The following is a 104,762-nucleotide window of genomic DNA, read 5'->3' on the forward strand; positions in this document are numbered from 1 at the left end:
GTGCTGCTCTCGTGGCAGGCATCGGTCATCCCCGTCCTGCTGGTCGTCGTCGTGTTGCTGGTCGTCGCGGCCGGCTTCCAGGTGCTCGCCGTCCGCCGAGAGGTCCTCCCGGACATCCCCGGGCTGTACGAGGACGAGGAGAAGCCCGACGCGCAGCGCACGAAGGGGATCGCGGGCACCATCGCCCGCGCGGGGCTCACCGACCGGGCACCGGTGCTGATCGGCGTGATCACGGCCGTCACCTTCGTGCTCGGCACGGGTGCGGTGCTCGGTGCCCGGCTCACGGGCCTGCCGCCCGGCCGGGCGCTGGACGACGCGCCCGCCTTCGTGGACGCCGTCGCCGAGACGGCACAGGCGCTCGGCTCCTGGCTGATGGGTGCCGGCGTCGTCCTCATGCTCGCCATGGGACGCCGCGCCTACAAGGACGCCTCCGCCCGCCGCACCATCGGCATCCTCTGGGACGTCGGCACCTTCTGGCCGCGCGCCGCGCACCCCTTCGCGCCCCCGTGCTACGCCGAGCGGGCCGTGCCGGACCTGACCTGGCGGATGGCCACCTGGACCGAGACCCACGACGGGCGCCTGGTCCTCTCCGGGCACTCCCAGGGCAGCGTCCTCGCGGCCGCCGCCGTCTGGCAGCTGGACCCGGTGACGCGAAGCCGGGTCGCGCTGCTCACGTACGGGTCGCCGCTGGAGCGGCTGTACGGACGCTGGTTCCCGGCGTTCTTCGGGCCCGCCGCGCTCACCGGGCTGCACCGCGAGATGGACGCCTGGCGCAACCTGTGGCGGTTCACCGACCCCATCGGCGGCCCGGTCCGCCTCACCTGTGAGGACGGCGCGGCGATCGACCGGGGGCCGCTGCGCGACCCGCTGGTCTTCGGGCGCACCCTGCAGTACCCGCTGCCCGCCCAGACCCTCGGGCACGGCGACTACCAGGCCGACCCGGAGTTCGGGGCGGCCCGCGCCGAGCTCCTCGCCCATCTGGCGCCCGGGATACCGCAGCAGCCCGGCGAGCCGGACGCCGAGCGGGACCCCGCCCCCGGAGAGCGGCCCGCCGCGTCTCAGGGCAGCGCCGGCAGGTCCTCGGAGTAGAGGTGCGTGAGGTCTTCGGTGCTCGGGTCGGGGAGCTGCGCCACCCGGCCCGCGTGCCGTTCGACCATCGCTTCGAACGTCTGCCGGGCGGTGCGCCCGTTGCCGAACGACGGCCCCTTCGGGAGCGCGGTGAAGTACTTCAGCAGCGCCTCCGAGGTGCCGTCGGCGAGGTGGTACTCCTGCTCCTCGGCCTGCTGCCCGACGATCCGCAGCAGCTCCTCGGGGTCGTAGTCGCCGAACCTGATGGTCCGCGAGAAGCGGGAGGCGACGCCGGGGTTGACCGCGAGGAAGCGCTCCATCTCGGCGGTGTAGCCCGCCACGATGACCACCACCGCCTCCCGGTGGTCCTCCATCAGCTTCACCAGGGTGTCGATCGCCTCGCGCCCGAAGTCGCGCCCGGAGTCCTCCGGGGACAGCGCGTACGCCTCGTCGATGAAGAGCACCCCGCCGCGCGCCCGGTCGAACGCCTCCTGAGTACGGATGGCCGTCGACCCGATGTGCTCGCCGACCAGGTCCACGCGGGAGACCTCCACAAGGTGGCCGCGCTCCAGTACGCCCAGCGACGCCAGGATCTCGCCGTACAGCCGCGCGACGGTGGTCTTGCCCGTGCCGGGGGAGCCGGTGAAGACCAGGTGGCGGCGGACCGAGGCGGCCTTGAGGCCCGCCTGCTGCCGGCGCCGCCCCACCTCGATCATGTTGATCAGGCTGCGCACCTCGCGCTTGACGCTGTCCAGGCCGACGAGCGTGTCCAGTTCGCCGAGGACCTCGTCCGAGGGGCGGGTGTCCGGGACCGGCTCGGCGGGCGCCTGAGGCGCGCTGGGCGGCGCGGGGACCCCGCCCAGCAGGCCGGCCGTGCCCGCGGGCTGCGCGGCCGTCACAGGCGCCGCGGTGGCCGCCTGCGAGGGCGTGCCGGACGGCACCGACGCGGCCGCCGGCTGGGTCATCCGGCTCTCGTCGCTGGTGCAGTCCACCGCCGTCGGGCCGTCCTCGGCGAACTCGTAACCGCCGCGCGCGCACCGCTCCGTACGGCACCGCGTCAGCGTCGTACGGCAGCCGTCGATCACGTGGAAGCCGTAGCCGGAGCTGCCCGTGACCCGGCAGTTGTGGAAGGTGCCGCGGCCCTCCGCGGACACGTAGAAGCCCGCTTCGGCCGGAGTGCTGACCGTGCACCGCTCGACGTTCGGGTCGGCGCCCTTGGTGACGATCACGCCCGTCTGGGTGTCCTCGATCGTGCAGCCCGCGAGCGTGCCGCCGCTGCCGTGGTCGCGGAACCACGCGCCGGTCGCGGCCTCCCGGATGCGGCAGTCGTCGAGCTGTACGGTCGCGCCGTCGCTGACCGAAACGGCGGTGTTCCGTACCTGCGCGAGATCGGAATCGACCACATCGGCCCGCGAACCGCGGTCCAGCACGAAGAGCGCGTCCGGCACGTCGTGCACCCGGGTCGAGTCGAGCACGGCCGTCGCGCCGTCGCTCACCCACACCGCCGGATAGTCGCCCGTACTGTCGTGGATCTCGCACTGGTTGGCATCCACCCGGGTGCCCGGGTCCCATACGGACAGGCCGTTGCGCCCGAAGTGCCGCACCCGGCTCCGGGTCAGCGTCAGCACCGAACGCGACCTCAGATCCAGTGCGTTCTCCGGTATGTCGTGGATGTCGCAGTCGGCGACTGTGAGCACCGCGTCCGTGTCCAGGGTGACGCCGTCCGCCGAAGTGCGGTGCACCGTGCAGTCGGTGAGGTGCCCGGTGGCGCGCGCGGCGACCTGCACGCCCGCGCCCTTGATCTCGTACAGCTCGCAGCCGACCGCCTCGACCGCGCTGCCCTCGCCGTTCACCGACAGGCCCGCGCCGCTCGCGTGGTGCACCCGGCAGCGCTCCAGCCGCGGATGCGCCCCGCCGCGCACCGCCACGCCTGTCTGTCCGGCAGCCAGTACCTCGCACTCCTCGAAGACGCCGCCCGCGCCGTCCAGCACGCTGATGCCCACGCCGCCCGGATTGTCGACCGTGCAGCGCCGCACCGTGGGCCGGGCGCCACCGCGCACCTCGATGCCGGTCGCGGACCGCGTCACCACGCGCAGCCCCGTGAGCTCCGGTGCGCCGTCCTCCACCAGGAGGGCCGGCGCTGCCGAGTCCTGTGCCTCCACGTGCAGGTCCTGCAGGATCGCCGAGGCCCGTACGGTCAGTGCCACGCCGTCGGAGGGCGCGATCCGCACCGAGCCGCGCGCCCCGTCGGGCCCGCGCAGCGTCACCGCCCGGCACAGCACGAGGTTCTCGCGGTACGTGCCCGCCGCGACGGTCAGCACATCGCCGTCCCCGGCTGCTTCGAGGGCGGCGGCCAGGGAGCTGTACTCCCCTGTGCGACGCCGCCAGCGCGACGTCCCGGAGTGCGTGACCTGGACCGAGCCCTGTGCCATGGCGATGTCGTGCCCCCACCTCGTGCGGCTGATTCCGGCCCGCGGTGGTACGCGCGAATATGTCCGCGTACGGGCTGCGCAGGCCCCAGCCGAGCGGCTGGCTGCACCACCGTAGCGCGCTCGGCGTACGGCAGTTGACGTGGTCGGCACCTCGTCCTACGAACGGTGACGCACTGCGCGCCCAGTGGGCGGCGCGTCCTCAGCTGCCCGCGCCGGCCCGTCCCCAGTCCTGGCCCGCGCGCTCCCACTCCTCGTCCCAGCGGCGGTACCTGCGGCGCATCAGCTGCCACAGCACCAGCCTGCGGCCGCCCTCGACCGCGGCCCCGGCCAGCGCCGCCGCGCCCAGGCCGGCGAGCACCGCATGGGAGTTCGCGGTCGACACGTCCATCGGGCGGGGCACGATCCGGCCGCGGCCGTCGGTCCAGATCCGGAAGCGGTCGCCGGGCACCACCGGACGCGGCGCCGCGGCGACCCCGATGTGCCGGCTGCCGTCCACGCCGCGCCAGTTGGCCAGCACCTTGCGGTACGCGTCACGCCGGGTCGCCGTCTCGGGGTCGGGGTCCACGGGGGGATGCTGCAGCAGCCGCTCCACCTGGACCCGCACCAGGTGCCGTTGGGCGTGCTGGGTCCGTACGGTGTCCTGGAGCGTGTCGCCGGCGGTCCGGGCGGTCGCCCAGCCGGCCGCCGAGCCCCCGAACACGATCAGGAGGGCGGCGCCCAGCGCCAGCCACGCTTCGGCGAGATCGGTCCTGCGCCGCAGCGGATTACGCCGCCAACGCCACAGTCCACTCATCGCTCGCACGGTCCGGCACCCCCTTCCGTGTCCGTAACTACCTCATTACGGGTCCTTCATGCACGGTTGTTCATGAAGAGCGGCCAAAATCACGGACCGGTACGGGCCGCCACTCTATCGCCGCCGCGGGCGGCGGCCCGTCTGTGGCGGGCGTCGGCGGAGAGGCTGGGAGAGGGCCGCGGGCGTGCGTGGAGTGGCCTGGGGTGCAAGAGATCGCTCAAGAGCGTCCAGCGGCCGTCCAGGGGCCTTCTCGCGAGTGTTTCAGTGGACCCGTACCGCCAGCGTGACCACCGCGCCGGCAGCCGCGCCCGCGGCGATCGTCAGCCGGTCGGCGACCAGCCGGGCCATCCACAGCCCGCGCCCCGTGGGCGCACCGTCCAGGCCCGGCAGCACCTCGGGGATGACGGCCTCCGTGAAGCCCGGGCCCGAATCGATGACCAGGCACTCCAGTTCATCGCCGACGCGGCGCAGGACCAGCCGGCCACTGCCGCCCGCATGCTCGACGGCGTTGCCGGCCACCTCGTCCACCGCCAGCACGAACTCCCCGCGCCGCGGCTCGGCCAGCCCCTCACGGGCCGCGCACTCCTCGACGAGCAGCCGCACCTGCGGGAGCAGCCGGGCGGTGAAGCGCCGCTGCAGCAGGTATCTGACGCTCGGTTCGTCGCCGGCGTTCTGGGAACGGGAGGACTCGGGGATCAGCACGGTCGCGTCACCTCCGACAGCGTCAGCCGCGAAATCGATGCCGCTCCCAGCCGCTGGAGCGTGCGGAGCTGTACCAGGTCGCCCCGGACGTCGACCCGGGTGAGGCCGTTCGCCTCCTGGACGAGCGAGAGGAGGCCGGTGGCGCAGCCGACCGACAGGAAGTGCAGCCGGCTCAGGTCCAGGGCGAGCCGGCCCGTGGCCGCACCCTGGGCCAGGGCGAGCTCCAGGGTGGTGAGGAAGGGCCGCTTCGTCGCGGTGTCGGCCTCGCCGACGAAGCGCAGCGCGCCGTCCGGGGCCCGCTCCGTGTGCAGCGCGCCGAGCTGTTCGAGGAGGTTACGGGGGTGCGCCTCAGCCATGGCGGTCAGCACCTCCGGTGCGAACCAGCGCCGGTCGTACGCGCAGATCTCGCTGTACGGGCGGCCCTTGAAGAGCTCTTCGGCGTTCGACTCGCGGTGCATCATCGTGTGCACGTCCGCGCCGAGATCCGGCACCCAGTGCATGTCGATGAACGCCCGCAGACCCGTGTACCCCTCCGCTACGGCCTGCGCAGTCTCCTCGCGCAGCCGGCTCCACTGCCGGTCGGCCGTGAAGGCGGGATCCGGACTGATGAGCCGGCGCATGCTGCTGAGCACCAACTGGCCTCTGATGCGGGCCGCCGCCGTCGTGCGGTTCGGGAAGTCCAGCCGCGCCAGCACCTCTTCCTCGGGCAGGCCGGGGCGGGGGAAGACGATGACCCGCTCGCCACGGGCGAGGCCGAGCCGGGTGAAGGCCGTCAGGACGTCCCAGCGGGTCTCGTCGTCGTCGTAACTGACGAAGGCGTGATCGCCGGGGCGCATCCGGTGCACCGGGATGAGGCGATCGCTCGCCGATTCCCCGGCAGAAATGCGCACGTGAATCTCCCTGTCTCCACCGCAATGCGCTCACCTTATGCAGCCTGCGCAGGGCGTTGCAATGCGCTCGTCGGGGGCGGCTTCGCGGGGCCGGCGGGAGCGGGGCGCGGCGGCGCGCGGAAACCGCGGAAACGGGGTGGCGGCTGTGTAAGGACACGTGCTGACGTCAGCTCAGGACCTCGAAGGGGTCGCCGGCACGGAGCGTGCCACGCGACTCGGGTATGAGGTTCTGCCCGAACACCAGGTCGTCGCCGAAGCGGCGGTGGCGGGCGAGGGTGCGCAGCGGCTCCTTGCCGCGCTCGGCGGTGCGCTGGTCGGTGGTGGTCACCACGCAGCGGCCGGAGGGCTTGGCGACCCGGAAGGTGATCTCGCCGATCCGCACCCGCTTCCAGCCGTCCTCGGCCCATGGCGCCGTGCCCTCGATGACGACGTTCGGCCGGAAGCGGTCCATGGGCAGCGGGCCCTCGTCGGCGTGGTCGCCCTGGGCGATGAGCGAGTTGAGCGCGTCCAGCGAGGACGACGTGGTGAGCAGCAGCGGGAAGGCGTCGGCGAAGCTCACCGTGTCACCGGGGCGCGCGTAGTCCTGGCGCACGGAGCGGCGCACGGCCGGGTCGTCCATGTGCACGAGCGTGACCTCGGCGCCCAGGTACGTGCTGAACCACTCCGAGGCGGCCGCCGCCGCGGGCACGGCGTCCACCTTGTCCCGCCAGACCTGCACCGGCACGGTCGCGCCGGGGGCAGGAACCTCCACGGACAGGTCCTGCATCCCCGGCGCGCTGAGCCCGATTCCCCCGTCGGGCCGCGCCTGCGCCACGGCCAGTGCCAGCCGCGGCCGGGACCGCTGCGTGACATGCCGCCGCTCCTCGTCGACCAGCAGCCAGCGCCGGTCCCCGGCCAGGCCCCATGGCTCCACGGCGGCCTGGCCGGGGGAGGTCCCCGCAAGAGACTTCACCGGGTACAGCTGGAGGGCACGGAGGCGCGAGTTCGGCATGTGCCCATCCTGCCAGCCGGGTCGGACATTTGACCGGGCAGCCGGACAGTTGGCCGAGCGGCGGGTCAGTAGCCCCGCGGATGCTGCGGTCGGCCGTACGGATCCTCGTACGGCCCCGGGCGCGGGGCGACCGGGGCCGCCGGGCGCATCGCTTCGTACCCCGTGCTCATCGGGCGCCGCGGCTGCTGCTGGGCCGGGTATCCCTGCGGGCCGGCGGCCTGCTGCGGGATGTACGGCGTGGGCGCGGGCTGCATCGGGGCCTGGCCCGGGTAGCCGTGCTGGGCGGGGGCCGCGGACGGGCCGGACGGCAGTGCGGGCAGTGCCGGCAGGGCCGGCGACGAGTAGGACTGGGACGAGCCGACGTCGTACGGAGGCTGGACCCTGATCGGCGCGATCTGGGGTGTGCCGCGCTCGGCGACGAGGCTGTCGTAGATCGGGGTGTCCGGGAAGGAAGGCGAAGCGTAGTAGCCGCCGCCGTAGGTAGAGCGGGGGGAGGTCATGCCTCTTAAGTTAAGCCCACGATGTGCTGGTTGGGGAGCCTGAAAAGAGGGTTGTTTTACGTGTCGGTAGTGGTTGCGGATCACTAATGTGAGCGAACTTGGGAAAATCGGTCGCCAACGCCCGTTTGAATCGTGTAAAGGGCGGCTCACTGGGAGGTGAAATCTTGCCACCTCCGAGGAGTCCGGGGGCCGTCGGAGAAGCCCTAGGTTGGGAGGGCGGCGCGCCGCGAAGCGGGAGCGCGAATCCGAAGGAGGCGGCCATGTCGATGCCCAAGGGGGGCAACGCCCCGGTGGATGCCGGAGCGGTACGGATCGAGCTGAGCTGGCGTACCGGAAGCGGCGTCCCGGACGTGGACGCGTCGGCGCTGCTGCTGAGCGGCGGGAAGGTGCGCGACGACGGCGACTTCGTGTTCTACAACCAGCCGGCGCACGCTTCGGGAGCCGTGCGGCACGAAGGCAAGAGGACGGAGGCCGGTACGACGACCGACACCCTCGCCGTCGACCTCACCGCCGTCGAACCGGCCGTCGAGCGGGTGGTGCTCGCGGCCTCCGCGGACGGCGGAACGTTCGGTCAGGTGCCGGGGCTGAGTGTGCGTGTCCTGGACGCGACGGGCGCGGGCCCCGGTGGCGCCGAGCTCGTACGGTTCGACAGCCAGGACGCCACCGTGGAGACCGCCTTCGTGCTCGGCGAGCTCTACCGGCGGCAGGGCGGCTGGAAGTTCCGGGCGGTCGGCCAGGGCTACGACAGCGGACTCGCCGGGCTGGCCACGGATTACGGGATCAGCGTGGACGATCCGGGCACGGCGCCCGCGGGGCCGCCCGCGCCCGCTGCGGTGCAAGAGGCGCCGCCGGCGCACGTCGCGCCTCAAGGTCAACCCGCCGCGTCAACTTCCACGCCCCCGGCGCACGGTGCAGGCACGCCCGCCCCCACCCCGGTGCGCCTTTCGAAAGTCACCCTGACGAAGGATGCCCCCGCCGTTTCGCTGACGAAGCAAGGAGGTACGTCGGGCGCGATGCGGGTGAACCTCAACTGGCAGACCCGCCCGGCGCCCGCGGGATCCGGGTGGGGCCGCAAGCTCAGCCGGGCGCTCGCCGGCCCCGCGGCCCTTGACCTCGACCTGTGCGCGCTGTACGAGCTGACCGACGGCAGCAAGGGCGTCGTACAGGCCCTGGGCAACGCCTTCGGGTCCCTGGACGCCCCGCCGTTCATCCACCTCGACGGCGACGACCGCACCGGCGCCGTGGCCGCGGGCGAGAACCTCACGGTCAACCTCGACCACCAGCGCCTGATCAAGCGGATCCTGTTCTTCGTCACCATCTACGAAGGCGCGCGAAGCTTCGCCGACCTGAACGCCACGGTCACCCTCACACCGCAGCGCGGCGCCCCCATCGACTTCTCCCTCGACGAGTGCACCGTCCCGTCCAACGTCTGCGCCCTGGCGCTGCTCATCAACACCGGCAGCGAACTGGTCGTCCAGCGCGAGGCCCGCTACTTCGTCCCCGAGCGGGGCGTCAGCCCGCAGCGCACGGTGGACCAGGCGTACGGGTGGGGGATGCGGTGGGCACCGGGACGGAAGTGAGGCGGCCGCCGCGCGCGGGCCGACGCCTCCGGGCTGCCGCGCGCGCCTACGTGCCCTCCGACGCCTCCCCGGGGGCGGCGGCCGCCGCCCCCGTAGGCGGCGCCCCGTACGTCCGCCCCTTCCAGGCGGCGCCGCGCCCCCTGTAGTGCTGCACGGCTGAGTCGACTGTCATCAGGAGGTACAGCAGCGCGGTGAACGGCAGCAGGGGCGCGGTCCACGGCGGCTGCCCGTAGTAGCGCAGCATCGGCAGGTACGTCCCGGTCATCACGGCCCACGCCGCGCCCCCGAGGAGCGCGGCGGGCACGCTGCCGCCCACCGCTCCCACGACCAGCGCGAGGGGCGGCACCAGATAGATCAGCGCGAGACCCAGCACCGTGCCCGCCAACAGCAACGGGCTGTGCAGGAGTTGCGCGTACGCGCTGCGCGCCACCATCCGCCAGAGGTCGGCCAGGCGCGGGTACGGGCGCACGCTGTCCACGTGGTCCGCGAGCCCCAGCCAGATCCGTCCGGTGCCCGCTCCGTCCTGGCCCCCGGAGCGCTTGACGGCGCGGGCCAGCGTCACGTCGTCGATCACCGCGTGCCGGATGCTCGCCGGAATCCCGGCCCGCTCGGCGGCGTCCCGGCGCAGCAGTACGCAGCCGCCGGCGGCCGCGGCGGTACGCGCGCCCGGCCGGTTCACCCAGCGGAACGGGTAGAGCTGTCCGAAGAAGTACACGAACGCCGGGACGATCAGCCGCTCCCAGAAGTCCGCGACCCGCAGCCGTGCCATCTGGGACACCAGGTCCAGACCGTCCGCGCGGGCGGCGGAGACGAGCGTGCGCAGGCTGTCCGGCCCGTGCGCGATGTCGGCGTCGGTCAGCAGCACGTACTCCGCGTCCGTACGCTCCCGGGCGAGCGCCATGCCGTGCCGGACGGCCCAGAGCTTGCCGGTCCAGCCCGGGGCCGGCTCGCCGGGCGACGTCACGGTCAGCGGCAGCCCGCCGTGCTCGGCGGCCAGAGCCCGGGCCAGCTCCCCGGTGCCGTCCGTACTGCCGTCGTCCACGAGGAAGACCTCGGCCCGTCCCGGGTACGCCTGCGCCAGCACGGACGGCAGGCTCACCGGCAGTACCCCGGCCTCGTCCCGTGCGGGGACGACGACGGCCACGGAGGGCCAGCGCTCAGGATCTTCTTCCCCGGTCCCGTCCGTCCCCGCGGCCTCCGTAGGAGCGGCGCACCCCCTACGGGCCGTGTCCGGTGGCAGGCGCACATCCGTCCGCCAGAAGAAGCCCTGACCCACCAGGAGCCAGACCCACGCCACCAGAGACGCCCCAGCGATCCACGCCATCACAGCCACCCCGGCAGTCTGCCCCATGGTGCCGGCGGGTCCGGGGAACCGGCCCGGTGCGGCCCGCACAGGGGCCCGCTGAGTAAGGTGTCCGGGTGAAGATCGCACTCATGGACTCCGGTACCGGCCTGCTCGCGGCCGCCGCGGCCGTGCGGCGGCTGCGCCCCGACGCCGGCCTCGTCCTCTCCTGCGACCCCGACGGCATGCCCTGGGGCCCGCGTACCCCCGCCGACCTCACCGAGCGCGCGCTCGCCGTCGCCAGGAACGCCGCGGCGCACAAGCCGGACGCCCTGATCGTCGCCTGCAACACCGCCTCCGTCCACGCGCTGCCCACGCTGCGCGCCGAGCTGGAGCCGGACCTGCCGGTCATCGGGACCGTCCCCGCGATCAAGCCGGCGGCGGCCGGCGGCGGCCCGGTGGCGATCTGGGCCACGCCCGCCACGACCGGCAGCCCGTACCAGCGCGGCCTCATCCGGGCCTTCGCGGCGGACATCGACGTCGCCGAGGTGCCCTGTCCGGGCCTCGCGGACGCGGTCGAGGCGGCCGACGACGCGGCCATCGCCGCCGCGGTCGCCGCCGCCGCGGCGCTCACCCCACCGGACGTACGGACCGTCGTCCTCGGCTGCACGCACTACGAGCTGGTCGCCGACCGCATCAGGGACGCGGTGCAGCGCCCGGAGGGGCCCGCGCTCACCCTGCACGGCTCCGCCGAGGCAGTCGCCGCCCAGGCGCTGCGCCGCATCGGTGCGCAGCCCGCGCCCGCGGCCATGCCCAGCGCCGATCTGACGGTGCTCCTCAGTGGGCGCACCGCCGCGCTTCCGGAGGCGGCGCTCGCCTATGAAGAAGGCAGGCTGCTCGCCGGTATCCCCGCGGCCGGCGAACGGGCGGCCGCGGAACCGGCCTGCTGAGAGGCGAACCCAGGCGCGCGCCGCAACGGAGCAGCGCACCGCAACGGAGCGCGCGCCGCGACGAAGCCGGCAGGCGACCCCAGGACCGCCGCGCCGCAACGGAACCGGCCCGTTACGGAACGCGCCATTCCAACGATCGGCTCCGTTCTGAACGGGCAGTCGGCGGCTCCTGTCTCACGCGTCACAGAGAGTCGCGCTGCCCGCTGCCGGGCGGAGCCAGTACGCGTACGCTGCCAACCATGAGGGACCACCCCCAGGAGGGGGCAGCAGCCCCCGACAGCAGCGACGCCCGCCCGGCCCGGCACGCCGAGCACGGTGACGGCGGCACGCCCGCCCCTGACCGGCCGTCCGCAGCGCCTCAAGGCGCGCGGGACGACTCGCCGTGCGCCTCCGTGCCCGACGTCTGGCACGGGCGCGCGACCAATCGCTTCCAGTGGCTCCTGGCCGCTGTCGGTGCGGCCTGTATGGCGCTCGGCATCGAGCTCGCGGTCGACAATGCCTGGACGTCGGGGCTCACTCCGCTGGTGATGGCCGTCGTCGGCTGTGTCGCCGCCGGGCTGCTCGTCCTCTTCGGCACGCTCGCCTTCGTGCACGTGGCCGTGCGGGTCGACAAGGAGTGCCTGGAAGTGCGCTGCGGGCACATGGGCCTGCCGCGCCGCCGCATCCCGCTCTCGCACGTGGTCGACGTCGACTTCGCGCCCCGCGTCACGCCCTGCCACTGGGGCGGCTGGGGCTACCGCTGGCGCCCGGAGCAGGGTACGGGGGTGATCGTGCGCCGCGGTGAGGCGGTGATCCTGCGGCTGGGCGACGGCCGTACCTTCACCGTCACCGTCGACGACGCGGAGGCCGCGGTGCGCTGCATCCGCTCCCGCCTCGGCCTCCAGCCGAAACCGGCCCGCGGAGCGGCGTAGCCCGAGGGCGCAGCGCTGGCTCCTATGGCGCGCAGCCCCTGAGGTGCAGCGCGGCCCCTGGGATGCCGCGCCGTCGCCCCACGGAGAACCGGCCGCAATGCCCCGGAAGCGTTTCGTCCTCTCCCGGGGTGCTCGCTAGGGTGCGGGGCATGGCGACACCCGACTTCATCCGCGAAATCCGCGCGACCGCCGGCCACCAGCTGCTCTGGATGCCCGGCGTCAGCGCCATCGTCTTCGACGACGAGGGCCGGGTGCTGCTGGGACGCCGCGTCGACAACGGCCGCTGGTCGATCATCGGCGGCATCCCCGAGCCGGGCGAGCAGCCCGCGGCCTGCGCCGTACGCGAGGTCCACGAGGAAACCGCCGTCCACTGCGTCCCCGAACGCCTCCTCCTGGTCGAGGCGCTGGAGCCGGTCACGTACCCCAACGGCGACCGCTGCCAGTTCATGGACATCTGCTTCCTCTGCCGCGCGACCGGCGGTGAGGCGCGGGTGAACGACGACGAGTCGCTCGAGGTCGGCTGGTTCGAGCTGGACGCGCTGCCTCCGATGGAGGAGTTCGCCGTCAGCCGGATCAAGCAGGCCACGGAGGAAGCGCCGACGTGGTTCGAGGGCATCGGCGAGGCGTAGGGGCCGCTCAGCCGCCCAGCCGAGCTGGATGAGGGCGGCGTCCATGGAGGAACCGCCTCCGCCGCCGCTGAGCTCGACGCCCACCTGTGAGCTCGACGCCCGCCGCTGAGCTCAACGCGTACCTCTGAGCTCGACGCCCACCTCTGGGAGCAGTGCCCGCGAATGAGAGCAGTGCCCGCGAAGAAAAAGTGGGACCATTTACCTCAGAAGTGTGGCTATCCCTCCCAAAGGAGGAGAAATGTCTGCCATCAAAGAGAGCGTAGACATCTCCCGCCGGCCGGAAGACGTCTACTCCTACGTGACCGACCTTTCCCACCTCGCCGAATGGCAGGAGAGCGTCATATCCGTGGAGCCGGTCGGTGACGCCCCGAGCGGCCCGATGACCGTGGGCTCCCGGATGCGTATCACCCGCCGCATCGGCCGCCGGGAATTCCCGATGACCATGGAAGTGGCCGAGCTCGACCCGCCGCGCAGCTGGCACATGCGCGGCATCGACGGCCCGGTCCGGGGCGACGTTCACGGCAGCATCGAACCGCTCGACGACGGCACCCGCTCCCGTATGACGATCGACCTCGACTTCGAGGGGCACGGAATGGGGCACCTGCTGGCCCCTCTGGTCGTCCGCCCCCACGCCCGCAAGGAAGTCCCCCGGGACGAGCAAACCCTCAAGAACCTTCTGGAGAGCAACCCCGGGTAGGACCGCCCGGCCGCCCCGGCGGTCAGTGCTCCGAGGCGTTGATCGCCGTCGGCCTGTTTTTGCCAGCGGACAAGCCACAGACAGGCGTTCCTCACTAAACTGGATGAGGGGTCTTCTTTGGGAGGCACCATGACATTCATGCAGGTCATCGACTGCAGGACCACCAAGTTCGACGACATGAACCGGCTCATGGATTCCTGGGTCGAAGCGACCCAGGGCAAGCGGACCGCCACGCACGCGGTCGTCGGCCGGGACCGGTCGCAGGGCGATCACTTCGTCGAGATCATCGAATTCCCGTCGTACGAGGAAGCGATGACGAATTCCGCGCTCCCGGAGACCAACAGGATCTTCGAGGAGATGGTCGCGCTCTGCGACGGGATGCCGACCTTCACGGACCTGGACGTGGTCCGCGACGAGCAGCTCAACAAGGCGACCTGCCGCCGCTTCTTCCAGGAACTGGCCCGTGAGGGCGACGCCGCCGGGTTCGCCGAGTGCTTCACGGCCGACTACCACGACCACGATGTGGCCAACAAGGAGCAGGACACCCGTGGCGCCGACGGCATCCACGAGGAGGTGCTCGGCTACCGCAGCGCGTTCCCGGACTTCGAGTTCACCGTCCAGGACCAGATCGCCGAGGGCGACCGGGTCGTGACGCGCTGGACGTGGCAGGGCACCCACCGCGGCGAGATGCGCGGCATCCCGGCCACCGGCAAGAAGGTCACCATGGAAGGCACCACGACCTTCCTGTTCGATGAGCACGGCAAGATCAAGGAAGGCTGGTGGCACTGGGACGTACTCGGCATGCTCAGCCAGCTCGGCGTCGTCGACCTCCCGAAGTCCGCGTAGTCCCGCCAGGCGTCAACGGCCGGGAGTCAACGGCCGGGAGTCAATGGCCGGGGCGTGCTGGGGAGTCGTGGGCCACGTGGCGTGGAGGCTGTCGATGACGTAGGTGTGGCTGTGCCGCCAGCCCTCCGGTGACGGCGCGGCGCCGGCCACGTGCGGGTGCCGGGCGTCCAGGGCGGTGTGCACGTGGGGGAGCCGGTCCGGATCGCGAGCCGGCCACAGCCGCAGCGCCAGGAGCCCGGCCGCCAGAGCCGTCGTGCCCAGCGCGAGGACGGCCGACTGGAGCCCGGCCGCGGCGCCGAGCCATCCGGCGAGCGGATAGGTCAGCAGCCAGCACGCGTGGGACAGCGAGAACTGCGCCGCGAACGCGGACGTACGCCCCGTGGCCGGTGCGGAGCGGCGGATCAGCCGCCCGGCGGGCGTGAGCACCATCGAGCAGGCGGCGCCGAAGGCGGCCCAGGCCGCGAGGAGGGCGGGCCACCGCCAGCCGCCGCCACCGGCCGCGGTGATGCCGCCGAGGCCGGCGAAGACCACGGTGAGAAGCAGGGCGCCGCTCAGCATCACCGCGCGGTCGGACACGCGGTCGAGTACGCGGGGGAGCAGCAGCGCGACGGTCATGGAGCCGGCGCCGTACGCGCCGAGCGCGAGCGGTACGTCGCCGGCGGAACGGCCGAGATGGTCACGGACGTAGACGACGCTGTTGACGGTGACGACCGCGCTCGCGGCGGCGACGGCCAGGTTGAGCGCGAGCAGCGCACGCAGCCGCGGGGTCGCGAAGAAGAGACGTGCGCCCGCCGTTGCCTTGCCACGAGCGCCCGCCATCCCCTTGGCGCGGGCGCCTGCCGTTGCCTCGCCACGGGCGCCCCCGGTGTGCGCGGCCGCCGCCGGTTTGGGCAGTACGGCCGAGACCACCAGGGCGGCAGAGGCGAGGAAGCCGACGGCGGTGCCGGCGAACAGCCAGTTGTAGGTGATCAGAGAGAGCAGCGCGGCCGCGAGCGCGGGGCTGAACAGGCTCTCCAGGTCGTAGGCGAGCCGGGAGAGGGAGAGCGCCCGGGTGTAGTCGCGCTCGGCGGGGAGCACGTCGGGGATGACGGCCTGGAAGGTGGGGGTGAAGGCGGCGGAGGCTGCCTGCAGCACGAAGACCAGGACGTAGACCTGCCAGACCTGGTCGACGAACGGCAGCGTGAGCGCGACGGCGACGCGTATCAGGTCGCTGCCGGCGAGGAGGGCGCGGCGCGGCAACCGGTCGGCGATCGCACCGATGGCCGGGGCGATCGCCACGTACGCGACCATCTTGATCGCCAGGGCGGTGCCGAGCACCGAACCGGCTGCCGCGCCCGCGATGTCGTACGCGAGCAGGCTCAGCGCCACGGTGGCCAGTCCGGTGCCGACCAGGGCGATGACCTGTGCTGCGAAGAGGTGCCGGTAGGCGCGGTCGCGCAGTACGGAGAGCATGCGGCTGTCCCTTGGCCCGGACGGTCGAGGCTGACGCTCTTCACTATACGAATAGGTGCGCATCTGCGCACCTATTGTTCGCGGCGCCACGGTGCCGCAGTGTCTGTCGCGCGCTCTACGCTGTCTGCATGCCCGAACGCGACGCAGTGCCATCTGCACGACATGCGCATCTGCAGGCCCCCGACAGCGCCCGCCTGGCCGAGGCGACAGGGGTGTTCGCACTGCTCGCGGACGCGACGCGGCTGCACCTGCTGTGGCTGCTGGCGCAGGAGGAGTCCGACGTCGGCTCGCTCACCGAGCGCACGGAGGCATCGCGGACCGCGGTCAGCCAGCACCTCGCGAAACTGCGTCTCGCCGGGCTGGTCGAGACGCGGCGCGCGGGCAGGCACATCTACTACCGGCTGAGCGACGGGCACCTGCGCCGTCTCGTCCTGGAGGCCCTGAGCCACGCGGATCACCGCGTCAGCGGTGAGGCGGTGCACGACTGAAAGCTTGTGACCTCACGGCGCTCACAGGTCACGGTCCGGGCCGCCGCGCAGGAACAAAACGCGCCGGGCAGGGGTGGCCCGGGGTGCACCGGGGGTGTGCCGCCAGGCGCGCCACCTCGTATGTCTACGATGTGTCTGTGACGCACTACGGACTGCCTGCCCGGCCGCAGCGGATGCTGCGGTGCTGGGGGCTGCTCGTGGGTGCCCTGTTGTTGGGGCTGCTCGGCATGCACGGCCTCGGGCCGGGGCCGGGGATCGACGTGAAGGCCGGTCACCATCGGATGGCCGCCGACAGTATGAGCGGCAGTCCGGCAGTGTGCGTGTCCGGCCAGTGCGATCACGGTGACCACGGTGACCACGGCGGCGGGCAGGTCCACCACGCGAGCGCGATGTGCGTCTCGGCCTCCATCGCCGGGCCTCCGGAGCTGCCCGCGTTGCAGCCCGCTCTCATGAACGGCGCCGCATCGGCGGAACCCCGCACCTGCGACACCGCCGGCGATCCCAAGAACGGCCGGGCGCCACCCTCACTCTCCGAACTTCAACTCCTGCGGATATAGGCGCGGTTGCCGTGCCGCTCGCTCCGGGTGAGCAGGCGGCGCACATCGGTATGCCGTTCCTCAGCCATGCAACAACCCAGGAGTTCCGTCATGACCGCACACCGCGCGTTCCTCCGCCGTACCGCCCTCGTCGCCGCCACCGGTGCGGCCGCCCTCGTCCTCGCCGCTTGCGGCGGGAACGACAAGGGGCACGACATGGGATCCATGGAGTCCAGCTCCAAGCCGTCCGCCTCCGCGTCCTCGTCGGCCAAGGGCGGCAAGCACAACAGCACGGACGTCTCCTTCGCCAAGGAGATGATCCAGCACCACCGTCAGGCCGTCGAGATGGCCGACCTGGCCGACGGGAAGGGTGCGTCGGGCGAGGTGAAGAACCTCTCCTCGGAGATCAAGGGGGCCCAGGACCCCGAGATCAAGAAGATGTCCGGCTGGCTCACCTCGTGGGGCGAGGAGGTTCCCGAGGACATGAGCGCGATGGACCACGGCGACATGGGGCACGACATGTCGTCCTCGATGCCCGGCATGATGAGCAGCGAGGACATGGCCAAGCTGAAGAAGTCGTCCGGCGCCGACTTCGACAAGATGTTCCTCGAGATGATGGTCGAGCACCACAAGGGTGCCGTGCAGATGGCCGAGGACGAGAAGGCCAAGGGCGCGTACGGTCCCGCCAAGAAGCTCGCCGATGACGTGATCACGACGCAGCAGGCGGAGATCGACAAGATGAACAAGATGCTCGAGCAGAGCTGACGCGTCGCACGGTTCGTGAAGCGGCCGGCGGGCGATGCCCTGCCGGCCGCGGACCTTCTTGCCGCGGGGTACGATCACCTCGTGATTACGGCCGGGTTGCCTTCCAGCGCATGGCGGAGCCGCTCATCAGTGGTTCCGCTGTCCGTGTGGTGGCTCGGTCTGCTTCTCTTCGGCCTGCTGTACACGCACGCCGCGAGCCCCGAGATGACGGTGCGTCACACCCCTGGCGTCAGCAGCGCTGCGGGGATCTCCGCCGTGCAGGAGGACTCGTCCGGGGCCGGAGAAGCGGGTGGCCATCACGGCGGGCACGGCTCGCATCAGTACGTCGATGACTGCGCGCTGGGCCAGCCCGAACAGGGGCCCGATCTGGCGGCCCCCTGCTTGTCACCACTCGATGCGGCATGGGGGCGAGGCGTGCCCGTCATGGAGGGCGCCCACGGCCCGGCGGCACGGGATCTGAACGTCTCCATACCGCCATCGGCGGACCCAACGGTCCTGCGTCTTTAGAGGCCGGCGCTTACCGGCGTCCGGCCTCCCACGCCTGCCGTTTTTCCTGCGGTGCGGTGCGGGAACGGTCGACGGCTCTCCCGTCATCCCGTTGATCCCTGCTCGTCGTGCCTCCGTTTCCGAGGAGGGCGACACCCGCGCGGAGGATGCGTGCAGCTCCACCCCTTTCCTGCGCCGTACGCCCGCTGTGTATGGGCCGTACTGGGCGTACTCCTCTTCACCCTGCTGGGCTGCGGTGGTCTCCCGGCGCATCTGGACGCTCACGCGTCCGTGCCGGCCGCCTCGGCCCCCTCGCCCGCGGTCGCCGTCGAGACCGCCGACGTACCCGATGGGTGCGTGCGCTTCCACGGCGACGCCGCGCTCCGTACGGCTCAGCAGCCGTCCGTGCGCGCGGAGTCGGCCGCGACGCTCGCGTTGCCGGCGGTCACCGCCGGACCGCGGACCGCTGTCCGTTCCGCCGGTGCGAGAAACCGGAGTCCCGGCGAGGGGCGGACCGTGCTGGCCGCCCTCTGCCGGTGGCGCATATAGCCGCCGCCGTCGCGGCCGGTCCGAGACCGGCCTGCCGCGTGTCACGCCTGCCCGGGTGGCGCGCGAGATGAGCGTCCGATCCATCGCCGGCACGAACGAGAGCGAAACGATGCACTCTCCGACCAAGAGGCATTCCCTGATCAAGCGGAACCTGCCCGACCTGCCCGACCTGCCCACCGTGCGGCACTCCGCGACCACGAGTGACGTCAGTGACTTCATGGGGTGCGTTCCCGCCGAATCCTCCCTCCGCGGGCTGGTCGGCAACACGCCCGTCCTCCGGGTGTCCCAGCCCTTCACCTCCGGCGACCGCGGCTTCTGGGCCAAGCTGGAGGGCTTCAACCCCGGCGGCATCAAGGACCGTCCGGGCCTGCACATGGTGGAACGCGCCCGGGCCCGCGGTGACCTGCTCCCCGGCGCCCCGATCGTCGAGTCGACCAGCGGCACTCTCGGCCTCGGCCTCGCCCTGGCCGGGATGGTGCACGGCCACCCCGTCACCCTCGTCACCGACCCGGGCCTCGAACCCTCCATGACGCGGCTGCTGACCGCGTACGGCGCCACCGTCGACATGGTGCCCGCACCGCACCCCACCGGTGGCTGGCAGCAGGCCCGGCGCGACCGGGTCGCCGAACTCCTGCGGCGGCAGCCGGGCGCCTGGTGCCCGGACCAGTACGGCAACCCGGACAACGTCGCCGCCTACACCCCGCTCGCCCTCGAACTCGCCTCGCAGCTCGGCCACATCGACGTACTGGTCTGCAGCGTCGGCACCGGCGGCCACTCCGCCGGCGTCTCCCGCGTCCTGCGACAGCTCTACCCGGAGATGCGCCTGGTCGGCGTGGACACCATCGGCTCGACCATCTTCGGCCAGCCGGCCCGTACCCGGCTGATGCGCGGCCTGGGATCGAGCATCTATCCCCGTAACGTCGCGTACGACCACTTCAGCGAGGTGCACTGGGTGGCCCCGGCCGAGTCGGTCCGGGCGTGCCGGCAGCTGGCGTCCTCGCACTACGCGACGGGCGGCTGGAGCGTCGGCGCGGTCGCGCTGGTGGCGGGCTGGCTGGCCCGCACCCTGCCCCGCGAGACCCGTATCGCGGCGATCTTCCCCGACGGCCCGCAGCGCTATCTGGAGACCGTCTACAACGACGAATACTGCGCCGCACACGGCCTGTTGGACGTACGCCTCGCCCCGGAACCGGACCTGATCGGCCGGCCGGACGAGAAGGAAGTCACCCGCTGGACACGCTGCACGGAGGTCGCCGACCCCCTCGCCCCGGTGACACGCACCGAGGGAGGCGAAGCGTGAGGAAGAGCCTGATCACCCAGGTCCGCTCCTACGACCGCAGCGTCCAGCTGCTGATGGTGAATCAGTTCACCATCAACCTCGGCTTCTACATGCTGATGCCGTACCTGGCCGCCCATCTCTCCGGCACGCTCGGGCTGGCCGGCTGGCTGGTCGGCTTCATCCTGGGGGTACGGAACTTCAGCCAGCAGGGCATGTTCCTCATCGGCGGCACGCTCGCCGACCGCCTCGGGTACAAGCCCCTCATCATCGCCGGGTGCGTGCTGCGGACCGTCGGGTTCGCCGCCATCGGGCTGGTGGACTCGGTGCCCGCACTGTTCATCGCCTCCGCGGCCACCGGGTTCGCGGGCGCGCTGTTCAACCCCGCCGTACGTGCCTATCTGGCCGCGGACGCGGGGGAGCGCCGGGTCGAGGCGTTCGCGCTCTTCAACGTCTTCTACCAGGCCGGCATCCTGCTCGGCCCCATGGTCGGCATGCTGCTCACCGGGCTCGACTTCCGGGTCACCTGCCTGGTCTCGGCGGCCATCTTCGCCGTACTGAGCGCGGTGCAGATCCGCGCGCTCCCGGCGCGCCGGGCGAACGACGCGCCGCGGGGCTCCGGTCAGCGGCGGGAACGCGTGCTGTCGCAGTGGCGCACGGTGGTGGCCAACCGGGCGTTCCTGCTGTTCTCCACCGCCATGATCGGGTCGTACGTCCTCTCCTTCCAGGTCTACCTGGCCCTCCCGCTGGAGGTACGAAGGATGGGCGGCGACGGGGAGTTCGGCACGGCCGCGGTCGCGGTGATGTTCGCCGTATCGGGGCTCTCCACCATCCTGTGCCAGACCCGAGTGACCGCCTGGTGCAAGGCCAGGCTGGCGCCCGGCCGGGCACTGGCCTGGGGCCTGCTGACCATGGGCGCGGCCTTCGTGCCGCTCCTGGCCGCAGCGGCGCTGCCCGTACCGGCCGGTGGCCTCGGACTGTGGCTCCTGGCCGCGGTGCCGCCGACCCTGGCCGCGCTGCTGCTCGCCCTGGGCACGATGATCGCGTACCCCTTCGAGATGGACACCATCGTCCGCCTCTCGGGCGACCGCCTGGTCGCGACCCACTACGGGCTCTACAACACCATCTGCGGCATCGGCATCACCGTGGGGAACCTGCTCACCGGCGCGGCACTCGACGCCGCCCGCGCGGCCGGCGTGTCCGCCCTGCCCTGGCTCGTGTTGTGCGGGCTGGGGCTCGCCTGCTCGGCCGCCCTGTACGGACTCCAGCGGTCGGGCCGCCTGACGCGTCCGGAGGCCGCGGCAGAGCCCGTCGTCGTGTGATCTCCGCCTGATCCCTGACCGTGTACCCCACCGGGGTACACGGTCAGGTACGCCCGGCGGCGAGCGTGCGGCGCACGCCGTAGGCGGCGGCTCCGAGGGCGAGTACCGCGGCACCGGTGAGCACCGAGGGGAGGGGCAGGGCGAAGGCGAGGGCGAGACAGCCGGCCAGCCCCGCTACCGGGATGATGCGCGCCGGGCGGCCTTCGGCGGGGGTCAGGGTGAACGCGGAGGCGTTGGCGATCGCGTAGTAGACCAGCACCCCGAAGGAGGAGAAGCCGATGGCGCCGCGCACGTCCGCCGTTGCCGCCAGTACCGCCACCACGGCGCCGACCGCCAGTTCGGCGCGGTGCGGCACCTGGAAGCGCGGATGCACCGCGGCCAGGGCATGCGGCAGGTGCCGGTCGCGGGCCATGGCCAGCGTCGTCCGCGAGACCCCGAGGACCAGGGCCAGCAGCGAACCGAGCGCGGCGAGTGCGGCACCGGCGCGTACGACCGGCGCCAGCCAGGCAAGGCCCGCGGCCCGTACGGCGTCCGACAGCGGGGCCGTCGCCTCCCCGAGCCGGTGTGGCCCCAGCACCGTCAGCACCGCGACGGCGACGGCGGCGTACACGAACAGGGTGATGCCGAGCGCGAGCGGGACGGCACGGGGAATGGTGCGGGCCGGATCGCGGACCTCCTCGCCGAGCGTGGCGATGCGGGCGTACCCGGCGAAGGCGAAGAACAGCAGGCCCGCCGCCTGCAGCACGCCGCCGAAGGTCACCTCCGTACCGATCTCCAGCCGCGCGGCGTCCGCCGGGCCGGAGGTCAGCGTGGCGACCACGACCGCGGCCAGCACCGCCAGGACGGCCGCGACGATCACCCGCGTCAGCCACGCGGACTTCTGCACCCCGGCGTAGTTCACCGCGGTCAGCGCCACCACGGCGGCCACCGCCACCGCGTGCGCCTGGCCGGGCCACACGTACGAGCCGACGGTCAGGGCCATGGCCGCGCACGAGGCGGTCTTGCCGACCACGAATGCCCAGCCCGCGAGGTAGCCCCAGAAGCCGCCGAGCCGTTCGCGGCCGTAGACATAGGTGCCACCGGAGGCCGGGTAGCGCGCGGCCAGCCGTGCGGAGGAGGTGGCGTTGCAGTACGCCACCACGGCGGCGAGGGCCAGGCCGAGCAGGAGTCCGGAGCCGGCCGCGCGGGCCGCCGGGGCGAGCGCCGCGAAGATCCCGGCACCGATCATCGACCCCAGGCCGATCACCACGGCATCGGGCACGCCGAGCCGCCGCCGCAACTCGTCCGGGACACCGCCGCCGGCGGTCGACGGCTTGCTCATGGGCACACACTCCCCAGGGGGACGGCTGTACGTTCTGCGGTCCCTGGCGTCTCACGGGACCCGGTACCGCCAGACGATATCGTTCCCGGCCGTCCCCACCTGGAGCTGCCCGCCGCCCCGGTCGCTGCGCGGCGCGGCGGGCCCGCATGACTCGCGTCAGGAGCGCGGGGCGAAGCCGCGCGGGCGGAGCGGGGCCTGGCTCAGGCGGCCCGGCCGGTCAGTTCGTAGCCGGCCTCGTCGACGACCTCAGCGATCTTCGCGTCGTCGAGCTCGTCCGCGCTCACGACGCTCGCGGTGCCGGCCTCGACGTCGACCTCGACGCTCAGTACGCCCTCGACCTCGCCGATGGCCTTGGTGAGCGTCGCCTTGCAGTGGCCGCAGGTCATTCCGGCGATCGCGTAGACCGTGGTCCGGCTGTCGGCGACGGCGGTCGTGGTGCTCTGCGCGCCGTTGGTCTGGCAGCTGCCGTCGGGCGTACAGCAGTTGGACATGGTTCCTCCTTGGAACTGGAACGAGAAGAGATACCTGCCGGGGGTATCTACTGCGGCGTTGCTATGTATACCCCCTACGGGTATCTCTGACAAGCTATGGATCGTGAAGACCTGGAGCAGCAGGGCGCCGTGGGTGACGTATGCCTGCACTTCTACGACGCGAGGGCGGTCACGTTCGGACATCGGCCACCCGCCGTGCGGGAGGCTGGCACACTGCTGTCCACCACAGGGAACGGCACATGTACGGGGTGGCACGGCGGCATGACGACGGAGCGGTCGCGGGGTGGGAAGCCGGTCGGAAACCTGCCTGCCGAGACGACCCGGCTGATCGGCCGCGGGACGGAACTGAACGCCCTGCGCGAACTGTGCGAGCGGTCCCGGCTGGTGACTCTCACCGGCGTGGGCGGCGTCGGCAAGACCCGCCTCGCCCGGGCTGCCGCGGCCGAGCTCCGGCCCCGGTTGCGGGACGGCGCCTGGTTGGTGGAGCTCTCGCCGCTGAGCGAGGGCGCGCTGCTGGCGCACACCATCGCCGACGCGCTGCCGCTGGTCGACCGGACCACCCGGCCCGTGATCGACGTACTCGCCGACTATCTCGCCGACCGGGAAACGCTGCTGGTCCTGGACACGTGCGAGCATCTGACCGACGCCTGCGCGATGGCCGTCGAGGTGCTGTTACGGGCCGCACCGGGCCTGCGGATCCTGGCCACCAGCCGCCGCGCCCTGGGCGTGGTCGGCGAGGAAGTGCTCGCGGTCGAGCCGCTGCCGGTGCCGGTGACGTGCGACCCGGCGGCGGGGGAGGCGGACGCGGTGACGCTGCTGGCCGAACGGGCCGCCGAGACCGTACCGGGCTTCGCCGTCACCGACGCCAACCGGGCCGACCTCCTGGCGCTGTGCCGCCGCCTGGAGGGCCTGCCGCTCGCCCTCGAACTGGCCGCGGCCCGACTGGGTGAGCTGCCCGTACGGGAACTGACCGGACGGCTCGACGACCGTTTCGCCGTCCTCGGCGACCCCGGCCGCAATGCGTCCGGCGCCGGACCCCCATGGCATCAGGGCCTGCGCACCGCCATCGGCTGGAGCCACGAACTGTGCACTCCGGCCGAGCGGCTGCTGTGGGCGCGACTGTCCGTCTTCGCCGGGAGCTTCGACGCCGAGACGGCCCGTGACGTCTGCTCCGACGACCGGCTGCCGGACGACGAGATCCCTGCCCTGCTGGGCACGCTGGCGGAGAAGTCGATCCTGATCTGGCAGCCGACCGGCGGCGGCGAGCGCTACCGGATGCTGGACACGCTCCGCGAATACGGCGCCGGCTGGCTGCGCCGCCTGGGCGAAGAGGAGCAACTGCGCTGCCGGCACCTGGAGTTCTACCGGGCACTGGCCCGCCGGGGCGACGCCGGGTGGATCGGTCCCGAGCAGTACGCCTGGCACGACCGGATGAACGCCGAGCACGACAACCTCCGCGCCGCCCTGGAGTTTGCCCTGGCCGAGCCGGCGGGGCGCACCGCGCTGGAACTGGCCGGGGCGCTGTGGTTCTTCTGGTACAGCTGCGGCTTCCCCAAGGAGGGCCGGCACTACCTGGAACGGGCCCTGGCCGCCGACACCCGGCCCAGCCCGGCCCGTATCAAGGCCCTGCACGCGTGCGGCCAGGCGATCAGTGTCCTGGGCGATCCGGTCGCCGTCGAGGCGCTGGCAGCCGAGTGCGCCGCCGCGGCCGGGCACTTCGGCGCCACGGAAGCCGCCCTCGCCACGGCCCTGGACATGTACACGGCGACGCAACGCGGTGACCTGACACGCGCGGCGTCCGTGGCCGAGAGCCTGCTGGCCCCGCTGCGACGCGGCGAACCGCCCACCTTCGACACGCTGGCGGCCCTGGTGATGCGCAGTCAGGCGGCCATCGTCACGGGGCGCATCGAGGACGCCATGGCCACGCTGGACGAGCTGAGCTTCGTCTGCGACCTGTACGGCGAGCGCTGTGCCCGCGCCGGAGGCGACCTCACGCGCGCCCAGGCCGAGCTGGCCCGCGGCCGGACGGCGGACGCGCGGCGGTACGCCCGGTCGGCCCTGGAGGTCAAGCGCCGGCTGCGCGACGGCCTGGGCACCGCCATGTCCTTCGACGTGCTGGCCCAGGTCGCGGTCGCCGACGGCCGGTGCGAGCCCGCGGCCCGGCTGCTCGGCCTGGCCCAGCAGCGCTGGGACACCCTCGGCCGGCACCAGATCGGCATCCCCGCGTGGGTCGCCGCCCGCCGGGCCTGCGAACAGCGGGCCCGCGCCGCCCTCGGCGACGACGCCTACCGGCTCGCCTTCCGCGCCGGCTACGAAAGCGACCCGGACACCGGAATCGACCCGCTCGCGTAACTCGGTGGCCGGGCGCCCTACTTGGTGTGCACGATCTGGATCAGGTTGCCGCAGGTGTCGTCCAGGACCGCGGTGGTGACCGTGCCCATGTCCACCGGCTCCTGGGTGAACCGCACCCCGAGCCCGCGCAGCCGGTCGAACTCCGCCTGTACGTCGTCCACGGCGAAGGAGGTGGCCGGGATGCCGTCCTTGACCAGCGCCGCCTTGTACGGGGACACCGCGGGATGGCCCGAGGGCTCGAGCAGCAGCTCGGTCCCCTCGGGGTCTTCCGGCGAGACCACGGTCAGCCACCGGGCGTCGCCCAGCGGGATGTCGTGCTTCTTCACGAAGCCCAGCGTGTCGGTATAGAAGCGCAGGGCCTTGTCCTGGTCATCGACGAAGACGCTGGTGATGTAGATCTTCACGGGCTGCTCTCCGGTGCGTCGGGCCTGGGGGGCCGGGCCTGGGGGTCGGGCCTGGGGGTCGGTGGTCCAACCTAAGCAAGCGGCCGGGTCAGGTGGGGGAGCCCGGGCCGGGCGGCAGGTGGACGGTCATGATCAGGTGGCAGGTGCCGGTGCCCGCGCCGCGGTAGGTGTGGGCGGTGTCGCCGTCGAAGGTGGCGGTCTGGCCGGCTTCGACGGGGTGCTCGGTGCCGTCGACGAGCAGGATCATCCGGCCGGCGGTGACGCTGACGGTTTCGACCACTCCCGCCTGGTGGGGATGGCTGGGGTACTCCTCGCCCGGCTCCAGCCGCCAGCGCCAGACCTCGACCGGGGCCGGGCCCGAGGTGGTCAGCATGAGCCGGGCCTCGCCGCCCTGCGGCCCGGCCCACAGCGGGGTCAGGGCGTCGGCGGCCACGACGCGGACGCGTCCTTCGGTCCGGCCCTCCAGCAGGGCGGACACGGAGACGCCGAGGGTGTCGGCCAGCCGTACGAGGGTGGCGAAGTTCGGGTTTCCCTGGGCTTTCTCCAGCGCCACCAGGGCGCCCTTGCTGACCTGGGCGCGCCGGCCGAGTTCGTCCAGAGACAGGCCCGCGCGAGTGCGGGCCGCCCGGACGTTGTGCGCGAGCGTCCGCAGGGCTGCCTCGGTCTCTGCCATCCGATCACCATCCTGGCCGGTGGACCTGTGGAATGTACCGCGCGGTCGTTTGGTTGACACGTGGCGGTCGGTCCGTTGTACGGTTCGGTCGTTCCATTGATAGTAAGGGATGGCACTGTGATCGCTCTACTGCTGGCCCTGGGCAGCTCCCTCGCCTACGGATGCGCCGACTTCCTCGGCGGTCTCGGCGCCCGCAAGGCGCATGTGCTGCGTACCGTGCTGGTCGCGGCGCCGGCCTCGCTCGCGGTCGAGCTGCTGCTGTGGCCGGTGCTCGGCGCCTCGTTCAGCGCCGCCACCCTCGGCTGGGGCGCCGCCTCCGGTGTCGCCTCGGCCACCGCGTTCGCGCTGCTCTACAAGACCCTGGCGATCGGCCCGATGAACGTGCTGTCGCCCGTGACCGCGCTGGTGTCCGCCGCGCTGCCGGTCGCCGTCGGACTGCTGCAGGGCGAGCACCTGGCCCTCGCCGGACTGATCGGCCTGCCGCTCGCGCTCGTCGCGGTCGTCCTGGTCAGCGCCGGGCACGGCGCCGGTTCCGCGCGGCCCTCCCGTACGGCGCTGTTGCTCGCCTTCGGCGCGGGCGCCGCCATCGCCCTCCAGCTGGTCTTTCTGCACCAGGCGCCGTCCGACAGCGGGGTGGGTCCGCTGATCGTGGGCCGGGCGGTCTCCTCGGCCGTCACCCTGGCCGCGGCGGGCGTGATGTACCGCAGGCTGGGCTCCGAGCGGCCCGCGTACGCGGTCTCGGCCGCCGCCGGCGTGCTGGACTCGGTGGCGAACCTGCTGTTCCTGCTGGCCGCCCGCAGCGGCGACCTCACCGTCGTCGCCGTGATCACCGCCCTGTACCCGGCCGGTACGGTCCTGCTCGCCCGCGGCGTGCTCGCCGAACGCATCCACCGCGGCCAGCTCGTCGGCCTCGGCACCGCCGCCGTCGCGGTCAGTCTGCTGGCCCTGACCTGAGCAAGCGCGCACCCCACCACGCATGGACCGCGCAACCCACCACACGTAGGGAGACCTCATGTTCATCCAGCCCTGGGACGCCAGTCTGGACGACGCCGAATGGCAGAGCTGGATCGCCGAGGGTCATGACTTCGGCCAGCTCAGCGTCAACGGCCTGCCCGGCCGCGCGCCCGCCGTCGTCCCCACCCACTTCACCACCGACGGCAACGACCTGCTGATCCACCTCGCCCGGCCCAACCCGGTCTGGGAGGCGATCGAGCACGACCCGAACGTCACCTTCACCGTCATCGGCGATTACGCCTTCATCCCCGGCCCCTGGCGCGCCAAGCCCGACATACCGCCCACCGACGGCGTGCCCACCAGCTACTACGCGGCCGTGCAGTTCACCTGCCGCGCCCACCTCGTCGACGACCCCGAGGCGAAGGCGGAGTTGCTGCGCCGCCAGCTCGCCCACTTCCAGCCCGACGGGGAGCACGGCCCGGTCGCCGCCGACCGTCCGCCGTACGGCCGGATGCTGCCCGGCATCCGCGGGCTGCGCCTCGAAGTCACCGAAGTGCTGGCCAAGTTCAAGTACGACGACCACAAGCCCGTCGAGCAGCGCGCCGCCGTCGCCGACCGCCTCACCGAGCGCGGCCAGGGCCTGGACGTGCCGTCCGCGCGCCAGCAACTGCGCCGTCTCGACCGCATCGGCCCCTGGAAGCCCTGACCCCCGCACCCGCACAGGAAACGGAATCCCGCCCATGCCCGCCTTCCGCATCGGCCCCGCTGTCGCCGACGCCTTCCCCGACACCCGCATCGCACTGGTCACCGCCGCCGGCCTGCGCGGCCGCGAAACCTGGCCCGGGACCACCGCCGCCGTGGCGGACCTGGAGCGGCAGCTCGCCGAGGGCAGTTGGCATCCCGCCGACGAGAGCGATCCCCGCATCGAGGCGTGGCACACCGCCTACCGCTCCTTCGGTACCAACCCCCGCCGCATCCGCCCCAGCGTCGACGCGCTAGGCCGCCGCATGGCCAAGAAGGGCGGCCTGCCGTGCATCAACCCGGCCGTCGACTCCTACAACGCCGTCTCCGTCCGCCACGGGCTGCCTGCCGGGGCCTTCGACCTGGACCGGGTCACCGGTGACGTCGAGATCCGGTACGCGGCGGGAAGTGAGGAGTTCACGCCGCTCGGCGAGCCCGACACCGTCGAGAGCCCCAAGCCCGGCGAGATCATCTACGCGGACGCCACCGGCGTCCTGACCCGCTACTGGAACCACCGGGACGCCCACCGCACCCGCGTCACCGAGGACTCCCAGCAGGTCGTCTTTGCACTGGAAACGCTTCATGCCGCCCGCGACGGCCACCTGCTGAAGGCAGCGGCGGACGAACTGCAGAGCCTGCTCGCCCCGCACGCCGAGCGGACCGCGGTGCACTGGCTCAGCTCTGCCGAGCCGCACGTCGGCGTCTGAGCGTCGGCGCCCGAGAGCCGGTACCTCACCAGGTGTCGAACTCCACGGTGGTGAATTCTTGGACCGTGCGGAAACCCAGGCGGTGGTAGACGCGGCGGGCGTGGTGATTGGCGGAGTCGAGGGCCAGGACGCAGCAGGACGGGCCGCGTTGCAGTGCCCGGTGCGCCAGCCATGCGGTCACCGCCGCCGCCAGTCCCCGGCCCCGGTGCGCGGGCGCGGTGGCGATCGACGCGAGGGAGCGCAGATCCGTGCCCGGTTTGCACACCATGGCTCCGACGGCGATCAACGTGCCGTCCGGGTCACGGATGCCCGCCCACAGTTCGGCCTCGGGGGCACCGGGGCGTACGGAATGCTCGGGGCTGGCCGCGGTGAGCAGCGTGGTGATCTCCGTACTCGCCTCCATGCCCACCGGCATCACCCGATCCTCGGCGGGCTGCGGCGGCGGCGCGTGATGCAGGGCCAGCAACTCCCAGTCCTGCGTGGCGCTCACGTCGCCGGGCACCTCGGTTCCGCGCGGCACCGTGACGAGGTACGGGGGCTCGGCGCGGTCCGCGAGCATCCGACGGACGAGTTTCGCGACGGCGTGCGGCTCGCCGACCGCGGTGAGACTGCCGTCCGGCTCGTCCGGGGTGCCGGTGCCGTAACAGACGGCACCGGGCAGCAGCCGGCCCGGCCCGGTCCACGACGGGCCGATGACACTCCTGGTCCACAGGTCGTCGGTGGCGGCGAGGATCTCCGCACCGGTGCACAGACCGGTGTCCACGTACACGTTCATGTTCATGTTCATGTTCACGGTCATCGTGCGGCCGCCAGTCGGCCGAGCCGGCCGTCGATGTCGCGCACCACGTCGGCGGCGTGCGGGACGAGGAAGAAGTGGCCGCCGGGGAACGCGCGGGCCGCGAACCGCTCGGGACTCACCTCGGCCCAGGCAAGTACGGACTCCGCGGGATTGTCGACGTCGTCCTCGCCGTAGTACGCGGTGAGGGACAGCGGGAGCGGGCGCAGCGTCGCCTGCGCGGCGTAGGAGTCCACCAGCCGGTAGTCGGCCCGGATCGAGGGCAGGACCAGATCGAGCAGGTCCGGGATGTCCAGGGCCGCGGCCAGCGGTCCGCCGCGCCGGCGTACATCGGAGAGCAGCACGTCGTCGGGCTGGGAGCCCAGCTCGGAAGCGCGCAGCCGGTGCGGGGCCGCGCGCCCCGAGACCAGCAGCGTGTCCGGGCCCGGCCGGCCGCTGTCCGCCAGCCGCCGCGCGACTTCGTACGCCACCGAGGCCCCCATGCTGTGCCCGAAGAACGCCGTCGGTCCGGTAACGAGCGGCGCGACGGCATCCGTGAGGGGCCCGGCGAGTTCCGTCATATCGCGCGCGCAGGGCTCGCCGATGCGGTCCTCGCGGCCGGGATAACACACGGCGAGAACTTCGATGTCCGCGGCGAGCCACTGCGGCCATGCGCGGAAGAAACTGGCGGCGCCGCCGGCGTGCGGAAAGCACACGAGCCGCACGCGCGGGTTCGGCACCCGGCGCAGGCTGCGCAGCCAGGACGTGCCGGCAACGGCATCGGCGGGGCTCATTGCAGGTACCTCCGGGTCCGGGGACGGCCTTCGCGGAACAGGGCGGGCGTGCGCACATCTCGGCACACCCGGCGCCCGGACATTACAAGGGGCGCTTATCGGTGACTTATTGCCGTCGCCGGCAGCCCGCCGAAAACACCGAAAGGACTTCAATACAGCGCCGAAATGCCCGCTCCATACCGTGCTCGTCCAGGTGTTGGTTCAGGACCAGTGCCAGCGGCGAGCGGACCGCCGGAAGGCGAATCGAGGAGTCGGATCCATGGCAGGTATGGCGGTGCGGAACTTCTCACCTTCGGAAGGTTCGGAGGGCTTGGAGGGAAGGACGGTGCGGGCCGGTCTGCTGGAGCGCCTGGCGGCACACGCCGTCCGCACGCCGGACCGCATCGCGGTCACCGGTTCCGGAGTCCGCTGGACCTACCGGGACTTCGCGGCGGAGACGGACCGGCTGGCCGCCCGGCTGCGGGCACTGGGAGCGGCCGCGGGGAGCACGGTGGCCGTGTACGCGCGGCGCACCCCCGCACTGGCCGTGGCGCTGACCGCGGTGGCGAAGACGGGCGCGGCCTTCACCGTGCTGGACGCGGCGTATCCGGCGGAGCGACTCCGGCAGTACGCGGCGCAGGCCCGGCCGTTGGCCTGGATCTCCTGCGACCCCGGCGGGCTCCCGGCAGGACTGGCCGACGGCCCGGTACTGAACGCGGTCGCACCGGAGGCGGACGGCGCGCGTGACACGGGGGAGAGTGAGCGGGGGCTGACGGCTGGTCAGGACAGCTCGCGCGACGCCTACTTGGTCTTCACCTCGGGCACCACCGGGCGCCCCCGCGCGGTCCGCGGCACCTGGCGGCCGGTCGAGCACTTCCTCGACTGGTACGCCACGGCCTTCGGCCTCGGCCACGACGACCGCTTCGCGGTCCTGTCGGGCCTCGGCCACGACCCCTTGCTGCGCGACCTGTTCACTCCTCTGTGGGTCGGCGGCACGGCCTGCTTCCCCGACGTGGAGGTACGGGAGGCCGCCAAGGTCGCACAGTGGCTCGCCGACGAGTCCGTCACCGTCGCCCACCTCACCCCGGGCCTCGCGGACGCGCTGGCCGACAGCGCCCCCACGGGCGGCTGGCCCGCGCTGCGGCTGACCGGCTTCGGCGGCGAGGCGGCGACCTGGCGGCTCGTCGACTCCTGGGCGGCCGCGGCCCCGCGGAGCCGGGTGCTCAACATGTACGGCACCACTGAGACCCCGCAGGCCGTCTCGGTACTGACCCTCCGGGACTCCGACGGCCACCGGCCGTTCGCGCCGCGGGACTCCGATGGCCACCGGCCGTTCGCCTCGCGGGGCGCCGCCGTGCCGATCGGGCCGGGCATCGACGGCGTCGAACTGCTGGTGCGCGCCGCGGACGGCACCCTCACCCAGCCCGGCGAATCCGCACCGGACGGCGAACTGGTGGTACGGAGCCGTTACCTGGCCCACTACCACGACCAGCAGCAGCCCGGCTTCGACGCCGAAAGCACCGCCCCCGAAGCCCGGGACGCCGTGCGTGACTACCGCACCGGCGACCACGTACGCCCCCGCCCCGACGGCACCCTGGAGTACCTCGGCCGCCTCGACGACCAGCTCGCCGTGCGCGGCTTCCGGGTGGAGCCCGCGGAGGTCGAGGCCGTGTTGCTGGACTTCCCGGGCATCGTCCGGGCCGCGGTCGTCTGCCGCGACGACGTCCTGACCGGCCATGTGGTCGCGGCCGCGGGCAGCGCTCCGCAGGCCGCCGCCGTACGGGAGTTCGTCGCGGCACGGCTTCCCGCGCACGCGGTACCGGCCAGGATCGTGTTCGCCGCGGCGCTCCCGCTGACCCCCAACGGCAAGATCGACCGGGCCGCCCTGGCCGCAGAGGCCGATTCCGCGGCCGGTTCCGAAGCCAGTTCCGCCGACGGCCCGGCCGCCGCGGGACAGGCGCCCAGGACCGCGCGCGAGGAGATCCTGTGCGGGCTGTTCGCCGAGGTGCTCGGGGCCGGCCGGGTCCACGCCGACGACGACTTCTTCGCGCTCGGCGGCCACTCGCTGAAGGCCACCCGCCTGATCAACCGCATCCGCCGGCTGCTGGGCGTGAGCATCCCGGTCAACGCGGTCTTCGACGCGCCGACCCCCGCCGCGCTGGCGGCCCGCCTCGACGACGCCGGTGCCGGCCGCCCCCGGCTCGCCCCCGCCCGGCGCCCCGAGCGGCTGCCGCTGTCCGCCGCCCAGCGCCGGCTGTGGTTCCTCCACGAGCTGGAGGAGACCGGTACCTCGTACAACGTCGCGCTCACCCTCCGCCTCTCCGGCCCCCTCGACGAGGAGGCGCTGAGCGCCGCCCTCGCCGACCTGACCGAGCGGCACGAAGTGCTGCGCACCGTCTACCGCCAGGCCGGTGGCGAGCCGTACCAGCAGGTGCTGCCCGCCCATGAGGCGCGGCCCGAGGTCCCGGTCGTGTCCGTCACGGAGGACGGGCTCGACACCGAGGTGACCAGGGTCGCCCAGTACCGGTTCGACCTGGCCACCGAAGTCCCGCTGCGGGCCGTGCTCTTCAGGCTCGGCGCGGACCGCCACGTACTGCTCCTGCTGCTGCACCACATCGCGACCGACGGCGGCTCGCTCGGCCCGCTCAGCCGTGACCTGTCGGCGGCCTACGCCGCGCGGCTCGGCGGCGCCGCGCCCGACTGGCGGCCGCTGCCCGTCCAGTACGCCGACTACACCCTGTGGCAGCTGGCCACCCCGGACGCGGCCCCGGCGAGTACCGACGGGGGCCAGGAGACGGACAACCAGGAGACACCGGACGAGGGGCTCGGCTACTGGGAGCGGCGGCTGGCCGGCCTCCCCGAGGTGCTCGAACTGCCGACGGACCGGCCCCGGCCCCCCGTCGCCGCCGGCCGCGGCGGGCTGGTCCGCTTCACCGTCGACGACGCGCTGCACCAGCGGGTCACCGCACTGGCGCGGCGCATGGGCACCACCGTCTTCATGGCCGTCCAGGCGGGCATGGCCGCCCTGTTCACGCGTCTCGGCGCGGGCACCGACATCCCCATCGGCACCGCGGTGACCGGCCGCGGGGACGAGGCGCTGGACGACCTCATCGGCTGCTTCGCCAACACCCTGTGCCTGCGCACGGACACCTCGGGCGACCCCACCTTCCGGGAGCTGCTCGGCCGGGTGCGCCGCGACGACCTCGGCGACTTCGCCCACCAGGACGTCCCCCTCGACCGCCTGGTGGAGCACCTCAACCCCGGGCGCTCGCTCGCCTACCACCCGTTGTTCCAGACCATGCTGACCTTCCAGGGCAGCGACCGCACCGACTTCCGGCTGCCGGGCCTGACGGCCGAGGTCAGCACCGTCGACAAGGAATCCGCCAAGGTCGACCTGTCGTTCGTCTTCCAGGAGCGGACCGGCCCCGACGGCACGCCCGCCGGCCTCGACGGCGCCCTGGAGTACGCGACCGATCTCTTCCACCCCGACAGCGCCCGGGCGCTGGCCGACCGCCTCGTACGGCTGCTGGAGTCCGCCACCGCGGACCCCGACCGGCCCATCGGCGCCCTGGACATCCTCGACCCCGCCGAGCGCACCCGGCTGCTGCACGAGTGGAACGACACCGCGCACCCGGTGCCCGAGACCACACTGCCCGCGCTGTTCGAAGCCCAGGCGCAGCGCACGCCGGACGCCATCGCCGTGGAGCACGACGGCACCACCCTGACGTACCAGGAGCTCAACGAGCGCGCCAACCGCATCGCCCGGTCCCTCCTCGGCCACGGAGTCGGCCCCGAGTGGTACGCCGCGGTCGCCCTGCCCCGCTCGGTCGACCTGGTCGCCACGCTGCTCGCGGTCGGCAAGGCGGGCGGCGCGTATCTGCCCCTCGACCTGTCCTATCCCGCCGAACGCATCGCCTTCATGCTCGGCGACATCGCACCGGTCGCCGTCGTCACCACCGCCGCACTCGCCGGTGAACTGCCCGCCTCGGCACCCCGGTTGGTGCTGGACGACCCGGAGACGGCGAAGAGCCTGACGGACCTCGATGCCGGGAACCTCACCGACGCCGACCGGACGGCGCCGCTGACCCCCGCACACGCCGCGTTCGCGATCTTCACCTCGGGCTCCACCGGCCGGCCCAAGGGCGTCATGGTCGAACACCGCTCGCTGGTCCGTTACCTCGCCTGGGCCTGCCAGGCGTACGACAGCGTGACCGGCCGCGCCCTGGTGCACTCCCCGGTCTCCTTCGACCTGACGGTGACCGGACTCTTCGCCCCGCTGATCTCGGGCGGCACCGTCCGGCTGGTGGAGCTGGACGGCACCACCTCGGCCGACGCGATCCCCAACGACGCCCGGCCCGCCTTCGTCAAGGCCACCCCCAGCCACCTGCCGCTGCTCATCGAACTCCACGAGAACTTCTCGCCGTCCGGCCAACTGGTCCTCGGCGGCGAGTCGTTGATGGGCGAGGTGCTCGACGAGTGGCGGGCCCGGCACCCCGGCGCCACCGTGATCAACGAATACGGCCCGACGGAGACCACGGTCGGCTGCACCGAGTACCGGATCGCCCCGGGCGACACCGTACCGGCCGGTGTGATCACCATCGGCCGGCCCGTCTGGAACACCCGGATGTACGTCCTCGACGCCCGGCTGCAGCCGGTGCCCGCCGGGGTCCCCGGCGAGCTCTACATCGCGGGCGACCTGGTCACCCGCGGCTACCACGGCCGCCCGGAGCTGACCGCGGCGCGCTTCGTCGCGGACCCGTTCGGGCCGCCCGGGGCACGGATGTACCGCTCGGGCGACCTGGCCCGCTGGAACCGCTCGGGCCTGCTGGAATTCATCAGCAGGGTGGATCACCAGGTGAAGGTGCGGGGCTTCCGCATCGAACTGGGCGAGATCGAGTCGGTACTCGGGGGCCATCCCGGCATCCAGCAGGCCGCGGTCGTGGTGCGGGAGGACCAGCCGGGCGACAAGCGCATCGTCGCCTACGCCGTCCCCGCGTCCCCCGGCCTCGCCCCCGACGCCGTCCGCTCCTACGCCGCCGAGCGGCTGCCCGACTACATGGTTCCGGCGGCCGTGGTGCTGCTGCCGGAATTCCCGCTGACCGCCAACCGGAAGCTGGACCGCGCGGCACTGCCGGCGCCGGGGGCCGAGCCGGCCATGGCGGGTCCGGCGCCCAGGACCGCGCGCGAGGAGATCCTCTGCGGGCTCTTCGCCGATGTGCTCGGCCTCGACCGGATCGGCACGGACGCCAACTTCTTCGACCTGGGCGGGCATTCACTGCTGGCCACCCGGCTGATCAGCCGGATCCGCGCCGCCTTCGACGTGGAGCTCTCCCTCCGCGCGCTCTTCGAGGCGCCGACGGTGGCGGGCATGGCCGCGCACCTCGACAGCGCGGACCGGGACCGCGCGGCGGACGGCGGGCAGGGGCCCCGGCCTCGACTGGAACCGCTGCCGCGCCCCGCTCTCCTCCCGCTCTCGCACGCCCAGCAGCGCCTGTGGTTCCTGAACCGCCTGGAGGGCCCCGGCGCCACCTACAACATCCCGCTCGCTCTGCGGTTGAGCGGTGCGTTGGATGTGGCCGTGCTGGAGGCGGCGTTGGGTGATGTGGTGGCGCGGCACGAGAGTCTTCGGACGGTGTTCCCGGAGGTGGAGGGGGTGCCGCGGCAGCGGATCACGGACGATGCTCCGAAGCTGGTGGTGGCGGAGGTACCGGAGGGGGAGCTGGAGGCGTCGCTTGCGGAGGCGGCGCGATACGGCTTCGCCCTCGACGCCGAGGTGCCAGTACGGACAACACTGTTCCGCACCGGCCCTGAGCAGCACGTTCTGCTGGTATTGATGCACCACATCGTCGCCGACGGCCAGTCGACGGGCCCGTTGTTGCGGGACCTGTCGCGGGCGTACGCGGCACGGGTGGCGGGCGCGGCTCCGGAGTGGGAGCCGTTGCCGGTGCAGTACGCCGACTACACGCTCTGGCAACGGCAGTCGCTCGGCACCCCCGAAGAACCCGACGGGCTGCTCGCCCGGCAGACCGCGTACTGGACCGGACGCCTCGCCGGACTGGCGGAGGTCACCGAACTGCCGCTCGACCGCCCCCGCCCGGCCGTCGCCTCCCACAAGGGCGAGCGCATCTTCTTCCACCTCGGCCGGGACACCCACCGCGCGATCACCGCACTGACCCGCGAGACCGGCACCACCGTCTTCATGGTGCTGCAGGCCGGGCTGGCGGCGCTGCTCTCCCGCATGGGCGCCGGCACCGACATCCCCATCGGCACGGCGGTGGCCGGACGCCAGGACGAGGCGCTGGACGACCTCGTCGGATTCTTCGTCAACACGCTGGTGCTGCGCACCGACACCTCCGGAAACCCGGGCTTCCGCGAGCTGCTGGAGCGGATCCGCGCCACGGACCTGGAGGCGTACGCCCACCAGGACGTGCCCTTCGAGCGCCTCGTCGAGGTGCTCAACCCGGCACGGACGCTCTCGCACCACCCCCTCTTCCAGGTGATGCTGGTCCTCCAGGACGGCGCGGCCGGGCCCGCCCTGCCGGGGCTGGTCACCGAGGCCGAGGACCTCAGCGCCGGAGCGGCCAAGTTCGACCTCACCGTCAGCGTGACGGAGGGCGAGGACGGCATCGCCGGCAGCCTCGGCTACGCCGTCGACCTCTTCGACCGCGAGACGGCCCAGAGCCTCGCCGACCGGCTGGTCCGGATGATCGAGGCGGCCGTCGCCGCCCCCGACCGGCCCCTCGGCGACCTGCCCGTACTGCCCGAGGACGAGCGCCGCACCCTCCTGAAGGAGTGGAACGACACCGGGGCACCTCTCCCGCGCGGCTCCCTCACCGACCTCTTCCGGGACCGGGTCGCCCGCACCCCGGACGCGCCCGCGCTGCGCAGCGGCGACCGGACACTCAGCTACGCGGAGCTCGACCGGCGGGCCAACCGGCTCGCCCACCGGCTCCTCGCCGAGGGCGTATGCCCCGAGACCCCGGTGGCGCTGCTCATGGAGCGGTCGTTCGACGCCGTGGCCGCCCTCCTCGGCGTGCTCAAGGCAGGCGGGATGTACGTCCCGCTCGACCCCCGCTACCCGGCCTCGCGCATCCGGACGATCCTCGAACAGAGCGGGGTCGCCCACGCCGTCATCGACGGCACCGCCCATGACCAGGCACGACTGTTCCCGGAGGGGACGACCGTACTGAATGTCGCCGAGGGCGACGGCCCGGACCACGACCCGGGCCTGGCCGTCCCTCCCGGGCAGCTGGCCTACGCCATGTTCACCTCCGGCTCCACCGGAGTCCCCAAGGGCGTGGCGGCGACCCACGGCGGCGTCGCGGCCCTCGCGGCCGACCCGGTCTTCGCGGGCGGCGCGCACCGCCGGGTGCTGCTGCACTCCCCGCTGGCCTTCGACGCCTCGACGTACGAGCTGTGGGTGCCGCTGCTGTCGGGTGGCGAGGTCGTCCTCGCACCGCCCGGAGAGCTGGATGTACACGCGCTGCGCGGGCTGCTCGCCGGCGCCGGCCTCACCGCGGCGTTCTTCACCACCGCCCTGTTCAACCTGCTCGCCGAGGAGGACGGCGACCCGCTGGCCACCCTCCGCGAGGTGTGGACCGGCGGCGAGATGGGCTCACCCGCGGCCCTGCGCAGGGTGGCCGAGCGGTGCCCCGGTACCACCGTCATCCACGTGTACGGGCCCACCGAGACCACGACCTTCGCCACCTGCCACCCGGTCCGCACCCCCTACGACTATCCCGGTGTGCCGCCCATCGGCGGCCCGATGGCCAACACCACCGCCTACGTGCTGGACGACCGGTTGTCGCCGGTGCCGGTGGGCGTGGCCGGGGAGTTGTATCTCGCGGGCGCCGGTCTGGCGCGGGGCTACCTGCGGCGTCCGGACCTGACCGCGGGCCGGTTCGTCGCGGACCCGTTCGGGCCTCCTGGGACGCGGATGTACCGCACGGGTGATGTGGTGCGGTGGAACCGCTCCGGTGCGCTGGAGTTCGTGGGCCGGGCCGACGACCAGGTGAAGGTGCGCGGTTTCCGCATCGAACTGGGCGAGATCGAGGCGGTGTTGGCGGCAGGACCGGAGGTCCGGCAGGTCGCGGTGGTGGTGCGCGAGGACCGGCCGGGCGACCGGCGGGTGGTGGCGTACATCGTCGGTGCCGCGGATGTCGTCGCGTTGCGGGCCCGGGCGGCGGAACGGCTGCCGGAGTACATGGTTCCCTCGGCGTTCGTGGTGCTGGAGGAGGAACTGCCGCTGACCCCCAACGGCAAGCTCGACCACAAGGCGCTGCCGGCGCCGGCGTGGACGGGGGAGAGCGCCGGGCGGGCCCCGCGCACCCCGCAGGAGGAAATTCTCTGCGGCCTGTTCGCCGAGGTGCTGGGAGTGGGCACGGTCGGTGCCGATCAGAGCTTCTTCGCACTCGGCGGGCACTCGCTGCTGGCCACCCGGCTGATCAGCCGGATCCGCGCCGCCTTCGGCGCCGAGGTCGCCCTCCGCACGCTGTTCGAAAACCCAACCGTGGAAACCCTGGTGGACCGGCTCGCGGACGCCGCGCCGGCACGGCCAAAGCTGCGGCCGAGGAAGAGGACTGAGGAGACATCGTGATTCCGCTTTCTTACACCCAGCAGCGGCTGTGGTTCCTGTACCGCCTGAACGGCCCCGGCGCCACTTACAACGTGCCGTTGGTGCTGCGGTTGAGCGGTGCGTTGGATGTGGCCGTGCTGGAGGCGGCGTTGGGTGATGTGGTGGTGCGGCACGAGAGTCTTCGGACGGTGTTTCCGGAGGTGGAGGGGGTGCCGCGGCAGCGGATCACGGACGACGCTCCGAAGCTGGTGGTGGCGGAGGTACCGGAGGGGGAGTTGGAGGCGTCGCTTGCGGAGGCGGCGCGGTACGGCTTCGCTCTCGACGCCGAGGTACCGGTGCGGGTGACACTGTTCCGCACCGGGCCTGAGCAGCACGTTCTGCTGATACTGATGCACCACATCGTCGCCGACGGGTGGTCCCTCGGCCCGTTGCTGCGCGATCTGTCGCGAGCGTACGCGGCACGCCTCAAGGGCGCGGCTCCGGCATGGGAGCCACTGCCGGTGCAGTACGCGGACTTCGCGTTGTGGCAGCAGGAGGTGTTGGGTTCCGAGGACGATCCCGAGAGCCTGCTGTCGCGGCAGTCGGCGTACTGGCGGGAGCAGTTGGCAGGACTTCCGGAGCTGACCGAACTGCCCCTGGACCGCCCGCGTCCCGCCGTCGCCACGCACCGGGGACGCTCGGTCGACGTACGGCTCGGCGCCGGGACACACCGCGCCCTCGCCGAACTCGCCCGCCGGACGAACACCACCATGTACATGGTGCTGCAGGCCGGGCTCGCGGCGCTGCTCTCCCGTATGGGCGCGGGAACGGACATCCCGATCGGCACGGCGGTGGCCGGGCGCCAGGACGAGGACCTGGAGGACCTCGTCGGGTTCTTCGTGAACACGCTGGTGCTGCGTACGGACACCTCGGGCGATCCGAGCTTCCGTGAGCTGCTGGAACGGGTGCGGGAGACGGACCTTGCGGCCTTCGCCCACCAGGACGTGCCCTTCGAACGGCTGGTGGAGGTCGTCAACCCGAGCCGCTCGCTGGCCTACAGCCCGCTGTTCCAGGTCATGCTGGTCCTGCAGAACAACGCGGGCGCCGGCCCCGAACTGCCAGGACTGGTGACCGAGGTCGAGGACCTCAGCGCCGGAACGGCCAAGTTCGACCTCACCTTCAGCCTGCACGAGCACCACACGGCCGACGGCACCCCCGATGGCATCACCGGCGGCCTCATTTACGCCACCGACCTCTTCGAGGAGGCGACGGTCAAGGACCTGGCCGCCCGTCTGGTGCGCCTGCTGGAGTGCGCGGCGGCCGACCCCGGCCGCGCCACCGGCGACCTCGATGTCCTCGACCCGGCCGAGCGCACCCGGCTGTTGGACGAGTGGAACGACACGGGGCGATCCGTCGCGGCGGGCACCTTGCCGGAGCTGTTCGAGGCGCAGGTGCGACGCACCCCCGACGCGGTCGCCGTCGAGCACGGCGAAACCACCCTCACCTACCGGGAGTTGAACGAGCGCGCCAACCGGCTCGCCCGCCGGCTCGTCGAGCGGGGTGTGGGTCCGGAGCGGTATGCCGCGGTGGCGCTGCCCCGCTCGGTCGACCTGGTCGTCGCGCTGCTGGCGGTGGTCAAGGCGGGCGGCGCTTATCTGCCGGTGGATCCGGAGTATCCGGCCGAGCGGATCGCGTACATGGTGGAGGACGCCCGTCCGGTCTGTGTGCTGACGGATGTGGCGACGGCCGGTGCGCTGCCTGCCACGGCAGAGCTGTTGCTGCTGGACGATCCGATGGACGTTCCGGGCGCTGCTGCCGATGCCCATGACCTCACCGACGCGGAGCGGGGTGCACCGCTGCGGCCTGGCTCGCCGGCGTATGTGATCTATACGTCCGGTTCCACCGGCCGGCCCAAGGGCGTGATCGTCACGCACGCGGGCATCGCGAGCCTGTCCCTCACCCAGATCGAGTCCTTCGACGTCACCTCCGACAGCCGGGTCCTGCAGTTCGCCTCTCCGAGTTTCGACGCCGCCTCTTGGGAGTTGTGCATGGCGTTGTTGTCGGGGGCGCGGTTGGTGTTGGCGTCTTCGGAGGAGTTGCTGCCGGGTGAGGGCCTGGTGGGGGTGTTGGCACGGCACAGGGTTACTCATGTGACGTTGCCGCCTGCGGCGTTGGGAGTGCTGCCGGACGGCGGGCTGCCGGACGGGATGACGCTGGTGGTGGCCGGTGAGGCGTGTCCGCCCGGGCAGGTGGGGCGGTGGTCGGCGGGGCGCCGGATGGTCAATGCGTACGGGCCGACGGAGACGACGGTGTGCGCGACGATGAGCGAGCCGTTGGTGGGTGAAGTGGTGCCGCCGATCGGGCGGCCGATCGTCAATGCGCGGGTGTATGTGCTGGACGAGCGGCTGTCGCCGGTGCCGGTGGGTGTGGCCGGGGAGTTGTACGTGGCGGGCGCTGGCCTGGCGCGGGGCTATCTGCGGCGCCCAGGGCTGACGGCAGGCCGTTTCGTGGCGGACCCGTTCGGGCCGGCGGGGACGCGGATGTACCGCACGGGTGATGTGGTGCGGTGGAACCGGTCGGGTGAGCTGGAGTTCGTGGGCCGCGCGGACCATCAGGTGAAGGTGCGGGGCTTCCGCATCGAACTGGGCGAGATCGAGGCGGTACTCGGGGCTCACCCCGGCATCCAGCAGGCCGCGGTCGTGGTGCGGGAGGACCGTCCCGGCGACCGGCGCGTCGTGGCGTATGTCGTCGGTGACGCGGACACCGCAGCGCTGCGGGCCCGGGCGGCGGAACGGCTGCCGGAGTACATGGTGCCGTCCGCGTTCGTGGTCCTGGACGAGCTGCCGCTGACCCCGAACGGCAAGCTCGACCAGCGTGCCCTGCCCGCACCGGACGCCACCGCGCGCCCGGCCGGGCGCGCGCCGCGCACGCCGCAGGAGGAGATCCTGTGCGGCCTGTTCGCCGAGGTGCTCGGAGTGCGCGCGGTCGGTGCGGAGCAGAGCTTCTTCGCGCTCGGCGGACATTCGCTGCTGGCCACCCGGCTGATCAGCCGAATCCGCTCCGCCTTCGGGGTGGAGCTGCCGCTCCGCGCGCTCTTCGAGGCCCCGTCTCCCGCGGCCCTGGCCGGGCGCGTCGAGGGCGCCGACCGCGCGCGCACCGCTCCTACCCCGAGAGAACGGCCCGACGTGGTGCCGCTGTCCTTCACCCAGCGGCCGCTGTGGGTGCTCGACCAGGTGGAGGGCCCCGGCGCCACGTACAACGTGCCGTTGGCGCTGCGGTTGAGCGGTGCGTTGGATGTTGCCGCGCTGGAGGCGGCGTTGGGTGATGTGGTGGCGCGGCACGAGAGCCTTCGGACGGTGTTCCCGGAGGTGGAGGGGGTGCCGCGGCAGCGGATCACGGACGATGCTCCGAAACTGCTGGTGGTGGAGGTGTCGGAGGGGGAGCTGGAGGCGTCGCTCGCGGCGGCGTCACAGTACGGCTTCGCTCTCGACGCCGAGGTGCCAGTACGGACAACACTGTTCCGCACCGGCCCTGAGCAGCACGTTCTGCTGATGCTGATGCATCACATCGTGGCCGACGGCGGGTCGACGGGCCCGCTGTTGCGTGACCTGTCGCGGGCGTACGCGGCACGCCTTCAGGGCGTGGCTCCGGCATGGGAGCCGTTGCCGGTGCAGTACGCGGACTTCGCACTGTGGCAGCAGGAGGTGTTGGGTTCCGAGGACGACCCGGAGAGCTTGCTGTCGCGGCAGTCGGCTTACTGGCGGGAGCAGTTGGCAGGGCTGCCGGAGCTGACCGAACTGCCCCTGGACCGCCCGCGTCCCCCCGTCGCCACCCACCGCGGTGACGACGTCGACGTACGGATCTCCGCCGACCTCCACCGCCGGCTCACCGCGCTGGCGCGGCAGACCGGGACCACGGCCTTCATGGTGCTGCAAGCCGGGCTCGCGGCGCTGCTGTCCCGCATGGGCGCTGGAACGGACATCCCGATCGGCACGGCGGTGGCGGGGCGCTCCGACGAGGCGCTGGACGACCTCGTCGGGTATTTCGTGAACACGTTGGTGTTGCGTACGGACACCTCGGGCGATCCGAGCTTCCGCGGACTGCTGGAGCGGGTGCGGGAGACGGACCTCGGGGCCTTCGCCCACCAGGACGTGCCCTTCGAGCGCCTCGTCGAGCTGGCCCGACCTGCTCGTTCACTCGCCCACCACCCGCTGTTCCAGGTCATGCTGACCGTACAGGGTCACGAGGCGGGCACGGTCGACCTCCCGGGCCTGCGGGCCGAGCAGGTGGTGCCGGACACCGCGGCCGCCAAGTTCGATCTGGCCTTCAGCCTGCGCGAACACCACGACGAGACGGGCGCCCCGGACGGCATCGCCGGTGGCGTCGTGTACGCCACCGACCTCTTCGACCGCGAGACGGTCGAGGCGCTGGTCGCGCGTCTGGTGCGGTTGCTGGAGTCGGCGGCGGCCGACCCCGAGTGCCCGGTGGGACGGCTGGCGGTGCTGTCCGAGGGCGAGCGGAGCCGGCTGCTGGACGAGTGGAACGACACGGGGCGATCCGTCACGGCGGGCACCTTGCCGGAGCTGTTCGAGGCGCAGGTGAGCCGTACGCCCGAGGCGGTGGCCGTGGAGTGCGGTGCGACGGTGCTGTCGTACGCGGAGGTGAACGCGTGGGCGAACCGGCTGGCGCGGCATCTGGTGGCGGCGGGCGTCGGGCCGGAGCGACTGGTGGCGGTGGCGCTGCCGCGGTCGGTGGAGTGGCTGGTGACGCTGCTGGCGGTGGTCAAGGCGGGCGGCGCCTATCTGCCGGTGGATCCGGAGTATCCGGCCGAGCGGATCGCGTACATGCTGGCGGACGCCCGTCCCGTCTGTGTGCTGACGGATGTGGCGACGGCCGGTGCGCTGCCTCCTGCCACGGCCGACGTATTGCTGCTGGATGATCCGGAGACGGCAGCTCGGATCGACTCCGCCGATGCGCACGATCTGACAGACGCGGAGCGGATGAAACCCCTGCGGCTCGGCTCGCCGGCGTATGTGATCTATACGTCCGGTTCCACCGGCCGGCCCAAGGGTGTGGTCGTCACGCACGCGGGCATCGCGAGCCTCGCCGCCGGTCAGATCGAGCGGTTCGACGTGCGCCCCGACAGCCGGGTGCTGCAGTTCGTCTCGCTGAGCTTCGACGCGGTGATCTCCGAGCTGTGCATGGCGTTGTTGTCGGGGGCGCGGTTGGTGTTGGCGTCGTCGGAGGAGTTGCTGCCGGGCGAGGGCCTGGTGGGGGTGTTGGCACGGCACGGGGTTACTCATGTGACGTTGCCGCCTGCGGCGTTGGGCGTCTTGCCGGACGGCGGGCTGCCGGACGGGATGACGCTGGTGGTGGCCGGCGAGGCGTGTCCGCCCGGGCAGGTGGGGCGGTGGTCGGCGGGGCGCCGGATGGTGAATGCCTACGGGCCCACGGAGACGACGGTGTGCGCGACGATGAGCGAGCCGTTGGCGGGGGAGATGGTGCCGCCGATCGGGCGGCCCATCGTCAACGCGCAGGTGTATGTACTGGACGAGCGGCTGTCTCCGGTGCCGGTGGGCGTGGCAGGGGAGTTGTACGTAGCGGGGTCCGGCCTGGCGCGTGGCTATCTGCGGCGCCCGGGACTGACCGCGGGCCGGTTCGTGGCGGACCCGTTCGGGCCTGCGGGGACACGGATGTACCGCACGGGTGACCTGGCCCGCTGGACCCGTCACGGTGAGCTGGAGTTCGTGGGCCGGGCCGATGACCAGGTGAAGGTGCGGGGCTTCCGCATCGAACTGGGCGAGATCGAGGCCGTGTTGGCGTCCGGGCCCGGGGTCCGGCAGGTGGCCGTGGTGGTACGCGAAGACCGCCCCGGTGATCGGCGCGTCGTGGCCTACGTGGTCGGTGACGCGGACACCGCAGCGCTGCGGGCACACGCGGCCGAACGCCTGCCCGCGTACATGGTGCCCTCGGCCGTTGTCCCTCTGACCGTGCTCCCGGTGACGCCGAACGGCAAGCTCGACCAGCGTGCCCTGCCCGCGCCGGACGCCACCGGCCGCCCGGCCGGACGGGCACCGCGCACGCCGCAGGAGAAGATTCTGTGCGACCTGTTCGCCGAGGTGCTCGGCCTGGAGCAGGTCGGGGTGGACGAGCCCTTCTTCGAGCTCGGCGGCGACAGCATCCTGGCCATCCAGCTGGTGAGCCGGGCGCGCTCGGCGGGCCTGCTCCTCACCGCCCGCGAGGTGTTCACGCACCAGTCCGTCGCCGCGCTGGCCACGGTCGCCGTACCGGCTGCCCCGACGGCCGGGACGGAGCGGCAGGACGGCACCGGGAGCGTCCCGGCGACGCCGATCATGCACTGGCTGCGGGAACTCGACGGCCCCTGGGAGGGGTTCAACCAGTCGATGGTCGTGCAGGTGCCGCGCGGCGCCGATCCGGCCCGGCTGGCGGCCGCCGTCCAGGCCGTACTGGACCACCACGACGTGCTCCGGATGCGTGCCGTGCCGACTCCCGACGGCTGGGAGCTGACGGTGCCCGCGCGCGGTGCTGTCTCTGCCGCGGACGTCCTGCGCAGGGTGGACGCGGCGGGCCTCGACGTGCGGGAAGAGGAGGTATTGGCCGAGCGCGAGGGCGAGGCGGCCCGGCGCAGGCTGGCCCCCACCGAGGGCGTCATGGTGCAGTGCGTCTGGTTCGACCGCGGGCCGGAGCGCCCCGGGCGGCTGCTGATCGTCGCGCACCACCTCGTCGTGGACGGTGTCTCCTGGCGGATCCTGCTGCCGGACCTCGCCGCGGCCTGGCACGGTACGGAGGCAGGTGGTCGGCCGGAGCCGGCACCGGTGCCGACCTCCTTCCGCCGCTGGAGCCGCTTGCTCACCGAGCACGCCGAAGGGCCGGACCGTACGGCCGAACGTCCCTTGTGGGAGGGGATGTCAGGCACGGCCGACCCGCTGTCCGCGAACGGGGCCTGGGACCCGGCCCGGGACGTGGCCGGTACCTGCCGGTCGCTCACCCGGCGTCTGCCGTCCGACGTCACCCAGGCGTTGCTGACCACCGCACCGGCGGCCTTCCACGCCGGGGTGAACGACGTACTGCTGACCGGGCTGGCGCTGGCCGTGCTGGAGCGGCGGCGCGCCCGGGATGCGGGGGCTGGGGAAGGAGACGGCGGTGCCGCCCTGCTCGTCGACCTGGAGGGGCACGGCCGCGAGGAGATCGTGCCGGGTGCCGATCTCTCCCGTACCGTCGGCTGGTTCACCACGCTGTACCCCGTCAGCATCGACCCCGGACCACTGACCGACGACGAACTGCGCACGCCGGGACCCGCGTTGGGCCGGGCGCTGAAGCGGATCAAGGAACAGTTGCGCGCGGTGCCCGACAACGGGATCGGGTACGGAATGCTGCGCCACCTCCGGGCCGACGGCGAGTCCGCGCTCGCCGGCCGTCCGACGCCGCAGATCGGCTTCAACTACCTCGGCCGGTTCCCCGCGACGGGGGCCGCGGAGGTTTCCGACTGGGCGGTCGTCCCCGGCGTACGGGGGCCGCTGCCCCGCGATCCGGGGATGCCCGTCGGGCACCCGCTGGAGATCAACGCGATGACCCAGGACCGCCCGGACGGGCCCGAGCTCACCGTGACCTGGACCTGGCCGGCCGCCCTGTTCGACGAGGACGAGATCGCCGCGCTGGCCGCCGCGTGGTTCCGGCTGCTGGGCGCGCTCGCCGAGCACGCCGCGGCCCCGGACGCCGGTGGCCACACGCCGTCCGACCTGACGCTTGCCGCACTGAGCCAGGACGAAATCGACGACCTGGAAGCAGAATTGAGGGACATCGTATGAAGGCTTCGAGGCTCGAAGACGTCCTGCCGCTGTCGCCGCTGCAGGAGGGGCTGCTCTTCCACGCGCTCTCCGACGCGCACGGCACCGACGTCTACCACACCCAGCTGGTCATGGAGCTCGAAGGGCAGCTCGACGTCGAACGGCTGCGCGCGGCCGCCCGTGCCCTGCTCCAGCGGCACGCCACTCTGCGCGCCGCGTTCCGGCAGCGCAAGAACGGGCAGCCCCTCCAGGTGATCGTCGGGCAGGTACCGCTCCCGTGGACCGAGACCGACCTGACGCCGCTGGACCCCGCGGAGCGGCAGCAGGCACTGGAGAGGCTCCTCGCGGAGGAGCGGGAGCGCCGGTTCGACCCGACGGCCGCGCCCCTGCTGCGGTTCACCCTGGTACGGCTGGGGGAACGGCGGCACAGCCTCGTCCTGACCAACCACCACATCGTCGTCGACGGCTGGTCGGCGCCGATCCTGCAGCGCGAACTGCTCACGCTGTACGCGGACCACGGCGACCCTTCGGGACTGCCCGCCGTGACGCCGTACCGCACCTACCTGGAGTGGCTCGGCCGGCAGGACGCGGACGCCGGACGCGAGGCATGGCGGCAGGCGCTGGCGGGGCTGGCCGGGCCCACGCTGGTGGCGGCGCCGGACCCGGAACGCGCGCCCGTCCTGCCCGAGTACCACACCACCGACCTCTCCGAGGAGCTCACCGCCGCCCTCACCGGATGGGCGCGGGCCCACGGGCTGACCGTCAACACCCTGCTGCAGGGCGTGTGGGCGCTGGTCCTCGCCGAGCTGACCGGGCGGGACGACGTCGTCTTCGGCTCGGTGGTGTCCGGCCGCCCGCCGGAGATACCCGGGATCGAGTCCATGGTGGGCCTGTTCATCAACACCGTCCCGGTCCGGGTGCGGCTGGACCCGCGGGACTCCCTCGCCGGCAACCTCACGCGGCTGCAGGCCGAGCAGGCCCGGCTCCTCGACCACCAGCACCTCCGGCTCGGTGAGCTGCAGCGGCTCGTCGGCGCCGGTGACCTCTTCGACACGGCGCTGACCGTCGAGAACTACCCCGGCGGCGGCGCCCCGCAGACCGGCTTCGGCGGGCTGCGCGTCACGCGGGTGTCCGGCAAGGACGCGGCCCACTACCCGCTGCGCCTGATCGCGGGCATGCTCGGCAGCCGGCTCCAGATACGGCTGGAACACCGCCCCGACCTGTACAGCGGGCAGGCCGCACAGGCCCTTGTCACCTGGATCGAAGCGCTGCTGCGGGCGGTGGCGGACGACGCCGGACGGGCGCTCGCCGACCTGCCCCGGCTGACCGACGAGCAGCGGGCCGTGCTTCCGGAGACAGTGCGCGAACAGGGGGCGGCGCAGCACGAAGAGACCCCGGCCGCCCGCGCCGGGGGAGCGCTCCTCCCGCCCGAGGAGATCCTCTGCGGTCTCTTCGCTGCCGTACTGGGACACGACAGGGTCGGCGTGGACGACGACTTCTTCGCGCTGGGCGGCCACTCGCTGTCCGCGATCAAGCTGCTCAGCCGGGTACGCGCCGCCTTCGGCGTCGAATTGCCGATCCGTGCGCTGTTCGAAGCACCCACGGTTGCCGCGCTGGCCCGGCGCCTCGACCGGGGCGGCCAGGCCCGGCCCGCGCTGACCCCCGCCGAGCGCCCCGCGCGCATCCCACTCTCCTTCGCCCAGCAACGGCTGTGGTTCATGCACCGCCTCGAAGGCCCCAGCGCCACCTACAACATCCCCATGCCGCTGCGGCTCACCGGGCCGCTCGACCGGGCCGCGCTGGCCGCCGCGCTGGGCGACCTGACCACCCGCCACGAAAGCCTGCGCACCGTCTTCCCCGAGGCCGACGGGGTGCCCTACCAGCACATCCTCGACCCCGAACGGGCCCGCCCCGAACTGGCGGAGACCGAGGCGAGCGACGGGACGAGCGCGCAGCAGCTGCTGCGCGACGCCTCGCGGTACGCCTTCGACCTGACGCGGGAGATCCCGCTGCGCGCCACGCTGCTGAGGATCTCCGCGCACGAACACATCCTGCTGCTCCTGGTGCACCACATCGCCGGGGACGGCGGCTCGGTCGCGCCGCTGCTCCGGGACCTGGCCGAGGCATACACCGCGCGACGGACCGGCGACGCACCCGAGTGGACGCCGCTGCCGGTCCAGTACGCCGACTACACGCTCTGGCAGCGCACACTCCTGGGCGAGGCGGAGGACCCGGAGAGCCTGCTCGCCAAGCAGCTCGACTTCTGGCGTACGACGCTGGCCGGGGCTCCCGAGCAGCTGGACCTGCCCGCCGACCGGCCGCGCCCCGCGGTCCCCGACCACCGCGGCGGCACCGTCGGGTTCACCCTCGACGCGGCCACCCACCAGCGCCTCGCCGGCCTGGCGAAGGCCGCCGACTGCACCCTGTTCATGGTCCTGCAGGCGGGGCTCGCCGCGCTGCTCACCAGGCTCGGGGCCGGCCAGGACATCCCGCTCGGCACCGCCGTCGCGGGCCGCACCGACCAGGCGCTGGACGACCTGGCCGGCTTCTTCGTCAACACGCTCGTGCTGCGCACCGACACCTCGGGCGACCCCGCTTTCCAGGACCTGCTGCGCCGGGTCAGGGAAGCGGACCTGGCGGCCTACGCGCACCAGGACGTGCCGTTCGAGCGGCTGGTGGAGGCCCTGAATCCGGTGCGCTCCGCCGCCTCGCACCCGCTGTTCCAGGTCATGCTGACCTTCCAGAACAACGCGCGGCCGACGCTGGAACTGCCGGAGCTGACTGTCGGGTTCGAGGGATTCGGCGTCGGCGTCGCCAAGTTCGACCTGAGCTTCACCCTCACCGAGACGCAGGACGCCGACGGGCGGCCCGCGGGGCTGCGCGGAGTGGTCGAATACGCCGAGGCGCTCTTCGACCGGTCCACCGTGCGGTCGTTCGCCGAGCGCTTCGCGCGGCTGCTCGGCTCGGCGGCGGAGGCCCCCGCCCGGCCCCTGAGCAGGCTCGATGTGCTCTCCGACGCCGAGCGCCAGGCGATGCTCGGCGCCTGGCAGGGGCCCGCTGCGCTCGAGGCGCCCGCCACGCTCCCCGAACTGTTCCGGCGGCAGGTGGCCCGCACCCCGCACGCACCGGCGGTGGAGACGGCGGAGGAGACCCTGACCTACGCCGAACTCGACGCCCGCGCCAATCAGTTGGCGCGCCACCTCATGGCCCTGGGCACGGGCCCCGAGAGTCTCGTGGCCCTCGCGCTGCCCCGGTCGGCCGCGCTGGTCACCGCCGTACTCGCGGTGACCAAGGCGGGAGCCGCGTATCTGCCGCTCGACCCCGAGTACCCCCGGCGCCGGCTCGACCTGATGCTCGCCGACGCCGCGCCCGGCCACATCCTGACCACGGCCGAGTACGCCGGCCGGCTCTCCGCGGGAGACGCCACCGTCCTCCTGCTCGACGACCCCGCCACCGCCGTGGCAGTACAGGATCGCGACAGCACCCCGCCGGCCCCGGCCCTGCTGCCCGGGCACCCCGCGTACGTGATCTACACCTCGGGCTCCACCGGCACCCCCAAGGGCGTCGTCGTCTCCCACCGCGGCCTGGCCGGGCTCGCCGCCAACCACCGCACCGTGCACGGCGCGGGGGAGGGGAGCCGGGTACTGCAGTTCGTCTCGCCCGGCTTCGACGTCTCGGTCTCCGAGCTGTGCATGGCGCTGCTCACCGGCGGCTGCCTGGTCATCGCCGACGAGGCACCGGTCGGCGGCGAACTCGCCGCCTTCCTGGCCGAGCGGCGGATCACCCACGCGCACGTCCCGCCGGCCGTCCTGGAGAGCGTCCCCGCCGCCGACCTGCCCGACCTGGCCACCCTCCTCACCGGCGGCGAGGCATGCACCCCTCAGCTCATCGACCGCTGGGCCACCGGCCGCCGCATGGTCAACGGCTATGGCCCCACCGAGATGACGGTCGAGGTGTCCTGCGGCGTCAACGACCCGCAGGAGCGCGGCCCGCAGTCCATCGGCCGCCCGCTCAACGGCGCGCGCGTGTACGTGCTGGACGAGCGGCTGCGGCCGGTGCCGCCGGGCGTCCCCGGCGAGCTGTACCTCGCCGGGCCCGGCATCGCCCGCGGCTACCTCAACCGGCCGGGCGCCACCGCCGCGCGCTTCGTCGCCGACCCGTTCGGCGCGCCGGGCAGCCGGATGTACCGCTCCGGCGACCTGGGACGGTGGCGCGCGGACGGCCGCCTGGACTTCCTCGGGCGCGCCGACGACCAGGTCAAACTGCGCGGCTTCCGCATCGAGCCCGGTGAGATCGAGGCCGTGCTCGGCCGGCGGGCCGAGGTGGCCAGGGCAGCGGTGACGGTCCGCGAGGACCGGCCCGGCGACCGCAGGCTGGTGGCCTATGTGGTGCCCGCCGACGGCGACGGGGAGCTGGACGCCGGCCGGCTGCGGGCGGAACTCGCCGAGGAACTCCCGGCCCACATGGTGCCCTCGGCCGTCGTCCCGCTCGACCGGCTGCCGCTGACCCCCAACGGCAAGCTGGACCACCGGGCGCTGCCCGCACCCGAGGCAGCCACCGGCGGCGGGCGGCTCCCCCGCTCGGCTCACGAAGAGGTACTGTGCCGGCTCTTCGCCGAGGTCCTCGGCGCCGACCAGGTCGGCATCGACGACAACTTCTTCGAGAGCGGCGGGCACTCCCTGCTCGCCTCCCGGCTCGCCGGGCGCATCGGCCGCGCACTGGGCGTCGAGGTGCCGCTGCGGGCGGTCTTCGAGGCCCCCACGCCCGCACTGCTGCTGCGCCGGCTCTACGGCGAAGGCGACCGCACCGACGGCTTCGGCGAGCTGCTGCCGCTGCGTACCACCGGCGGCCGGCGCCCGCTGTTCTGCGTGCACCCGGTGGGCGGACTCAGCTGGTGCTACTCCACGCTGCTGCCCACCCTCGACCCCGACCAGCCGCTGTACGGCCTCCAGAACCGGGGCCTGGACGGCACCGCACCGCTCTCCGCGTCTCTGGCGGAGCTGCTCACCGGCTACGCGGAGCAGATCCGGTCCGTCCAGCCGGCCGGGCCCTACCGGCTGCTCGGCTACTCCATGGGCGGCGTGCTGGCCCATGCCCTCGCCGTCGAACTCCAGCAGCAGGGCGAATCGGTGGAGCTGCTGGTGCTGCTCGACTCCTATCCCGTCGAGGTCGGCATCAAGGGGGAGCTGAGCAAGGAGCAGGTGCTCAGGGACATGTTCCAGGCGTACGCGCGGATGCACGGCGACCCGGACGACGTGCCCGCCGACCCGGCCGAGACACGGGCGCGGGTCGTCGACTACATGGGGCGTGGCAACAGCGAGTCCCGGCTGCTCGACGATGAGCGGCGCGGCACGGTCCTGGACGTCCTCATCAACAACGTGACGCTGGTGCACCCCGTGGAGCTCGGCGTGTTCAAGGAGGACGTCCTGCTGGTGGCGGCGACCGAGAACGTGCGGTCCTGGGCGGACCCGCGGGCCTGGGAGCCGTTCACGGCGGGCGGCTTCGAGCGCTGCGAGGTCGCCGCGACCCACGAAGGACTGCTGGCCCCGGAGCCGGCCGCGGAGATCGGCCGCATTCTCTCGAAGCGGCTTCTGAAGTAATGCAGAAGTAGTGCGATATTCCCGCGATAAGCGAGCTGATTAACGTCGCCCCCGAATGCGAGAAGTGGGCGCCGACGGCTCATGGAACCAGTGGCTCACGGAACTGACGGCTCACAGAACTGACGGGCATCCCGGGTGGAGGCGAAACTCGTGCGGGACGGTGCGGACGAAAACGGCGCGACGGCCGGCCGAAAGTACTGGCGCGAGGTACTCGACGCCGGTGGCATCACCCCCCTGCCGGCCTGGACCGCCTCGGCGCGGCCGGAGCGGGGAGTGGCGGAGCACCGGACGGCACTGCCGGCCGGGGCCGAGGTCAGCGGTTCCGTACTGCTCGCCGTCCACGCGAAGGTCGTCGCGGCGCTGACCGGCGACCGCGAGGCGCTCACCGGCTTCCTGCCCGCGGGCCCGGCCGCGCAGGCCGGCCCGCTGCCCGCGCGGGTGAGCGTCGGGGAAGGGAGCTGGCAGGAGCTGATCGAGACGGCGGACCGCCACCGCCGCGAGATCCTGCGGCACGCCGCCCATGCGCCGCGGCCCCAACAGGGCGCGGAAGGCAAGCTGTTCGACACCATGGTGGCCGAGCGGGCCGCGGAGCTGCCCGCCGGTGTCGTGCTGGCGGTCTTCCCCGAGGGCGGCGAGCTCGTGGTGCGGCACCGCACCGAGGTCCTCGACCACCGGGCCGCGGTGCGTATCGCCGGTTACTGCACGACGGCGTTGCGCCGCATCGCCGCTGACCCACTGGAGGCGCACGACCGGCAGAGCCTGCTCTCCGAGGAGGAACGGCGCTTCCAGACCGAGGCGTTCGCAGGCGTCACCAAGCCCCTGCCCGACCGCAGGTTCCACGAGCTGTTCGAGGAGCGGGTACGCCAGCAGCCGCATGCCGTGGCCGCCGTACAGGGCGGCCGCAGCCTCACCTATGACGAGGTGAACCGGGAGGCGAACCGCGTCGCGTGGGCGCTGCGCCGCTCGGGGCTGGGGGACGAGGACGTCGTCGCCGTGGTGACCGGGCGCGGCCTCCCGTGGCTCGGCGCGGTGCTCGGAGTCCTCAAGGCCGGCGGGGTCTACCTCCCGGTCGAGCCGGACTTCCCCGCCGAGCGGATCGCCGCCATGCTCGGCCGCAGCGACTGCCGGTACCTCCTCACCGAGCGCGGCGCGGAGCACGGCCTGGACCGCGCGCTCGCGGCCCTGGACACCGGCCACGGCATCGAGGTGATCCGGCTCGACGACCTCGCCGGCCAGGACCTCCCCGACCACGACCCGCACCTCCCGGTGGCGCCGGATCAGCTCGCGTACATCTATTTCACCTCGGGCTCCACGGGCGAGCCCAAGGGCGCGATGTGCGAGCACGCCGGATTCCTCAACCATCTCCTCGCCAAGACCGAAGACCTCGGCATCGTGGCGGGCACCACCGTCGCCCAGGTGGCGCCGCAGTGCTTCGACATCTCGCTGTGGCAGCTGGTGTCCGCGCTCATGACCGGCGGCACCACGCACATCGTGGAGCAGGAAGCGGTCCTCGACGTCGGCAGGTTCGTGGACATCCTGCGCACCGGCCGGATCGAGGTGGTCCAGCTCGTGCCTTCGTACCTCGAAGTGCTGCTCGCCCACCTGGAGGGCAGGCAGGGGCAGCTGCCGGACCTGCGCTGTGTGTCGGTGACCGGCGAGGCGCTGAAGAAGGAGCTCGCCGAGCGCTGGTTCGCCGCCTTCCCCGACGTGGCCCTGGTCAACGCCTACGGCCTCACCGAGACCTCGGACGACACCAACCACGAGGTGATGCGCCGGGCGCCGGACGGGCCCACGGTGCCCCTCGGGCGGCTGGTGCGCAACGTCCGTGCGTACGTGGTCGACGAGCACCTCGACCTGGTGCCGCTCGGCGCGCCCGGCGAGATCGTCTTCTCCGGCGTGTGCGTGGGCCGCGGCTACATCAACGACGAGGCCCGCACCAAGGAGGCGTATCTGCCGGACCCGCACCGGACCGGCGAACGCCTGTACCGGTCGGGCGACTTCGGTCGCTGGACGCCCGACGGGCGGCTGGAGTTCCACGGCCGCCGGGACGCCCAGCTCAAGATCCGCGGATTCCGCATCGAGATCGGCGAGGTCGAGAACCGGCTGCTCCAGGTGCCGGGAGTGCGGGATGCGGCGGTCGTCGCCGCGGGCTCCGGAGAGGGGCGATACCTCGTCGGGTACTACGCGGCGCCGGACGGCCCGGAACCACGAGAGGTGCGCGCCCGGCTCGACGGCCTGATGCCCGACTACATGGTCCCCACGCGGCTGGAGCGCCGCGAAGCGCTGCCGCTCACCCCCAACGGCAAGATCGACAAGAAGACGCTGGCCGCGCAGGCCGGCGCCGCCGACGAACTGCCGGGCACCCCCGGAAAACCCGTGACCGACAGCGAACGCCGGATCGCCGCCGCCTGGTCGCAGGTCCTCAAGGTGCCGGTCGAGCGCATCGACCGCACCGCGCACTTCTTCGAGACCGGCGGCACCTCGCTGACTGCCGTACGCCTGGCGATCGCCCTGGACCGGCTCGTCTCCGTGAAGGAACTCGCCGCGCACCCCGTCCTCGCGGACCTGGCGGAACTGCTGGACCGCCGGCTCGCCGGGCAGACCCCGCCGCAGCCGTCCGCAGCCGCCCCGCAGGCGCCACTCGTACCGAGGGAGACACCGAGAAGATGACGTCCGCATCGGCCGAAGGCTCCATGGCTTCCCCCATCGCGTCCCCGCCGCCGGGCGCACTGCCCGTCCTGCACGTGCCGGAGACCGGCGGCGACGCCCCGGGCCGGGCCCTGGCCCACCGCACGGAGGTGCTCCGGACCGTCACCGAGCACGGCGCCGTCCTGCTGCGCGGCCTGGGGATCGACTCACCGGCCGCGATGGCCCGCACGGCCGTCGCGCTCGGCATCGAACCGATGGCCGAGCGGGAGCGCTTCGCTCCCCGCCGCGAGTACCAGCCGGCCGTGTACTCGGCCTCCGAGTGGCCGGCCGACGAGCCGATCTGCATGCACCACGAGCTGAGCTACGCCGCACAGGTGCCCTCGTACCTGCTGTTCGGCGCGCTGACCGTGCCCCGCGCGGGCGGCGCCACGGCCGTCGCCGACTCCCAGGAAGTGCTGCGCGCCCTCCCCGAGGACCTGGTGGCGCGGTTCGCCCGCGACGGCTGGCAGCTCACCCGCACCTACCGCGAGGTGGGCGTGGCCTGGAGCGAGGCGTTCGGCACCGACGACCCCCAGGCCGTCGAGGAGTACTGCCGGGACGCGGCCGTCGACTGCACGTGGCTGCCGGACGGCGCGCTGCGGACCCGCCAGCGCCGGGCCGCGGTGCTCGACCACCCCGGCAACGGCCGCCCCGTCTGGTTCAACCAGGCGGCGTTCCTCAACGAGCTGACCCTCGACCCGATGATCCGCGCCTACCTCGCGGACGTGTACGGGCCCGACTCCCTGCCGTTCAACACCGCCTACGGCGACGGGACGCCGATCCCCGCCGAGGACGTCGACGCGATCAACGCGGCCTACCGGGCGGCCACCCGGAGCGAGCCCTGGCACCCCGGCGACCTGCTGCTGCTCGACAACCTGCGGATGGCGCACAGCCGCGAGGCGTACGAGGGCGACCGCGAGATCGCCGTGATCCTCGGCAACCCGACGCGGCTCCCCGGACACGTCCTGTCCTGAGCCCGTCCCCCGACTGTCCCGATCCCGTCATCCGTCCCGCCACCCCATGCCCGCTACGGAGACCGCACATGTCACCTTCCCCTGAATCCGCCGCGCCGGCGCCCTCCTTCGCCGTGATCCCCGGCACTCACGTCCAGCGCGTCCTGGACGGAGCGCACCGGCGCACGACCGAGATGATCGAGGCCGCCTACCGCATCCACGGCCGGGGCGAGACCGTCAACCCGCCCTCGTACTTCCTGCGGTTCCCCGACCGCCCGAACTCACGGATCATCGCGCTGCCCGCCTCGGTCGGCGGCGACGTCCAGGTCGACGGGATCAAGTGGATATCGAGCTTCCCGGACAACGTGAGCGCGGGACTGCCCCGGGCCTCCGCCGTCCTCGTCCTCAACGACCACGACACCGGCTATCCGCTGGCGTGCCTGGAGAGCTCCATCATCAGCGCCGCGCGCACCGCCGCCTCGGCCGCGCTCGCAGCCGACCGGCTCACCGCGGGCCGCCCGCGCCCCCGGACGGTCGGATTCTTCGGCGCGGGGCTGATCGCCAGGTACATCCACAGCTACCTGACCGGCACCGGCTGGACCTTCGAGGACAGCGGTGTGTACGACCTGTCGCCGGAACACGCCGAGGGCTTCGCCGGTTACCTGAAGCGGTCCGGCGCCGAGGGCGGCGTCACCGTGCACGGCAGCGCCGAGGAGCTGATCCGCTCCAGCGACGTGGTCGTCTTCGCGACCGTCGCCGGCGAGCCGCACGTCACGGACCCCGGCTGGTTCTCCCACAACCCCCTGGTCCTGCACGTCTCGCTGCGCGATCTGTCGCCCGAGGTGGTGCTCGCCGCCACGAACGTCGTGGACGACGTGGACCACTGCCTGAAGGCCAACACGTCCCTGCACCTGACGGAACAGCGGACCGGCAACCGGGACTTCGTGGCCGGGACCCTCTACGACGTGCTCAGCGGCGAGCTGGAGATCCCCGCCGACCGGCCGGTGATCTTCTCGCCCTTCGGGCTCGGCGTCCTGGACCTGGCGCTCGGCAGGCACGTCTACGACACCCTGCGCGCCACCGGAGACCTGACGGTCATCGACGGTTTCTTCCACGAGATGCGCCGCTATGGCTGACCGGCCAGCGCCGTCGGCCGTTCCGCAGTACGGGGGGTAATGTGCCGGTCATTTCGGCTCCGCACGAATTCAATGAAGAAGACCTGTTCGTCGATCTGAAGCCGATGCTCGACACCGCGCTCTTCCTCAAGTGCGAAGGCTTCAATTTCGCCGGCTCGATCAAACAGAAGGCCGCGCTCGCCATGGTCGAAGCGGCGGAACGGGCCGGCGTGCTCACGCCCGGATCGACCCTGGTGGAATCCTCGTCGGGAAATCTGGGCGTCGCACTGAGCACCATTGCCGCGAGCAAGGGATACCGCTTTGTCTGCGTGACCGACTCCCGCTGCAATCTCGGCTCCCGGCGGCTCATGGAGGCGCTCGGCGCCGAGGTGCACATCATCACCGAACCGGACCCCGACAAGGGCTTCCTCGGCGCCCGGCTCGACCACGTCCAACGGCTCTGCGCGGAGGACTCCCGCTATGTGTGGCTCAACCAGTACCTGAACGCCAACAACTGGCGCGCGCATCACCGGCTGACCGCACCCGCCATCGCCCGCCGCTTCCCCGGCCTGGACGTGCTCTTCGTCGGCGCCGGCACCACCGGCACCCTCATGGGCTGCGCCCGGTGGTTCAAGGAATTCCGGCCCGGCGTCCGGATCGTCGCGGTGGACAGCGTCGGCTCGGTCGCCTTCGGCGGCCCGCCCGGCACCCGGATGATCCCCGGCCTCGGCGCCGGGGTGCGCCCGCCGCTGCTCGACGAGTCCTACATCGACGACGTGGTGCTGATACCCGAGGCCGTGACCGTGCAGATGTGCCACCGACTGGCCGCCCGCGGCTTCCTGTTCGGCGGCTCCACGGGAACGATCGTCGCCGGCGCGGCCTCCTGGCTCAGCACTCATGAGGCGGGGTCCACCGCACTCACCTCGGTGGCCATCTCCCCGGACCTGGGGGAGCGCTACCTCGACACCGTCTACCAGACGAACTGGGTCCAGGACCTGTACGGACACCAGGACGCCGACAGCGTTCCGGCCCGTTCCTTCACGAAGAAAGCGAGTCAGCGATGACCAACCCGTTCGAGGACCCCGAGGGCCGGTACCTCGTGCTCGTCAACGACGAGGGGCAGTACTCCCTGTGGCCGGCCTTCGCCGAGGTACCGGGCGGCTGGCAGGTGGCCCAGGAGGAGAGCGGACACGAGGAGAGCCTCGGCTACATCGAGGCCCACTGGACCGATATGCGCCCCCGGTCCGTCGCCGAGGCCATGGAAGCGATGAACGGATGACAGTGACCTCCGACCCCACCACCACCCCGGTGATATCCGTGGACCCGGCGTCCGCGGCCCGGACGGCGGAGACGGCCCGGCGGCTCGCCTCCGTCGCCGACGGGCGCGTCGACGACCCGAGATGGGTCGCCGCGGCCCGCCACGCCTGGTCCGACCTGCCGGGCACCCTGCGCCGCCCGCTGCTCGACTTCCGCCGGGCCTCGGGCCCGACCGGTTCGGTACTGGTACGCGGGCTGCCGGTGGACGAGCCGGCGCTGCCCCCGACCCCGAGCGTCAAGGGCTCCGTGCAGCGCGGCGCCACCGTGCCCGCCGCGGTACTGCTGATGATCGCCGCCGGCCTCGGCGACCCGGCCGCCTTCCGCCCGGAGAAGAGCGGTGCCCTGGTCCAGGACGTCGTGCCGGTACCCGGGCAGGAGGACTTCCAGGGCAACGCCGGGTCCGTCCTGCTCACCTTCCACAACGAGAACGCCTTCCACCCGCACCGGCCGGACTTCGTGATGCTGCTGTGCCTGCGCGCGGACCACGACCGGGTGGCCGGACTGCGCACCGCCTGCATCCGCCAGGCGCTGCCGCTGCTGTCCGAAGAGGGCCGGGAGACGCTGTGCCGGCCGGAGTTCGTCACCTCGGCGCCGCCGTCCTTCGGTTCCGGAAGCGGCGGAACGACGCCGCAGCCGGTGCTGTCCGGCGCGCCGGAGGACCCGGACGTACGGGTGGACTTCGCGGCCACCGAGCCGCTCACCCCGCGCGCGGAGCGGGCGATGGCGGAGCTCCAGACGGCGTTCGGCGAGACCGCGCAGACGGCCCTGCTGGAGCCGGGTGACCTGGCCATCGTCGACAACCGGGTCACCGTGCACGGCCGGACCGCCTTCACCCCCCGCTACGACGGCCGCGACCGGTGGCTGCAGCGCAGCTTCATCCTCACGGACCTGCGCCGCTCCCGCGGCTGCCGGGACGCGGACGGATACGTGCTCGACTGAGCGCGTACGCGGGCGAGTTCACGAAAAACTGCCTCGACGGTTCACGGAACCGTCGAGGCAGTATTCATTGAGGGCTCTCAGCCGGAGCCGATGAGGCGGCGGGCGACCTGGACCTGCCACCGGGTCAGCCGGATGACCAGCCACGGCGCCCCGAAGAACGCCACCACGCCGGCGGCGAAGTGCAGCGAGACCGCGCCGAGCGGAGTGGGACCGCCCCACGCGGGGTCGGGGTAGGGCACCCATCCCCAGATCGGGTAGCTGAGGTTCCGCAGAGAGACGATCACCCAGCCGATGACCACGGCGAACGAGACGCTCCCCAGCAGCAGATTGGCGAAGAAGAAGGCCGTACCGCGCTTGATCCGGCCCTCGCGCGGCCCCCGTCCGATCTCCTCGCCGAGCAGCAGACGCGCCCGGACCCGCTCGAAGGGCGGCCCGCACAGGGCGACCACGACGATGGCCGCCACCAGCACCAACGGGCCGGCGCCACCCCCGTCACCGGCCCGGTCCCACTTCATGACGCGCATGGACCCGGCGATGAGGGCGAGTCCTAAGGGCAGGAAGAGTGCGTATGCGATGTGCTGCCAAGTCCGGCGCTGCAGCGGCAGTTTCGACACGCTGCGCAGACCGCGCAGTACCTCGCGCAGGCCCGGCGTACCGGTGGTGCGGGCCTGCGTCTCGGGCGGGGAGTGGCGGGAGTCATCCATGGCGTCATCATGCCGGAACGGCGGGTGCCTGCTCGCGTGGTCGGGACGCGGCATCATCGGGTGTCGGAGCCCGCACACCGAGGAACGAGAGCAGCGGCCCGGTCATGGCCGTGGTGATCAGCGCCATCAGGACGAGTACGGTCAGGCCGGTCGTGCTGATCAGATGGAGCTGCCAGCCGATGCCCGCCACCACCAGCTCCGTGACGCCGCGGCAGTTCATCAGTACCCCGAAGCGCAGCGCCTCGTTCCGTGGCATGCCGATCAGCCTGGCGGCGCCGCCGGCGCCGACGACCTTGCTCAGGGTCGCCGCGAGCACGATGCCCGCGAACGCCAGCCAGACCCAGGGGTCCAGGCCGAGGGCGCCGACCGAGACGTGGAGGCCCACACCGGCGAAGAAGAGCGGCAGCAGTACGGCCAGGGTGAACCCCTGGAGCTGCTCGTTCATCCAGGTGGTCACCGGCGAGTCGCGCGGCACGGCCGTGCCGAACAGGAAGGCGCCGATCACCGGGTGCAGCCCCAGTAGGTGGGTGACCGTGGCGTACGCGATCGCGCCGACGAGCAGCAGGGGGAGCAGCCGTTGGCCGCCGGGCCGCCGCTCGGCCCGGCGTACCACCGCGGCGAGCAGCGGGCGCACCACCAGCGCGGTGAGTGCGACCAGCGCCAGCGTCAGGCCGATGGTGGCCGCGATGTGCAAGGACCCGCCGGAGCCGGTCAGGGTCAGGATGACGGTGAGGGCGAGCCAGGCGACGCCGTCGCCCACCGCCGCGCCGGCCAGCGCGAGCGAGCCCAGGGGAGAGCGGTCCATCCGCAGATCGACCAGAATTCTGGCGAGTACCGGCAGGGCGGTCACCGACATCGTGAGTCCGATGAAGGCCAGATAGGCGCCCTGGGAGGGGGTGGAGCCGCGCAGCAGGGCGGGCGCGGCGGCCGCGACGCCGAGGCCGGTCAGGAAGGGCAGGCCCATCCCGCCGAGCACGGCCACCCCGACCGCCTTGTTCCCCTTGCTCCCCGGACCGTCCGTACGCTCCATGCGCAGCTCGCAGCCGAGCAGGAACATGAAGGTGACCAGGCCGAGTTGGGCCGCCATGTCGAGCGTGGAGACGACCTCGGGGGGCAGCAGCCACGCCTGTGCCGAGGGCGAGATCCACCCCAGGGCCGAGGGGCCGAGCAGTAGCCCGCCGAGGATCTCGCCGACCACCAGCGGCTGGCCGAAACGGCCCAGCAGGGTGGCCAGCAGATGACTGAGCAGCACGATCACCGCGACGGCGAGCAGGAAGCGGGCCATGGGATCGAACCCGGCACCGCCGCTCCCGGCGGCCAGTTCCACGGTGTTCAGCACGGCGAGCCCCGGAAGGACGAGGGCAGCGGCGTCGCCTCGGCTGCGGGGGCCGGCTGCGGCAGCGGGCCCCCGGGCCAGGCCGCGAAGCGCCGGCCGCCGTACAGCAGCGGGGTCGCGGGCGTCTGCACCACCTCGGTCACCAGGCCCAGCACCATGGTGTGATCGCCGACCTCGAGCAGCCGGGACACCTGGCACTCGGCCGTCGCGAAGGCGTCGTCCGTCAGCCGCGGCAGCCCCGCCTCCGGCGAGGGCTGCCAGCAGACCTCGGCGAACCGGTCCGCCACCGGAGCCGCGAAGATCTCCGCGGCGCGCTGCCCCCGCTCGTGCAGCAGATTCACCGCGAACGCCCCGCACTCCCGCAGCGCCCGCAGCGTCTCGCCCCGCGTGGTCAGGCAGACCGAGAGGATCGGCGGGCTCGCCGTGACGCTGGCGAGGGAGGTGCAGGTCAGGCCGTACGGGCGGCCGTCGGGGCCGAGCGTGGTGACCACCGCGACCCCGGTGGCGAAGGCGCTCATCAGCGAGCGGAAACCGGCGAGCGGCACCGGCGTCACGGGCGGTGCCGTGGCCGGAGCGCGACCGAGCTCGGGGTGGGAGGCGGAACGGAATGCGGGCACACGGGTGGCCATGCGCGGTCGCCCTTCAGGAGGGAATGGGGAGGTGTGCGGGACGGGAGGCGCCGATGCCCGTACCTGGCGCGGCGACCGGTACGGGCATCAGAGCGGGGGCGATCGGGCCGGGCTCAGCCGGCCGCGTTGATCGAGGCCAGGTACTCGTAGCAGCTGGGCAGGGCCTTCACGAGCCGCTCCGCGTCGGCCTTGAGCCGCGCCGACTCGGCACGCGCTCCGGCCGGGTCGGTGTGCGCGAGGGTCGGGCGCGGCCGGGCGGGCTCATGGCCCATCCCCAGCATCATCGTGATCCACGAGTACTGCTCGAAGCCGTGGTAGTAGGGGTAGATGGTGTGCTCGTCCAGGAGCTGCGAGGCACCGATCTCCAGGCGGGCGGCGAGCGCGTCCGGGATGGCGCGGGTCTTGGTCTCCTTCCAGTACGGCGTGTCGTCGCGCTGCGCCGTGCGGTAGTGCAGGACCAGGAACTCCTTCACCCCGTCCAGGACGTGTGCGACCCGGTCGTTGTAGGTGTCGACCAGTGTCGGGTCCCAGTGCTCGTCGGGGAAGTGCTTCACCAGCTGCTCGATGCCGTGCTGGATGAAGAAGATGCCGGTGGACTCCAGCGGCTCGACGAAGGCGCTGGACAGGCCGATGGCCACGCAGTTGTTGACCCATGAGCGGCGGTTGCGGCCGATCCGCATGCGGATGTGGTTGGCCTCCAGGTCGTCCTGCCCGGGAGCGGCGAACTCGCGCAGCGTGCGCTCCGCCTCCTCCGGGGTGCAGAACTCGTCGGAGTACACATAGCCGTTGCCGTGCCGCCCGAACAGCGGGATCGTCCAGATCCAGCCCGCGTCCATCGCGGTCGCGGTGGTGTACGGGTTCATTCCCGTGGTGGCCTGGTCGGGCTTCGGGACGCGCAGGGCGACGGCGCGGTTGTTCGGCAGGACGTCCTGGAAGGACTCGAAGGGCTCCTCCAGCGTCTGGTTGATCAGCAGCCCGCGGAACCCGGTGCAGTCGATGAACAGGTCACCGGCCAGCTCGCCGTGCTCGCGCGTGGTCACGTGCGAGAGCCAGCCCCGCTCGTCGCGGGCCACGTCGACCACGTCGTCGACGACGTGCCGCACCCCGCGGTCGGTCCCGTACTTCGTCAGGTACTGCGCCAGCAGCCCCGCGTCGAAGTGGTAGGCGTACGGGAACTGGGCGCGCTGCTCCTCCAGCGTCGAGCGCCCCAGCGAGCCGTCGAGGTCACCGGCGAACAGCGAGCCGTCGAGCATCCGCGGGGAGCGCTGCGCCTCGCACAGGGCCGGCGTGAGGAAGCAGGAGCGGTCGAACGGTCTGCTGCGGTCGCCCTCCAGCAGCCACCAGTCGGCGAGGGTGAAGCCGTCGGAGGTCCGCAGCCGCTCGAACGGGTGGTAGAAGTGGTGCCCGCGCTCCCGCCAGTTCTCGAACCGGATGCCCAGCTTGTACGACCCCGCACACTTCGGCATCCAGTCGCGCTCGTCCAGGCCGAGATAGTCGAAGAAATGCCGGACGGTGCTGAACGTGGCCTCTCCGACACCGATGCTGGAGACCCGGTCGGACTCCACCAGGGTCACGTTGATGCGGTCTCCGAATGCGGCCTTCAAATACGAGGCGCTCATCCACCCCGCGGTGCCGCCGCCGACGATGACAACCGAGTTGATCACTCTGGAACTCCCGTGTCGAAGGATCTGGGACAACCCGCAGCGAAGCTATCCGGGAATCCTTTCCTTTCGTTATCGCCAAGTGCTCGGCAATTCCTCAAAAGCGGGACGATAACGAGACGATGCCGGCGTCGCGTAGCGTGTCCGGTCGGCTAACCCGCAAGGTCCTGGAGGGGCAATGGATGTCGTCTCGGTCGATTCACTGAGCAAGCTCTATCAGAAATACGAGAGCGACCTCAGGGAGGTGCGCGACAGTCAGCGGGCCTTTCTGGAGCGGCGCGGAAAGACCATGAAGGCGCAACTGGACGACCTCGAGGCGGAGATAACCTATCTGCTGCTGCGGGACCACCGGCCGGAGCGCGTGGTGGAGATCGGGACCTTCTACGGCTGGTCCACCATGTGGATCCTGAGCGCGCTGCGTGACAACGGCATCGGGCACCTGTACTCGTTCGACATCGTCGACAAGGTCGTCAGCAACGTGCCGGCCGAACTCTCCGCCGACCGCTGGACGTTCACCATGGGCGACGTCCGCCAGCACCTCGACAAGATTCCGGGCAACACCGACTACCTCTTCATCGACGCCGACCACGGCGCGCGGTTCGCCCGCTGGTACACCGAGAACCTCTTCCCGGCCGTCCCGCGGGGCATCCCCACGAGCGTCCACGACGTGTACCACGGCCGCCGGCCGAAGCCGATGAGCGAGGGCTCGGTCGTCATCAAGTGGCTGGACGAGCACGACGTCGAGTACTTCACGCCCTCGCTCGCCAAGGCCCCCGAGGTCATGGAGCAGCTCACCGAGGTCAAGCGCGACCTGGGGCTCACGGAGCCGGTGAAGAAGAGCACCGACAACCCCATGATTTTCTTCAACCTCCCCGGCTGAGCGGCTCCCCGCCCCCCGAAGGCGGGCAGTGCGACCGGTTCCGCTCCCCCGAGTCCGGTCGCACTGCCCGCCTTGCTGTTCCCGTCCGTTCGGGTCAGGCCCGGCGGGCCACCACGGGCAGGTTCTTCGCGCCGTACATCCCGCGCGCGTGGTAGTCGATGACCGCGTCACGGTCGACCCGCAGCTCGGCGAAGGCGTCCAGCAGCGCATTGAGCGCGATCCGGGCCTCCAGCCTGGCCAGCGGCGCGCCGACGCAGAAGTGCCCGCCGCGGCCGAACGCGACATGCCGGTTGGGGGTACGCCGGATCAGGAAGCGCCCCGCGTCCGGGAAGTGTGCCTCGTCATGGTTGGCGGAGATCACCCACGGCGTGACCATGCGGTTCGCCGGGATCACCTGCCCGCCGACCTCGACGTCGGTCACCGTCACCCGGCTCACGGTCGTGAACGGCGAGCGGAAGCGCAGTACTTCCTCGACCGCGGACGGAATGAGCGAGCGGTCGGCGCGGAGCTCGGCGAGGGACTCCGGAGCGCTGTCGAGGCACTGCACGGCATTGCCGATCAGCAGTGTGGTGGTGAGGTGCCCGGTCAGGAAGAGGATGCCGGCGAACTTGACCACCTCGTGGTCGCTGAGCCGCTCGCCGTCCACCTCCGCCGTGGCCAGCTTGCTGATCAGGTCGTTCCGCGGCGCCGAGCGGCGCTCCCGGCAGTGCTCCAGCAGGTATTCATCCATTTCCCGGGTGGCGGCTTGGAAATTCGCCACCACGTCTTTCTGGTCCTTGGGTCTGCTGAGATTCATGAACCGGTCGGCCCATTTGCGGAAGAGTTCCCGATCCGATGCCGGGATTCCCAGCAGTTCGCTGATCACGATCACCGGCAGCGGATAGGTGAGCACATCGACCAGATCGAATTGCTCGCTGCCGACCTCGGCCAGCAGTTCGTTCGTCACGGCCGTGATGCGGGGCTCCAGCTTGTCCACGGTATGCGGGGTGAATGCCTGATTGACCAGCCGGCGGAGCTTTCCGTGCTCCGGCGGGTCCATCGCGTTGATATGTCCCTCGGTCAGCGGCTTCACATGTGGCAGGACCCGGCTGGTGTCATTGGAGAACACCTCGGGGTCGGCGATCACCCGCTGCACATCTGCATAGCGGAATATGTGGTACGGGCCGTCGCCCTCCTGCCACACCGGATGGTCGGCCCGCATGCCGGCCAGCCAGTCGAACAGCTTGTTGCTGCCGTCCGCGTGCGGGACGGAAAGCTCCTGTTCCTCGGTCATCGACTCTCCGTTCTCATGGTCATCGTCTGTGCGCCGTCACAAGCCGCGGCGCCGCAGCACTCTCTTCTCCACCGGCCGGAACACCCCCGCCTCGACCAGCACGCCGATGGCCAGGATCAGCGCCACCGACGCCAGTACGAGGGCGAAACTGCCCTGCTGCTTCCCGGCGTCGAGGATCCGGCCGACCCCGGGCAGCGGCGTCGCGGTGATCAGCTCGGCGGTCATCAGCGCCCGCCACCCGAAGGTCCAGCCCTGGCGCAGCGCCACGATCAGCCCGGGCAGCGCGGCCGGTACCAGTACATGGCGGACCGCCAGCAGACCGGTGGCGCCCATGGTCCGCCCGGCCCGCCGCAGCAGCACGGGGACCTGGTCGAACGCGCTGACCACTCCCATGGCGAGGGACGGCACGGCACCCAGCAGCACGACCGCGTACACCGCGCGTTCCGACTCCCCGAACGCCACCACCGCCAGCGGCACCAGGGCGGCCGCGGGCAGCGACTGGAACGCCGAGAGGACCGGCGCGAGTACCGTCCGCGCCGCGCCGATCCGGTACACCAGCAGCCCGAGCGGGGCACCCACCAGCACGGAAGCGGCGAAGCCGGACGCGGCCCGGCCCAGGCTCCGCCCCAGCGCGGGCAGCAGCGTGCCGCCCCGCGCCTGACCGGCCAGCTCTGCCAGGACCGCGGCGGGGGAGGGCAGCCGCGGTATCAGGCCCGAGACGGCGGCCAGTTGCCACGCCACCAGGACGAAGACGAGGGCGAGCACCGGGGCCGTCGCCTTCGTCACGGCCCGGCGGAGCAGGGAGGGCACGGCCGGGGCGGCCGGTGCGTCCAGGACGTCCAGGCCCGACGAGAGAGCCCCCGACGAGACATTCCCCGACGGAAGGTCTTTCGGTACGGCACCGTCGCGGACGGGACCGGGGCCGGTCAGGTCAGTCACGGGCATGCCGGCAGATCTCCTCGCGCAGCTGACCGGTGATCTCCCCGGCCAGGTCCAGGACGGCGGGGTCCTCGGACCGCCGCGGGTGCGGGAGGCCGATCCGCCATTCGCGGGCGATCCGGCCCGGCCGGGAGGACAGCAGCACGACCCGGCTGCCCAGCCGCACCGCCTCCCGGATGTCGTGCGTGACGAAGACGATGCCCGGCCGCCGGCGCTGCCAGATCCCGATGAGCACCTCGTGCAGCACGTCCTTGGTCATGGCGTCGAGCGCCGCGAACGGCTCGTCCATCAGGAGCAGTTCGCTGCCCTGGGCAAGGGCGCGGGCCAGGGCCACGCGCTGCCGCATACCGCCCGACAGCGTGTGCACGCGTTTTCCGTAGGCGTCCGCGAGCTGCACGAGACCGAGGAGCCGCACCGCTTCGGCGCGGCGCCCGGCCCGGTCGGCGGTCCCGGCCAGCCGCAACGCGAGTTCGATGTTGCGGCCGGCCGTCAGCCACGGGAAGAGCGCATGGTCCTGGAACATCAGGGCCGGGCGCCCGCCGCCCGTCGACACCTGGCCGGACGACGGCCGGTCCAGGCCGGCCAGCAGGCTCAGCAGGGTGGACTTCCCGCAGCCGGACGGGCCCAGCAGGCAGACGAATTCCCCCGGAGCCACCTCCAGGTCGACGTCGTCCAGGACGACCGCCCCGCCGAAGGTCTTCGTGGCTCCGGCCAGCCGTACGGCCGCAGTGGTGGCAGCGGACATGCGCTCAGTGGGCCAGGCCGGCGGTGAGCGTGGCGCCGTCGGCCGGGGAGATCAGCAGGAAGGCACCGGTACGACGGGAGTGCGCGTACGCGTCGAGTGCCAGCGGCTCGGCGGTACGCACCCGGACCGTGCCGATGTCGTTGGCGGTCAGCTCGCCGGGCGCCGGGTGCGGGGAGAGGTCGTCGAGGGCCAGCCGGGACGGGATGTCCTTGACGACCGCCGTGACCGTGCGCGTGGTGTGCTTGAGCAGCACCCGGTCACCGGGCCTCAGCGGGCGGTCGTGCAGGTGGCAGACGGTCGCTTCGACGTCCTGGGTGAGGGCCGGCGCGAGCCCGGCCGGGGCGATGAGGTCGCCGCGGGAGACGTCGAGGTCGTCGGCGAGGCGGACCGTGACGGACTGCGGCGCCCGGGCGGCCCGCGCGGGTCTGCCGAGGACGTCGATGGCCTCGATGACGCTGGTGCGGCCGGAGGGCAGCACGACGACCTCGTCACCGACGCGCAGCACACCGGCGGCCAGCTGCCCCGCGTACCCGCGGTAGTCGCGGTGCTCGGGGGTCCGCGGGCGGATGACGTACTGGACCGGGAAGCGGGCCGGGGCCTCGGCGGGGTCGGCGAGGACCGGCGCGGTCTCCAGGTGCTCCAGCACGGTGGGGCCGCCGTACCAGTCCATGGTGGCCGAGGGGGTCACCACGTTGTCTCCGGCCAGCGCCGAGACCGGGATCGCGGTGCACCAGTTCTCGGGGATGCCGCCCCCGGAGCCCGGGGTCAGGACGCCCAGGCGTGCCGCGTAGGCCGTGAACTCCTCGGCGATCGCCGCGAAGACGGACTCCCGGTAGTCCACCAGGTCCATCTTGTTGACGGCCAGGACGACGCGGGGGACGCGGAGCAGGGCGGCGATGGCGGCGTGCCGGCGGGTCTGCTCGACGACGCCGTGGCGCGCGTCGACGAGCACCACGGCCAGGTCGGCGGTGGAGGAGCCGGTGACCATGTTGCGGGTGTACTGCACATGGCCCGGGGTGTCGGCGAGGATGAAGCGGCGCCGCGGCACGGCGAAGTAGCGGTACGCGACATCGATGGTGATGCCCTGCTCGCGCTCGGCCCGCAGCCCGTCGGTCAGCAGCGCCAGGTCGGGGGTGTCCTGACCGCGGCCGAGGGAGGCCCGCTCGACGGCCTCCAGCTGGTCGGCCAGTACCGACTTGGAGTCGTGCAGCAGCCGCCCCACCAGCGTGGACTTGCCGTCGTCGACGGAGCCCGCGGTGGCGAAGCGCAGCAGCGAGGGCGCGCCCGTTTCGAGATCGGCGGTCGGCATGGCTAGAAGTACCCCTCGCGTTTGCGGTCTTCCATGGCTGTCTCGGACAGCTTGTCGTCGGCGCGGGTGGCACCGCGCTCGGTGCGCCGGCTGGCGGTGATCTCGCTGATGACGGCCTCGACGGTGGCCGCCTCGGAGTCGACGGCGCCGGTGCAGGACATGTCGCCGACGGTGCGGTAGCGCACCAGCCGCTTCTCGACCGGCTCGTCCTTCCTGGGCCCGCCCCACTCGCCCGGCGCCAGCCACATGCCGTCGCGGGCGAAGACCTCGCGCTCGTGCGCGTAGTAGATGTCGGGCAGCTCGATGCGCTCCCGGGCGATGTACTGCCAGACGTCCAGCTCGGTCCAGTTGGAGAGCGGGAAGACGCGGACGTGCTCGCCGGGGGAGTGCCGCCCGTTGTACAGGTTCCAGAGCTCGGGGCGCTGCCGGCGCGGGTCCCAGCCGCCGAACTCGTCCCGCAGGCTGAAGATCCGCTCCTTGGCGCGGGCCTTCTCCTCGTCCCGCCGTCCGCCGCCGAACACCGCGTCGAAGCGGTGCTGCTCGATGGCGGCGTTGAGCGGGACGGTCTGCAGCGGATTGCGGGTGCCGTCCGGGCGCTCGCGCAGCTCACCGCGGTCGATGTACTCCTGTACGGAGGCGATGTGCAGCCGCAGGCCGTACGCGGCCACCAGCCGGTCCCGGTGGCTCAGCACCTCGGGGAAGTTGTGCCCGGTGTCGACGTGCAGCAGCTCGAAGGGGGGCTGCGCCGGGGCGAAGGCCCGGAGCGCCAGGTGCAGCATGACGATGGAGTCCTTGCCGCCGGAGAAGAGGATCACCGGCCGCTCGAACTCGCCCGCCACCTCCCGGAAGATGTGCACTGCCTCGGACTCCAGCGCGTCCAGATGGCTGAGCGCGAAGGCCCGTGCCGCGGTGGTCATGCCAGCCCCCTCGCCGTCAGCACCGCGTGCACGGCACGCGCCGACTCGGCCGGGGACTGCAGATGCGTATCGAGGATCACGTCCGGTTCCTTCGGCGGCTCATAGGGGTCGTCGACCCCGGTCAGCCCGGTCAGCCGGCCGGCTGCCTGCTGCGCGTAGAGGCCCTTCACATCGCGCTCGATGCACACCTCCACCGGAGTGGCCACATGGACTTCCAGGTACGGAGTGCCCGTGGCCTCGTGCCGTGCGCGGACAGCGGCGCGGCTGTCGGCGTACGGGGCGATGACCGGTACCAGCACGAGGACGCCGTTGCGGGCGAGCAGCTCGGCCACCAGGCCGGTCCGCTGGACATTGGTGTCGCGGTCCGCGCGGGAGAAGCCCAGGCCCGCCGAGAGAAACGTACGGATCTCGTCCCCGTCGAGGACCTCCACCCGGTGGCCGGCAGCGCGCAGCCGCTCACCCAGTCTTCCCGCGATGGTGGTCTTCCCCGCGCTCGGCAGCCCGGTCAGCCAGACCGTCGCGCCGCGGTGTTGGCACGTCATATCGCTTCCTTCGGGTGCGGCGCTCAGCCCGCGGCGCCGGGCACGGTGAGTCCGAGCCGCTCCGCGAAGGCGCCCTCGAAGGTGCGGCGGAACGTGCCGGAGTCGTTGACGTGGGGGAATTCCTCCTCGGGCACCGGCACGTCCAGGAACTCGCACAGCGGCCCCCAGCCCTCGGTGACCCGGTAGACCAGCAGGCGGTCGGCCGGGACGACGCGCTGGACCTCCTCGTTGTGCCGGACGAACGTCTCGATGGCCCGCTGCTCGTCGGCCTGGTCCAGCCGGCCGCCCCGGCCGTCGTCCATGATCCGCGGCAGCAGCTCGCCGCCCATGAAGGAGGTGAACTCCAGGGCCTCGGCGCTGAGGCCGCCCGGCGGCAGCGCGGGGCCCTCGCTGTCCTCCCCGGAGGCGAAGATGGTCTTCTTGACGCTCGCGTACCAGCGCTCCGGGTCCCGCACCGTCAGCACGACCTTCGCCTCGGGAAAGGTCTCGACGAGCTCCCGCCAGAACGCACAGCCGGGCCAGTCGACGGAGGACCGATAACCGGCGAACACGCGGTCCCATTCGACCTTGTCGGCGCTCAGCGCATGGCGCCACCGAGGCAGATGATCGGCATGCCGGATGACTTCGAGCATGTGGTAGCAGGGCCCGAACCCGAGCCGTTCCAGAGCCAATTGAAGGGAATTCGTTCCGGTGCGGCCGAACCCCACGCCGATGACGTTGAGCATTTCGTTTCCTTTCACGTGTGCGACGTGAGCGCGTCCAGGGCGCCCCAGAGTTCCGGCGCCGCGGACGGCCGGCTGATCACCAGATCGGGCAGCGAGGGATCGGGCTGGTTGTACCGCGGTGCCGACCCGTCCAGCCGCCGGACCCGCAGGCCGTGGGCCAGCGCCACGGCGACGGGAGCAGCCGAGTCCCACTCGTACTGGCCGCCCGCGTGCACATAGGCGGACCCGGCGCCGCGCAGTACCGCCATGGCCTTGGCGCCCGCCGACCCCATGGGTTGCAGCCGGGCGGTCAGCCGCTCGGCGAGATCACCGACCAGCGCGGGCGGCCGGCTCCGGCTCACCAGCAACGTCAACTGTTCCGGGTCTTCGCCCAGTTGATGCGCCTGCCAGGTGGAGAAGACCTGGCCGGCCGCGGGCAGGGCCACCGCGCCGGCGGCCAGCGCCCCGTCGATCCAGAGCGCGACGTGCACCGCCCAGTCGGTACGCCCCTCCTCGCCGAACTCGCGGCTACCGTCCAGCGGATCGATGATCCACACGCGGCGTGCGGAGAGCCGGGACGGGTCGTCGGCGGACTCCTCGGAGAGGACCGCGTCGCCCGGCCGCTTCGCCGCGAGCGCGGCGAGCAGGAACTCGTTGGAGCGGCGGTCGCCCTCCGCGCTCAGTTCCGCCCGGCCGGGCTTCGCCCGCAGCGCGAGCAGCAGCGCACCCGCCGCCTCGGCGAGCCGGTGCGCCAGCTCATGGTCGGCGCGGTCCCGCGTCGGAATGTACGAAGTGGACAATCGGATCTCCCGGGCGCCAGTGACGTCTCCGTCATGGATCGGTCGTTTCGACCACGATCTCGCTGACCAGGAAAGTAGCCATCCGGTCTATTGTTTCGTTATCGAATGGCTTCGGGAAATCCGCACTCGGGCTTAAAGAAAGGCATTAAGGAATTCCGCCGGCGGGCGCCACGCGCGCTCGCCGGCGGACCGGTCGGCCACGGCCGGCCTCATCCCTCGTGCACACCCGCGGGCGCCCGCTGTTCGGGAACCGAAATGCAGGGCTCGAATCCGCTCCCGGTGAAGGGGCCGGAGTCCAGCGCGTCCAGCCGGAGCAGCGCCCGCTCCTGCCAGGGCGGCGATCCCACGCTGGTGAAGATCTGCTGGGCGGTGAGCAGATGCGTACGCGCGGCCGCGTACCGGTCCTGCCTGCGGCAGGACTCCCCGAGCGCCAGATTGATCTGGCCCTCCACCAGCGGACTGTCGATGCGCCGGCTGATCTCCAGCGCCTCGTTCAGTACGGCGTCGGCCTGCTCCGGGCAGGCGTCGGCCGCCAGCTTGGTCTCGCCGAGACCGAGCAGCGCGTACGCGAGGCCCACCAGGTCGGACTTCTCCTTGACGATCCGCACGACCTCCAGGAACGTCGCCTCCGCCAACTCCAGCTGCCCCTGCGCGAGATACGCACGGGCCAGCCGGTGGGACCCCTGCGCGAGGCCCCGTTCGCCGCCCGCGCCGATCGACTGGGAGAGGCGGACGGACTCCTGGGCGAGCTGTACCGCGGAGTCCAGGCGGCCGCGGTCGAGCGCGATCTGCGCCATGTTGTTCAGCGCGTGGGCCTCCGAGGAGCGGTCGCCCACGGTGCGGAACGTGGCCCGCGCGTCCTCCAGCCGTTGCATCGCGCTCTCCAGATCGCCCCGGATCCGGTCGGTGATCGCGATGTTCCGCAGGGTCAGCGCCTGGCCGTGGACGTCCTCGGACGCTTCGTAGAGGCGCAGCGCCTCGTGGAAACTGGCGGCCGCCCGCTCGATCCTGCGCAGCCGCAGTTCGACCGCGCCCAGGTCGTGCAGCATGGCGGCCTGGCCGCGCACGTTGCCGGCCTTCCGGGCGGCGGCCAGTGCGTGTTCGCAGCAGACCCGCCAGTTCTCCACGTAGTTGCGGGTCTCGAAGAGCGTCACCATGGACGCGGTCAGGTCCCAGGCGACCTCGTCCATGCCCATGCGGGCCGCCTGTTCGATCACCGCGACCAGGCCGAGCCGCTCCGCCTCGAACCAGTCCAGCGGCACGGTGAGCAGATCGTCCAGGAACGCGGGGTCGATCTCCCGGCGCGGCACGTCACTGTGGATGACGGTGAAGTCCCCGCCGTAGTCCCGCCGGTGCGCCTCCTCGGCAATGGTCAGGAAGGTGCGGAAGACGCGGTCGACGGCTTCCCGGCGTTCGCCGGACGGCGTTTCGTCGTGGGCGCGCTCCCGTGCGTAGAGCCGCAGCAGGTTCTGGAACCGGTAGCGCAGGTGCCCGGTGGTGTCGATGCCCAGCGCTTCGAGGAGCTGGGCGTCGACGAGGTGCTCGATGAGCCGTTCCGCGTCGAGGAGGTCGGTGTCCAGCAGGGCCGCGCCGGTCCAGGCCGTGAAGTCGGGTACGTCCAGGAGGCCGAGGAGGCGGTACAGCCGGGCCGCGTCCGCGGGCAGATGCCGGTAGCTGAGCCCGAAGCTGACCCGGACCTGCGTCTCGCCCTGGCTGAGCTCGTCCAGCCGCCGCCGCTCGTCGCCCAGCCGGTCGGCCAGGTGGCGTACGGTCCAGTGCGGTTTGGAGGCGAGCCGGGCCGCGGCGATCCGGAGTGCCAGCGGCAGCCGGTCGCAGAGCTCGACCAGGCGTGCGGACTCGGCCGGCGCCGCGGCGATCCGGGCCGTGCCGACGATCTTCCCGAGCAGCTCCGTGGCGTCGGGGTCGGGGAGCGGGCCCAGGTGCACCCGCGCCTCCGGCGGCCAGGCCACCAGCCCCTCCAGCTGTTCACGGCTGTTGACCAGGACGCAGCTCTGGCCGGAGCTCGGCAGGAGCGGCTGTATCTGCGCGTAGGTCCGTGCGTTGTCCAGGACCAGCAGGACGCGCCGGTCGGCGAGGATGCCGCGGTAAAGGGAACATCGCTCTTCCAGATCGGGGGGAATCTGCTGGCTCGGCACGCCGAGCGAGCGCAGAAACCGGTTGAGGACATCGCTGACGGGCAGCGTGTCGTCGCTCTCGTATCCCTGCAGATCCGCGAAGAGCCGGCCGTCCGGGAAGTGTTCGCGGACGCGGTGGGCCCAGTGCAGCGCGAGCCCCGTCTTGCCGGCGCCGGCCGCCCCGGTGATCAGGCTGACGCCGACGCCCCGCCGGGTGTCGTCGTTGGCCACGAGGGAGTCCAGCGCGGCCAGTTCCTTCACCCGCCCGACGAAACCCGGGATGTCGGGCGGCAGGCTGGAGTGGACGGTCGGCATCAGGGTCTGCTGCTTCGTCGCCGTGGCAAAGGAATTATGTGTGGCGGGGGCCAGTGCGGGGTCGTCCCGCAGGATGGCGTCGTGCAATTCCTGGAGGTCGGGCCCCGGCTCCAGACCGAGTTCCTCGACGAGCTGGCGGCGCGCGTCACGGAAGGTCGCCATGGCCTCGGCCCGGCGGCCCGAACGGTATTCGGCGAGCATGAGGTGGTAACGCGTGCGCTCGCGCAGGGGATGCTCACGTACCACCGCGGCCAGCTCCGGGATCGCCGCCTGGTGGTTGCCGAGCTCTAACTGCACGGCCGTACAGTCGTCAAAGGCATTGAGCCGGAGCTCCTCCAGCCGGCGCGCTTCCTCCTCGACCAGCTGGCCGGTCACTCCGTCAAGGGCGGGCCCTCGCCACAGGTCCAGCGCCGCCTTATAGGACTGCGCGGCCTCGTCGAGCCGCTGACTCTTGACGGCCTGTTCCGCCGCGGCGACGAGCCGGGTGAATTCCACCGAATCCACGTCGTGGCCTTCGGTGTTGAGCAGATAACCGGGATGCGCGGTGATAACGATGTCATCGTCCACGCCTTCGGCTTTGAACTTTTTCCGCAGGGCGGCTATGCAAATTGCCACTTGCGTGCGCGCGGTGGTCGGGGGTCTGCCGTTCCAGACCACCTCGACCAGAGTGTCCATCGGCACAATGCGGCCGGGGTTGAGAATCAAAAGCGAAAGAATCGTACGCTGGCGCGCGCCGCCGACGGTCGTACTTCTCCCTCGCACGGTCATGGACAGGGGGCCGAGGATCTTGAAACTCAGCCGTTCTCCCATCGTTCCTCCCCATTACTGAGTCCCCCGAGGGGCGGTAGTGGATCAACAGTAGCCAGGGGCGGAGGGCCAAGTGTAGGGAGCAACCGAAAACTTGACAGCCGCATGACTGATCACTTCCTGTAAGGCGCGCGTCACGGAGCGCAGTGGGGGCTCGCGGGTGATCGTGGTAGCGTCACGCGGGTGGGGGAGCGAACGAGGATGCGGAAGTGGGTATCGCCGCGACCGGGCGAAGAATTCCGCCCGATGACTCATGCCCTGGATATGTTCCGGGCGATCTCCCGGGAACTCTGCGACTTTTCGAGAGGCCCCCGGAGGGATCCGCGCCGCCCTCGAAAAAGACTGTGGGGTCGGCTTTTCCTCGGCGTCGCCGCGCTTGTCGCCGCGGCGCTCGCGGTGTCCAGTGGCCTTCTCCTGGCGGACCGCCTGCGGCTGCCCCTCGCGTGGTGCGCCGTCCTCGCCTGCGCGCAGACCCTCCCTCTGCCGCTTTCCTTCGTCCGCCCCGTTGTCGCCTGGTGGCTCTCCCTGGCGGCCACGGTCGCCTACGGCCTGACCGCCGCGGCGCTCGCCGGGCAGGACACGGCCGGACTGCCCTGGCCCTGGACGGGATCCGCGCTGCTCGTGCACCTCGCCGTCACCTTCGTCGCCGCCTGGCAGCTCGCACTGCGCGTGGCGGTCACGCAGTGGGTGCTCAGCGTGGTCACCGGGCTCGCCCTGCAGCGCTGGGCCACGCCGCCCGACGCCGGCCACAACCTCCCGCTGTACGCCGCGGCCTCGGCGATCGGGCTGGTGCTGGTGACCGCCGTCCGCTCGAACGTACGGGCCCGCCGGCAGCTCCGCCGACAGGAAACCCTGACCGCGTACGAGCGTGCGCGCCGCGCGGTCCTGGAGGAACGGGCCCGTATCGCCCGCGAGTTGCACGACGTCGTGGCCCATCACATGTCCGTGGTGGCCGTCCAGGCGGAGGCGGCGCCGTACCGGGTGCCGGACCCGCCCAAGGAGCTCAGCGAGAGCTTCGCCGGAATCCGGGAGAACGCGCTGGCCGCCCTGACCGAGATGCGCCATCTGCTCGGCACGCTCCGGTCGGACGAGCAGGACACGGACAGCCGCTATGTGCCGCAGCCCGGCCTGGACAGCATCGGGGAACTCCTGGAGAACGTCCGCTCGGCGGGTCTGCGCGTCGACTCCGAAGTGCGCGGCGCTCCCCGTGAACTCCCCAAGCGCGTCGAGCTGTCCGCCTTCCGGATCATTCAGGAGGCGCTGAGCAATGTACTGCGGCATTCCCCCGGTTCCGAGGTCGAAGTGGTCCTGGCATACGGGCCGTCCGAGATCGAGGTACTGGTGTCGAACGGTCCGCCGGCCGGTCCGGTGACACCGCGGCCGGGGTCGGGCCACGGCCAATTGGGAATGCGGGAGCGGGTTTCCATGCTCGGGGGGACTTTCCGGGCAGCACATCGAGAGGACGGGGGATACGAAGTGCGTGCGACGCTTCCCTTGCGTTCCGGTGAGAGCGAGGGCGAATGACGATCCGTGTGGTGATCGCGGACGACCAGACGATGATCCGCGAGAGCTTCGCCATTCTTCTCAACGCGCAGCCCGACATCGAAGTCGTCGGCGAGGCGGACAATGGCGAGGACGGCGTCCGGCTGGTTCAGGAAATCGAGCCGGATATCGTCCTCATGGACATCCGGATGCCACGGCTCAATGGCCTGGAAGCCACCCAGCGGATCACGGCGGGCGGCAGCGCGGCCAAGATCCTCGTACTGACCACATTCGATCTGGACGAATACGTCTACGAGGCGCTGCGGGCCGGCGCGAGCGGCTTCCTGCTCAAGACCTCCTCCGCGCATCAGCTCGCCAACGCCATCCGCACGGTGCACGAGGGCGGCGGGCTGATCGAACCGACCATCACCAAACGGCTGATGGCGGAGTTCGCCCGGTCACGCACCCCGCGCAGACCGCGGCGGGAACGCGTCGGCGACCTGACCCAACGCGAAACCGAGGTGCTGTGCCTCATCGCGCGCGGCCTGTCCAACGCCGAGCTGGCGAATGAGCTGGTCATCGCGGAACAGACCGCGAAGACCCATGTGGGCCGCATCCTGGTGAAGCTGGGCCTGCGGGACCGCACACAGGCCGCGATATTCGCGTACGAAGCCGGCCTGGTCGTCGCGGGGGAGTGAGCCCGGGGCGGGGCCGCCGGAGCGCCCGCCGGCTCCCCCTCGGGTAGCAGCGCGGACCCCGCCTGTCATACCTGAGAGCCAGGCCCCGAGTGAGCTCTCTGGAGTGATCCTTTCCGCCGCCGTGAAATCTAGCCTTCCTCTCAGTTCCCGGAATGCGGAGGAAGGAAAGAAGCCGTGCGAGCTGCCCGTCTCAGACGCGGAATGCTGGTCTCCGCCGTCGCCGGCTGCCTGGTGTTCTCGGTCACCGCGGCAGCGCACTCCACAGACCACCGAACCCCCGCGGCGCCCCGGTTACCCGCGCTGTCGGCGGACACACTCCAGGACCGGTACGCGGCGAACCGCCGGTACATGGCCGAGTCCGCGGACGCGGCGCGGGAGATGGACGACAGCGCCCGCGCCGACCGGCTGGGCGAACTGGCCTCGGCGAAGCGGAACTTCCTCTCCTTCGCGCCCGCCGGCGACGGCCAGGCCGTGGAGGTGCTGGGCGACCTGGCCCACGCGGACCGGATAGCCGTGGTGGTGCCGGGTTCGGACACCACCCTCGACACGTTCGACATGCTCGGTTCGCGGTACGGCTCGCTGGGCGGCGGCGCCCGCGGCCTGTACGCCGAGACCAAGAAGCTGGACCCGAAGTCACGGGTGGCCGTGGTGGCCTGGTACGGCTACCGGGCGCCCCGGACCCAGAGCGTCGAAGTACTCACCGGCAGCCGCGCGGCGGAGGGCGGGCAGCGGCTGGACGGGCTGATCGGGCAGCTGCGGCGGGTGAACGCCACGGCCCCGGTCACGCTGCTCTGCCACTCCTACGGTTCCGTCGTGTGCGGGAACGCCATGGGCACGATGGATTCCAGGACGGCATCGGCGCTGTCGGACATCGTGGTCTTCGGCAGCCCCGGCATGGGAGTGCGCTCCCGGGCCGAACTCGGGACGGACGTACCGCTCTGGGCGGGCCGCGGCACCCGCGACTGGATCGCGGACGTGCCGCACGCCAGCGTGCGTCTCTTCGGTGCGTCGGTGGGCTTCGGCGGCGACCCGACGTCCAGTGACTTCGGTGCCAAGGTCCTGCCCACGGGCACCGCGCGGCACAGCGACTATCTGCGGCCAGGCGGCCTCGCCGTACGGAACATCGCACTGATCGCGCTGGGTCGCGGTGCGGAGGTCTCCCGTGGCTGACCTGCGCGTTCCTCCTGTCGAGTCTTCTGTTGAGCAGCCCGTCCGAGCCGGTGTGCCCGGCTCCCCGGCACTGCCGGGCCGGCCGCTCGCCGGCCGCCGGCCCCGCGCCGCCGCGCTGCACGCCGCGGTACTGCGGATCGACGCGATGACCCCCGTAGGCCGCGACCGCGCCGTCGACGTGCTGCGTTCGCTGGCCACCCTGGGCGTCGTCCTCGGCCACTGGATGGTGAGCGCCGTGGTGCTCCAGGCCGGCGGCCATCTGGTCGGCGACAGCCCCTTGGGGCACATGCCCGGCTTCACCCCGGTGTCCTGGATACTGCAGCCGCTGGCGGTCTTCTTCTTCGTGGGCGGCCGCGTCGGCTCCCACAGCTACGGCTCGGCCAGGGCGAGCGGCACGCCGTACGGCACCTGGCTCGCGCAGCGCCTCCGCAGACTGCTCCGCCCGACGATCGCGCTCGCCCTCACCTGGGGGCTGGTGCTGGCCGGTCTGGCTACCGCGGGCATGGCCCCCGAGACGGTCCACACCCTGATGTGGCTCTCCTTCTCGCCGCTGTGGTTCCTCGCGGTGTACGCGGCGCTGATCGCCCTGACCCCGCTCGTCCAGCGCTGGGGGATACGGATCGCCGTGCTGGCGGGCCTGGTCGTGGCCGCGACGGACGGAGCCCGTTTCGCCTTCGGCGACGCCGGCTGGGCCGAGTCGGCCCGGGACCTCAACATCCTCGCCGGGTGGCTGGTGCCGTACTGCCTGGGCACGGCCTGGGTGTCGGGCGCCTTCACCCGCCGCCGGTCCGCCATCGCGATGTGCGTCGGCGGTGCCGCGGCCACGGCCGCCCTGATCCTGTGGGGTGGCTATCCGGCGAGCATGGTGGGCGTCCCCGGGGCCGAGCTGTCCAACCTCAGTCCGCCCACCCTCGCGGCGGTGACGTTCGGTCTGGCCCAGTGCGGCGGAGCCCTGCTGCTGTGCCGGCCGCTGCGCCGGCTGGTCGGTCAGCCGGCCGCCGACAAGCCCCCTTCCGTGCACCGGACGGCACCCCGGGCGACGCCCCGGCAATTCCTCTGGGCGGCGGTGGCGCTGCTGAATCTCTCGACGATAACGGTCTTCCTGTGGCACCAGACGGCGATGCTGGCCACCACCGTCGTTTCTCTCGCACTCGGGCAGCGGTACTTCGGACTGCACACCAGCCCGGACAGCCCGCTATGGGTCGTTGCCCGACTGGCCTGGACGCCCGTATTCGCAGCCGTGCTGTTCCTTTTGTGGTGGTCCTTCCGCGAATGGGACATGAACACCCGGAGAAAGGTGCGGAGATGACGTTAAGTGTGACATCCACCGCCTTCGTCCGAAGTCCAAACGATAAGGGGGTGATGACATACTCTCGTAACCTTCCTGTTACACCCTGAGTCATACCGTTCAGTCACTTCACGGGGAGAAGCATTGACCATGCGATCCAGATTTGACGGCACCGCGGCCCGACCGGTTCGTACGGAGAGCAGGGTGACCGCCGCGCCCTCCGGAAACGAAGACTGGGCCTGACCCCTCGGGGTATCGGGGAAATCGTCCCGGCGGCCGCGCACGGCGAATTCACCTGATTTCGTGCGGGAATTCTCCGCGGGTATTCCGTGGTGCGGGCGGGAGCGGCTGATGGTGCCGGGGCTCTGGTGGGCCGTCATGCGCACCGGGATGCTGGACGGTTGAGCGCGTGCAGAGCGCACGCGCTGTCCGCCCCCTGGAGTTGCCGTGCTCCCTGTTGTGTCCGCCAGACCCGCGGCGGTGCTCGCAGCGGTCTCCGCACTGCTGCTGGGCGCCGCCGTCCCGGCCGCGGCCGCCGCGCCGCCCGAACCCCTGCCCCGTACCTCCGCCGAGATGCTCCGGCCCGTCGCGCCGCCGGCCGCGACCGGAGCCCCCGCGCCCTCGTCCGTCGCCGACGGCGACGGGCTGGAGACCGCCCGCACCTCCCGGCCCATCGCCCCCGGCGTCCGGCTCTCGTCGTACGACCGGCTGGAGTCCGACAAATGGCTCCGCGTCGACTCGCTCTCCGTCGACCTGACCGCGGGCGCCACGGCCGACTACCTCTCGCCCGGCAAGGTCGCCGCGCGAGCGCCGGTGTCTCAACTCGCCGCCGCGCACGACGCCGGGCCCGGACGCCGCACCGTCGCCGCGATCAACGGCGACTTCTTCGACATCAACCAGACCGGCGCCCCGCTCGGCCCCGGCATCGCCGAGGGCCGCCCGACGCATTCGCCCGCCACAGGCAGCCACCGCGCCATCGGCATCGGCCCGGCGGACGCCGGCCGGGTCCTCCAGCTCTACTTCGACGGCACCCTGACGCTCCCGGACGGCACCCACCCGCTCGGCGCCCTCAACGCCGCCGACGTACCGGCCGACGGCATCGGCGCCTACACCGACCGGTGGGGCGAGACGGACCGCGCGCTCACCGTGGACGGCGCGCGGCGCACCGCCGAGGTGACCGTGGCGGACGGGAAGGTCACCGCCGTGCGCGCCGAGCCCGGCAAGGGTCCGATTCCGGCCGGCAGTACCGTACTGATCGGCCGTGACCGGGGCGCGGACCGGCTCGCAGCGCTCGCGGCCGGCGACCCGGTCACCATGGAGTACCGGCCGCGCACGGACAGCGGACCCGTGCCGCGCACCGCCGTCGGCGGCCGCGAACTCCTCGTCGTCGACGGGCAGCCGGTCGGTCACGAGGGGGAGGGCAACAACACCGCGGCGCCGCGCACCGCCGTCGGCTTCTCCAAGGACGGCCGCACCATGCAGGTCATGACCGTCGACGGCAGGCAGGCCGACAGCGGCGGCGTCACCCTCACCGAACTCGGCCTCATGATGCAACGGGCCGGTTCCTACAGCGCGCTGAACCTCGACGGCGGCGGCTCCTCCTCGCTGGTCGCCCGCGAGCCCGGCAGCGACGCGGTACAGGTGGAGAACAGCCCGTCCGACGGCAGCGAGCGCACGGTGCCCAACGGCCTGGCCTTCACCGCGCCCGACGGCAGCGGCGAGCTGACCGGCTTCTGGGTGGAGACCGCCATGGACGCCGGCGGCGCGCCGGGCGTGGACCCCGTACGGGGCGGGCACCCCGAGCGGGTCTTCCCCGGGCTGACGCGCCGTCTGACGGCCGCCGGGTACGACGAGACGTACGGCCCGGCGAAGGGCACCCCGCGCTGGCGGTCGTCCGGCTCCCACGTCGGCAAGGTGAGCGCGGACGGCGTCTTCACCGCCGGGCGGAGCGGCAGTACCGAGGTCACCGCCCAGCGCGGGGACGCGCGCGGCAGCATCCGGCTGACCGTCCTGGACGGCCTCGACCGGGTCGTGCCGACCACCCGGACGGTCGGCCTCGCCGACGAGCGCGCCACCGGGCACTTCGGCCTGGTGGGGCTGGACGCGCACGGCAGCAGCGCACCCGTCGAGCCCGCCGACGTCACGCTCGACTACGACCGCTCCCGCTTCGACATCACGCCGGATCCCAAGACCGGGACGTTCACCGTGCAGGCACGTGGCGCGCGGGCCGCCGGGCAGGTCAAGGCCACCGTGGCGGGCCGCAGTACGGTACTCGCGGTCACCGTCGGCCTGACCGAGCAGCCGCTGGCGTCCTTCGACGACGCCGCCGACTGGACGTTCAGCCAGGCCCGCGCCGCCGGCTCGCTCGCCGCCACCCCGGACGGGCACACCGGCACCGGCCTGGAGATGACGTACGACTTCACCAAGTCGACCGCCACCCGCGCCGCGTACGCCACTCCGCCGCAGCGGATCCCGGTCGACGGGCAGGCCCAGTCCTTCGGGCTGTGGATCAAGGGCGACGGGCACGGTGCCTGGCCGACCCTCCATCTCAAGGACGCGGCCGGCTCGGACGTCCTGCTGCGCGGCCCGTACCTCACCTGGACCGGCTGGCGACATGTCGACTTCGCGGTCCCGGCGGGCGTCGCCCACCCGTTGCAGGTGCACCGCTTCTACCTCGCGGAGACCGGCGCCGACCGCCAGTACACCGGCAGGATCGTCCTCGACGGCCTGACGGCGCAGGTCCCGCCGTCCGTGGAGCTGCCGCCGGAGCCCGCCCGGCCGGACCCGCTGATCGACCCGGCCGCGGAGACCGAGGGCCGGGACTGGCGGTTCGCGGTGATGTCCGACGCGCAATTCGTGGCCCGCGCCCCGGACAGCCCGATCGTCGCCCAGGCCCGGCGCACCCTGCGGGAGATCAGGGCCGCCCGCCCCGACTTCCTGGTCATCAACGGCGACTTGGTGGACGAGGGATCGCCGGAGGACCTGCGGTTCGCCCGCAAGGTCCTCGAAGAGGAGCTGGGCGACGCGCTGCCCTGGTACTACGTACCGGGAAACCATGAGGTGATGGGCGGCAGGATCGACCACTTCACCGCCGAATTCGGTGCGGCACAGCGGACCTTCGACCACCGCGGGACCCGCTTCGTCACCCTGGACACCTCCAGTCTGCGGCTGCGCGGCGGCGGGTTCGCGCAGATCAAGGAGTTGCGCGAACAGCTCGACCGGGCGGCGCGCGATCCCCGTATCGGCTCGGTCGTGGTCATCGAGCACGTCCCGCCGCGCGACCCGACCCCGCAGCAGGGCAGCCGGCTCGGCGACCGCAAGGAGGCGGCGCTGCTGGAGAACTGGCTCGCCGGGTTCCGGGCCACGACCGGCAAGGGCGCGGCGTTCATCGGCTCCCACGTCGGGGTCTTCGACGCCTCACACGTGGACGGCGTGCCGTATCTGATCAACGGCAACTCGGGCAAGGCGCCCGCGGCGCCGCCCGGCCAGGGCGGGTTCACCGGCTGGTCGATGGTCGGCGTGGACCGGGTGACCGAGGAGGAGCGGGAACGGAGCCGGGCGCGGCCGTGGGAGGGCGGCCCGGACTGGGTGTCCGTCCAGACGCGCGCCCACGTGGACGGCCTCACGGTCACCGCACCGGCCGCACTGCCCGCGGGGAGTTCCGGCGCGGTGCGGGCGACCGTGCTGCAGGGCGAGGGACCGGGCGCGCGCCGCGTGCCGGTCGGCTTCCCGCTCAGCGCGGACTGGACGGGCTCACCGAACCTGTACATCGGTGATCCGTCCGACGCGAAGCGGCGTCATGTGGCGGCCTACGACCCGGCGACGGGGCGGCTCACCGCCCTCCGCGCGGGCACGGCCACGCTGGCCGTCACGGTGAACGGGGCCACGGCGAAGGCCGCGTTCACGGTTGCGGCCGCGGCGGCGTCCGTCGCCAGGGCGGGCTGAGCAGCGCCTTCCCGCCCGCCCCAGACCGTTTTCCGGTGAAATACCCGGGACGGAGACCGCGGCGCGGAATCCGTTTCGGTTCGGGGCGGGCGGTAACCCACGACGTATGGCACGGACAACGCGACCGGGGGGCCGGGAGGGCCCCGCTCACCGCGCCGGAGAGGGCCCCGGGGAACCGGCGGCCCGGATTCCCGCTGCGCGGCAGGAAGCAGGTGCGGAACCGGCCTCGCGCCGGGAACCGTCCCCGCGCAAGGAGCCCGACGAGCCGACCGAACTGCCCAAGAAGTCCTGGTGGGCCGTGCTGCGCGGCACGGTCAAGGAATTCAAGGACGACGAGCTGGCCGACCGGGCGGCGGCACTGACGTACTACGGCGTGCTCTCGCTGTTCCCCGCGATGCTGGTACTGGTCTCCCTGCTGGGCGTCGCCGGGGAATCGACGGCGCGGCAGGTGCTGGACACGCTGCAGCGGCTGGCGCCCGGCTCCGTACGGCAGGTGCTCACCAATGCCATTTCGCAGCTGCAGGGCAACGCCGGCGTCGGCTCGCTCGTGGCGGTCGTCGGCCTGCTCGTCGCCCTGTGGTCGGCCTCGGGGTACGTGGCGGCGTTCATCCGCAGCTCCAACGTCGTCTACGACGTCGCCGAGGGCCGCCCGCTGACGAAGCTGCTGCCGCTGCGGCTCGCCCTGACGGTGGTGCTCATGTTGCTGGCCATCGTCAGCGCCGTCATCGTGGTGTTCACGGGCGGGCTCGCGCAGCAGGTGGGCTCGGCGCTGGGCATCGGTGACACCGCGCTGACGGTCTGGTCGATCGCCAAGTGGCCGGTCCTCGTGTTCCTGGTCACGACCATGATCGCGATCCTCTACTGGGGCTCGCCCAACGCGCGGGGCCGCGGCATCCGGTGGGTGACCCCCGGCAGCTTCCTGGCCCTCGTCATCTGGCTGCTCGCCTCCGCTGGCTTCGCGGTGTACGTGGGGAACTTCGCCTCCTACAACAAGACGTACGGGACCCTCGCCGGCGTGATCATCTTCCTCGTCTGGCTGTGGATCACCAATCTGGCCATCCTGCTCGGCCTGGAATTCGACGCCGAACTGGCGCGTGAACGGGCGGTCGCCGGTGGCCACCCCGGCGACGAGGAGCCGTACGTGGAGCCACGCGACACCACGAAGTGGAGCGAGGAGGAACGCCGGCGGGCCGAAGCCCCGGGCGAAGCGTGATCCGCACAGGACGCGGCCACGGAAAGGCAGATGATCGGTGATGAGTACTGCGGAGAAAACGGCGACGAACACGTCCAGGACAACGCGGCCTGCCGAGGAACGCACGGCGGTACGCGGCGGCCCGCCGCCCACGTATCCGGCCACGGCCCCGCGGCCACAGCACACCGAGGATTCGGTGGGCGAGCTGGTCTCCCGCGCCTCGCAGCAGGTCTCGCAGCTGGTACGCGAGGAACTGCAGCTGGCGCAGGCGGAGATGGCGCGGAAGGGCAAGCGGTTCGGCCTCGGCGGCGGGCTCTTCGGCGGCGCCGGAGTGATCGGCTTCCTCGCGCTGGAAGCCCTCGTGGTCGCCGCGATCGCCGCCCTCGCGCTGGTACTGCCGGTCTGGGCGTCGGCCCTGATCATCACCGGCGTACTCCTCGCGCTCGCCGGAATCCTGGCGCTGACGGGCAAGAAGCAGATCGCCCGGGCGACCCCGCCGATGCCCCAGGAGGCGATCGCCGGCGTCAAGGCCGATGTCGCCGAGATGAGGGAGAAGGCCCACCGATGACCATGACCGGTAAATCCCAGAACAAGCACGCGTCCGATTCCCCCACGCCGGAGGAGCTGCGGGAGCGGGTGGAGCACACCCGCGAGGAGCTGGGCCGGACCGTCGAGGAGCTGGCCGCCAAGGCGGATGTGAAGGCGCGCGCGAAGGAGAAGGCCGGCGACGCCAAGGCCAAGGCACAGGAGGCGGCCGAGGACGCCAGGGCCAAGGTCCAGGACGCCGTCGGCCACTCACGGGCCCGGATCCAGGACAGTACGGCTCACGCGGCGCAGCGGGGCCCCGTTCCCGTACTGGTCGTCGGCGCCGCCGCGGTCCTCGTCTGGCTGCAGGTACGCCGGCATCAGCGGGGCGGCCCGGCCGCGCGGAGCGTTCGCCGGCTCAAGGGGGCCGGCCGACGCAGCACCCGTGCCAGGAGGAGCCGATGAACGCGGCGAAGATCGTGTACACGCCCGTCGGAGTGGCGCTGGGCGCCCTGAGCGGCATGATCGCCGGGGCGCTGTTCAAGCAGACGTGGAAGCGCATCGGGCACGAGGAGGACACCCCGAGCGCCAGAGACGAGGACCGCACCTGGAAGGAAGTGCTGCTGGCGGCGGCGCTGCAGGGCGCCATCTTCGCGGTCGTCAAGGCCGCCATGGACCGCAGCGGCGCCACCGCCACGCGCCGCATGACGGGGACCTGGCCGGGCTGACGCCGCCGGAAGGGCGGCCGGCGCCTTTGAGAAGGCGGTCGGCGCCTCCGGATGCGGACGGCGCGGAGAGCTGGTTCGCTGGGAGGGCCCGCCCGATTTCTCGGACGGGTGTCTCGGACGTGGTGTCTCGGACGTGCAAGGAGTGATCATGGGCATGGACGGTGAGGTCGGCGGCCGGATCCGGCAGATGCGGGACAAGGCGAAGGAGCTGTCCCAGGCCGCGGAACGGACCAGCGACCCGCAGGACCGCAAGCGGCTCCAGGAGAAGGCCCGCAAGCTGGAGAGCCAGGCGGAGCAGGAGTCGAGCATGGGCAGCGGGGACATCTTCCCGATGCAGTAGGGCGTGGTCCCATCCTCTACAGTCACGTCCGTCCGCCACACCCGTGGCGGGCGGACGTTTCCGTGAGCGCGCCGCGCGCCGAGTCCGTGAGTGACGCAGGCCCGCCCCACAGCGTCGCCCATCGCCTTCCCGCAAGGACGGAACTTGAGCGCCATCACCATCGGACAGGCCGTCGTTCTCGGCATCGTGGAGGGAGTGACCGAGTTCCTGCCCGTCTCCTCCACCGGGCACCTGAAGATCACCGAAGGGCTGATGAACATCCCGGTGGGCGACAAGGCCGTCGTCGCCTTCACCGCCGTGATCCAGGTCGGCGCGATCGCCGCCGTCTTCGTGTACTTCTTCCGCGACATCGTGCGGTTCCTCACCGCGTGGGGCCGCGGCCTCGCCCACCGCGAGCAGCGGGACAACCACGACTACCGGTTCACCTGGTGGGTGATCTGGGCGACGATCCCGATCGTCCTGGTCGGACTGGCCGCGAAGCCGCTCATCGAAGGGCCGCTCGCCTCGCTGTGGGTGGTCGCGGGATCGCTGATCGTCGGCAGCGGTGTGATGTGGGCGGCGGACCAGCTGGGCCGGCACAAGCGCGGCGAGGAGGACACCACCTTCAAGGACGCGATGCTCGTCGGCTGCTCGCAGATCCTCGCGCTGCTCTTCCCCGGCTTCTCCCGCTCGGGCGCCACCATGTCCACGGGCCTGATCCTGGACCTGAACCGGGTCGCCGCGACCCGGCTGTCGTTCTTCCTCGGCCTGCCCGCGCTGACCGGCGCCGGCATCTACGAGCTGAAGGACGCCGTCGGCGCCGGGGCAGACATCGCGCCGCTCGTCGTCGGTACGGTGGTCTCGTTCGCCGTCGCGTACGCCTCGATCGCGTGGCTGCTGAAGTTCGTCGCCAAGCACTCCTTCAACGCCTTCGTCATCTACCGGCTGGTCATCGGCGTACTGCTGTTCGGCCTGCTCGGCGCGGGGGTACTGAACGCCTGACAAGGTCGGCGGTTACCCTGTCCCCGCCATGCTGAACGAACCGGTCGACTCCGATGTCGATCTTCACGTCCCGCCGCTGCCGGCCGCTGCACGGCGGGAACCGCAGGGCCCCGTCGTGGCCGTCATCGCGCTCGGCGGCGGCCTCGGCGCGGCCGCGCGCTACGGCGCCGCGCTCCTGTGGCCCACGCCCGCCGCCGCGTTCCCCTGGACGACGCTGGCCGTCAATGTGCTCGGCTGCGCGGTCATCGGCGTCTTCATGGTCGTGATCTGCGAGGCCCGGTCCCCGCACCGCCTGCTCCGCCCCTTCTTCGGCACCGGCGTGCTCGGCGGCTTCACGACCTTCTCCACGTACGCCGTGGACATCCAGCGCCTGGTCGCGGACGGCGCGGCCGCCACCGGCCTGGCGTACCTGGCACTGACCCTCTTCGCGGCCCTGGCGGCGGTCCGGGCCGCCGCCGTCGGCACCCGCCGCCTCCTCTCCCGGAGGCGCGAAGCCGGGCAGCAGGGCGAAGGGAGCCGGCGGTGAACTGGCTGCTCGTGATCGCCGGGGCGATGGCCGGGGCCCCGCTGCGCTACCTCACCGACCGGGCCGTCCAGTCCCGCCACGACACGGTCTTCCCCTGGGGCACCTTCACCGTCAACGTCGTCGGCTGCCTGGTGCTGGGGCTGCTGACCGGCGCGGTCGTCGCGGGCGCCGCCTCCTCCCCGGTACAGCTGCTCCTCGGCACCGGCCTGTGCGGCGCGCTGACCACGTACTCGACGTTCTCGTACGAGACGATGCGGCTGGCCGAGAGGGGCGCGCGCTTCTTCGCCGTGGCCAACGCCGGCATCAGCGTGCTGGCGGGCCTCGGCGCCGCCTTCGTGGGCGCGGCGGTGGCGCAGTCCCTCTGGGGATAGCGCCACCGCCGCGGCCGTTCGTACGAGTGCGTCGTCAGGCCGTGCGGATCGCCGGGTCGCTCACGCCCGCCTCGCCGGTCTCGACATGGCCGGCGAAGCGGCGCAGGAACGCCGCGTCGGCCTCGGAGGTCACCGTCAGGTCGTACCAGCGCTTGCTGGGGCGCAGGTCGACGGTGTGGGTGACGGTGGCGCCGGCCCGGACCCTGAACGTCTCGTCGGGACCGCCGTAGGCGTTGGCCAGTGTGAGGTCCACGTCGGAGCGGCCCGCGTTGGTGAACGTCAGCCGCACGTTGCCGGTGGTGCCGTCGTGACGGGCCGTCACCTCCGGGCCCGCGGTCTTGCCGGGCCCCTTGAAGACGCGCAGGAAGCCGTTCGGGCCGAAGACCGAGAGGTCGTACACGCCCTTGGAGTAGGCGGTGTTCCAGGTGTCGCTGACCGGCTTGCCCGCCGCCGCGGTGTACGTCCAGGGACCGTCGCTCCGGTTCCCCGCGGTCACGTAGAAGGCCGCGCCCGCCTTGTCGCCGCCGCCGAGGGTGAGCGTGTACTTTCCGGCCGCGGCGTCGGCCCTGCCGTCGGCGTGCGGGGCGTAGGGCAGGGCGCGGGCCGGGCGGGAGCCCTTCTCCTGGTGGGGGAGGGAGGGGCTGGCCGGGGGCTTGGGGACGTAGTCGTCGTGCCGGTCGCCGTCCGGCGGGCGGTAGCCCTCGGTGTCCGGGAGGGCGACCGGCTGGGTGTCGGGGTGCGCGAAGTCGAAGGCCGAGGTCAGGTCGCCGCAGATGGCGCGGCGCCAGGGCGAGATGTTGGGCTCGTGGACGCCGAAGCGGCGCTCCATGAAGCGGATGACGGAGGTGTGGTCGAAGGTCTCGGAGCAGACGTAACCGCCCTTGCTCCAGGGCGAGAGGACCAGCATCGGCACCCGCTGGCCCAGGCCGTACGGTCCCGCCGCGTACCCCTTGCCGCCCTTGTAGAGGTCCGGGCCGACGTCCACGGTGGAGCGGCCCTGGGAGTCGGAGGACGGCGGGTACGGCGGCACGACGTGGTCGAAGAAGCCGTCGTTCTCGTCGTAGGTGAGGAAGAGGGCCGTCTTGCTCCACACCTCGGGGTCGGAGGTGAGCGCGTCCAGGACCTGCGAGACGTACCAGGCGCCGTAGTTCGCGGGCCAGTTGGGGTGCTCGGTGAACGCCTCCGGGGCCACGATCCAGGAGATCTTCGGCAGCTTGCCGCCCTTGACGTCGGCCTTCAGCCGGTCGAAGAGGCCGTCGCCCTGCTTGACGTTCGTGCCGGTGCGGGCCTTGTCGTACAGCGGATCGCCGGGCTTGGCGTTGCGGTACTGGTCGAAGTACAGCAGCGAGTTGTCGCCGTACGTGCCCCGGTACGCGTCGTCGATCCAGCCCCACTTGCCGTCCGCGTCGAGCCCGTCGCCGATGTCCTGGTAGATCTTCCAGGAGACGCCGGCCTTCTCCAGCCGCTCGGGGTAGGTGGTCCAGCTGTACCCGGCCTCCTCGTTGCCGAGCACGGGGCCGCCGCCGGTGCCGTCGTTGCCCGTGTACCCGGTCCACATGTAGTAGCGGTTGGGGTCCGTGGAGCCGATCAGCGAACAGTGGTACGCGTCGCAGATGGTGAAGGTGTCGGCGAGCGCGTAGTGGAACGGGATGTCCTCGCGCGTCAGGTACGCCATGGTCGTCGCCGACTTCGCGGGTATCCACTGGTCGTACTTGCCGTTGTTCCACGCCTTGTGGCTGCCCGCCCAGTCGTGGTTGAGGTCCTGGATGAACTGCAGCCCCAGGTTGTCGGCCTCGGGGCGGAACGGCAGCACTTCCTTCGTGCCGTCCGACTGGTGCCACACGGTCTTGCCGCTGGGCAGCGAAGCGGGGCGCGGGTCGCCGAAGCCGCGCACGCCGCGGAGCGAGCCGAAGTAGTGGTCGAAGGAACGGTTCTCCTGCATCAGTACGACGATGTGCTCGACGTCGTCGATGGTGCCGGAGCGGTGCTGTGCCGGGATCGACGCGGCGCGGGCGATGCTGCCCGACAGCGCGGTGAAGGCCGCGGTGCCTCCGGCGAGTTGCAGGAAGCGGCGGCGGTCCAGATGCGGCATGGGCGGATGACCTCTTCGTCAGGTGGGGGGGTAAGAGTGGCGCATGGTACGCCAGGCAATTCTTGCGGCGTGTGCGCAGGCAGCGAAACCCCGCCTCACGATCATTGCGTGACCAAGAGGTGCCGATGACCTGACCGTGAGCCGAACCGTGGGTGCTCCTAACGGGTGGCGGCCGGCCGCAGGGCGCTGCGGACCGCGGCAAACGCCCCCGGTGATGTCAGGCTGGCGGGTGTCGGACCGGTCGGACGGAGGCTATCGGTGGTCCACGTTGAGCGGCAGGCGCGCGCGGCAGCCGCCGCGCAGCGCAGGATCGAGACCGGCAGCCGGATCCGCGGCTGGCTGACCACCACCGACCACAAGGTGATCGGCAATCTCTACCTCGTCACCGCCTTCGCGTTCTTCCTGTTCGCGGGGTTGCTGGCGATGCTGATGCGGACCGAACTGGCCCGCCCCGGGCTGCAGCTGGTCACGGCGGAGCAGTACAACCAGCTGTTCACCGTGCACGGCACGATCATGATGCTGCTCTTCGCGACGCCGATGTTCGCCGGCTTCGCCAACGCCGTCATGCCGCTCCAGATCGGCGCGCCGGACGTCGCCTTCCCCCGGCTGAACGCGCTGACCTACTGGCTGTTCCTCTTCGGCGGCCTGATGGTCGTCTCCGGCTTCCTCACCCCGCAGGGCGCGGCGTCCTTCGGGTGGTTCGCGTACGCGCCGCTCAACGGCGCCGTCCGCACGCCGGGGGAGGGCGGCGACCTGTGGGCGATGGGCCTGATCCTGTCCGGGCTCAGCACGACGCTGGGCTCGGTGAACTTCATCGCGACCATCATGACCCTGCGCGCGCCCGGCATGACGATGTTCCGGATGCCGATCTTCACCTGGAACGTGCTCTTCACCTCGATCCTCGCCCTGCTGGCCTTCCCGGTCCTCACCGCCGCGCTCTTCGCGCTGCTCGCGGACCGGAAGTTCGGGGCGCACGTCTTCGACGCGGCGTACGGCGGGTCGATCCTCTGGCAGCACCTGTTCTGGTTCTTCGGCCATCCCGAGGTCTACATCGTGGCGCTGCCGTTCTTCGGCGTGATCACCGAGATCGTGCCGGTCTTCAGCCGCAAACCGGTCTTCGGCTACGTCGGCATGGTCGGCGCGACCATCGCCATCACGATGCTCTCGGCGACCGTCTGGGCGCACCACATGTTCGCCACCGGCATGGTGCTGCTGCCGTTCTTCTCGCTGATGTCCTTCCTGATCGCCGCGCCCACCGGAGTGAAGTTCTTCAACTGGATCGGCACGATGTGGCGTGGCTCGCTGTCGTTCGAGACGCCGATGCTGTGGGCCGGCGGCTTCCTGGTGACCTTCCTGCTCGGCGGGCTGAGCGGGGTCCTGATCGCCTCCCCGCCGCTGGACTTCCACGTCACCGACACCTACTTCATCGTCGCCCACCTGCACTACGTCCTGTTCGGGACGGTGGTCTTCGCGATGTTCGGCGGCTTCTACTTCTGGTGGCCCAAGCTGACCGGCCGGATGCTCGACGAACGGCTGGGGAAGATCCACTTCTGGACGCTGTTCGTGGGCTTCCAGCTCACCTTCCTCGTCCAGCACTGGCTGGGGTCCAACGGCATGCCCCGGCGGTACGCCGACTACTTCGCGGCCGACGGCTTCACCGCCCTCAACACGGTCTCCTCCCTCGGCTCCTTCCTCCTCGGGCTGTCCACGCTGCCGTTCCTCTACAACGTCTGGAAGACCACCAAGTACGCGGCGAAGGTCGGCGTGGACGACCCCTGGGGCTGGGGCCGGTCACTGGAATGGGCCACCTCCTGCCCGCCGCCCCGGCACAACTTCCACGCACTGCCCCGCATCCGCTCCGATTCGCCCGCCTTCGACCTGCACCACCCCGAGGCGTACCGGCTGCCGGCCGGGGAGCACGGGACCGTGGAGCCGACCCCCGACACGCACGGAGAGCAGGGCCGATGAAGGCCGAGGCATACCTTTTCGGCGGCGTCGCGGGGTTCTTCTTCGTCGTGGACGTCATCTACGCGCTGGCCTCCCTGGAGCCGGCGGGCGTGGCGGCGCTGACCGTCTCCTGCCTGATGGCCGCGGTGGTGTCCTTCTTCTGCGCGATGAACCACCGGCGCAAAGGGGCCCGGCCGGAGGACGACCGGCAGGGGGAGGTCATGCAGCGGGCCGGCCGGCTGGACTTCTTCCCGCCGAAGAGCGGATACCCGCCGCTGACCGCGCTGGGCGCCGCGGTCGCGGGCCTGGGCATCGTCTTCGGGCTGTGGCTGTTCCTCATCGGCTTCGGCGTGCTGGTGGCGGGCGCCTACGGGATGGTCTTCGAGTTCAACGACCGCTAGCGCGGTCCGGGCCGGCGGTGCGTTCGCTGATCTCCAGCCGCTGCTCCGGTTCGGCCGGCAGCGGGACGTGATCGCGGTAGTACCAGCCGCTCAGCGCGATCCGCAGCCGTTGGCCGCGCGAGGTGCGCCCGGCCGCCGGGCGGGGCAGCGGCTCGGGTACGTCGCGGACGAGGATGACGTACTTCCGCTCCGCGGAGATGCCGGTGTGCCCCTCGCCCAGCGCGCCGTAGACGCTCTGGGTCACCTCGCCGGTCTCCTCGCCCTCGGTCAGCAGCTCGCGGTCCGCCGCCTGCAGGGCGAGGCAGAGCCGCTTGGTGAGCCAGAAGGCGATCACCGGCCCGAGGACGAGGGCGGTCCGCAGCACCCACGTGAGCGCGTTGACCGAGATCCGGAAGGAGTAGGCGGTGACGTCGTTGCCGCCCGCCAGCAGCAGTACGGCGTAGAAGACGAGCGCGGCCACGCCGAGCGCCGTACGGGTGGGGCGGTTCCGCGGCCGGTCGCAAAGATGGTGCTCCCCGCGGTCCCCGGTCACCCACCGCTCGAAGAAGGGATAGAGGTACAGCGACATGAAGAGCAGGCCCGGGAGCACCAGTGTGGGAATGAAGACGTTCCACATGACCGTATGGCCCCACAGATTCGTCTCGAAAGGCGGCATGAGCCGCAGACCGCCCTCCAGGAATCCCACGTACCAGTCGGGCTGGACGCCGGTGGACACCTGATCCGGGACGTACGGGCCGTAATCCCAGACCGGATTGATCTGGGCCAGCGCGCCGAGGCAGGAAAGTACGCCGAAAATCATCAGCAGGAAGCCGGTGGTCTTCACCGTGAAGTGCGGGACCATCGGCTGTCCGACGACGTTCCTGTTGGTGTGGCCGGGCTTGTTCCAGTGCGTGTGCTTCAGGGTCACCACGAGCAGCAGGTGCAGGCTGATCAGCGCGATGATGATTCCCGGGATGAGCAGGATGTGCAGCACGTAGAGGCGCGGAATGATGGCCGTTCCGGGATAAGCGCCCTGCCAGAGGAAGAAATTGAGATAGCTGCCGACCAGGGGAATGGAGGTCACGATGGCATTCGCGGTGCGCAGCCCCGTGCCGGAGAGCGAATCGTCCGGGAGGGAGTAACCGGCAAAGCCCTCCAGCATGGACAGCATGAAAAGCGTGACGCCGACCATCCAGTTCAGCTCGCGCGGCCGCCGGAAGGCCCCGGTGAAAAAGACCCGGAACAGATGGGTGCCGATCGCGGCCAGGAAGACCAGGGACGACCAGTGATGCATCTGCCGGATGAGCAGCCCGCCGCGCACTTCGAAACTGATGTCGAGGGTGGAGGCGTACGCGTGCGACATCCGCGTGCCGTCCAGCGGAATGTGCCGGCCGTGGTAAACGGTCTCCGCCATGCTCGGGTCGAAGAACAGCGTCAGATAGGTGCCGGTGATCACCAGCACCACGAAACTGTAGAGCGCGATTTCCCCGAGCAGGAAGGACCAGTGGTCGGGGAATGCCTTGCGGAGCAGTGCCTTGGCCCCCTCGGCGAGGGGAAGCCGCCGGTCAAGGGCGGTGAACGCGGTGCCGGCCGCCCCCTCGGCCCGCTCCTTCAGCCGGGCCCCGCGCCGTCGGAACACCTGTACCGGACTCCCTCCCGGGCCCTCGGCCCGGCCGCCGCTCATGACTTCCTTGCATGGCTAACCGGCAGGGCTCGGAGACAATCCGGAAAGGGCCCGCGCGGCCACCTCACGGCCGGTTGTTCAGCCGTTCGGCGGAGCGGGGCGGCGTGGCGGGGAGGCCGGCCGGAAAGCCGAGCGGGAGGCCGGCCGGAAAAGAGCACGGTCCGGCAGAAAAGGGCATGACGAAGCGCGGCCGGTCGCGTTCTCCGCGCTCGGTCGCTTCACGGGCGGGCGGCGGTCAGGCGCCGCGCGCCCGGCACGTCAGCCGTTACCGAAGGAGCCGCTGTGGCCCTCCTGCCATTTCGGCGGCTTTTTGCCTTCCTCGTCCGGGCGGGTGCCGCGGGTGCCGTCGAACTCGTACGGCGTCCGGCGGTGGCCGTCCTGGGTGACCTCATCGCCCGTGCGCATTCCCGTTTCGTATCCGCGCGGGTCCTTGGGCATCTTCGGCTGTTCTTCGGCGGAGGCCGGCCGCGACCGCTTGCGGCGCAGGCCGAGGGCCACGGCGCCGATGAGCAGGAGCACGACGGCGAGGCCCACGACGAACGGACCGATGCCGACGAGCAGGTCGCGGTTGGGAGCCGCCAGGGACTCATAGCTGGTCATGTCGGCCGGGTACCCGCGAATACCGGAAACGACACGTGTCACGCATTCGGCCGAGCGGGGATTTCCGGACCGTATCGGCGGCCGCGCACGGTGTTGCCAGGACACTTCCGCCGCACCGCCCCCGTGAACGGCCGCCGAAAGCCGCGCCCACGGTGCGCGGGGCGGTGAAGTGAGAAAATGTGGACAGTGCGCAGAGGATTCGCCGCCGGGCGGTGTCCGGATGTCCGGGTACCCGGCCAGCGGTTTGGGAAACGAGTGTTTCAGCCGGAAAGTAAAACTGCCGGCAGCCGGTAACGCGGCGAAAAGCCGCTGTTCCCGGCGCTGCTGCCGGTGCCGGAATCCCGACGGAAGGGAAGGGCCATGGCCGCCACCACCGCGCTCCGCCGCCATCAGGATGCTCCGGACACCGACGCCGCCTTCGCCCAGCTCGCCGAGCTGGCGGACGGACCGGTCAGGAAGAAGGTCCGCGAGGAGATCGTCTGCGGCTGGCTCCCGATGGCCAACCGCCTCGCCCGCCGCTACAGCGGACGCGGCGAGACCGAGGAGGACCTGCGGCAGGTCGCCGCGGTCGGGCTGCTCAAGGCCGTCGACCGGTTCGACCCGGCCTCGGGCACGCCCTTCCCCGCGTACGCCATCCCGACGATCCTCGGTGAGCTGCGGCGGCACTTCCGGGACGACCTGTGGGCCGTCCACGTGCCGCGCCGCACGCAGGAGCTGCGCGCCACCGTCCACCAGGCACGCGAAGCGCTGGAATTCCGCAACGGCTCCGGCTCCCTCACCATCGGCGACCTGGCCGAGCACACCGGCCTGTCCGAGGAGGACGTGGTGCTGGGCCTGGAGGCGCAGGGCGCGTACACGGCGCTGTCGCTGGAGTGCCCCATGAGCACGGACGCCGGCCACTCCTTCCACCTCGCCGACTTCCTGGGGGACGAGGACCCGGAGCTGGAGCTGGTCGAGGAGCGGCTGTGTGCGGCACCGGTGCTGCGGGCCCTGCCGCCGCGCGACCGCGCCATCCTCTACCTGCGGTTCTTCCGCGACATGACGCAGAGCCAGATCGCCGAGGAGATCGGGATCTCGCAGATGCACGTCTCCCGCATCCTGCAGCGGTGCTGCCGCCTGGTGCGCGTCGAGGTGACACCGCAGGCGTGACGGGCACCCGTGGCCCGTGAGTGTCACCGACGACGTCCAGGGGTGGAGAACAGCGATGAGCGACGAGCCGACCGGTCCCGGGCTGCCGCGGGACCGGGGCCCCGTCTCGGCGGCCGTGATCAGCGCGCTGCGCGACGGCGGCCCGCCGGCCGCCGGCGACGCGGCCGCCACCGCCGATCCGTACGGCGACGACCTGCAGCTGGCGCTGTACGTGGCGTACGAACTGCACTACCGCGGCTTCGCCGGAGTCGATCCCGCGCGGGAGTGGGACCCCGACCTGCTGCGCCTGCGCGCCGTACTGGAGCGGCGCTTCCTCGACGCGCTGCGGGCCGACGCCACCCGGCACGAGAACGCGGCGGAAGCGCTGGACGAGCTGCTGGTCGAGCCGGTCGGCGGGGACGGCGTCCCCCATGTGCTGGAGCGCTCCGGCACCCGGGACCAGCTGCGCGAGTACGCCGCCCAGCGCAGCCTGTACCACCTCAAGGAGGCCGATCCGCACGCCTGGGTGCTGCCGCGGCTGTGGGGGCGGGCCAAGGCGGGGATGGCGGCGGTGGAGTTCGACGAGTTCGGCGGCGGGCGCCCCGAGCGCGTGCACGCGCAGCTCTTCGCCGACCTGATGACGGACCTCGGCCTGGACACCACGTACGGGCGCTACCTCGACGCGGGCAGCGCGGAGATGCTGGCCCTGGTCAACCTGATGTCCCTCCTCGGGCTGCACCGGGCGCTGCGCGGAGCGCTCGTCGGGCACTTCGCCGCGGTCGAGGTGACCTCCTCGCCCGCGTCCCGCCGGCTGGCCGCGGCGATGCGGCGCGCGGGCGCGGGACCGGCCGCCGAGTACTTCTACACCGAGCACGTCGAGGCCGACGCGGTGCACGAACAGGTCGTACGGCACGAGGTCGTCGACGGGCTGCTGGCGGCCGAGCCGCACCTGGAGCGGGACGTCGCCTTCGGCGTCGACGCCACCGGCTTCCTGGAGGACCGCTTCGGCGCACGGCTGCTGGCGGCCTGGCGGGCGGGGGAGTCGGCACTGCGGGTGCCGCTGGGGCCGGACCTCGCGCACGTGCCGTGATCCTCTCCCGTACACCGGTCGTTGAAAGAGATTTATCCGGGTACTTCTGCTTTGTGCCTCTGATAACACTTCCCGGGGTCTATGCCCCACAGGACGACACCGCGCTGCTGGCCGAGGCGCTGCGGCACGAGCCGCTGGTGCAGGACGCGCAGGTGCTGGACATCGGTACCGGCACCGGCGCGCTGGCGCTCGCGGCGGCCCGGCGCGGCGGCGAGGTCACCGCCGTCGACATCTCCTGGCGCGCGGTCCTCGCGGCCCGGCTCAACGCCCGGCTGGCCAGGCTGCCGGTACGAGTGCTGCGCGGCAGCCTCTTCGGGCCGGTGGCCGGCCGGCGCTTCGATCTGATCCTGACGAACCCGCCCTACGTCCCCGCGCCCGAGGCGGTGCTGCCCCGGCGGGGCAGCGCGCGGGCCTGGGACGCCGGGCACGACGGGCGGCTGGTACTGGACCGCATCTGCCGGGAGGCGCCGCGGCTGCTGGCGCCCGGCGGCGTCCTGCTGCTCGTGCACTCGGCGCTCAGCGGTACCGGGCCCACGCTGCGGCTGCTGCGGGAGGCGGGGCTGGACGCCGTCGTGGTCGAGCACCGCTGGGTGCCCTTCGGGCCGGTCCTGCGGTCGCGGCATAGCTGGCTGCGCGGCCAGGGCCTGGTGGCGCCCGACGAGGAGAAGGAAGAGCTGGTGGTGATCCGTGCCGAGCGAAGCCTCTGAACCGGCCGACCCCCGCGCCGTACGCCGCCTCACCCTCGAGAAGGACGGGCCGCTCCTGGTGGAGGGCCCGGTCGAGGTGCGGCTGGAGGACGGCACCGTCGTCTCCTCCGACCGCTTCTGCGTGGCCCTGTGCCGGTGCCGGCGCAGCAAGCGCTACCCCTGGTGCGACACCAGCCACCGGCGCCGCACGCAGCGCTGAGGCGCGTGCGGCGCCGGTGGCCTTGCGGGCCGGCGGCCCTGCGTCAGCGACGCAGCGGCGGCCGGTTCCGGTGCCGGTGCGCGGCGACCGCCTCGATGAACGCCTGCGCGAACTGCTCGCTCGCCGGGCCCACCGGGTGGTGCGTGACCACGCCCTCGTCGGAGACCGTGTGCTCGTGCTCGTCGGCGGTCCGCAGCCGGGCCGGCTCCAGCAATTTCAGCACGTCGATGCCGGTGCCCAGCGCGGCGATCGCCTTGCCGTGCCGGTAGGCGTCCCGGACGAACTTCAGCACCGCCGGGTCCTGGGCCGTGCGGGGCACGGAGGACGGGTCACCGGGCAGCACGACCGCGTCGTAGAGGACCGAGGCGACGGTGGGCAGCGCCCGGTCCACGGGGTGGGTGACGCCGTCGGAGCCGGTGAACTCGCCGTCGTGCGGCGCGAGCACCTCGACGTTCGCGCCCTGCGCCGAGAGCGCGGAGCGGATCGTGTCGACCTGGTCGGCGTCCACGCCGTCCGAGACCAGCACGGCGATCTGCCGGGTGGCGATCGAGCCGTCGCCACGGTTGTTCTCGAAGCTCAGCGCGGGGGAGGGCGTCACATCGGGCGTCTCCTGGCGCTCCGGCGGGGCCACGCCGATGCCCTCGGCGACCGCGACGGCCAGGGTGTGGTCGACCCGGGCCAGCTGCTCGACGACCCGCGCGCGGACCTCCTTCGCGTTCACCTTGCCCAGTTCGAAGCGGTACGCCTCGACGATGTGCTGCTGCTCCCACTCGGTCATGCTGTGCCAGAACATCGCGGCCTGGCTGTAGTGGTTCTGGAAGCTGTCGCTGCGCTTGCGGATCTTCTGCCCGTCGACCCGCTCGGTCAGGTGCCGGAAGGCGGACTCGTCGGCGCCGGCCACCGCGGGGCAGCCGCCGGCCAGGGAGTTCTTGGTGTAGCTGGTGTTGCCGCGGTGGATCCTGCTCTGGTGGAAGCCGTCGCGCTGGTTGGTGCGCACCGGCGCCACCGGCGCGTTGACCGGGATCTGCGCGAAGTTCGGGCCGCCCAGCCGGAGCAGCTGGGTGTCCAGGTAGGAGAAGTTACGGGCCTGGAGCAGCGGGTCGTTGGTGAAGTCGATACCGGGGACCACATTGGCCGTGTGGAAGGCGACCTGCTCGGTCTCGGCGAAGAAATTGTCGGGGTTGCGGTTGAGCACCATCCGCCCGATGGGCTGGACCGGCACCTGCTCCTCGGGAATGATCTTCGTGGCGTCGAGCAGGTCGAAGTCGAAGCTGTGCTCGTCCTCCTCCGGCACCAGCTGCACGCCCAGCTCGTACTCCGGGTAGTCACCGGCCTCGATGCAGTCCCACAGGTCGCGGCGGTTGAAGTCCGGGTCGCGGCCCTGGGCCTCCTGCGCCTCGTCCCACACCAGCGAGTGCACGCCGAGCTTCGGCTTCCAGTGGAACTTCACGAACGTGCCCTTGCCCTGGGCGTTCACGAAGCGGAAGGTGTGCACGCCGAAGCCCTGCATCATGCGGTAGCTGCGCGGGATCGCGCGGTCCGACATCAGCCACATGATCGTGTGCAGCGTCTCGGGCTGCAGCGAGACGAAGTCCCACAGCGTGTCGTGGGCCGAGGCCCCGGTGGGCATCTCGTTGTGCGGCTCCATCTTCACCGCGTGCACGAAGTCGGGGAACTTGATCCCGTCCTGGATGAAGAAGACCGGGAAGTTGTTGCCGACCAGGTCGTAGTTGCCCTCGGAGGTGTAGAACTTGGTCGCGAATCCGCGCACGTCCCGGACCGTGTCGGCCGAGCCGCGCGGCCCCTGGACGGTGGAGAAGCGGACGAACACCGGCGTTTTGACGTCCGGGTCCTGGAGGAACGCGGCCCGGGTGAACTCCGCGCAGGACCGGTAGGGCTGGAAGTAGCCGTACGCGCCGGAGCCGCGCGCGTGCACCACGCGCTCCGGAATCCGCTCGTGGTCGAAACGCGTGATCTTCTCGCGGAAGTGGAAGTCCTCCATCAGCGTGGGCCCGCGCTCGCCGGCCTGCAGGGAGTCATCGGTGTGGTCGACCGGCACACCCTGGTCGGTGGTCAGTGGCCCGTCACTCGGGTCGTCCGCGTAGTACCGCTCCCGTTGCTCCTGCTTCTTGTCCGCCATCTCCGACATCTCCGGAGGCTCCTTCCCGCTCCGCGCCGTGCTGGAGTCGCCGACGAGGGCGCCTGGGGGCATGTGTCTCGGCTCGCCAGGTAACCGTTATCCGAGGCCGAGAAACCTCGGCTGGCCCAGAAGGGCGAGCCGCGAAAACCCCGTGATTCCGGGGCTGTGGCGGCCTTGGAGAGGCCCGTCGGGCCGGTACCGGCGCAGCCGAGATGAACTGCATGAACAGTGGCAAAGAGGGCACCCCGAAGAGTGATGGCACCACCGCATCGGCCACCGCTTCAGCCACCGCGGCGACGACGCCCCTGAAGAGCGGAATCACGGCCTGCGAAGCCCTCCTTCGAGGCCCTGTATCTGGTGATCGCCCCATTCCGAGGAGGAAGCGCCATGCGACTCTCGCTCCTGCAACCGCTCATCGAACGACCGGGACCCTGGGCTTCCGTGTACGCCGATGTCTCGCACGGCACGGAGGACGCGGCCAAGCAGCAGGAGCTGTCGGCACAGCACGCGGCCGATCAGCTGTCCGGCCAGGGCGCCGACGCCGCCACCTGCCGCGCCGTGTACGACGCCCTGCTCACGCTGCGCAGGCCGGGCGAATCGCTGGCCCACGCGGGCCGCGCCGTCTTCGCCACCGGCGGCGAGGTCGTCCTGGACACCCCGCTCGCCGGGCCGCCCACGATGCGCGGCGCCACCTGGTCGCCCGTGCCCCGGCTGGCCCCCCTGCTGGACGCGCTGGGCGAGAACCCGGTCTGCCTCGTGGTGTACGTGGACCGGACCGGCGCCGACTTCGAGCTGCGCAGCGACACCGCGCGCGAGAGCGCGGGCCAGGTCAGCGGCGAGGACTACCCGGTGCACCGGACGACCTCCAGCGACTGGTCCGAGCGGCACTTCCAGCTCAAGGTCGAGAACACCTGGGAGCAGAACGCCGGGGAGATCGCCGAGGCCACCCAGGAAGCCTTCGCGCACGCGGGCGCGGACCTCATCCTGCTGGTCGGTGACGCCCGCGAACGCCGCGCGGTGCGCGACCGGCTCCCCGAGCGGCTGCGCGGCGTCGCCTACGAGAGCGAACACGGCGGCCGGGCCTCCGGAGCCGACAGCACCCGGCTGGACCGGGACATCGCCCAGGTGCGCGCCGGGCTCGAACAGGACCACGTCATGGACGCCGTGCAGCGCTTCCAGACCGGCGCGGGCCGCAGCGACGGCCAGTCCTCGGTGACCTCCGGCGTGCCCTCCCTGGTCGAGGCGGCCCGCGAACACCGCATCGACACGCTGCTGATCAGCCCCGACGGCGGCGACGCGGGCCGCGAGGTCTGGGTCGGTCCCGACCCCGACCAGCTGGCCGTGCGCGGCACGGAGATGCAGTACCTGGGCGAGATGCACCCCGCGCCGGCCCGCGCCGACGACGCCCTGCTGCGGTCCGCGGTGGCCAACGGCGCGGAGGCCGTACTGCTGCACCACAGCGACCCGGTGCCGCCCGGCGGCCTCGGCGCGGTGCTGCGCTGGTCCACGCCCGTGACCCACTGAGCGGCCGGATCCGGGCCCGGACGGATCGCCGCCCCGGCGTTACGCACGGGCCCCGGCGGGCACCCGGGGAATGCCGGCGGGTCGGCGGGCAGGCGCACTGCCCCCGCCCCCGCCCAGGCGCCGGCCGCCCGCACCACGCACCCTCCCTGGAGGACCCGTGACCACGCCGCAGCCGCCGGGACGCCCCGGCACCCCGCCCCCCGACCCGGTGCCGCCGACGCCCGGGCCGGGCCCGGGATCGCCCGGTCCCGAACCGGGGCCGGGTCCCGGCCCGGTGCCCGCGCCCGGACCCGACCCGGTGCCCCCGGCGCCGAACCCACGGCCAGAGCCGGATCCGGTACCGCCCAATCCGGCACCCCCGACGCCGGGCCCGGCGCCCGGCCCCGCACCCGACCCCGTAACGCCGCCGCACACCCCCGAGGAGTCCGGCCCGGCCGGCTGACCGGCCGGGCGGGTTTCCCCCTCGGGGGACCCGTCCGAGGAGACCGCCGATGAGCCAGACCGTCGTCGTCACCGGAGCGAGCGCGGGCGTCGGCCGCGCCGTCGTCAGGGAATTCGCCCGCCGGGGCGCCAGTATCGGGCTGCTGGCCCGCGGCCAGGCCGGCCTCGACGCGGCCGCCGGCGAGGTGGCGGCGGCCGGCGGCCGGGCCCTGGCGCTGCCCACCGACGTCGCCGACCCGGCCCAGGTCGAGGCCGCGGCCGACGCGGTCGAGGCGCAGTTCGGGCCCATCGACGTCTGGGTCAACTGCGCCTTCGCCGGGGTCTTCGCGCCGTTCACCGAGGTGCGCCCCGCGGAGTTCAAACGGGTGACGGAGGTGACGTACCTCGGCTTCGTGCACGGTACGCAGACGGCGCTGGCCCGGATGGTGCCGCGCGACGCGGGCACGATCGTGCAGGTCGGCTCCGCGCTCGGCGAGCGGTCCATCCCGCTGCAGTCCGCGTACTGCGGTGCCAAGCACGCGATCCTGGGCTTCACCTCGTCGGTGCGCACGGAACTGATGCACGACAAGAGCAACGTACGGATCACCGTCGTCCAGCTGCCGGCCGTCAACACCCCGCAGTTCTCCTGGGTGCTCTCCCGGCTGCCGCGGCGGCCGCAGCCGGTGCCGCCCATCTACCAGCCGGAGGTCGCCGCGCGCGGCATCGTGTACGCCGCCGACCACCCCCGGCGCAAGCAGTACTGCGTGGGCGGCTCCACCACGGCGACGGTGCTCGCCAACCGGCTCGTCCCCGGCCTGCTGGACCGCTATCTGGCGCGTACGGGCTTCGACTCGCAGCAGACGGACGAGGAGGCCGAGCCGCCGGCGCCGGACAACCTCTGGAAGCCGGTCGACGGCATGGACGGCCGGGACCACGGGGCCCACGGCTCCTTCGGTGACGCGTCGCACTGGCGCTCCTGCCAGCTGTGGGCCACCGAGCACGCCCGCGCCCTGGCCGTCGCCGCGGCCGCCGGGGCGCTGGCCGTCGCCGGCCTCGCGCGGCGGACCAGGACCTGATGAGGAGCTTTGATGACGGAGTACGGCTATTTCCTCTCCTGCGAGGAGCACGACCCGCGCGCACTGGTGGAACAGGCACGCATGGCGGAACAGGCCGGATTCACTTCCCTGTGGATCTCCGACCATTTCCATCCGTGGAATGACGAACAGGGCCAGTCGCCCTTCGTCTGGTCGGTGATCGGGGCGCTCGCCGAGGCCACGTCACTGCCCGTCGAGACCGCCGTGACCTGCCCGACCAAGCGGCTGCACCCGGTGATCACGGCACAGGCGGCGGCCACCAGCGCGGTACTCCTCAATGGCCGTTTCCGGCTCGGCGTGGGCAGCGGCGAAGCGCTCAACGAGCAAGTCGTGGGCGGCGAATGGCCGCAGACCTCGGTCCGGCTGGAAATGCTGGAAGAAGCGATACAGGTGATGCGGTCGCTCTTCGAGGGAAAGGAAGTCAGTCACCACGGAAAGCACTACACCGTGCAGAACGCGCGACTGTACACCGTTCCCGAGGAGCCGGTGCGGATCGATGTCTCCGGCTTCGGGCCGACCGCCACGGAACTGGCCGCGCGGATCGGCGACGGATTCATCACCGTCGCGCCGGACGCGGACGCGATCGAGCGGTTCCGGCGGGGCGGCGGCGGGGGCAAGCCGGTGCACGGCGGCCTGAAGGTCTGTTACGGGACCGACCGCGAGGAAGCCGTGCGCACCGCGCACCGGCTGTGGGCCAACGAACAACTGCCGGGCGAACTGGGACAGGTACTGCCGACCCCGCGCCATTTCGAGCAGGCTTCGACCCTTGTCACCCGCGATCAGGTGGCATCCGCCGTGACCTGCGGCGACGACGTGGAGGCACATGTCGCGGCGGTGCAGGAGTACGCGACCGCCGGATTCGACACCGTCTATGTGAACCAGATCGGACAGGACCAGCGCGGTTTCTTCGACTTCTATCGCACAAAGGTATTGCCTCAGCTGAAGGACTGAACACACCGGCCGCCGGGAAGAAAACCCGCGGGGCGAATACGCAGCGAATGCCGTGTGGCGGCGGGCCCTGCGGTGGCGGGGCCTCGGCCCGCCGCCCTACCGTGGAATTTCCCCGAGCCCGAGTGACCGGATATCCGAACGGCACGTCAATGCTGCGGACCACGTGACGGGCACATGAATTCCCCCGCCGGTGCGGCGCGCCGGCCCGGCCGTTCAGGAGATGCGATGTCCAGTCCTCCCCGGAGCCCCTCATGCACTCAGTCGGCCGGCGGAGCCGTGGTGCTCCGCCCGCCGGAGTTCGACTGCGCCCGCGTCACCCAGGCCCGCGAGGAGATGCTCATCCTCCTCAACCGGGGCGCCGCGAGCCTCCTCGTGGACCTCGGGGCCTGCTCCACGGTCTGCGCGTGCTGCGGCGTGCCCGCGCTGGTCCGGGTCTTCCGGCGGGCCCGGGCGCTGGGCACGGCCTTCCACGTCATCGCGCCGCGCAGCGCGCAGGCCCGCCGGCCGCTGGAGGACGCGCAGCGGGTGAGCCGGGAGCCGTTCCCGCTGATACG

General features: G+C 72.1%; 78 protein-coding genes and 2 pseudogenes (1 of these 80 only partly in view). 49 read left to right on the top strand and 31 right to left on the bottom strand.

Annotated elements, in window-relative coordinates; all coding sequences use genetic code 11:
- Positions 1-1,089: the 3' portion of a hypothetical protein gene (locus ACIGXO_RS21540; protein ID WP_399789687.1), read on the top strand. 1,227 nt of this gene lie to the left of the window's left edge; only the last 1,089 of its 2,316 coding nucleotides appear in the window; the start codon falls outside the window, past its left edge; it ends in the stop codon at positions 1,087-1,089.
- On the opposite strand, the gene ACIGXO_RS21545 is transcribed toward ACIGXO_RS21540, so the two are convergent.
- The 6 genes from ACIGXO_RS21545 to ACIGXO_RS21570 form a co-directional block, all read right to left on the bottom strand.
- On the bottom strand, positions 1,059-3,500 hold the full coding sequence (locus ACIGXO_RS21545; RefSeq protein ID WP_399789066.1) for a right-handed parallel beta-helix repeat-containing protein: 2,442 nt from the start codon (positions 3,498-3,500) through the stop codon (positions 1,059-1,061). The two genes, ACIGXO_RS21540 and ACIGXO_RS21545, sit on opposite strands and share 31 nt — an antisense overlap.
- A gap of 199 nt (positions 3,501-3,699) precedes the next feature.
- A complete protein-coding gene (locus tag ACIGXO_RS21550; RefSeq protein ID WP_399789069.1) occupies positions 3,700-4,293 on the bottom strand; it encodes a hypothetical protein in 594 nt (197 codons plus the stop codon).
- A gap of 261 nt (positions 4,294-4,554) precedes the next feature.
- On the bottom strand, positions 4,555-4,995 hold the full coding sequence (locus tag ACIGXO_RS21555; protein ID WP_399789072.1) for an ATP-binding protein: 441 nt from the start codon (positions 4,993-4,995) through the stop codon (positions 4,555-4,557).
- The gene (locus ACIGXO_RS21560; RefSeq protein WP_399789074.1) at positions 4,989-5,885 is read right to left on the bottom strand and encodes an MEDS domain-containing protein; all 897 of its coding nucleotides are present in this window, start codon (positions 5,883-5,885) and stop codon (positions 4,989-4,991) included. The genes ACIGXO_RS21555 and ACIGXO_RS21560 overlap by 7 nt, the downstream gene beginning before the upstream one ends.
- A 166-nt stretch (positions 5,886-6,051) precedes the next feature.
- Positions 6,052-6,876 (bottom strand): MOSC domain-containing protein, encoded by an 825-nt coding sequence (locus tag ACIGXO_RS21565; protein WP_399789077.1) that lies wholly within the window; start codon positions 6,874-6,876, stop codon positions 6,052-6,054.
- Positions 6,877-6,941: 65 nt separating this feature from the next.
- A complete protein-coding gene (locus tag ACIGXO_RS21570) occupies positions 6,942-7,376 on the bottom strand; it encodes a DUF6643 family protein (RefSeq protein ID WP_399789080.1) in 435 nt (144 codons plus the stop codon).
- 260 nt (positions 7,377-7,636) lie between these two features.
- Here ACIGXO_RS21570 and ACIGXO_RS21575 point away from each other — a divergent pair, with 260 nt between their 5' ends.
- Positions 7,637-8,956 (top strand): TerD family protein, encoded by a 1,320-nt coding sequence (locus ACIGXO_RS21575; protein WP_399789083.1) that lies wholly within the window; start codon positions 7,637-7,639, stop codon positions 8,954-8,956.
- Between the two features lie 46 nt (positions 8,957-9,002).
- Here ACIGXO_RS21575 and ACIGXO_RS21580 read toward each other — a convergent pair whose 3' ends face one another.
- Positions 9,003-10,280 carry a glycosyltransferase gene (locus tag ACIGXO_RS21580; protein WP_399789086.1) on the bottom strand — a complete coding sequence of 426 codons (1,278 nt, stop codon included), beginning with the start codon at positions 10,278-10,280 and terminating at the stop codon, positions 9,003-9,005.
- A gap of 95 nt (positions 10,281-10,375) precedes the next feature.
- Between ACIGXO_RS21580 and ACIGXO_RS21585 the strand changes: the two genes are divergently transcribed.
- The 5 genes from ACIGXO_RS21585 (at position 10,376) to ACIGXO_RS21605 (ending at position 14,271) form a co-directional block, all read left to right on the top strand.
- Positions 10,376-11,188 (top strand): glutamate racemase, encoded by an 813-nt coding sequence (locus tag ACIGXO_RS21585; protein WP_399789088.1) that lies wholly within the window; start codon positions 10,376-10,378, stop codon positions 11,186-11,188.
- Positions 11,189-11,427: 239 nt separating this feature from the next.
- Positions 11,428-12,099 (top strand): hypothetical protein, encoded by a 672-nt coding sequence (locus tag ACIGXO_RS21590; RefSeq protein WP_399789091.1) that lies wholly within the window; start codon positions 11,428-11,430, stop codon positions 12,097-12,099.
- 149 nt (positions 12,100-12,248) lie between these two features.
- Complete coding sequence (locus ACIGXO_RS21595) at positions 12,249-12,728, top strand: NUDIX hydrolase (protein WP_399789094.1); 480 nt, start codon at positions 12,249-12,251, stop codon at positions 12,726-12,728.
- A gap of 238 nt (positions 12,729-12,966) precedes the next feature.
- A complete protein-coding gene (locus ACIGXO_RS21600; RefSeq protein WP_399789097.1) occupies positions 12,967-13,425 on the top strand; it encodes an SRPBCC family protein in 459 nt (152 codons plus the stop codon).
- 129 nt (positions 13,426-13,554) lie between these two features.
- Positions 13,555-14,271 carry an ester cyclase gene (locus ACIGXO_RS21605; protein ID WP_399789101.1) on the top strand — a complete coding sequence of 239 codons (717 nt, stop codon included), beginning with the start codon at positions 13,555-13,557 and terminating at the stop codon, positions 14,269-14,271.
- 12 nt (positions 14,272-14,283) lie between these two features.
- On the opposite strand, the gene ACIGXO_RS21610 is transcribed toward ACIGXO_RS21605, so the two are convergent.
- On the bottom strand, positions 14,284-15,723 hold the full coding sequence (locus ACIGXO_RS21610; RefSeq protein WP_399789104.1) for an MFS transporter: 1,440 nt from the start codon (positions 15,721-15,723) through the stop codon (positions 14,284-14,286).
- Between the two features lie 128 nt (positions 15,724-15,851).
- On the opposite strand from ACIGXO_RS21610, the gene ACIGXO_RS21615 reads away from it, so the two are divergent.
- The 6 genes from ACIGXO_RS21615 to ACIGXO_RS21640 all read left to right on the top strand — a co-directional run bounded on the left by ACIGXO_RS21615 (position 15,852) and on the right by ACIGXO_RS21640 (position 21,145).
- A complete protein-coding gene (locus tag ACIGXO_RS21615) occupies positions 15,852-16,211 on the top strand; it encodes an ArsR/SmtB family transcription factor (RefSeq protein ID WP_399789107.1) in 360 nt (119 codons plus the stop codon).
- Positions 16,212-16,348: 137 nt separating this feature from the next.
- Positions 16,349-16,768, top strand: a complete 420-nt coding sequence (locus tag ACIGXO_RS21620) for a DUF6153 family protein (protein ID WP_399789111.1) — start codon at positions 16,349-16,351, stop codon at positions 16,766-16,768.
- 90 nt (positions 16,769-16,858) lie between these two features.
- Positions 16,859-17,512, top strand: coding sequence for a DUF305 domain-containing protein (locus ACIGXO_RS21625; RefSeq protein WP_399789113.1), 654 nt, complete (start codon positions 16,859-16,861; stop codon positions 17,510-17,512).
- Positions 17,513-18,169: 657 nt separating this feature from the next.
- Positions 18,170-18,547 carry a hypothetical protein gene (locus ACIGXO_RS21630; protein WP_399789115.1) on the top strand — a complete coding sequence of 126 codons (378 nt, stop codon included), beginning with the start codon at positions 18,170-18,172 and terminating at the stop codon, positions 18,545-18,547.
- A gap of 217 nt (positions 18,548-18,764) precedes the next feature.
- On the top strand, positions 18,765-19,847 hold the full coding sequence (locus ACIGXO_RS21635) for a PLP-dependent cysteine synthase family protein (protein WP_399789689.1): 1,083 nt from the start codon (positions 18,765-18,767) through the stop codon (positions 19,845-19,847).
- A gap of 53 nt (positions 19,848-19,900) precedes the next feature.
- Complete coding sequence (locus ACIGXO_RS21640; RefSeq protein ID WP_399789691.1) at positions 19,901-21,145, top strand: MFS transporter; 1,245 nt, start codon at positions 19,901-19,903, stop codon at positions 21,143-21,145.
- Positions 21,146-21,188: 43 nt separating this feature from the next.
- On the opposite strand, the gene ACIGXO_RS21645 is transcribed toward ACIGXO_RS21640, so the two are convergent.
- On the bottom strand, positions 21,189-22,466 hold the full coding sequence (locus tag ACIGXO_RS21645) for an APC family permease (RefSeq protein WP_399789118.1): 1,278 nt from the start codon (positions 22,464-22,466) through the stop codon (positions 21,189-21,191).
- 200 nt (positions 22,467-22,666) lie between these two features.
- Positions 22,667-22,957 carry a heavy-metal-associated domain-containing protein gene (locus ACIGXO_RS21650; protein ID WP_399789121.1) on the bottom strand — a complete coding sequence of 97 codons (291 nt, stop codon included), beginning with the start codon at positions 22,955-22,957 and terminating at the stop codon, positions 22,667-22,669.
- A 261-nt stretch (positions 22,958-23,218) separates the two neighbouring features.
- Here ACIGXO_RS21650 and ACIGXO_RS21655 point away from each other — a divergent pair, with 261 nt between their 5' ends.
- Positions 23,219-25,309, top strand: a complete 2,091-nt coding sequence (locus ACIGXO_RS21655; protein ID WP_399789124.1) for an ATP-binding protein — start codon at positions 23,219-23,221, stop codon at positions 25,307-25,309.
- A 17-nt stretch (positions 25,310-25,326) separates the two neighbouring features.
- Here the strand turns inward: ACIGXO_RS21655 and ACIGXO_RS21660 are convergent, their stop codons facing one another.
- Both ACIGXO_RS21660 and ACIGXO_RS21665 read right to left on the bottom strand, forming a co-directional pair.
- Positions 25,327-25,713, bottom strand: a complete 387-nt coding sequence (locus tag ACIGXO_RS21660) for a VOC family protein (protein ID WP_399789126.1) — start codon at positions 25,711-25,713, stop codon at positions 25,327-25,329.
- A gap of 88 nt (positions 25,714-25,801) precedes the next feature.
- Complete coding sequence (locus ACIGXO_RS21665) at positions 25,802-26,386, bottom strand: helix-turn-helix domain-containing protein (RefSeq protein ID WP_399789128.1); 585 nt, start codon at positions 26,384-26,386, stop codon at positions 25,802-25,804.
- Between the two features lie 117 nt (positions 26,387-26,503).
- Here ACIGXO_RS21665 and ACIGXO_RS21670 point away from each other — a divergent pair, with 117 nt between their 5' ends.
- From ACIGXO_RS21670 to ACIGXO_RS21680, 3 genes are read left to right on the top strand one after another with little or no spacing between them, the layout of a single operon-like run.
- A complete protein-coding gene (locus tag ACIGXO_RS21670; RefSeq protein ID WP_399789131.1) occupies positions 26,504-27,340 on the top strand; it encodes an EamA family transporter in 837 nt (278 codons plus the stop codon).
- 58 nt (positions 27,341-27,398) lie between these two features.
- Positions 27,399-28,046 carry an FMN-binding negative transcriptional regulator gene (locus tag ACIGXO_RS21675; RefSeq protein ID WP_399789134.1) on the top strand — a complete coding sequence of 216 codons (648 nt, stop codon included), beginning with the start codon at positions 27,399-27,401 and terminating at the stop codon, positions 28,044-28,046.
- A gap of 34 nt (positions 28,047-28,080) precedes the next feature.
- Entirely contained in the window at positions 28,081-28,788 is a 708-nt protein-coding gene (locus ACIGXO_RS21680) for a B3/4 domain-containing protein (protein ID WP_399789137.1), read from the top strand.
- Positions 28,789-28,813: 25 nt separating this feature from the next.
- Here the strand turns inward: ACIGXO_RS21680 and ACIGXO_RS21685 are convergent, their stop codons facing one another.
- Positions 28,814-29,575: a GNAT family N-acetyltransferase gene (locus ACIGXO_RS21685; protein WP_399789140.1), complete on the bottom strand. Its 762-nt coding sequence runs from the start codon at positions 29,573-29,575 to the stop codon at positions 28,814-28,816.
- Between the two features lie 8 nt (positions 29,576-29,583).
- On the bottom strand, positions 29,584-30,357 hold the full coding sequence (locus tag ACIGXO_RS21690) for a thioesterase II family protein (RefSeq protein ID WP_399789142.1): 774 nt from the start codon (positions 30,355-30,357) through the stop codon (positions 29,584-29,586).
- A gap of 268 nt (positions 30,358-30,625) precedes the next feature.
- On the opposite strand from ACIGXO_RS21690, the pseudogene ACIGXO_RS21695 reads away from it, so the two are divergent.
- The 9 genes and pseudogenes from ACIGXO_RS21695 to ACIGXO_RS21735 form a co-directional block, all read left to right on the top strand.
- Positions 30,626-32,497: pseudogene (locus tag ACIGXO_RS21695) on the top strand (AMP-binding protein); the annotation flags it as partial.
- A 95-nt stretch (positions 32,498-32,592) separates the two neighbouring features.
- Positions 32,593-46,716, top strand: a pseudogene (locus tag ACIGXO_RS21700) (amino acid adenylation domain-containing protein); the annotation flags it as partial.
- Positions 46,716-52,298, top strand: a complete 5,583-nt coding sequence (locus ACIGXO_RS21705) for an amino acid adenylation domain-containing protein (RefSeq protein ID WP_399789145.1) — start codon at positions 46,716-46,718, stop codon at positions 52,296-52,298. The pseudogene ACIGXO_RS21700 and the gene ACIGXO_RS21705, both read left to right, overlap by 1 nt.
- Before the next feature lie 150 nt (positions 52,299-52,448).
- Positions 52,449-54,968 carry an amino acid adenylation domain-containing protein gene (locus tag ACIGXO_RS21710; protein WP_399789148.1) on the top strand — a complete coding sequence of 840 codons (2,520 nt, stop codon included), beginning with the start codon at positions 52,449-52,451 and terminating at the stop codon, positions 54,966-54,968.
- Positions 54,965-55,960, top strand: a complete 996-nt coding sequence (locus ACIGXO_RS21715) for a TauD/TfdA family dioxygenase (RefSeq protein ID WP_399789150.1) — start codon at positions 54,965-54,967, stop codon at positions 55,958-55,960. The genes ACIGXO_RS21710 and ACIGXO_RS21715 overlap by 4 nt, the downstream gene beginning before the upstream one ends.
- A 68-nt stretch (positions 55,961-56,028) precedes the next feature.
- Positions 56,029-57,075, top strand: a complete 1,047-nt coding sequence (gene sbnB, locus ACIGXO_RS21720; protein WP_399789153.1) for a 2,3-diaminopropionate biosynthesis protein SbnB — start codon at positions 56,029-56,031, stop codon at positions 57,073-57,075.
- A 41-nt stretch (positions 57,076-57,116) separates the two neighbouring features.
- Positions 57,117-58,118, top strand: coding sequence for a 2,3-diaminopropionate biosynthesis protein SbnA (gene sbnA, locus ACIGXO_RS21725; RefSeq protein WP_399789156.1), 1,002 nt, complete (start codon positions 57,117-57,119; stop codon positions 58,116-58,118).
- On the top strand, positions 58,115-58,333 hold the full coding sequence (locus ACIGXO_RS21730; protein WP_399789159.1) for an MbtH family protein: 219 nt from the start codon (positions 58,115-58,117) through the stop codon (positions 58,331-58,333). The genes sbnA and ACIGXO_RS21730 overlap by 4 nt, the downstream gene beginning before the upstream one ends.
- The gene (locus tag ACIGXO_RS21735; protein ID WP_399789161.1) at positions 58,330-59,310 is read left to right on the top strand and encodes a TauD/TfdA family dioxygenase; all 981 of its coding nucleotides are present in this window, start codon (positions 58,330-58,332) and stop codon (positions 59,308-59,310) included. The genes ACIGXO_RS21730 and ACIGXO_RS21735 overlap by 4 nt, the downstream gene beginning before the upstream one ends.
- Positions 59,311-59,387: 77 nt before the next feature.
- Here ACIGXO_RS21735 and ACIGXO_RS21740 read toward each other — a convergent pair whose 3' ends face one another.
- The 4 genes from ACIGXO_RS21740 to ACIGXO_RS21755 form a co-directional block, all read right to left on the bottom strand.
- Positions 59,388-60,014 (bottom strand): sensor domain-containing protein, encoded by a 627-nt coding sequence (locus tag ACIGXO_RS21740; protein WP_399789164.1) that lies wholly within the window; start codon positions 60,012-60,014, stop codon positions 59,388-59,390.
- Between the two features lie 7 nt (positions 60,015-60,021).
- A complete protein-coding gene (locus ACIGXO_RS21745) occupies positions 60,022-61,353 on the bottom strand; it encodes a cation:proton antiporter (RefSeq protein WP_399789166.1) in 1,332 nt (443 codons plus the stop codon).
- Positions 61,347-61,979, bottom strand: coding sequence for a flavin reductase family protein (locus ACIGXO_RS21750; protein ID WP_399789169.1), 633 nt, complete (start codon positions 61,977-61,979; stop codon positions 61,347-61,349). Before ACIGXO_RS21750 ends, ACIGXO_RS21745 begins: the two co-directional genes overlap by 7 nt.
- A 113-nt stretch (positions 61,980-62,092) precedes the next feature.
- On the bottom strand, positions 62,093-63,643 hold the full coding sequence (locus ACIGXO_RS21755) for a tryptophan halogenase family protein (protein ID WP_399789172.1): 1,551 nt from the start codon (positions 63,641-63,643) through the stop codon (positions 62,093-62,095).
- Between the two features lie 175 nt (positions 63,644-63,818).
- Between ACIGXO_RS21755 and ACIGXO_RS21760 the strand changes: the two genes are divergently transcribed.
- Positions 63,819-64,520, top strand: coding sequence for a class I SAM-dependent methyltransferase (locus tag ACIGXO_RS21760; protein WP_399789175.1), 702 nt, complete (start codon positions 63,819-63,821; stop codon positions 64,518-64,520).
- 94 nt (positions 64,521-64,614) lie between these two features.
- Here the strand turns inward: ACIGXO_RS21760 and ACIGXO_RS21765 are convergent, their stop codons facing one another.
- The 9 genes from ACIGXO_RS21765 to ACIGXO_RS21805 all read right to left on the bottom strand — a co-directional run bounded on the left by ACIGXO_RS21765 (position 64,615) and on the right by ACIGXO_RS21805 (position 75,009).
- The gene (locus ACIGXO_RS21765) at positions 64,615-65,793 is read right to left on the bottom strand and encodes a cytochrome P450 (protein ID WP_399789177.1); all 1,179 of its coding nucleotides are present in this window, start codon (positions 65,791-65,793) and stop codon (positions 64,615-64,617) included.
- A gap of 36 nt (positions 65,794-65,829) precedes the next feature.
- The gene (locus tag ACIGXO_RS21770; protein ID WP_399789180.1) at positions 65,830-66,738 is read right to left on the bottom strand and encodes an ABC transporter permease; all 909 of its coding nucleotides are present in this window, start codon (positions 66,736-66,738) and stop codon (positions 65,830-65,832) included.
- Complete coding sequence (locus ACIGXO_RS21775; protein ID WP_399789181.1) at positions 66,725-67,477, bottom strand: ABC transporter ATP-binding protein; 753 nt, start codon at positions 67,475-67,477, stop codon at positions 66,725-66,727. The genes ACIGXO_RS21770 and ACIGXO_RS21775 overlap by 14 nt, the downstream gene beginning before the upstream one ends.
- A gap of 4 nt (positions 67,478-67,481) precedes the next feature.
- Positions 67,482-68,786, bottom strand: coding sequence for a sulfate adenylyltransferase subunit 1 (locus tag ACIGXO_RS21780; protein WP_399789184.1), 1,305 nt, complete (start codon positions 68,784-68,786; stop codon positions 67,482-67,484).
- Between the two features lie 2 nt (positions 68,787-68,788).
- Positions 68,789-69,703, bottom strand: coding sequence for a sulfate adenylyltransferase subunit CysD (gene cysD / locus ACIGXO_RS21785; protein ID WP_399789187.1), 915 nt, complete (start codon positions 69,701-69,703; stop codon positions 68,789-68,791).
- A complete protein-coding gene (gene cysC, locus ACIGXO_RS21790; protein WP_399789189.1) occupies positions 69,700-70,245 on the bottom strand; it encodes an adenylyl-sulfate kinase in 546 nt (181 codons plus the stop codon). The genes cysD and cysC overlap by 4 nt, the downstream gene beginning before the upstream one ends.
- 23 nt (positions 70,246-70,268) lie before the next feature.
- Positions 70,269-70,970: a sulfotransferase family protein gene (locus ACIGXO_RS21795; protein WP_399789192.1), complete on the bottom strand. Its 702-nt coding sequence runs from the start codon at positions 70,968-70,970 to the stop codon at positions 70,269-70,271.
- Between the two features lie 11 nt (positions 70,971-70,981).
- Positions 70,982-71,749 carry a 3'(2'),5'-bisphosphate nucleotidase CysQ gene (locus ACIGXO_RS21800; RefSeq protein WP_399789195.1) on the bottom strand — a complete coding sequence of 256 codons (768 nt, stop codon included), beginning with the start codon at positions 71,747-71,749 and terminating at the stop codon, positions 70,982-70,984.
- 209 nt (positions 71,750-71,958) lie between these two features.
- Complete coding sequence (locus ACIGXO_RS21805; protein WP_399789197.1) at positions 71,959-75,009, bottom strand: AfsR/SARP family transcriptional regulator; 3,051 nt, start codon at positions 75,007-75,009, stop codon at positions 71,959-71,961.
- A gap of 393 nt (positions 75,010-75,402) precedes the next feature.
- Here ACIGXO_RS21805 and ACIGXO_RS21810 point away from each other — a divergent pair, with 393 nt between their 5' ends.
- The 13 genes from ACIGXO_RS21810 (at position 75,403) to crcB (ending at position 88,252) form a co-directional block, all read left to right on the top strand.
- Positions 75,403-76,530, top strand: a complete 1,128-nt coding sequence (locus ACIGXO_RS21810; RefSeq protein ID WP_399789200.1) for a sensor histidine kinase — start codon at positions 75,403-75,405, stop codon at positions 76,528-76,530.
- Positions 76,527-77,186 carry a response regulator gene (locus ACIGXO_RS21815; protein WP_399789202.1) on the top strand — a complete coding sequence of 220 codons (660 nt, stop codon included), beginning with the start codon at positions 76,527-76,529 and terminating at the stop codon, positions 77,184-77,186. The genes ACIGXO_RS21810 and ACIGXO_RS21815 overlap by 4 nt, the downstream gene beginning before the upstream one ends.
- Positions 77,187-77,360: 174 nt before the next feature.
- Complete coding sequence (locus tag ACIGXO_RS21820; RefSeq protein ID WP_399789205.1) at positions 77,361-78,356, top strand: alpha/beta hydrolase; 996 nt, start codon at positions 77,361-77,363, stop codon at positions 78,354-78,356.
- Complete coding sequence (locus ACIGXO_RS21825) at positions 78,349-79,665, top strand: acyltransferase (protein WP_399789208.1); 1,317 nt, start codon at positions 78,349-78,351, stop codon at positions 79,663-79,665. The genes ACIGXO_RS21820 and ACIGXO_RS21825 overlap by 8 nt, the downstream gene beginning before the upstream one ends.
- Before the next feature lie 438 nt (positions 79,666-80,103).
- A complete protein-coding gene (locus ACIGXO_RS21830) occupies positions 80,104-83,589 on the top strand; it encodes a phosphodiester glycosidase family protein (RefSeq protein WP_399789211.1) in 3,486 nt (1,161 codons plus the stop codon).
- Between the two features lie 106 nt (positions 83,590-83,695).
- Positions 83,696-84,802 (top strand): YihY/virulence factor BrkB family protein, encoded by a 1,107-nt coding sequence (locus ACIGXO_RS21835; RefSeq protein WP_399789214.1) that lies wholly within the window; start codon positions 83,696-83,698, stop codon positions 84,800-84,802.
- 40 nt (positions 84,803-84,842) lie between these two features.
- Positions 84,843-85,349: a phage holin family protein gene (locus ACIGXO_RS21840; RefSeq protein ID WP_399789217.1), complete on the top strand. Its 507-nt coding sequence runs from the start codon at positions 84,843-84,845 to the stop codon at positions 85,347-85,349.
- Positions 85,346-85,771, top strand: coding sequence for a DUF3618 domain-containing protein (locus tag ACIGXO_RS21845; protein WP_399789218.1), 426 nt, complete (start codon positions 85,346-85,348; stop codon positions 85,769-85,771). Before ACIGXO_RS21840 ends, ACIGXO_RS21845 begins: the two co-directional genes overlap by 4 nt.
- On the top strand, positions 85,768-86,034 hold the full coding sequence (locus ACIGXO_RS21850; RefSeq protein WP_399789221.1) for a DUF4235 domain-containing protein: 267 nt from the start codon (positions 85,768-85,770) through the stop codon (positions 86,032-86,034). Before ACIGXO_RS21845 ends, ACIGXO_RS21850 begins: the two co-directional genes overlap by 4 nt.
- A gap of 148 nt (positions 86,035-86,182) precedes the next feature.
- On the top strand, positions 86,183-86,374 hold the full coding sequence (locus tag ACIGXO_RS21855; protein ID WP_031061614.1) for a DUF6381 family protein: 192 nt from the start codon (positions 86,183-86,185) through the stop codon (positions 86,372-86,374).
- Between the two features lie 144 nt (positions 86,375-86,518).
- On the top strand, positions 86,519-87,355 hold the full coding sequence (locus tag ACIGXO_RS21860) for an undecaprenyl-diphosphate phosphatase (protein ID WP_399789224.1): 837 nt from the start codon (positions 86,519-86,521) through the stop codon (positions 87,353-87,355).
- Between the two features lie 28 nt (positions 87,356-87,383).
- Positions 87,384-87,881 carry a CrcB family protein gene (locus ACIGXO_RS21865; RefSeq protein WP_399789227.1) on the top strand — a complete coding sequence of 166 codons (498 nt, stop codon included), beginning with the start codon at positions 87,384-87,386 and terminating at the stop codon, positions 87,879-87,881.
- Positions 87,878-88,252, top strand: coding sequence for a fluoride efflux transporter CrcB (gene crcB / locus ACIGXO_RS21870; protein WP_399789230.1), 375 nt, complete (start codon positions 87,878-87,880; stop codon positions 88,250-88,252). Before ACIGXO_RS21865 ends, crcB begins: the two co-directional genes overlap by 4 nt.
- Positions 88,253-88,286: 34 nt before the next feature.
- Here crcB and ACIGXO_RS21875 read toward each other — a convergent pair whose 3' ends face one another.
- A complete protein-coding gene (locus ACIGXO_RS21875) occupies positions 88,287-90,344 on the bottom strand; it encodes a phosphocholine-specific phospholipase C (protein ID WP_399789232.1) in 2,058 nt (685 codons plus the stop codon).
- A gap of 258 nt (positions 90,345-90,602) precedes the next feature.
- On the opposite strand from ACIGXO_RS21875, the gene ctaD reads away from it, so the two are divergent.
- Positions 90,603-92,312 (top strand): cytochrome c oxidase subunit I, encoded by a 1,710-nt coding sequence (gene ctaD / locus ACIGXO_RS21880; protein WP_399789235.1) that lies wholly within the window; start codon positions 90,603-90,605, stop codon positions 92,310-92,312.
- Positions 92,309-92,692, top strand: a complete 384-nt coding sequence (locus ACIGXO_RS21885) for a cytochrome c oxidase subunit 4 (RefSeq protein ID WP_399789238.1) — start codon at positions 92,309-92,311, stop codon at positions 92,690-92,692. The genes ctaD and ACIGXO_RS21885 overlap by 4 nt, the downstream gene beginning before the upstream one ends.
- Here ACIGXO_RS21885 and ACIGXO_RS21890 read toward each other — a convergent pair.
- Both ACIGXO_RS21890 and ACIGXO_RS21895 read right to left on the bottom strand, forming a co-directional pair.
- Positions 92,679-94,355, bottom strand: coding sequence for a cytochrome bc complex cytochrome b subunit (locus tag ACIGXO_RS21890; RefSeq protein ID WP_399789241.1), 1,677 nt, complete (start codon positions 94,353-94,355; stop codon positions 92,679-92,681). The genes ACIGXO_RS21885 and ACIGXO_RS21890 overlap by 14 nt on opposite strands.
- 258 nt (positions 94,356-94,613) lie before the next feature.
- Complete coding sequence (locus ACIGXO_RS21895) at positions 94,614-94,955, bottom strand: DUF6479 family protein (RefSeq protein WP_399789244.1); 342 nt, start codon at positions 94,953-94,955, stop codon at positions 94,614-94,616.
- 360 nt (positions 94,956-95,315) lie between these two features.
- Between ACIGXO_RS21895 and ACIGXO_RS21900 the strand changes: the two genes are divergently transcribed.
- From ACIGXO_RS21900 to ACIGXO_RS21915, 4 genes are read left to right on the top strand one after another with little or no spacing between them, the layout of a single operon-like run.
- A complete protein-coding gene (locus ACIGXO_RS21900) occupies positions 95,316-96,104 on the top strand; it encodes a SigB/SigF/SigG family RNA polymerase sigma factor (protein ID WP_399789247.1) in 789 nt (262 codons plus the stop codon).
- Between the two features lie 55 nt (positions 96,105-96,159).
- Positions 96,160-97,173, top strand: a complete 1,014-nt coding sequence (locus ACIGXO_RS21905; protein WP_399789250.1) for an iron-containing redox enzyme family protein — start codon at positions 96,160-96,162, stop codon at positions 97,171-97,173.
- 53 nt (positions 97,174-97,226) lie between these two features.
- Entirely contained in the window at positions 97,227-97,880 is a 654-nt protein-coding gene (locus ACIGXO_RS21910; protein ID WP_399789253.1) for a HemK2/MTQ2 family protein methyltransferase, read from the top strand.
- Positions 97,861-98,079 carry a CDGSH iron-sulfur domain-containing protein gene (locus ACIGXO_RS21915; RefSeq protein ID WP_399789256.1) on the top strand — a complete coding sequence of 73 codons (219 nt, stop codon included), beginning with the start codon at positions 97,861-97,863 and terminating at the stop codon, positions 98,077-98,079. The genes ACIGXO_RS21910 and ACIGXO_RS21915 overlap by 20 nt, the downstream gene beginning before the upstream one ends.
- A gap of 43 nt (positions 98,080-98,122) precedes the next feature.
- Here the strand turns inward: ACIGXO_RS21915 and ACIGXO_RS21920 are convergent, their stop codons facing one another.
- Positions 98,123-100,219: a catalase gene (locus tag ACIGXO_RS21920; protein WP_399789694.1), complete on the bottom strand. Its 2,097-nt coding sequence runs from the start codon at positions 100,217-100,219 to the stop codon at positions 98,123-98,125.
- A gap of 387 nt (positions 100,220-100,606) precedes the next feature.
- On the opposite strand from ACIGXO_RS21920, the gene ACIGXO_RS21925 reads away from it, so the two are divergent.
- The 3 genes from ACIGXO_RS21925 to ACIGXO_RS21935 all read left to right on the top strand — a co-directional run bounded on the left by ACIGXO_RS21925 (position 100,607) and on the right by ACIGXO_RS21935 (position 104,208).
- Positions 100,607-101,743, top strand: a complete 1,137-nt coding sequence (locus ACIGXO_RS21925) for a Vms1/Ankzf1 family peptidyl-tRNA hydrolase (RefSeq protein ID WP_399789259.1) — start codon at positions 100,607-100,609, stop codon at positions 101,741-101,743.
- A 491-nt stretch (positions 101,744-102,234) separates the two neighbouring features.
- The gene (locus tag ACIGXO_RS21930) at positions 102,235-103,239 is read left to right on the top strand and encodes an SDR family oxidoreductase (protein WP_399789262.1); all 1,005 of its coding nucleotides are present in this window, start codon (positions 102,235-102,237) and stop codon (positions 103,237-103,239) included.
- A 12-nt stretch (positions 103,240-103,251) separates the two neighbouring features.
- Entirely contained in the window at positions 103,252-104,208 is a 957-nt protein-coding gene (locus tag ACIGXO_RS21935; protein ID WP_399789265.1) for a TIGR03557 family F420-dependent LLM class oxidoreductase, read from the top strand.
- Positions 104,209-104,762: the final 554 nt, after the last annotated feature.

It is taken from the genome of Streptomyces sp. NPDC053542, assembly GCF_044544685.1.
GTDB lineage: Bacteria > Actinomycetota > Actinomycetes > Streptomycetales > Streptomycetaceae > Streptomyces.

Bases quoted from the DNA above. Each gene is read 5' to 3' on its own strand.
- ACIGXO_RS21680 (WP_399789137.1), top strand. From the start codon at position 28,081: ATGCCCGCCTTCCGCATCGGCCCCGCTGTCGCCGACGCCTTCCCCGAC.
- ACIGXO_RS21605 (WP_399789101.1), top strand. From the start codon at position 13,555: ATGACATTCATGCAGGTCATCGACTGCAGGACCACCAAGTTCGACGAC.
- ACIGXO_RS21890 (WP_399789241.1), bottom strand. From the start codon at position 94,355: ATGAGCGGCGGCCGGGCCGAGGGCCCGGGAGGGAGTCCGGTACAGGTG.
- ACIGXO_RS21895 (WP_399789244.1), bottom strand. From the start codon at position 94,955: ATGACCAGCTATGAGTCCCTGGCGGCTCCCAACCGCGACCTGCTCGTC.
- ACIGXO_RS21760 (WP_399789175.1), top strand. From the start codon at position 63,819: ATGGATGTCGTCTCGGTCGATTCACTGAGCAAGCTCTATCAGAAATAC.
- ACIGXO_RS21775 (WP_399789181.1), bottom strand. From the start codon at position 67,477: ATGTCCGCTGCCACCACTGCGGCCGTACGGCTGGCCGGAGCCACGAAG.
- ACIGXO_RS21595 (WP_399789094.1), top strand. From the start codon at position 12,249: ATGGCGACACCCGACTTCATCCGCGAAATCCGCGCGACCGCCGGCCAC.
- cysD (WP_399789187.1), bottom strand. From the start codon at position 69,703: ATGACCACCGCGGCACGGGCCTTCGCGCTCAGCCATCTGGACGCGCTG.
- ACIGXO_RS21730 (WP_399789159.1), top strand. From the start codon at position 58,115: ATGACCAACCCGTTCGAGGACCCCGAGGGCCGGTACCTCGTGCTCGTC.
- ACIGXO_RS21770 (WP_399789180.1), bottom strand. From the start codon at position 66,738: ATGCCCGTGACTGACCTGACCGGCCCCGGTCCCGTCCGCGACGGTGCC.
- ACIGXO_RS21580 (WP_399789086.1), bottom strand. From the start codon at position 10,280: ATGGCGTGGATCGCTGGGGCGTCTCTGGTGGCGTGGGTCTGGCTCCTG.
- ACIGXO_RS21655 (WP_399789124.1), top strand. From the start codon at position 23,219: ATGACGACGGAGCGGTCGCGGGGTGGGAAGCCGGTCGGAAACCTGCCT.
- ACIGXO_RS21565 (WP_399789077.1), bottom strand. From the start codon at position 6,876: ATGCCGAACTCGCGCCTCCGTGCCCTCCAGCTGTACCCGGTGAAGTCT.
- ACIGXO_RS21625 (WP_399789113.1), top strand. From the start codon at position 16,859: ATGACCGCACACCGCGCGTTCCTCCGCCGTACCGCCCTCGTCGCCGCC.
- ACIGXO_RS21740 (WP_399789164.1), bottom strand. From the start codon at position 60,014: ATGGATGACTCCCGCCACTCCCCGCCCGAGACGCAGGCCCGCACCACC.
- ACIGXO_RS21665 (WP_399789128.1), bottom strand. From the start codon at position 26,386: ATGGCAGAGACCGAGGCAGCCCTGCGGACGCTCGCGCACAACGTCCGG.
- ACIGXO_RS21925 (WP_399789259.1), top strand. From the start codon at position 100,607: ATGCGACTCTCGCTCCTGCAACCGCTCATCGAACGACCGGGACCCTGG.
- ACIGXO_RS21805 (WP_399789197.1), bottom strand. From the start codon at position 75,009: ATGGGAGAACGGCTGAGTTTCAAGATCCTCGGCCCCCTGTCCATGACC.
- ACIGXO_RS21850 (WP_399789221.1), top strand. From the start codon at position 85,768: ATGAACGCGGCGAAGATCGTGTACACGCCCGTCGGAGTGGCGCTGGGC.
- ACIGXO_RS21845 (WP_399789218.1), top strand. From the start codon at position 85,346: ATGACCATGACCGGTAAATCCCAGAACAAGCACGCGTCCGATTCCCCC.
- ACIGXO_RS21765 (WP_399789177.1), bottom strand. From the start codon at position 65,793: ATGACCGAGGAACAGGAGCTTTCCGTCCCGCACGCGGACGGCAGCAAC.
- ACIGXO_RS21930 (WP_399789262.1), top strand. From the start codon at position 102,235: ATGAGCCAGACCGTCGTCGTCACCGGAGCGAGCGCGGGCGTCGGCCGC.
- ACIGXO_RS21635 (WP_399789689.1), top strand. From the start codon at position 18,765: ATGGGGTGCGTTCCCGCCGAATCCTCCCTCCGCGGGCTGGTCGGCAAC.
- ACIGXO_RS21705 (WP_399789145.1), top strand. From the start codon at position 46,716: ATGAAGGCTTCGAGGCTCGAAGACGTCCTGCCGCTGTCGCCGCTGCAG.
- ACIGXO_RS21640 (WP_399789691.1), top strand. From the start codon at position 19,901: ATGGTGAATCAGTTCACCATCAACCTCGGCTTCTACATGCTGATGCCG.
- ACIGXO_RS21645 (WP_399789118.1), bottom strand. From the start codon at position 22,466: ATGAGCAAGCCGTCGACCGCCGGCGGCGGTGTCCCGGACGAGTTGCGG.
- ACIGXO_RS21600 (WP_399789097.1), top strand. From the start codon at position 12,967: ATGTCTGCCATCAAAGAGAGCGTAGACATCTCCCGCCGGCCGGAAGAC.
- ACIGXO_RS21835 (WP_399789214.1), top strand. From the start codon at position 83,696: ATGGCACGGACAACGCGACCGGGGGGCCGGGAGGGCCCCGCTCACCGC.
- ACIGXO_RS21610 (WP_399789104.1), bottom strand. From the start codon at position 15,723: ATGCTCTCCGTACTGCGCGACCGCGCCTACCGGCACCTCTTCGCAGCA.
- ACIGXO_RS21815 (WP_399789202.1), top strand. From the start codon at position 76,527: ATGACGATCCGTGTGGTGATCGCGGACGACCAGACGATGATCCGCGAG.
- ACIGXO_RS21735 (WP_399789161.1), top strand. From the start codon at position 58,330: ATGACAGTGACCTCCGACCCCACCACCACCCCGGTGATATCCGTGGAC.
- ACIGXO_RS21885 (WP_399789238.1), top strand. From the start codon at position 92,309: ATGAAGGCCGAGGCATACCTTTTCGGCGGCGTCGCGGGGTTCTTCTTC.
- ACIGXO_RS21615 (WP_399789107.1), top strand. From the start codon at position 15,852: ATGCCCGAACGCGACGCAGTGCCATCTGCACGACATGCGCATCTGCAG.
- ACIGXO_RS21780 (WP_399789184.1), bottom strand. From the start codon at position 68,786: ATGCCGACCGCCGATCTCGAAACGGGCGCGCCCTCGCTGCTGCGCTTC.
- ACIGXO_RS21715 (WP_399789150.1), top strand. From the start codon at position 54,965: ATGACGTCCGCATCGGCCGAAGGCTCCATGGCTTCCCCCATCGCGTCC.
- ACIGXO_RS21865 (WP_399789227.1), top strand. From the start codon at position 87,384: ATGCTGAACGAACCGGTCGACTCCGATGTCGATCTTCACGTCCCGCCG.
- ACIGXO_RS21750 (WP_399789169.1), bottom strand. From the start codon at position 61,979: ATGGCCACCCGTGTGCCCGCATTCCGTTCCGCCTCCCACCCCGAGCTC.
- ACIGXO_RS21550 (WP_399789069.1), bottom strand. From the start codon at position 4,293: ATGAGTGGACTGTGGCGTTGGCGGCGTAATCCGCTGCGGCGCAGGACC.
- ACIGXO_RS21900 (WP_399789247.1), top strand. From the start codon at position 95,316: ATGGCCGCCACCACCGCGCTCCGCCGCCATCAGGATGCTCCGGACACC.
- ACIGXO_RS21920 (WP_399789694.1), bottom strand. From the start codon at position 100,219: ATGGCGGACAAGAAGCAGGAGCAACGGGAGCGGTACTACGCGGACGAC.
- sbnB (WP_399789153.1), top strand. From the start codon at position 56,029: ATGTCACCTTCCCCTGAATCCGCCGCGCCGGCGCCCTCCTTCGCCGTG.
- ACIGXO_RS21575 (WP_399789083.1), top strand. From the start codon at position 7,637: ATGTCGATGCCCAAGGGGGGCAACGCCCCGGTGGATGCCGGAGCGGTA.
- ACIGXO_RS21685 (WP_399789140.1), bottom strand. From the start codon at position 29,575: ATGAACATGAACATGAACGTGTACGTGGACACCGGTCTGTGCACCGGT.
- cysC (WP_399789189.1), bottom strand. From the start codon at position 70,245: ATGACGTGCCAACACCGCGGCGCGACGGTCTGGCTGACCGGGCTGCCG.
- ACIGXO_RS21935 (WP_399789265.1), top strand. From the start codon at position 103,252: ATGACGGAGTACGGCTATTTCCTCTCCTGCGAGGAGCACGACCCGCGC.
- ACIGXO_RS21570 (WP_399789080.1), bottom strand. From the start codon at position 7,376: ATGACCTCCCCCCGCTCTACCTACGGCGGCGGCTACTACGCTTCGCCT.
- ACIGXO_RS21905 (WP_399789250.1), top strand. From the start codon at position 96,160: ATGAGCGACGAGCCGACCGGTCCCGGGCTGCCGCGGGACCGGGGCCCC.
- ACIGXO_RS21855 (WP_031061614.1), top strand. From the start codon at position 86,183: ATGGGCATGGACGGTGAGGTCGGCGGCCGGATCCGGCAGATGCGGGAC.
- ACIGXO_RS21690 (WP_399789142.1), bottom strand. From the start codon at position 30,357: ATGAGCCCCGCCGATGCCGTTGCCGGCACGTCCTGGCTGCGCAGCCTG.
- ACIGXO_RS21650 (WP_399789121.1), bottom strand. From the start codon at position 22,957: ATGTCCAACTGCTGTACGCCCGACGGCAGCTGCCAGACCAACGGCGCG.
- ACIGXO_RS21675 (WP_399789134.1), top strand. From the start codon at position 27,399: ATGTTCATCCAGCCCTGGGACGCCAGTCTGGACGACGCCGAATGGCAG.
- ACIGXO_RS21875 (WP_399789232.1), bottom strand. From the start codon at position 90,344: ATGCCGCATCTGGACCGCCGCCGCTTCCTGCAACTCGCCGGAGGCACC.
- ACIGXO_RS21840 (WP_399789217.1), top strand. From the start codon at position 84,843: ATGAGTACTGCGGAGAAAACGGCGACGAACACGTCCAGGACAACGCGG.
- ACIGXO_RS21590 (WP_399789091.1), top strand. From the start codon at position 11,428: ATGAGGGACCACCCCCAGGAGGGGGCAGCAGCCCCCGACAGCAGCGAC.
- ACIGXO_RS21795 (WP_399789192.1), bottom strand. From the start codon at position 70,970: ATGCTCAACGTCATCGGCGTGGGGTTCGGCCGCACCGGAACGAATTCC.
- ACIGXO_RS21545 (WP_399789066.1), bottom strand. From the start codon at position 3,500: ATGGCACAGGGCTCGGTCCAGGTCACGCACTCCGGGACGTCGCGCTGG.